The organism is Glycomyces endophyticus (genome assembly GCF_039531525.1).
GTDB classification, from domain to species: Bacteria; Actinomycetota; Actinomycetes; order Mycobacteriales; family Micromonosporaceae; genus Glycomyces; species Glycomyces endophyticus.
This window is the reverse complement of record NZ_BAAAQF010000009.1, coordinates 1-112945: the sequence shown is the minus strand read 5'-3', so window position 1 is coordinate 112945 and position 112945 is coordinate 1. Positions and strand designations below refer to the sequence as shown.

The following is a 112945-nucleotide window of genomic DNA, read 5'->3' as shown; positions in this document are numbered from 1 at the left end:
ATGAACCCGACCACACGCACGGTCCCGTCCGCCCGGACCGACACCACCGCCCCGGCCACGCGCACTGCGTTCGCACACCCGAGGAGCATCCGATGCGCGTGACCATGCACGTCGACGGCGCCGAGACCGCCGCCGAGATCGACCGGCCCGGCGAGAGCCTCCTGTCCACCCTCCGCGACCGGCTCGGACTCACCGGCTCCAAGAACGCCTGCGAGCAAGGCGAGTGCGGTTCCTGCACGGTCCTCCTCGACGGCGCGCCCGTCTGCGCGTGCCTCGTCGCGACCGCCCAGTGCGAAGGCCGAGACGTGAAGACCGTCGTCGGCGCCGTCCCGCGCCCCGTCCGCGACGCGTTCGTCCAGTGCGGCGCCGTCCAGTGCGGATTCTGCACCCCCGGACTCCTCGTCGCCGTCGCCGACCTCCTCGACCGCGAGACCGACCCGGCCGACCCCGAGATCCGCGAAGCGCTCGCCGGGAACCTGTGCCGGTGCACCGGCTACGAGAAGATCATCGACGCCGTCCACGCGGCCGCCGCCGCGCTGGCGGGTGAGCGCCCATGAGTCACGCCATCTGCCCACCTCCTTCCGCATCCGCCCCGAGGAAGGCCCCAAGCCTCCCGACCGGGTGTGACAATCCGACCCCGGAGCGTGCCTGATGACCGCGATCGTGATCGACAACACCCATGTGGCGACGGTCGACGCCGCCGGCACCGAGCACCCCGCCGGCCACGTCGTCGTCGAAGACGGCGTCATCACCGCCGTCGGCCCCGGCCCCGCGCCGCACGTCGAAGGCGCCCGCCGCATCGACGGCGCCGGCTGCCTCGCCACCCCCGGCCTGATCAACACCCACCACCACCTCTACCAGTGGGCCACCAGGGGATACGCCACCGACCACACGCTCTTCGAATGGCTCGTCGACCTCTACCCCACCTGGGGCCGCCTGCGCCCCGCGCACGTCGCCGCCGCCAACACCGCCGGCCTCGCCTGGCTCGCCCTGTCCGGCTGCACCACCGCCGCCGACCACCACTACGTCTACCCCGACGGCCAGGCCGCCGAGCTCGTCGACGTCCAGATCGCCGCCGCCGCCCGCATCGGCCTCCGCCTCCACCTCGCCCGCGGGTCCATGGACCGCGGCGTCTCCGACGGCGGCCTGCCGCCCGACCGCATCGTCGAGGACCTCGACGCCGCGCTCGCCGCCACCGCCGACGCCGTCGACCGCCACCACGATCCCGCCCCGGGCTCGATGCTCCGCATCGCCGTCGCCCCCTGCTCCCCGTTCTCGGTCTCCACCGACCTCCTCCGCGAATCGGCGGCGCTGGCCCGAGACAAGGGCGTGCGCCTCCACACGCACCTGTGCGAGACCGTCGACGAGGCCGAGTTCTGCGCGGAGGTCCACGGCTGCGACCCCGTCGAGTACATGGACCGCGTCGGCTGGATCGCCGACGACGCCTGGCTCGCCCACGCCGTCCACCTCGACGACCGCGCCCGAGCCCGCCTCGGCGCGGCCGGCACCGGCGTCGCGCACTGCCCGTCCTCCAACGCCCGCTTGGGCACCGGCCTCGCCGACGTCCCCGGCATGCTGGCCGCCGGCATCCCGGTGGGCCTCGGCGTCGACGGCGCCGCGAGCCAGGAGGCCGGGCACCTGGGAGAGGAGCTGCGGCAGGCGGTCTACACCGCGCGGCAGCGCCACGGCCCGCACGCGATGGACGCGCGCACCGCGCTGCGCCTCGCCACCGCGGGCGGCGCCCGCGTGCTCGGCCGCGACGCCGAGATCGGGTCCCTCGAGGTCGGCAAGCAGGGCGACATCGCCCTGTGGGACCTCACCGGCCTCGGCCACGCCGGGATCGCCGACCCCGTCACCGCCTTCGTCCTCGGACCGGCCGCGCCCCTGCGGCTCCTCGCCGTCGCCGGCGCCGCCGTGGTCGCCGACGGCGAACTCCGCACCGCCGACACCGAGACGCTCGCGAAGGACCTCGCCGCCGCGAGCGCCGACCTGAGGGAGGCCCGCGATGCCTGACCCCGCACCGACTCCGACCCCGCCGCCCTGGGCAGCCGGCGGGGTCGGCCGCACACCCGAGACCGCCGGGCGAGGACCCGACGGCGTCGTCGGGCAGTCGCCGATCCGCCCCGAAGCCGAGGCGAAGGTCAACGGCGCCTTCGACTACGCCTCCGACCTCGCCTTCCCCGGCATGCTGTGGGGCCACACCGTCCGCAGCCCCCACCCGAAGGCCCTGATCCGGTCGGTCGACACCGCCGCGGCGCTCGCGCTCCCCGGCGTCGCCGCCGTCCTCACCGCCGCCGACGTCCCCGGGAAACTCCACTACGGACTCATCGAGGCCGACCAGCCGGTCCTCGCCCGAGACCGGGTCAACTACCAGGGCGAGGCGGTCGCGATCGTCGCCGCCGAGACCCTCGACCTCGCCCGCCGCGCCGCCGAACTCGTCGCCGTCGACTACGAGGCCCTCGAACCGCGCTGCGACGCGGGCGACGCCGTCGCGGCCGGCGGCTGGTTCCGGTACCAGCCCGTGCGCGTCGGCGACCCCGACACCGCCCGGGCCGCCGTCGTCGTCGCCCGCGAATACGAGGTCGGCATGCAGGACCAGGCGCCGCTCGGCCCCGAATCCGGCGTCGCCGTCCCCGACGGCGACGGCCTCGTCCTCCACGTCGCCACCCAGTGGCTCCACTCCGACCTCGAGCAGATCGCGCCCTGCCTCGGCCTCGAACCCGAGCGCATCCACCTGTCCATGGCCGGGATCGGCGGCGCGTTCGGCGCCCGCGAAGACCTGTCCGTGCAGGTCCACATGGCGATGCTCGCTATCCGCACCGGCCGCCCCGTCAAGATGATGTACGACCGGGCCGAGTCCTTCCTCGGCCACGTCCACCGCCACCCCGCCCGCCTCCGGTACGAGCACGGCGCCGACGCCGAGGGCCGCCTCGTGTACGTCAAGGCGCACATCGTCCTCGACGGCGGCGCGTACGCCTCCACCACCGAGGCCGTCGTCGGCAACGCCGCCTCCCTCGCCGTGGGCCCCTACAAGGTCGAGCACGTCAGCGTCGACGCGTGGGGCGCCCGCACCAACAACCCGCCGTGCGGCGCGATGCGGGGCTTCGGCGGCGTCCAGACCTGCTTCGCGTACGAGTCCCAGATGGACGCACTCGCGGACGCCCTCGGCCTCGACCCGCTGGAGATCCGCCGCCGCAATGCCCTCGCCCAAGGCGACCAGCTCATCACCGGCCAGGTCGTCGACGCCCACGACCCCGCCCAGGACCGCGACGGCGCCCCCTTCTCGCCCCTGCGCGACCTCCTCGGCCGCTTCGACGACCTCCCCGTCCCGGCTGTCCCCGCCGACCGCGGCATCGTCGAACTCCCCGGCGGCACCGGCAACACCACCCACGGCGAAGGCGTCCGCCGCGGCGTCGGCTACGGCGTCGGCCTCAAGAACATCTGCTACTCCGAGGGGTTCGACGACTACTCCACCGCGCGCGTCCGCCTCGAACTCGGCGGCCCCGAGCACGGCGGCGAACCCGTCGCCTACCTCCACACCGCCGCTGCCGAGGTCGGCCAGGGCCACTGGAACCTCCAGCAGCAGATCGTCCGCACCGAGCTCGGCGTCCAGCGGGTCGTCCTGCTCCCCAACGACACCAAGGCCGGCTCCGCCGGATCCTCCTCCGCGTCCCGCCAGTCCTACATGACCGGCGGCGCGGTCAAGGCCGCCTGCGAGGCCGTCCGCGAGCTCTGGGAGGACCGCGACCTCGCCGACGGCCCCATCGAGGCCACCCGCGTCTTCCGGCACCGCGCCACCAAGCCCATGGACCCCGTCACCGGCCAGGGCGAGAGCCACGTCCAGCTCGCCCTCTGCGTCCACCGCGCCACCGTCGACGTCGACGTCGAGCTGGGTCTCGTCAAGGTCGTCGACCTCACCTGCGTCCAGGACGTCGGCCGCATCCTCAACCCCGTCGCCCTCGAAGGCCAGATCCACGGCGGCACCGCCCAAGGGCTCGGCCTCGCCGTCATGGAGGAGATCGTCACCGACGACGGCCGCGTCAAGAACGCCTCCTTCACCGACTACCTCATCCCCACCATCCTCGACATGCCGCCCATGCGGCTGCGCATCGTCGAGAACGCTGACCCCGACGCCCCCTACGGGCTCCGCGGCGCCGGCGAGCCGCCGACGCTCTCCTCCACCCCCGCGATCGTCGCCGCCATCAGGGACGCCACCGGACTGCCGCTCACCCGCGTCCCCGTCAGACCCGAGCACCTGACCGTCGGGAGGCCGTCTTGAACACCATCGCCGCCGCACTGCGCGCCTGGATGCGCGAAGGCCGGCCCTTCGCGCTGGCGTCCCTCGTCGGGACCACCGGGTCCTCGCCGCGCCCGCTGGGCACCGCGCTCGCCGTCGACGACCGGGGAGCGGCCGTCGGCGGCGTCTCCGGCGGCTGCGTCGAGGCCGCCGTCTACCTCAAGTGCCAGGAGGTCCTCGAACACGGCGCGCCCGCGGTCGAGTCCTTCGGCTACAGCGACGAGGACGCCATCGCCGTCGGCCTCACCTGCGGCGGTACCATGGACGTCCTCATCGTCCGCGTCGAACCCGACGACACCGCGATCGCCGCCGCCCTCGACGCGATCCTCGACGGCGAACCCGTCACCCTCGTCCGCGCCACCGAAGGCCCCCGCCTCGGGCAGGCCGTCGCCATCACCGCCCACGGCGTCGTCCGAGGACCCCGCTCCGGCCCGCTCGACAGCGCCCCGTTCGAATTCGGCGCCGACCTCCCCGCCGCATCCGGGCGCACCGGCGAGTACGCCGTCGAGGTCCACACCCCGCCGCCGCGGCTCCTCGTCTACGGCGCCATCGACTTCGCCGGCCCGCTGGTGAGGATCGCCAAACAGCTCGGCTACCGCGTCACCGTCTGCGACGCCCGCGCCGTCTTCGCCACCGACGTCCGCTTCCCCGAAGCGGACGAGGTCGTCGTCGACTGGCCCCACCGCCACTTCGACCGGACCGCCGTCGACGCCGACACCGCGGTCTGCGTCCTCACCCACGACGAGAAGTTCGACACGCCCCTTCTCGAACGCGCCCTCCCCTCCGACGCGGGCTTCATCGGCGCCATGGGCTCGCGCGCCACGCACCGAGCCCGCCTCGCCCGGCTCCGCGACACCGGCGTCCCCGAGGACGCGCTCGCCCGGCTCAGGTCCCCGATCGGCCTCGACCTCAACGGCCGCACCGCAGAGGAGACCGCGCTGTCGATCCTCGCCGAGATCACCGCCGTCCGCAACGGCGCCGCCGCCGGCTTCCTCACCGAGGCCCACGGCCCCATCCACACCTGACCGGGGCCGCGCGCCCGCCGACGACCGACCGAGACGGAGGACCCGAACCGACCGAACCGACGACCGACCGGCCCGAGCACCGCAGACGGCACTCGCGAACACTCCGATCGAACCGCGAACCGCGAACCGCGAACCGCGAACCGCGAACCGCGAACCGCGAACCGCGAACCGCGAACCGCGAACCGCGAACCGACCGGCCGCAGGCCTCGCCGACAGGCCCAGACCGCACACCGACTGCACACCGACCGACCCGCAAGCGAACCGAACCGGCAGCGACCAGAAGGAGCCGAAGCGATGGTCCACATGTTTCTCAACGGAGGCGGCATGAAAGGCGGCAACCTCCACCACCTGATCGGCGGCGCGCCCTTCCTCGGACCCGCGACGACACTGCCGATTTACCGGCTCCACGCGGTCCCCCTCGACGGGGTCCCCGACGACCATCCCGCGCTCGAGCACACCGGGCCCGGCGACGGCGCCGCCATCACCGGCGAGCTCTACGACATCGACTTCATCGTCCTGCGCACCTCCCTCCTGCCGGCCGAACCGCCGGACCTCGAACTCGGCGTCGTCGGCCTCGCCGACGGCACCGAAGCGCTCGGCATGCGCCTCCGCGACATCGCCGCCGGACTCACCGGCATCGTCGACATCACCTCGTACGGCTCTTGGCGCGCCTACAAGACTGCGACGGCAGGATCGCCGTGAACCGCCCCCGCGACCTGAACGGGCCCTTCGCGAACCGGCCGACCGCCACCACGCGGCTCCGCGCCGCCGCGAGGCTCCGTGCCGCCACGCGACTCCGTGCCGTCCCGAGGCCCTGCACCGCCCCGAGGCCCTTCACCGTCCGGCGGCCCCGCACCACCCCCTCCCTGTCGTCACCGTGCGCGCACATGGAGTCACCATGATGACCGACCCCTCCGACATTTCCGCGCCCGTCGTCTACGACCTGGTGCTCCGCTCCCGGCGCACCGTCCTGCCCGACGGCGAGCGGCCCGCCGCCGTCGCCATCGCCGGGGAGCGCATCGCCGTCATCGGCGACTACGCCGAGCCGATCCCCGCCCGCCGCACCGAAGACCTCGGCGACCTCGCCCTCCTCCCCGGCCTCGTCGACACCCACGTCCACGTCAACGAACCCGGCCGCACCGAATGGGAGGGCTTCGCGACCGCCACCCGCGCCGCCGCCGCGGGCGGCGTCACCACCATCGTCGACATGCCGCTCAACAGCCTCCCGCCCACCGTCGACACCGCCGCGCTCGCCGCCAAACGCGAAGCGGCCAAAGGCAAGACCTGGGTCGACACCGGGTTCTGGGGCGGCGCGATCCCCGGCAACGAGACCGAGCTCAAAGCCCTCCACGACGCCGGCGTCTTCGGGTTCAAGTGCTTCACCGCGCCCTCCGGCGTCGACGAGTTCCCGCCCCTCGACCGCGCCGGTCTCATCCGCGCCTGCACCACCGCCGCCGCGCTCGACACCGTCCTCATCGTCCACGCCGAGAACCCCGACCGGCTCCGCGACGCCGACACCGCGCCCGCCTTCCGCGCCTTCCTCGCGACCCGCCCGCCCGAGGCCGAGACCGACGCCGTCCGCGACGTCATCGCCGCCGCCAGGGTCACCCGCGCCCGCGTCCACATCCTCCACCTCTCCGCCGCCGGCGCCCTCGACCAGATCCACCGCGCCCGCCTCGACGGCGTCCGCATCACCGCCGAGACCTGCCCCCACTACCTCGCGCTGACCGCCGAACGCGTCCCCGACGGCGCCACCGCCTACAAGTGCTGCCCGCCGATCCGCGGCGAGGCCAACCGCGACGCCCTCTGGGCCGGCCTCGCCGACGGCCGCATCGACTTCGTCGTCTCCGACCACTCGCCCAGCCCGCCCGACATGAAGACCGGCGACTTCGCCACCTCCTGGGGCGGCATCGCCTCCCTCCAGATCGGGCTCCCCGTGGTCTGGACCGAGGCCCGCGCCCGCGGGCACCGCCTCGCCGACGTCGCCCGGTGGATGTCCGGCGGCCCCGCCGACTTCGCCGGCCTCCGCCGCAAGGGCCGCATCGCCGCCGGAGCGGACGCCGACCTCGTCGCGTTCGACCCCGAACGCGAATGGACGGTCCGCGCGGCCGACCTCCGGCACCGCCACCCCGTCACCCCGTACGACGGCCGCGTCCTCACCGGCGACGTCGTCGCGACCTGGCTGCGCGGCAAGCGCATCGACACCGAGGCCGCCCCGCGCGGCCGACAGCTGAGAAGGAGCGACCGATGACCGGCACCGCGCAGATCCCCGAGTACCGCACCGCCGCCGACGCCCGCTGGGCCCTCCCCGACCTCGCCGCCCGCGCCCTCGGCGGCGCCGTCCTCGCCGCCAACGACGAGTCCTTCGCCGAGAAGGAGCACCTCATCCGCCCCTACCCGGTCGTCCACGCCGCCCGCACCTTCGGCGCGAAAGGCCAGGTCTACGACGGCTGGGAGACACGCCGCCGCCGCGCCGACGGCCACGACTGGGCGATCGTGCGGCTCGGCGTCCCCGGCGTCATCAGCGGCGTCGCCGTCGACACCGCCTACTTCACCGGCAACTACCCGCCGCGCATCTCGGTCGACGCGTGCCGCGCCGACGGCCACCCGGCCCTCGCCGACCTCGCCGACTGGCACCCCGTCGTCCCCGTCTCGGACGCCAAGGGCGACAGCCGCAACGAGTACGAGGTGCACGACCCGGCCCGCTACACCCACGTCCGCCTCAACCTGCACCCCGACGGCGGCGTGGCCCGCCTCCGCGTCCACGGCACGCCCGTCCCCGACCCCGCGGGGTTCGCGGACCTCCCGCTCGACCTCGCCGCGCTCGCCAACGGCGCCGCCGTCACGGGCGCCTCCAACGCCTTCTACTCCAACCCCGTCGGCGCGATCATGCCTGGACTGCCCGCGAGCCAGGCCGACGGCTGGGAGACCGCGCGCCGCCGCACGCCGGGACACGAGTGGCTCGACGTGCGCCTGGCCGGCCGCGGCACCGTCCGCGTCGCCGAGCTGGACACCACCCACCTCAAGCACAACGCCCCGGGCTGGGCCTCCATCGACGGCTTCGACGGGGCCGACGTGTTTCCGCTGCTCGAACGCACCGCGCTCCAGCCCGACACGCCGCACCGCTTCGTCCTCGCCGGCGACCGGCCCGCGACCGCGGTGCGGCTCAACATCTTCCCCGACGGCGGCATGGCCCGCCTGCGCCTCTACGGCCGGCTCACGCCGGAGGCGCTCCTCGACCTCGAAACCCGCTTCCGGGCGTGACGGCGCGGCGATATCCTCCCCGCATGGCACACCAGTCGCAGCCCCAGGACCAGAGCTCCGCCGCGGAGTTCTTCCGCACCGAGATCCGCACCGGCCGCATCGAGCGCGCCGAGGTGTTCGCGAAGGCCCGCACACCGGCGTACAAGCTCTGGATCGACTTCGGCGAGCTGGGCGTCAAGCGCTCCAGCGCCCAGATCACCGCCCGCTACACGCCCGAGGAGCTCGTCGGGCGCACCGTCGTCGCCGTCACCAACTTCCCGCCGCGCCAGATCGCCGACTTCATGTCCGAAGTGCTCGTCCTGGGCGTCCCCGTCGAAGGGACGGACGAGGTCGTCCTCCTCGCCCCGGACGCCGACGTACCCCTCGGCGCCCTCATCTCCTGACCTGCCGCACCACGCCGTCCGAACCCCCGGCACGGCACCCGCAACCTGCGGGGGCCTCCGCGCGTTTCCCTTGCATCAGCCGTCTCGCCGCAGGGCGCGCTCCGCCCGGGCGACCGCACCAGGAGTGTCCAATGCGCACACCCTTCCACCGGACCGGACGCCTCTCCGCGGCGGCGNGCGGTCATCGCGGCCGCCGCCGCGGGTGCCGGCGCGTTCGCCCCGCCCGCCGCCGCCCAGGACCAGGTCCCCTCGGAGGTCGTCCTCGACCTCGACAACCCGCAGGTCCCCGGCGCGCCGCCGCGCGCCGCCTCACTCGACGTCGCCTTCGACGAGGACCCGACCGGCAGCCTGCTGATGCGCCTCGACGTCGACGCCCCCGACGCGACCGTCTACTTCGGCAACGGCCCCGGCTGCGACTCGCCCGACAACACGCCCTTCATCGAGTGCGAGACCGCCGACCCCGGGACCGCGACCACGTTCACCTTCACGATCGCCGCCGCCACCGGCACCGCGCTCGGGGACTACGACTACACGCTCACGCTGCTCCTCGACGGCGCCGAGATCCACTCCGAGACGGGCGTGGTCGAGGTGGTCGAGGGCCGCGACGACGGCGTCTTCCGGGACTTCACCACCGAGGACCTGACGTACACCGGCGTCGAGCCGGGGACGGCGCTCGACGTCAACCCGCACATACTCCAGAACAGCGCCTACCCCGAGAGCGTCGACGTCATCGGCGTCTACTTCGGGAATCCCGCCGGCGTCGGCGCCCCCAACGGCGGAGCCCACCTCAACCCCGCGTGGGACAACTGCATGGTGGACATCTGGATCTCCGGCAGCGGCTACTTCTGCTTCTTCACCGAGTTCGAGGACCTGCCCGGCACCGTCCTCCAGTTCTCCCAGCCGTTCGTGTACACGGTCGACGAGGACGCGCCCGGCCCGCTCGCCGTGTGCGCCTGCAGCTACCACATCTGGGGGATGAGCGAGGACGACTTCGCCGCCGACTTCGCGGGCCCCTGGTGGGAGCCGGACTCCTCGAACCTGCTGTCCCTCGTGACCGCGGACGACCAGGACGCCCCCGCGGCCGACGACGACCCCTCGTACGGCTCCATCACGATCGAGACCACCGAGAACCCCTACGACCTCGCGGTCGAGGGCGCCGACCTCTCCGGCGGCGAGGTCCAGGTGACCATCCCGGTCGAGAACCTCGGGCCGGCCGGCGCGATCAACCGCGCCATCAGCGAGACCGAGCCCGGATACCAGCTCCGCGGGCAGCTCCCCGAGGGCGCCGAGTTCGTCTCCGTCGACAACGAGGGCGACGGGCACTGGTTCTGCGAGAGCGGCGACCTGTCCGACCTCTACGAGGCCGCGGGCGTCGAGACGGAACTCGACCGGTTCGACTTCGTCTGCTCGTTCTGGACGCTCGAACCGGGCGAGTCGCACGAGTTCACCGTGACGCTCGACGTCGGCGACGCCACCGGCGAGCCCGGCAAGGTCGAGGTCGACGCCCGCTACCGCGGCGTCGACGGCGTGAACCTCGACGGCGACCTCGCGAACAACACCGCGGCCCTCACCGTCGACGGCCGGTCGCTGCCGAACACCGGCACCTCGATCATCACGTTCGTCGCGATCGCCGCCGGCGCCGTGGTCCTCGGCATCGTGCTCTTCCTCCTCACCCGGCGCCGCAAGGACTCGGACGGCACCGACGCCGAGAACCCGGTCGACCCGTCGAACCCCGCGGACTCCGCGTAACCGACCGGGCGGACGCGGTTCGCCCGGTCCCACCCTCCCGACCCGTCGGCCTCCGCAGCTCGCTGCGGGGGCCGGTGGTCGTTCGGACCGCATTGCGGGACAAGGTGATTGGACCAAAGAATGGTTGAGTAGGGAACCGAACGGGCGACCTTGCGGGCCCGGTGAACCAGCTTGGCGGGTGGTCTCACTCGGCCTGCCGGTCCGGCCGGTCCTCGCCCGGCGACCGGTGGTCGGCCCGGCGCAGGGCGAGCCTGAAGAGCGCACCTCCCTCCGGGGACTCGAGGACCCAGACCATGCCGCGGTGCCCGAGCGCCACGTCCTGCACGATCGCCAGGCCCAGTCCGGCGCCGCCGTCGTCGCGGCTCCGCGATTCGTCGAGGCGAACGAACCGGTCGAAGATCCGCTTCCGGTCTCCGGCCGGCACCCCGTTCCCGTCGTCGCCGACGTCGAGGTGCAGCCACTCGTCGTCCTCGACCTCCAGCGTGACCGTCACGGCGGACGCCGCGTGCCGCTGCGCGTTCGCCAGCAGGTTCCCGACCGCCCGCGCCAGGTGCCCGCGCACGCCGAACACGCTCAGGTCCTCCTCGACCTCCAGCCGCACCGGCACCCGGTCGGAGGCCGCCCGCCGGGCCACCTCCTCGCGCACCAGCTCGGTGAACGCCACCTCGGTGTGCGGCGGCCGCTCCCCGGCGTCGAGGCGCGCCAGCAGGAGCAGGTCGGCGGCGAGGTCCTGGAGTCTGATCACGTCGGCGAGCGTCGCGTCGAGGTCGAGGAGCTCGGGATGGGTCCGGGCGATCTCGATCTGGCTGCGCAGGATCGCGAGCGGGCTGCGCAGCTCGTGCGAGGCGTCGGCGACGAACCGGCGCTGCTGCGTGACCGCGTGGTCGAGCGCCGCGAGCGTCGTGTTGGTGGTGACCGCGAGGGAGTGGATCTCGTCGCGGCTCTCCGGCACGGGCACCCGCCGCGACAGGTCGCCCGCGGTGATCGAGGTGAGCTCCTTCTGGATCGCCTTGACCGGCCGCAGCGCGTGCCGCGTCACCAGCCAGGTCACGACCGCGACGATCGCGACCAGCGCCGGCAGCGTCCACCACATGATGGCCGCGACGCTGTCGACGGCCTCCTCCTGCGTCTCCAGCGATGCTCCCGAGTAGACGGCGTACACGGTCCCGTCGGGGGCGGTGGCCGTCATGGCCGCGAACCGGTACGGCGCGCTCTCATCGGGGACGGTCACGGTCCCGTAGGCGATCGAGGCGCCCACGGCGCCGCCGGTCGCGGCCGAGTCGTCGCCGGGCGTCTCGCTCACGTCCGGTTCGTCGTCGTCCTCCGAGCGGTCGTCGTCATCGTCATCGTCGTCCTCGGTCCCGGAGTCGTCGGCGTCGTCGGCGGACTCCGCCTCGACCGGGTCGGGCGCGGGCGCGAAGTCGCCGATCGCGCCGAGCCCCTCCAGGTCGTCGCTCGCGGCGACGACGGCGCCCGCCGCGTCGAGGATCTGCGCGGCCTGGTCGTCGTCGGGAAGCTCGATCCCGGCGGGCGCGGTGCCGGAGGCGAGCTGGCCCGCGATCGAGCGGGCGCTCACCTCGGCGGTGAGTTCGGCGCGGCCGTACAGGTTGTCGCGCAGGAGCGCCACGACCAGGAACCCCGCGACGATGAGCGCGAGCGCGACGACCACCGTGGCGCCCACGGTGGTCCGGGCCCGCACCGACTCCGGCCGCCACAGCGGCCCTCTGCCCCGGGAGGCCCGCTCGGCCGCCCGCTTCGCGGCTCGCTTCGTCTGCTCATCCACCGTCGGCCGCCAACCGGTAGCCCGCCCCGCGGACGGTGGTGATGGCGGCCCTGCCGTAGGGCGCGTCGATCTTGCGGCGCAGGTTGGAGATGTACACCTCGACGATGTTCACGTCGCCGTCGTAGGCGAAGTCCCACACGTGCTCGAGGATCTCGGACTTGGACACCACCTCGCCGGCCCGGCTCGCCAGGTACTCGAGGACCGAGAACTCCTTCGAGGTGAGGTCGACCGCGGCGTCGCCGCGGCGGCAGGTGCGCTTGGCCGGGTCGACCGCGAGGTCGCCGAAGCGCCACACCGAGGGCCTGGAGGCCCGGCCGCGGCGCATCATGGCCCTGATGCGGGCCTGGAGGACGACGAAGGAGAACGGCTTCGTGAGGTAGTCGTCTGCGCCGGTGTCGAGGCCCTCGGCCTCGTCGTACTCGCCGTCCTTGGCGGTGAGCATGAGGATCGGCGTCTCGACGCCTTCCTCCCGGAGGGTCGCGCACACCTGGTAGCCGTTGAGGCCGGGCAGCATGATGTCGAGGATGATCGCGTCGTACCCGCCGCCGCGGGCCATCGACAGGCCGGTGACGCCGTCGTGGGCCAGGTCCACGGCGTACCCCTCGGCCTTCAGCCCGGCGGCGACCACCTCGGCCAGCCGCTGCTCGTCTTCCACCATCAGCAAACGCATGTCCCGAAGCTTCGCACAAGGAACCTGAAGCCAAGCTGAAGTCGGCCCCGGGAACCTGAATCCGGCCGCTGCCTGCGCGAACGCTCCTCGCCCTGGTCCCTTCGCCCCGAACCTGAAGCCGCCTTCAGGTGACTTCAGCTTGGCTTCAGGTTCGAAGGCGCAAGGTTGCCGACATCAGATCCGAACGGACCGAGAGGACCCGCCATGAACGAGCAGACCCCCACCCAGCAGCCTGAGAACTCCAAGTTCGCCAAGGCCCGCCGCTTCACCGGCCGCCACCGCACCCTCGTGATCGCGGGCGCCGCCGGCCTCCTCGTCCTCGGCGGCGGCACCGCCGCGGCCTTCGCCGCGGACCTGGACGACCGCTTCGAGGGCGACGCCTCCACCGGCGGCACCGGCTCCAGCCCCGACCTCGACGACAAGTACGACGCCGACGACAACGGCTCCGGCGACGACGACTTCGCGCTCCCGGCCGAGGCGATCAGCGGGGACGCGGCCGCCGAGGCCGCGCTCGCCGAGGTCGACGGCACGGTCCGCGACACCGCTCTGGAGGGCACCGCCGAGGCGCCGGTCTGGATCATCGACATCACCGACGCGAACGGCGTCGAGTGGGACGTCGCGGTCGACGCCCTCGACGGCACGGTCCTCGACAGCGCCGAGGACGTCGACGACGACAACGACGCCGACGATGACGACCTCGACGACCAGTACGACAACGACGACCGCGACGACGATGACGACAACGACGGCGACGACGACTAACCGACCGCCGGAATCGCTTCGAACTGGAAGCCGCTCTCGGCCCGGCTCGCGCAGGCCGGGCTGAGAGCCCCAGCAGCGGCACCCAGTGATGCGACGGCCGTCGGCGACGAAATACGGGGAGGGTGGGGTGGGGGAGGGCCCCCGGAGGCTGTGACCGGAGTCAGCTCCAACCGGTGAGTGCTCCGCCCCGAAACCGCTCTTGGCCCGGCCCGTGAGAGTTGGGCCGAGAGGTCGGTCTGACCGAGGGGTCGGCTGGGCCGAGAGGTCGGTCAAGCCGAGAGGTCGGGCGGACCGAGAGTCCGGCCTGGCCGAGAGACCGGGCGGGCCGAGGCGAGTGCTCCGGCCCGCCCGCGGTGCGGCTAGTGCTTCACCCGGTACGCGAGGCTCGCGAACTGGCCGCTGGGCTTCGCCTCGATGAGTTCGAGGCGGTCCGAGAGGATTCGGCGGGGGAGGAGCGGCGCTCCCGCCCCGAGGAAGACCGGGGCGAGGCTGACCCGGATCTCGTCGAGGAGCCCCGCGTCGAAGAACTGGCCGACGAGGTCGCCGCCGCCGATGACCCAGAGGTCCTTGCCGTCGGCCGCCTCGGTCATCGCGGCGTGGACCGCCTTGACGTCGCCCGATGCGAACGTGATCTTCGCGCCCGGCACCGCCGGGAGGTCACGGCTGGTGAAGACCCACGCGGGCTGCGGGTATCCCCACTTCTCGGGGTGCTCCAAGAGCTTCTCGTAGCGGAGGATCCACTCGTAGGTGGTGGACCCCATGCAGATCGCGCCGATGCCCTGCATGAACTCGTCCATCTCGTCGAGCGGCGTCTCGACGCCCTCGTCCCGCTGGTCCTGCTCCTCCGGCATGCCCCCTGGGGACGAGAAGAGCCATTCCAGGGAGTTGTCGGGGTCGGCGATGAATCCGTCGACGGTGGTCGCGGTGTTGTACACGGTTTTCGGCATCCGGACAGCGAACCACGGTCGACCGACACGCCGCGCGCGAACCCGGATGGCCGCATTCGAACACGCGAGCCCCGCCGCCCCGCCGAGCCGATCCGACGCGCCGGACGACGTTTGTCGGGTTCCCGACATTGACCGTTTTGTAGTGAAATAGACACTTCGGCGTACTTAGGTAGAGGGTGCGTCACAAGGCGCAGTCCTGATCAAGTTTCACCAAAGGGGTGATCATGGTATTGAAGAGGATCTTCACTGCCATCGGCGTCGCGGCGGCCGCGTTCGCGTTGTCGCTGTCCGCCGCATCTCCGGCCGCGGCGGTTCCCGTCGACGCGCCGACGCCCGTCAAGTCGCGAATCGAGGCGGCGGCCGCGCCGGACACCGCCGCCGAGCCGCGCACCTGCCGCGCCCGCTTCGCCGAGAACGTCAACCACCGGCTCCGCGCCGAAGCGGGCTCGGCCATCCTCGGGTCCATCCCGGCCGGCACCTGGGTGCAGGCCTCCTGCACCCGCGTCGCCGGCGGCGAGTACTCCGCCTGCGGGCTCTCGAGCGACTTCTGGATGGAGGTCTACTGGAAGGGCAACTGGGGCCACGGCGCATGGGGCTGCGTTCAGGACTGGGAGTACACCTCGTAGACCACTAGCGGTACCGAAGGCAAGGGCCGGGAAGCAGCGCTCCCCGGCCCCTCAGCTCGTCCCGCCTACGCCGTCAGGCGCAGCGCGTTCCCGATGATCCGGTGCCCGTGCGCGCCCGCCGCCGTCAGGATCGACTCCGGGTGGAACTGCACCGCGAACCAGCGCTTCCCCGGCGCCTCGATCGACATGACGACCTCGTCGATCGCCGCGGTCGGCACGAAGTCGCCCTTCACCTGGTCCGCCGTCGCGTACAGCGAGTGGTACCGCGCCGCGGTCACCTCGTCGGGCAGCCCGTCGAACAGGCCCCCGCCCGTGACCTTCACGTTCCCCGGCTTGCCGTGGCTCGGCTCCTCCAGCAGCGACAGCCGCCCGCCCGCGTGCTCGACCATCGCCTGGAGCCCCAGGCACACCCCGAACACCGGCAGCGAGCGCCGTTCCAGCTCGTCGAGCAGGGCCGACGTCGCGAAGTCCTCCGGGCGGCCCGGCCCCGGCGAGAGCACCACCAGGTCCGGCGCGAGCTCGTCGAGCGCCTCCGGCACGTCGAACCCGAACCGCAGCGTCGTCACCTCGCACCCGTGCTGCCGGAAGTAGTCCCCGAGCGTGTTCACGAACGAGTCCTCGTGGTCCACCAGCAGCACCCGCCGGCCCGCACCGGCCGGACCGCCCGCGACCTCGATCGGCTCCGGCACCGGCGCCGCGGCGCCGACGCCGCCCGCCGCGGTCTCCAGCAGCGCCCGCGCCTTCAGGTGCGTCTCGGCCTCCTCGGCGTCCGGGTCCGAGTCGTACAGCAGCGTCGCGCCCGCGCGCACCCGCGCCACGCCCTCGCGGATCTGCGCCGTCCGCAGCGTCAGGCCCGTGTTCATCGACCCGTCGAAGCCCACGAACCCGACCGCGCCCCCGTACCAGCGCCGCGGCGTCGTCTCCTGCTCCTCGATGAACCGCATCGCCCACGTCTTCGGCGCGCCGGTCACCGTCACCGCCCACATGTGCGTCAGGAACGCGTCCAGCGCGTCCATGCCCTCCCGCAGCCGGCCCTCGATGTGGTCCACCGTGTGGATCAGCCGCGAGTACATCTCGATCTGCCTGCGCCCCAAGACCTTCACCGAACCCGGCACGCACACGCGCGCCTTGTCGTTGCGGTCCACGTCGGTGCACATCGTCAGCTCCGACTCCTCCTTCACCGAGCCGATCAGCGCCGCGATCTGCTTCGCGTCGTGCAGCGGGTCGGCGCCGCGCGCGATCGTGCCCGAGATCGGGCACGTCTCCACCCGGTCGCCCTGCACCCGCACGAACATCTCCGGCGAGGCCCCCACCAGGTACTCCCGGTCGCCCAGGTTGAAGATGAACTCGTACGGGGCCGGGTTCGCCGTCCGCAGCCGCTCGTAGAACGCCGTCGGCGAATCGCACGCCGCGTACATCTCGTGCCCCGGGACGACCTCGAACAGGTTGCCCGCCTTGAACTCCGCCTTCGCCCGCCGCACCGTGTCCGCGTACACGCCCGGCACCGGCCCGTCCGGGATCGACGCCGCCGCCACGTAGTCGAGCGACTCGGTCTCCCGCGGCAGGCCCTTCGTCGACCGGTCCCCGTACGCGAACTCGTACCGGCGCACCTGCGCCGTCTCGCGCTTGCGGTCGACCACGTACAGCTCGTCCGCCAGGTGCAGCACCAGGTCGCGCTGGTCGGCCGGGCGGTCCTTCGCGTACGGGATCGGCTCGAACTGGTACGCCAGGTCGTACCCGAACGCCCCCCACAGGCCCAGGTACGGGTCGTCGCAGCGCAGCGCGTCGAGCACCACCCGTAGCGCCGAGAACGCCGTCGGCAGCTTCGAGCGCAGCTCCTCCGGCACCCGCCCCGTCGGGACCGGCACCTCCACGCGCACCTCGTCGTCGTCGCGCGTCACCACGCCCACCTCGGCGGCCGCGAGCGCGTCCGCCAGGACGTCGACCAGCAGGTAGCCGCGGGCGTTCAACCGCCGCACCGTCACCGTGCGGCCGCGCGCCACGACCTCCAGCGACGGGTCGACGTACGCCAGGTGGTAGCGCGAATAGCGCCCCGGATACTCCATGCCGCTGGAGAGCACGCCGCCGCGGCGCGCCTCGATCTGCGCCACCACGGACGTCAGGTCGGGGGAGTCGAGCTCGGACACCGTCCGCTCGACCGTCACTCCCGACGGGGTCTTGAACACTGTCATCTCAGGGCCTCTTCCTCAAGAAGTACTGGGTCTCAGTCCCGTCCTGAGGCGGCCGACCCCGGATACGACGAAGCGACCGCCTTCAAGACGGTCGCTCACTTCGCTCGCACGCAAAAGCAGGACGCCGCCTCAGCGACGCCACCACCAGTTGTTCGCGTGGATGCTCACACCGGGAATGGTACATGTCCGCACCCTGGGACGCCGACCGGTGAGGACGCGCCGCGCGGCGCCGTAATTCGCTCGCGGCCCCCCGGACGGGCAGCGCTACACTTGCGGGCAACAGCGTCGACCCGGCCATCACCGGCGAGCTTCCGGAAGAACCGGCCCACCCGGGCGCGCGAGCGCCGCGGACGGGCCCCACTAGACCCGGACGGACGCGGCCCGTCACCGCCGCCGAACGAGCGGGCGCATCCGTGCGCCAAGCGAGGTGGTACCGCGGGCCGCCCTCACGGAGCGAGGGACGGATCGTCCTCGCACACCGACCAGCAAGGCGTGTGTGAGGAGACCCGGGTCCCATGGCCTATCCACTCGACGACCCCCGGCGGGGCGTCCCCGCGAGCCCGAACCTCCCGGAGGTCGAGCGCCGCGTCCTCGACTTCTGGACCAAGGACGACACCTTCCAGGCCTCCATCGAGGCCCGGCCCGCCGGCGAGAACGGCGCCAACGAGTTCGTCTTCTACGACGGCCCGCCCTTCGCCAACGGCCTGCCCCACTACGGGCACCTCCTCACCGGCTACGTCAAGGACATCGTCCCCCGCTACCAGACGATGCGCGGCAAGCGCGTCGAGCGCCGCTTCGGCTGGGACACCCACGGCATGCCCGCCGAGGTCACCACCGAGAAGGAGCTCGGCCTCAAGACCAAGGCCGAGATCGAGGCGTACGGCATCGACCGGTTCAACGCCGCCGCCAAGGCCTCCGTCCTCCAGTTCACCGGCGAATGGCACGACTACGTCACCCGCCAGGCCCGCTGGGTCGACTTCGAGAACGACTACAAGACCCTCGACCTCACCTACATGGAGAGCGTCATGTGGGCCTTCAAGACCCTGTACGACAAGGGCCTCGTCTACGAGGGCTACCGCGTGCTCTGGTACTGCTGGCGGTGCGAGACCCCCCTCGCCGCCACCGAGACCAAGATGGACGACACGTACAAGGACCGCCAGGACCCGGCCGTCACCGTCGGCCTCGACCTCGTCGACGACGGCCCCCTGAACGGCGTCAAGCTCCTGGTGTGGACCACCACGCCCTGGACGCTGCCGTCGAACCTCGCCGCCGCCGTCCACCCCGACGTCGACTACGTCGTCGTCGCCACCGAGGACGGCCGCTACCTCCTCGCCGAGGCCCGCCTCGGCGCCTACGCGCGCGAACTCGGCGACGACCCCGAGGTCGTCTCCCGCCACAAGGGCGCCGACCTCCTCGGCCTGCGCTACAACCCGCCGTTCGACTTCTTCGCCGGCCGCGAGAACGCCCACCAGGTCCTCGCCGCCGACTACGTCACCACCGAGGACGGCACCGGCGTCGTCCACATCGCGCCCGCCTTCGGTGAAGAGGACAAGGTCGTCACCGACGCCGCCGGCATCGAACCCGTCGTCCCCGTCGACGACTCCGGCAAGTTCACCGACGAGGTGCCCCCCTACGCGGGCGTGCACGTCTTCGACGCGAACAAGCTCATCATCGGCGACCTCAAGGCCACCCAGCGGCTGCTGCGCCACGACACCTACAACCACAACTACCCGCACTGCTGGCGCTGCGGCTCCCCGCTGATCCAGCGCGCCCTCTCGGCGTGGTTCGTCGCCGTCACCCGGTTCCGCGACCGCATGGTCGAGCTCAACCAGGAGATCGACTGGACCCCCGCCCACATCAAGGACGGCCAGTTCGGCAAGTGGCTCGCCAACGCCCGCGACTGGAACATCAGCCGCAACCGCTTCTGGGGCTCGCCGATCCCCGTGTGGGTCTCCGACGACCCCGCCTACCCGCGCGTCGACGTCTACGGCTCCCTCGCCGAGCTCGAACGCGACTTCGGCGTGCACGTCACCGACCTGCACCGGCCCTACATCGACGAGCTGGAGCGGCCCAACCCGGACGACCCGACGGGCAAGTCCGTCATGCGCCGCGTCCCCGAGGTCCTCGACTGCTGGTTCGAGTCCGGGTCCATGCCGTTCGCGCAGGTCCACTACCCGTTCGAGAACGCCGACTGGTTCGAGCACCACTTCCCCGGCGACTTCATCGTCGAGTACACGGCGCAGACGCGCGGCTGGTTCTACCTGCTGCACGTCCTGTCCACGGCCCTGTTCGACCGGCCCGCGTTCCGGACCTCCGTCGTCCACGGCACGCTGCTGGGCGGCGACGGCCTGAAGATGTCGAAGATGCTCATGAACTACCCGGACGTGCGGGAGTCCTTCGAGCAGTTCGGCTCCGACGCGGTCCGCTGGTCGCTCGTGTCGTCCCCGGTCCTGCGCGGCGGCGACATGCCCGTCACCGAGACCGGCTTCCGCGACGCCGTCCGCCAGATCGTCCTGCCGCTGTGGAACACGTGGTACTTCTACACGCTCTACGCCGGCGCCTCCGGATACGAGGCGGGCCCGGCCGAGGCCCGCGCGACCGCGCTGGCCTCCGAGCACCGGCTCGACCGGTACCTCCTCGCCAAGACCCGCGAACTGGTCGAGACGATGACCGAGGCCATGGACGGGTACGACCTCGTGGCCGCCACGGCCGCGTTCCGGTCCTACCTCGAGTCCCTCACCAACTGGTACGTGCGCCGCTCGCGCGACCGGTTCTGGGAGGGCGACGAGGCCGGGTTCGCGACGCTCGCGACGGCGCTGAAGACCGCGACCGAGGTCGCCGCGCCGCTGCTGCCGATGGTCGCCGAGGACATCTGGAAGGGCCTCACCGGCGGCCGCTCGGTGCACCTCGTCGACTGGCCCGACGCCGCCGACCTGCCCGCCGACCACGCGCTCGTGGAGGCAATGGACGCGGTGCGCGACATCGCCTCGGTGGGCCTGTCCATGCGCAAGGCCCGCAAGCTCCGGGTGCGCCTGCCGCTGGCGAAGGTCACCGTGGCGACCCCGCACGCCGAGCGCCTCGCGCCGTTCGCGGACCTGCTCAAGGACGAGCTGAACGTCAAGGCCGTCGAGTTCGACTCGAACGTCGAGGCGTACTCGAAGTCCGACCTGAAGCTGGTCCCGCGCGTGCTCGGGCCCCGCCTCGGCAAGGACGTGCAGCGGGTCATCAAGGCCGTCAAAGCCGGCGACTGGACCGCCGCGGACGGGACCGTCACCGCCGGCGGCGTGGTCCTGGAGGACGGCGAGTTCGAGCTGACCATGGTCGCCGTCGACGCCGACCACACCGAGGCCCTCCCGAACGAGGGCGGCGTGCTCGTCCTCGACACCGAGGTCACGCCCGAACTGGCCGCCGAGGGCCTCGCCCGCGACCTGGTCCGCGTGATCCAGCAGGCCCGCAAGGACGCCGACCTCGACGTCACCGACCGCGTCACCGTCACCGTGGACGCCGCGCCGGCCGTCCGCACCGCCGTCGAGGCCCACCTCGACTTCGTCAAGGCCGAGACCCTCGCCCTGGAGCTCGCCTTCGGCGACCTCCCCGACACCGCCACCAGCGGCGACGCGGGCGAAGGCGAGACCGTGAAGGCCGCGGTAGAGAAGCGGTAGCGCCGAGAAGCGGTAGACCCGAACGCGGAGGGGCCCGGCGAGCATCGCTCGCCGGGCCCCACGTCGGTCCTGCCGGCGTCCCGGCCGAGCCCGCTCGGCACCCGCGGCCGGAGTGCGGGCGGTCAGCGCGGCGCGGACCAGGCGGCGAGGGCCGCCGCGAGCTCGGGAACCTCGAAGTCGCCCTTGGCGACCGCTCGCACGAACGCGTCGCCCTCTTCCACGGACGGCACTCGCAGATGCACCCCGTTCAGGCCGAGCATCATCTTCGCCGCCATGTACGCGAGCCGCTTGTTACCGTCCGCGAGCGGGTGGTTCCTTGCGAGCGAATGAAACAGGGCGGCGGCCTTGTCGTACGGCGACGGGAACGCCTCCTGCCCGAAGACGTCCGTCGCCGGCCGGGCGAGCGCGGACTCCAGTTGGCCGAGGTCGCGCACCGGCGGGTGAGGAAGGCCGGTCACCGCCCGAGCCACCGTCATGAGGTCGGCGAGGTCGAGGTAGTCGATCGTCATGTCGCGAGCCGATCCAGCAGGTCGCCGTCCTCCACCAGCGCCTCGGCGAGCAGGCGCTCGAACCGCAGGCGCCGTTCGGCGGCGCCGTCCGCTTCCGGAGGTCCGGTCTGCGCTGGAGGGCGGGTCGCTTCAGGGGATTCGTCCATGGCGCGACTGTAAGCGCCGCCGAGGCGCACCGCAACGGACATTGCGAGGCGTGCGCGGGCCCGGCCCGTCCGAGACGCTCACGGGTGACGGCGAGCGGTTCGAACGCGGAGGGGCCCGGCGAGCGATGCTCGCCGGGCCCCTCACTGCTTGGGGTCTTAGGCCATGAAGCCGCAGATCTTCCAGGCCTCGTCTTCCTTGACGAGGTCGAAGGTCTCGTCGGTGGTGTCGCCGTTGGCGGTGATGGAGGCCTCGACGGTGGCGGTGTCGCCGTCCTCGGTGACCTCGCCGATCTCGTAGGAGAGGTCCTCGAACATGGCGAACTCGTCGCCGGCCATCTCCTCGAACTGCTGCTTCTCTTCGTCGGTCATGCCCTCGAACTGGGCCGCGGCCTCTTCGACGCCGGCGATGTCGTCGGCGCAGAAGTGGTCGCCGGCGATGTCGGCGGCCTTCTCGCCGTCGCCGTCGAGCATGGCGGTGACCAGGTCCTCGGCGCCGTTGTCGAGGAAGTTCTCGACCGCGCCGTCGGGCGTGTCGTTCCCGCCGCCGCACGCGGCGAGGGCGAGGACGAGGGCGAAGGCCCCGCCGGTCAGGGCGGTGGCGCGGCGGAGCTTGACGTTGGTGCTCATGGGGTCCAATCAGACGGGGGGTCGGGTCCGGCCCCGGGTAGAGCCGGTGTCACTCGGGTGTCACATTACGGGGAGCGTGCAAACCCGCGGCGGACCGCGACTGAATGCTCACTGAAGGTCCGGCCACCAGGTGTGGTCCGACGCGATGTAGTGGAAGGCCGCGCCGACCTCGGACTCCTCGACGTCCTTGAGGCGGGCCCACGCCCGCCGGTACACGCGCAGCTGGAGCCCGGCGTGGACGGCGGCCTCGCCCTCCGGCGGGCGGCCGGTCTTCCAGTCGACGACGTCGTATCCGCCGCCGTCGCGGTGGAAGATCGCGTCGATGCGCCCGCGCACCACCGTGCCCTCGAACTCGACGACGAACGGCACCTCCTGCGCGGCGATGCGCCGCCCCGCCCACTGCGAGCGGCGGAACGCGGCCTTGAGGCGGTCGAGGTCGGCCCGGTCGACCGCGTCGTCCGCGGCGCCGGGGAGGTCGGCGGGGTCGAAGAGCGTGCCGCCGCCGAAGAACTCCTCCACCCACGAGTGGAACTCGGTGCCGCGCTGCGTCGCCGGGCGCGGCGGCTGCGGCATCGGGCGCCGCCGCTCGGCCGCGAAGGCCTCCTCGTCGGCGCGCATCGCCATCAGCTGCGAGGTCGACAGGCGCGCCGGACGCGGCAGCCGCACCACCCCCGACTCGCGCTCGTCGCGCTCGGCCAGGAGGAGTTCGGCCTCCTCGCGCCACTCGCGCGCCAGCGGCCCCTCCCGGGCCGGCTCGGGCGAGGTCAGGACCAGCTCGGCCGCCTCGGCGAACGCCGCCTGCCGGGACCCCAAGGGCGCCTTGCTCGGCCACTGGGCGGTCCGGGCCTGGTCCTCGAGCGGGTTCGACGGCCCCGGGTCGGTCCACACCCGGACCTCCGCGCCCGCGTTGCGCGCCTCCTGGAGGAACGGCGCGGGCTTGCGGGCCGCGCGGGCCTCGGCGTCCCACCAGTAGCCGCTCGCCAGGAGCCCGCGGCGGGCGCGGGTGAGCGCCACGTACGCGAGGCGGCGCTCCTCGTCGAGGCGCGCCTCGCGGTCGTCGGCCTTGAAGTCCTGCACCGCCTGCTTCACCTCGGCCGGCGAGTGCGCCTCGTCCAGGTACAGCACCGGCAGGTTCGCGGCGTCGCCGCGCAGCCCGTACGGCAGCCGCGCCGCGTCCGACACCCACGTCGAGTCCCGCTTGACCGAGGTCGGCAGGATGCCCTCGCACAGGCCCGGCACCGCGACCACGTCCCACTCCAGGCCCTTCGCGGCGTGCACCGTCATCAGCTGCACCACCCCGCCGGCCGGGTTCGCGCCCTCCACGACCAGGCCGCGCTCGCGCTTCGCCGCCGACTCCAGGTACGACAGGAAGCCCGGGACGCTCGCCCCGAGCGTGTCGTTCTCGTAGGACGCCGCGATGTCCGTGAACTCGTCCAGATTGGACAGGTCGCCGTGGTGGAGCATGACCTCCACGTCGAGGCCCGAGTGCGCGATGACGTCGCCCACGACGTCGGGCAGGCTCTGCCCGAGCCGGCTCCTGATCCAGCTCAGCTCCTCGTGCAGCTGCGCGAACCGCAGGTACCCGAGGGTCGAGTAGCGCTCGGCCGCACCGGGGTCGGCGAGCGCATCCGCGAGCGACGCCTCGGCCTCCACGCCCGCGTCCGGTTCGAACCCCCGCGAGTCCGGGGCGAGCTCGCGGGCCCGCGACCACAGCGCGGCGATGTCCCGCGGGCCGATCCGCCACCGGTTCCCGGCGAGGAGCCGCATGAGCGCAGGCCCGTTCATGGGGTCGGCCGCGGCCCGCAGCATCGCCACGGTCTCGGCGACCTCCGCGTAGTACAGCAGCCCGAGCGAGCCGACGACCTGCACCGGCAGGCCCGCGCTGGTGAGCGCCCGGTGCAGCGCCGGGATCTGGCGGCGCTTGCGGATGAGGACGGCCGCGGTCTCGTCCTCGCCGGGACGCCAGGTCGCGGCGAGGCGCGCGGCGATCCAGTCGGCCTCGTCGGCCGCCGTCAGGTGCATGGCCGCCTCGACCGCGCCGCGGCCGTGCTCGTCGTCGAACTTCGCGCCGACCGTCAGCGGCGGGACGGCGCCGGCGCGCAGCGGCTCGGAGACCGCGTTCGCGGTGTCCAGGACCGCCTCGCGGTTGCGCCACGACTTCGTCAGGTACGCGACTGACGCCGGGGAGCCGGTGGCGGACGGGAAGTCCTCGGGGAACCGCTGGAGCGTGCCCGCCGACGCCCCGCGCCACGAGTAGATCGACTGGTTCGGGTCGCCCACGGCCGTCACCGGGTGCCCGCCGCCGAACAGGTCGCGCAGCAGCGACACCTGCGAGTACGACGTGTCCTGGTACTCGTCGAGGAGCACCACCCGCCACCGCTCGCGCTCGGTGCGGATGATCTCGGGCGCGCCCGCGACCAGCTGCGCGGCCAGCGACAGCTGGTCGGCGAAGTCCATGACGCCCAGCTCGCGCTTGCGCCGGTCCCACGCCTCCACCAGCGGCAGCAGCTGCTCCCGCTTGCGCCGCAGCGACATCAGGTTCCGGAACTCGTCGTTCAGCCGCGCCGAGGAGCGCTCCTCCAGCAGCTCGTACAGGTCCCGGTCGAAGCGGCGCAGGTCGGCGCCGTCGCGCAGGTGCTCGGCGAGCTGCTCCGCGAGCTGGAGCACCAGCTCGGTGACGCGGTCGACGCTGACGTCGAACTCGCTCATCTCGCCGTCCCACGCGCACACCAGGTCCCGCGCGAGCTGCCACCGGCCCGTGTCGGTGACGACGCGCGTGCCCGGCTCGATCCCGATGCGCAGGCCGTGCTCGCCGACCAGGCTGCCCGCGTACGCGTTGTACGTCGACACCGTCGGCTCCCCGTGGAGCTCCGCGAGCTCGGGCAGCGACTCGGTCAGGCGCCGCAGCTTGTCGCGCACGCGCGCGGCGAGTTCCGCGGCGGCCTTGCGCGTGAACGTGAGGCCGAGGATGTGCTCGGGCCGCACCACCCGGTTCGCGATGAGCCACACCACCCGGTCGGCCATCGTCGTGGTCTTGCCCGAGCCCGCGCCCGCGATGACCAGCAGCGGGTCCCGCCCGGCCTCGACCACCGCACGCTGCTCCTCGGTGGGGGAGGGCTGCCCGAGCCGGTTCGCGAGCCCGACCGCCCCGAAGCTCCGGTGCGCCCGCACGCCCGGCCGCACCCCGTCCGCCCGCGCCTCACTCATCCGTGACCTGCCGTCCCTCGTCAGCGATCGGGCAGCAGTGCTTGACCGAGCAGGTCTCGCACTTGCTGGTGGAGCGGGCCTCGAACACTTTCCCGGCCATCCGGTTCGCCGTGTCGGCCACCAGGTCCCGCGCCCAGTCGGGGTTCTCGGACTCCCCGAGCGGGCCCTGCGGCCGCGAGGCCGCCTTGTCGCCCTTGGCGTTCGGGTACACCAGCTCCGCGCCGCCCGGCTCGGCGCCCTCCGCGAACGCCCCCTCGGCGACCGCGAGCTGGTAGACGCCCAGCTGCGCGTGCGACTTCGCCTCGTCGTACGTCGGCGGCGTCTTCCCCGTCTTCAGGTCCACTACGTACAGCCGCCCGTCGCCGTCGCGCTCCAGGCGGTCGACCTGCCCGGACATGACGACCTCGACGCCCGGCGGCCCGAGCTCGAGCTTCAGCCGGAACGACCGCTCGGCCCCGAGCAGCTCCCGCTGGTTCGCGCCCAGCCAGGCCGCGAACCGCTCGACCGCGCCCGACACGCGGCGGCGCTGCTGCTCCGCGTGCCACGGGGCCTCGAACGGCAGCCGGTCGAAGTGCTCGCCCACCACCTGCTCCATGACCGCCTTCGGGTCGGCCGCCGGATCGACGGTGACCGCCTCCGCCGCAGCGTGCAGGAGCGTGCCCAGATGCCGCGGGAGCAGATCGCCGTCGTCGGCGCCGTGTGACTCCAGGACCCACCGCAGCCCGCACTGCTGCGTGGTCTCCACCTGCGACGGCGAGATCCGGATCGTCTCCCCGGCCAGGGCGAGCGCCCGCTCGTCTGAGAGCTGCGCGAGCCCCCACCACTTCGCCGGGTCCGCGCCCGGCACGCCGGTCTCGGCGAGGCGCCGCAGCCCGGCCGCGGCCGCGTCGCGGTCGCCGCGGCCGGCGTCGACCACGGCTTCGCGCAGGCGGGCCGCGAGCGACGCGAGGCTCAGGGGCCGGCCGCGGCGCGGGGCGGCGGTCGGCTCGACGCCGAGCTCGCCGCAGAACCGGCTCGGCTGGGCGTCGTCGGAGTCGACGGCCGTGACCAGCAGCCGGGTGCGGGCGCGGGTGCACGCGTTGTAGAACAGCCGCCGCTCCTCGTCGAGGAGCTGCGCGACCTGGTCGACGTCGGCGCGCCCGTCGAGGACGTCGACCAGCGCCTCCGCGCCCAGGAGCGAACCGCGGGGCCGCAGGTTCGGCCACACGCCCTCCTGCGCGCCCGCGACCACGGTGAACTCCCACTGCCGCCCGTGCGCGGCGTGTGCGGTGACGAGGGTGACCGCGTCGCCGAGTTCGGCCCGCGCGGACAGGAAGTCGCCGGGGAGCTGCTGGTGGAGCACGTGCTCGCAGAACACGTCGACGAGCGCGCCGGGCTGCTTCTTCTCGTAGTCGGCGGCGAGGTCGAACATCGCGATGACCGCGTCGAGCTCGGCGTCGGCGCGCTGCGCCCGCCGGTCGGACGACAGCGCCCGGCGCTTGAGGCGCTCGCTCAGCTCGGACGCCTCCCACACCGTCCACAGGGTCTCGGTGATGCCGCCGCCCTCGCGCGCGGCGGTGAACAGCGCGTCGAGGCGCCGCGCCGGCTCGGCCCACTCCTCCTCGGGGAGCGCGGCGATCTTCGCGGGCGCGGCCAGGGCCTCCACGAGGAGGTCGGCGCCGGGGGAGAAGTCGTCGGCGGCGACGGCGAGGCGCCGCAGCTCCTGGCGCAGCCGCCGCTCCGCGAACGGGTCGGCCCCGCCGAACTGGGAGTGCAGCAGCCCCGCGGCGACGGTCTCGTCGAGCCGGTCGGGATGACGGCCCACGAGGACCACCCGCAGCAGGTCGCGGACGGTCGGGTGCGCCGGGAGCGGCACGTCGTCGGCGGCCTGCCGGGTGGGCACCCCGGCGTGCTGCATCGCCCGCCGCAGCTGCGGGATGGACGACGCCGACTTGACCACGACCGCCATGTCGCCGTAAGGGACCCCGTCGAGCAGGTGGGCGCGCCGCGCGACGTCGGCGATGTACACCGCCTCCCGCGTGGGCGAGGGCAGGTACACGACCTCCGCCCGGCCCGGCTCCTCCGCGGCGGTGCCCCGGCGCCGGTCCCGGTCGGACCCGCGCAGGCGCCGCGACAGGACGGTGGTCGCCGCGAGCGGCGCGAGCGCCACCCCGTGGACGTCGTCGAGCTGCACCGAGGGCGCCTCCTCGCCGCCGGCCCCGGGGAACCGGAACGGGAACTCCCGCACCGACTCCGGGTCGCCGCCCTGGTAGCCGAACACCGCCGCGTCGGGCGACCCGGCGGCGACGATGTTCCCGCGCTCGCCGACCAGGAGCTCCAGCAGCCGCATGTGGGCGGGGGTCGCGTCCTGGAGGTCGTCGACGAACACCCACGCGGGCCGCGGCAGCAGCTCCGGGCGCGAGCGCAGCGCGGCCGCGGCGGCCCGCACGATCTCCGCGGAGTCGTACAGGGCGCTCGACATCGACTGGAGCGCCAGGGTGGTCACGTACCGGTCGTAGAACCGCGCGGCCGCGGCCCACTCGGGGCGGTCGTGGTCGAGGGAGAGGCGGGTCAGCTCCGGCGCGGACAGCCCGCGCTCGCCGCTGCGGAGTACCAGGTCGCGCAGCTGCTGCGCGAACGCGTAGGTGCGCACCGCCTCGTCGAACCCGTCGGGCCAGCCGAAGTCCTCGCCTTCGAGCATCGACCGGATGAGCGCGTCGGCCTCGGGGCCGGTGAGGAGCCGGGGCTCCTCGCGGCCGTCCGCGGCGGCGGCTGAGCGCAGCAGCGCGAACGCGAACGCGGGGAACGTGAAGACGCCGATCTCGGCGGCCGAGAGCGCGGCCGTGGCGGTGTTCAGGCGAGCCCGCAGGTACGCGGTGTCCTGGCGGCGCAGCCCGAAGAACAGGATCGACGCGGGGTCGGCGCCGGCCTCGACCTTCGCGGCCGCGGCCCGCAGCAGCGCCTCGGTCTTCCCGGTCTGAGGGCCGCCGCGCACCAGCAGCGGCCCGGCGGCGTGCTCGACCGCCGACGCCTGCGCCGGGTCGAGCGCGAACGCCGTCTCGGCGGGGGGATCGGTCAACTCGTAGTGGAGTTCGAACACGCTGCCCATGGAACCACAATGAATCACAGGGGTACGACAACCCGGTCCCCGCCGCCCGGACGGGTCGGCGCCGCCGGTCCGGGGTGTCGGACCGGCGGCGCCCGGTTTCCCTTCAGTTGAAGCTCAGGCTCCGCCGCCGCAGCCCCAGGTACCCGAGGGCCGCGAGCAGGGCCGCGACCGCGGTGAGCACGGCGAGCGCGGGCGTCGAGAAGTCCTCGGCCGGGTAGTTCCCGAGGTGGTCGAACGGCGAGATCGCCATCGCCCACTCCGGCAGGTTCAGCAGCGCGCCGAAGTAGACGACCAGGAGCGTCCACGTCCACGCCAGCCACCGCAGCCAGCCCAGGCGCGGCAGCCATGCGAAGGCCGCGAACACGAACGCGATGACGACCCAGATCGCCGGGAGCTGCACGAGCGTGCCGACGGTGATCTTCCCGAACAGGTCGCCGTCGCCGCCGGACCCGCCCGCGGCGAGGCCGAGGCCCGCGACGAGGTTCGTGAGCGTCGCAGTGAACAGCGCCGCGGGCAGGTACGAGCCGGGCCAGCCGCTGCGGGCCACCGGACCGGCGGCGATCAGCTCGCCGCGCCCGACGGTCTCCTCCCTGCGGGCGCGGCCGACGACGAGGACGCCGAACAGGGCCGCGACGATCGCGTTGATGGAGATGAACGTGGTCGCGAAGCTCAGCCGCAGATCGGCCCCGCCCCGGTCGAGGATCGCCTGCTGCGCGTCGGAGAGGCCGTCGGCGAAGTCGTCCGCGCCGCCGAGCACCGACCCGTACGCGAGGCCCAGGAGCAGCGTGGTGACGACGCCGGTCCAGATGAGGCCGCGGACGAGGCGGAACGTGAGCGCGGTGGCGCTCTTCAACCCGGCCTTGGCCTCGGCGCGGCCGCGGCGGGCCGCGAACATGCCCTGGCCGAAGTCGCGGTGGGCGACGAGCGCGAACGCGAGCCACACCGCTCCGGCCGCGACGGCCCCTGACACGAGCAGCGGCCACCACCGCTCCTCGGGCGTGTACACGTAGGTGAGCTGGGACCAGCCGATGGGGGAGAGCCAGGTCGCCCAGGTCCCCTCCGCGTTCCCGGCGCCCGCGAACAGGACCGACGCGCCGAGCGCGGCGAGCCCGTACCCGGTCGAGGTGGAGGCGTTCTCGCTGAGCTGCGCGGCGACGGCCGTGAGCCCCGCGAAGACGAGCCCGACGGCGGTGTGCGCGGCGCCGAACAGGACCGGGGAGCGCGCGTCCCCGCCGTCGAGGCCGGAGGCGGCGAGCGCCAGGAGCCCGCCGAGGACGACCGCGGCGCCGGTGCCGACGAGCAGCGCGGCGGCGAGGTCGGCGCGGCGGCCGATCGGCAGGGACCGGATGACTTCGGAGCGGGAGGTCTCCTCGTCGGCGCGGGTGAGGCGGGTGACGAGGAGGACGAACATGACGGCGGTCATCGCGCAGGTCCACAGGATCATCCGGTGGGAGAACAGCGCGCCGACGCTCGCCGCGTAGGCGTGGACGTACTCGACCGGTCCGCTCATGGAGAGCATCGCGGGGGAGCTCATCGTGGCGGCGAAGCCCGCCCGCTCGGCCTCGGTCGGGTACTGGTCGGCGAGGACGGGCACGACCATCCAGGTGAACCCGGCGATGCCGGCGATCCACCAGAACAGGAACATGCGGGTCCGGCGGAGCTGGAACCGGAGCATCTTGCCGGTCCCGGCGAGCGTGCCGAGGCCGTTCTCGATCTCCGCTGCCGCGGTGGCCATCACCGGTCCCCCTCGTGGACGCCCGAGGCGGCGAGCTCGTCGCCGTAGAAGCGCATGAAGATCTGCTCCAGCGACGGCGGCTCGCAGGTGAGCCCCGTGACCCCCGCGGCGGCGAGCTGCGCGAGCACGTCGTCGAGCGCGGAGGCGTCGACGGAGCAGTCGACGTCGAGCCCGTCGGTCTTCAGGTCGTGGACGCCCGCGTGGTCCTCCAGGCCCCGCACGGGCCGCTTGAGGGTGGCGCGCAGCCGCGAGCGGGAGAAGTGCCGCATCTCGGCGAGGGAGCCGGTCTCGACGACGACGCCCTTGCGGATGATGCTCACCCGCTCGCACAGGGCCTCGACCTCGCTCATGATGTGGCTCGAGAGGAGCACGGTGCGGCCCTGGGCCGCGGCCTCCTTGACGCACTCGTTGAAGACGGCGCCCATGAGCGGGTCGAGCCCGGAGGTGGGCTCGTCGAGCAGGAGCAGGTCGACGTCGGCGGCGAACGCGGCGACGAGGGCGACCTTCTGCCGGTTGCCCTTGGAGTAGGAGCGGCCCTTCTTGCGCGGGTCGAGGTCGAAGCGCTCCAGGAGCTCGTCGCGCCGGCCGCGGTCGACGCCGCCGCGCAGGCGCCCGAGCAGGTCGATGGTCTCGCCGCCGGTGAGGCCGGGCCAGAGGGCGACGTCGCCGGGGACGTAGGCGAGGCGCCGGTGGAGTTCGGCGGCGTCCTTCCAGGGGTCGGCGCCGAAGAGTTCGGCGCGGCCCTCGTCGGAGCGGAGCATGCCGAGCAGGACGCGGACGGCGGTGGACTTGCCGGCGCCGTTCGGGCCCAGGAATCCGTGGGTCTCGCCTTGGGCCACTTCGAGGTTGAGATGATCGAGCGCGGTCACGTGGCCGAAGCGCTTGACCAGGTTCTCAGTGCGGATCACTGCGTTCATGACCTCAAGCTAACATAGATTTCACAAATTTGTGAAACTCATGGCGTGTCAAGATATCATCAAGAGCCATCAGGAGCGGGGAGACAGCGATGGAAGAGCACACCGCGGAGCGCGTGACCATGCTCGAGTACGTGGAGCAGTTCGCGGGCATCCTCACCGCCAGCGGCATGCAGCGCATGGCCGCGCGCGTCTTCACCTACATCCTGGTGGACGACGGGGAGACCTACACCGCCGCCGAGATCGCCGAGGGCCTGAGCATCAGCCTCGCCGCCGTCTCCGGGGCCGTGCGCGAGCTGCTCGCCGCCGGCCTGGTCTTCAAGACCCGCCGGCCCTCCACCCGCGCCGACGTCTACCGCCTGAACGAGGAGGACATCTGGGGCTCGATCATGCTCGACCGCTCCGGGTTCCTCGACCGCTACCGCGACACCGCCCTGATCGGCATCGACACGCTCCCCGCCGGCCCCGGCCGCGACCGGCTCGTCCAGACCGCCGCGTTCATGGAGTTCATCAAGGTCGAGATGCGCCTGATGCACGAGCACTGGAACGAGCGCCGCCTGGAACTCAGCGCCGCTTACGAAGCGCGACGCCGCGACGCGGGGGCGTCCGGCTAGTCCGGTATGCTGCAACCCTGACCGCCCCGATCAGAGACGAACCCTGGAGGAAGCCGACGTGGCCGACGACACCAGCCGCTCCGATGCGACCGCCGACAAGGGCCGTCCCACGCGCAAGCAGGGCGAGAAGACCGTCGAGCGCAACCCCTTCAAGAAGCTCGGCCGCTTCCTGCGCGAGGTCGTCGAGCAGCTCCGGAAGGTCGTCTACCCGACCCGGCGCCAGCTCATCACCTACTCGATCGTGGTGCTCGTCTTCGTCGGCATCATGATGGCGTACATCGGCGGCCTCGACCTCCTCTTCGGCGACCTCGTTCGCCGCGCCTTCGGCGCCGACTCCTAGGCCCGGCCCCGGCCGCTCCCCGCACCGTCCCGCCCGCGCCCGTGCCGGGCGGTTCGCGTGACCTGCGCCGTTTCGACGGTGCCTGAGGCGCACCGCCCCGCAGAGCGGCTACCCTAGTGGGTATGACGCGCGCCGGTTCCGCCGGCGCGCGACTTCACAGGCGGCGGGATTCGCTGATGCGGAGCCTGCGGGCCGTACATCGGCGCAGCGTCGCCGGATCCGAGAAACCGAAGCACAGTCGCAGTGTCCCGCCGACCGCGGGCACCCAGCCGGAATGAGAGTCAAGCGTGTCTGAGTTCGACGAGGCCTTGAAGGAAGAAGCCGCGGCGCAGGCCGCTGCTGCGCAGGTCGCGGAGGTCGACGACGAGCCGGAGGCCGACGAGGACGAGGCGGCGGAGCCCGCCGAGCCCGAGGTCGACCCGGCGGAGGCGCTGCGCGCCAAGCTGCGCTTCGCCCCCGGCGAGTGGTACGTGCTGCACTCCTACGCCGGCTTCGAGAACCGCGTGCGCTCGAACCTGGAGAACCGCATCCAGTCCTTCGACATGGAGGACTACATCTACCAGATCGAGGTCCCCACCCACACCGAGGTGGAGATCAAGAACGGCAAGCGCTCCAAGGTGGAGGCCAAGGTCTTCCCCAGCTACGTGCTCGTCCGCATGGAGATGACCCCCGAGTCCTACTCCGTCGTGCGCAACACGCCCGGCGTGACCGGCTTCGTCGGCGTGGTCGACCGCACCGACCGGCCCAGCCCGCTCCCGCTCGACGAGGTCATCCAGTGGCTGCTCCCGCCCGAGCAGAAGCCCAAGGACGAGTCCTCCGCGGACGCCTCGTCGTCCGACCCGGACATCAAGGTCGACTTCACCGAGGGCGAGTCCGTCACCGTCGTCGACGGCGCCTTCGCCTCGATGCCCGCCACGATCGCCGAGATCAACGCCGAGCAGCAGAAGCTCAAGGTGCTCGTGTCGATCTTCGGCCGCGAGACCCCGGTCGAGCTCAACTTCAACCAGGTCTCGAAGCTGTAGCGGGAGCTACAGCTCACACACCTCGTTCCAGGGGCCCGGACTCCGGGCAGGTACCCTGGAACGGTTGCGCAGCTGCTTGGCGCTGCTGCGCGCTCGAAACAGACGCGGGGATTCGGCCCCGCGTCAACCCAGGAAGAGAAGGACACGATGGCTCCCAACAAGAAGGCCGTTGTGACGTTCAAGCTGGAGCTCGCGGGTGGCCAGGCCACCCCCGCTCCGCCGGTGGGCCCCGCCCTCGGTCAGCACGGCGTCAACATCATGGAGTTCTGCAAGGCCTACAACGCGGCCACCGAATCCCAGCGCGGCGAAGTCCTCCCCGCTGAGATCACGGTGTACGAGGACCGCTCGTTCACGTTCGTCCTCAAGACCCCGCCGGCCGCGAAGCTCCTGCTCAAGGCCGCAGGCGTGGCCAAGGGCTCGGGCGAGCCGCACCGCGTCAAGGTCGGCAAGGTGACCTCGGCCCAGGTCCGCGAGATCGCGGAGAAGAAGCTCGCCGACCTCAACGCCAACGACCTCGACGCCGCGTCGCTCATCGTCGCCGGCACCGCCCGCTCCATGGGCATCACGGTCGAGGGCTAAGCACCACCACGTCGCCGGCCACCGCCGGCACCGAACCCAGTGGCAGGGCGCGCGCCGCCCTCACCACGACATCCGAAGGATGAACATGAAGCGCAGCAAGAAGTACCAGGACCTCCTGAAGAAGGTCGACCGGACGCAGCTCTACGCGCCGGCTGAGGCGACCGGTCTCGCCAAGGAGACCTCGCCCACCAAGTTCGACGCCACCGTCGAGGTCGCCCTGCGCCTCGGCGTCGACCCGCGCCAGGCCGACCAGCTGGTCCGCGGCACCGTCTCCCTGCCCCACGGCACGGGCAAGACCGTCCGCGTCATCGTCTTCGCCGAGGGCGACAAGGCCGAGGCCGCCGCCGGCGCCGGCGCCGACGAGGTCGGCTCCGACGAGCTCGTCAAGCGGATCTCCGAGGGCTGGCTCGAGTTCGACGCCGCCGTCGCCACGCCCGACCAGATGGCCAAGATCGGCCGGATCGCGCGGATCCTGGGCCCGCGCGGCCTCATGCCGAACCCGAAGACCGGCACCGTCACGCCCGACGTCGCCAAGGCCGTCACCGAGATCAAGGCCGGCAAGATCGCGTTCCGCGTCGACAAGCACGCGAACCTGCACCTGCCGATCGGCAAGACCAGCTTCTCCTCGGAGCAGCTCGCGGAGAACTACAGCGCGGCCCTCGAAGAGGTCCAGCGCCTGAAGCCCGCCAGCTCCAAGGGCGTGTACATCAAGAAGGCCACCATCTCGACCACCATGGGCCCGGGCATCCCGGTCGACCCGCAGGCGGTCAAGATCAAGTAGCGCTCGCCGAGTGTGACGCAGCCCCGGTGCAGGCCTCCTGCGCCGGGGTTTCGCCGTTCCTGCTGCTACGCTTGCCGCAACAACCCATAGACCGTTCGGCCACCGCCTCGTGCGGTTGTAAACCTCCGGGGACCGACGTAGGGCGACTACTCGAAGCGACCATGGTGCGGGCTCCGGCCCGAAGGTCCCAGTGATGAGGCGTCCGCGAGGGCGCCTTTTTTGTCGCCTCCGCACGGTTGTGGTTTGACCAGCCGAGAAAGGAGGGAAACATGGCTGACAGGGAATACCCGGCGGGTAAGACGACCGCCATCGCCGAGCTCGCCGACGAGTTCTCCAGCGCGACCGCCACGGTGCTCACCGAGTACCGCGGACTGAGCGTTGCGGATCTGCGCGAGCTCCGGCGTTCCCTCGGCGAGGGGACGCAGTACCGCGTCGCCAAGAACACCCTCGCCAAGCGCGCCGCCAACCAGGTCGGTGTCTCCGGCCTGGACGACCTGTTCGTCGGCCCCACCGCGATCACCTTCATCAAGGGTGACCCGGTCGAGGCCGCGAAGGGTCTCCGCGCCTTCGCGAAGTCCCACGACGCCCTTGTCATCAAGGGCGGGTTCATGGAGGGCAAGACCCTCAGCGTCGACGAGATCAACAAGCTCGCCGACCTCGAATCCCGCGAGGTGCTCCTGGCCAAGCTCGCCGGTGCGCTCAAGGCCACCGCGCAGAAGGCCGTCGCCGTCGTCGCCGCCCCCGCAGGGCAGGTGGCGCGACTCGGTGCCGCGCTCCAGGACAAGAAAGCGGCCGCAGGGGAGTAGCCCCCAGCAGGTCCAAGACGTTAGGAAAGGAAACACACCATGGCTAAGCTCTCCACCGACGAGCTGCTCGAGCAGTTCGAGGGCATGACGCTCCTCGAGGTCTCCGAGTTCGTGAAGGCGTTCGAGGAGAAGTTCGACGTCACCGCCGCCGCCCCCGTCGCCGTGGCCGCCGCCGGCCCCGCCGCCGGTGGCGAAGAGGCCGCTGCGGAGAAGGACACCTTCGACGTCGTCCTCGAGTCCGCGGGCGAGTCCAAGATCAAGGTCATCAAGGAAGTCCGCGGCCTGACCGGCCTCGGCCTCAAGGAAGCCAAGGAGCTCGTCGAGAGCGCCCCCAAGGCCGTCCTCGAGGGCGCGAAGAAGGACGACGCCGAGAAGGCCAAGGAGACGCTCGAAGGCGCCGGCGCCACCGTCTCCCTCAAGTAGTCCTCGCACTGCTGAGACCTTCGGGGCCTTCGGGTTCCGGTCACCGGGGTCCTGCCGCTCACCGCGGCGGGACCCCGGTTTCGTGCCACCTGAGAGATTTTCAGAAGAATCCCCCGCGGCTTGCAACGAAAGCCGCCCACCGCCTCGTCTTGCGGGTAGACACACCTGACACGCAAGGAGAACGAGGATGCCCGGGACAAGAGGGGCCGCCGCCGCGGTCGCGGCGGCCGCAGTGCTGGCGCTGACGACCGGCTGCGGGATGCTCGGCCTCGGCGAGGAGTCCGAGAAGTCCGACGAGGACCGCCTCGTCGAGATGCTCAACGAGAGCAACCGGCTCGACGCCGAGCTGGCGTCCGCCGAGTTCCGCATCGTCGAGCGGTGCCTCGAGGAGGCCGGCCACACCGTCCACGACCCCTGGTCGATGCAGCCGTACGAGCCCACCGAGGAGGAGGCCCTCACCTCGTACTACCCCCACGACAGCTTCCTCATCGATCCCGAGGAGGCCGCCGAGTACGGCTTCGGCCAGTGGGCCAACGGCCCCGACGGCATGGACGACCCCGCCACCGAGGACTACTGGGCCGCCGAGGAGGAGGAGTACGAGGAGGAGGGCAGCTGGGAGGAGCCCGACACCACCGACTGGGACGCGCTCGAACCGGCCGAGCAGTACGACTGGTACGTCGCCTACCAGGGCGAGGAGTACGCCGAGTGGAGCTACGGCTCCGCGCAGGAGTACTCCGACATGATGCTCGGCGAGGGCGACTACTCCGAGGAGGCCATCGCCGCCGAAGAGGCCGCGGCGGCCGCCGAGGGCACCGAGGACGGCGAGATCGTCGTCGACGAGGAGATGGAGCAGGAGCCCAAGCCGGGCGGCTGCCAGCTCGAGATGATCGAGGCCCTCTACGGCGAGCCCACCCTGGTCGAGGACACCTGGGAGGGCGAGGGCGGCGCCGAGGAGACCTACTCCTACTGGACCTACCGCCCCGAGAACCCCGCCTGGGCCGACGAGACCATGTGGGAGGACATCGAGATCGCCTACGGCGACGAGATGGCCGACCACCAGACCGAGCTCCTCGACTGCATCTCCGGCAAGGGCCACGAGGGCTGGGAGTTCGACCAGTACAACTCGCTCCCAGTCTGGGAGTTCTTCAGCGCGCTCTACTACCAGAACTCCTCCGAGGAGGAGCGCGAGATGATGGTCGGCGACTCCGACGCCGAGGTCCCGCCCGTCCCGGACGCCGCCGGAAGCTCCTATGAGGAGTGGAAGGCCTACGAGATCCAGCTCGCCTCCGACTTCGCCGCCTGCGGCGAGGAGACCGGCTACGTCGACGCCTCAGAGCAGGCCTACGAGCAGGTCCACGTCGACGCCTACGCGGCGATCGAGCAGGACGTCTACGCCTGGCAGGAGGAGATGAACGACGCCATCTCCGAGGCCCAGGAGCTCCTGGACGCCTAGCGGTACCAGTTCATCCAAGACCACCTCTCTATCGGGGAAAAAGGCCCGGGCTGCGCAGATGGGGCGCGGCCCGGGCCGCCCCGTTCCCGGGGGCGGGTCCGCGCCCCGGCGGGGCCCGCCCGGCTCCGGTCCGAAAACCCGGCTGAGCCCGCGTCACCTTCACGGCGCGGGCTCGTTGTACAGGTGAGGCGGTTCATCCGCCGAAGGTGCCGGGGCGCGAGGCGCCGCATCACGGCTGGGGCCCGTTCCCGGCCGCGGGCGACGCAAGGCGCCGCGCGCCCGCACCGACGCCCGTCGCGGGGCCGGCCCCGCGACACGCCCGGGCGTCAACCGTTCGCGCGGCCCGCCGCCCTTGCCCGGCGGCGGCCGCCGCGCCGGCCGACCGGAACCGTCCGCGGCCCCGCTGTGCTGGGCCTCGCCCGCATCCGGGGCCCGACTCACCGTGCCCGCGCGGCGCGCTCGGCGCGCCCGGGCCGAAGGGGCGCATCCGGGCGAATTAGACGCCTGACTTGACGAAGTGTGACTTGATCCTGCAAACTAGTTCCTCAAGCGCCACTCCGTGGCGCGCGCAACGCCCCCGTGTCCCGGATCTCCTCCGGACGCTGCGGGAGCGGGCGGATACAGGCCGCGAGCAGCGGCTCTGAGGCAGGACAGCACTGACGGTCCCCACGCGGGACCGGCCCGGACCGGGAGGAACTTCGGCAGCCAGAGAGATGGTCGTCACCACTTACCCCGCCGCACGGTGGGGGAGTTGACAGTCTGCCGGAGTGTACGCTAGGGTAATAATTTGCGCTGCCTCCTTCACGCCTTCTTGACGCGGTGAGGGTCGCGGACGGTGGGGATTCCAGGCTATCGACCTACTTGCAACGCCATGCTCTTCGGCATGTCGTTCATTCGGTGCCCGTTTCCGGCTGTCCACGTCGATCCCGCATCGATGCGGTGACTGTGGCATGCGCCGGCCGTCGTAACACTCAGGTCCTCGGAAGGACGAATCTTGGCAGCTTCCCGCACTGGCAAGACCAGCTCCAGCAAGAGCAAGCACGCACCTCGCCGCATCTCGTTCGGCAGGATCGAAGAGAAACTCGAAGTCCCGAACCTTCTGGCGCTCCAGACCGATTCGTTCGACTGGCTCGTCGGCAACGAGACCTACCGCGCCCGCGCGGGTGAAGACGCAGTCAGCGGCCTCGACGAGATCCTCGAGGAGATCAGCCCGATCGAGGACTTCTCGGGCACCATGAGCCTGTCCTTCTCCAACCCTCGCTTCGACGAGGTCAAGGCCCCCATCGAGGAGTGCCGCGAGAAGGACCTCACGTACTGCGCCCCGCTGTTCGTCACGGCGGAGTTCATCAACCACACCACCGGCGAGATCAAGAGCCAGACGGTCTTCATGGGCGACTTCCCCATGATGACCCCGAAGGGCACCTTCATCGTCAACGGCACCGAGCGCGTGGTCGTCTCGCAGCTCGTCCGCTCGCCCGGCGTGTACTTCGACAAGCAGCCCGACAAGACGTCGGACCGCGACCTCACCAGCGCGAAGGTCATTCCCGGCCGCGGCGCCTGGCTCGAGTTCGACGTCGACAAGCGCGAGACCGTCGGCGTGCGCGTCGACCGCAAGCGCCGCCAGGCCGTGACCGTGCTGCTCAAGGCCATCGGCTGGGACAACGACCGCATCCGCGAGCGCTTCGGCTGGTCCGAGCTCATGATGGCGACCCTCGAGAAGGACACCATCAACTCGCAGGACGAGGCCCTGCTCGACATCTACCGCAAGCTCCGCCCGGGCGAGCCGCCGACGAAGGACAACGCGCAGTCGCTGCTGGAGAACCTGTTCTTCAACAAGAAGCGCTACGACCTCGCCAAGGTCGGCCGGTACAAGGTCAACAAGAAGTTCGGCCTGGACCACCCGATCTCGACCGGCGTCCTCACCGAGGACGACCTCGCGTCGACGATCGAGTTCATGCTGCGCCTCCACTCGGCCGAGCCGGGCTACGCGCCCGACGACATCGACCACTTCGGCAACCGCCGCCTGCGCACCGTCGGCGAGCTCATCCAGAACCAGATCCGGGTGGGCCTCTCCCGCATGGAGCGCGTCGTGCGCGAGCGGATGACGACCCAGGACGTCGAGGCGATCACGCCGCAGACCCTGATCAACATCCGCCCCGTCGTGGCCGCGATCAAGGAGTTCTTCGGGACCTCGCAGCTGTCGCAGTTCATGGACCAGGTCAACCCGATCACGGGCCTGACCCACCGCCGCCGCCTCTCGGCGCTCGGCCCGGGCGGTCTCTCCCGCGACCGCGCCGCCATGGACGTGCGCGACGTGCACCCGTCGCACTACGGCCGCATGTGCCCGATCGAGACGCCGGAAGGCCCGAACATCGGCCTCATCGGCGCCATGTCGACCTTCGCCCGCGTCAACCCGTTCGGCTTCATCGAGACGCCGTACCGGAAGGTCGTCGACAACAAGGTCAGCGACCAGATCGACTACCTCACCGCCGACGAGGAGGACCGCTTCACGATCGCGCAGGCGAACCAGCTCCTGAACGAGGACGGCTCCTTCATCGACGCGCAGATCCTCGCCCGCGGCCGCCACGGCGGCGAGGCGGAGCTGCTCACCGCCGACGAGATCGACTACATGGACGTCTCCCCGCGCCAGATGACCTCGGTCGCGACCGCGCTGGTGCCGTTCCTGGAGCACGACGACGCCAACCGCGCCCTCATGGGCGCGAACATGCAGCGCCAGGCCGTGCCGCTCATCAAGACCGACTCGCCGCTGGTGGGCACCGGCATGGAGTACCGCGCCGCGGTCGACGCCGGCGACGTGGTCGTCGCCGAGGCCGACGGCACCGTCGAGGACTCCAGCGCCGACTACATCACCATCTCGCAGGACAACGGCATGCGCCGCACCTACCTGCTGCACAAGTTCCGCCGCTCCAACGCGGGCTCGTGCATCAACCAGGTGCCCCTCGTGACCGAGGGCGAGCGCGTCGAGGCCGGCCAGCCGATCGCCGACGGCCCCTCGACCGACAAGGGCGAGATGGCTCTCGGCAAGAACCTGCTGGTCGCGTTCACGACCTGGGAGGGCCAGAACTTCGAGGACGCCATCGTGCTCTCCTCGCGCCTGGTCGAAGAGGACGTGCTCACCTCGATCCACATCGACGAGCATGAGGTCGACGCCCGCGACACCAAGCTGGGTCCGGAGGAGATCACCCGGGACATCCCGAACGTCGGCGAGGAGATGCTCTCCGACCTGGACGACCGGGGCATCATCCGCATCGGCGCCGAGGTCGAGGACGGCGACATCCTCGTCGGCAAGGTCACGCCCAAGGGCGAGACCGAGCTGACTCCGGAGGAGCGCCTGCTCCGCGCGATCTTCGGCGAGAAGGCCCGCGAGGTCCGCGACACGTCCCTGAAGGTCCCGCACGGCGAGGCCGGCACGGTCATCGGCGTCCGCACCTTCAGCCGCGAGGACGGCGACGAGCTGTCCCCGGGCGTGAACGAGCTGGTCCGCGTGTACATCGCGCAGAAGCGCAAGATCGGCGTCGGCGACAAGCTCGCCGGCCGCCACGGCAACAAGGGCGTCATCTCCAAGGTGGTGCCGCAGGAGGACATGCCGTTCCTGCCGGACGGCACCCCGATCGACATCCTGCTCAACCCGCTGGGCGTGCCCGGCCGAATGAACATCGGCCAGGTACTGGAAGTCCACCTGGGCTGGGCGGCGAAGACGGGCTGGAAGCTCGAAGGGTTCGACGAGGCCTGGCAGCAGGCCCTCAAGGCCATCGGCGCCGACGAGGCCCCGGCCGACTCGAAGGTGGGCACGCCGGTGTTCGACGGCGCCCACCCCGACGAGGTCCAGGGCGTCCTGGCGAGCACGCTCCCCAACCGCGACGGCCAGCGCATGGTGGCCCCGACGGGCAAGGCGCAGCTGTTCGACGGGCGCACCGGCGAGCCGTTCCCGGACCCGATCTCGGTCGGCTACATGTACATCCTGAAGCTGAACCACATGGTCGACGACAAGATCCACGCGCGTTCGACCGGTCCGTACTCGATGATCACCCAGCAGCCGCTCGGCGGCAAGGCCCAGTTCGGCGGCCAGCGCTTCGGTGAGATGGAGTGCTGGGCCATGCAGGCCTACGGCGCGGCCTACGCGCTGCAGGAGCTGCTGACGATCAAGTCCGACGACGTCGTGGGCCGTGTCAAGGTCTACGAGGCGATCGTCAAGGGCGAGAACGTCCCCGAACCGGGTATTCCCGAATCGTTCAAGGTGCTGCTCAAGGAGCTCCAGTCGCTCTGCCTCAACGTGGAGGTGCTGTCCGCCGACGGGCAGGCCATCCAGATGACCGAGAGCGACGACGAGGTCTTCCGCGCGGCCGAGGAGCTCGGGATCGACCTGTCCCACGAAGAGCCCTCGAGCGTGGACTTCGAGAGCGCCTGACGTCGAGCGAGGGCGGCCGCACGGAAGCCGCCGCCCTCACTTACGTCTCATCCCATCCTTACAGAAGCAGCACAAGGGGAAGAAGAGTTCAGTGCTCGACGTCAACTTCTTCGACAAGTTGAAGATCGGCCTCGCCACCGCGGAGGACATCCGGCAGTGGTCTCACGGCGAGGTGAAGAAGCCCGAGACCATCAACTACCGGACGCTCAAGCCCGAGAAGGACGGCCTCTTCTGCGAGAAGATCTTCGGTCCGACCCGGGACTGGGAGTGCTACTGCGGCAAGTACAAGCGCATCCGGTTCAAGGGCATCATCTGCGAGCGCTGCGGCGTCGAGGTGACCCGGTCGAAGGTCCGCCGCGAGCGCATGGGCCACATCGAGCTGGCCGCGCCCGTGACGCACATCTGGTACTTCAAGGGCGTCCCCTCGCGCCTGGGCTACCTGCTGGACCTGGCGCCGAAGGACCTCGAGAAGGTCATCTACTTCGCGGCTTACGTCATCACCGGCGTCGACGACGAGGCGCGCCAGCGCGACCTCCCGACGCTGGAGAACGAGATCGTCGCCGAGAAGCGCCACCTGGAGCAGCAGCGCGACGCCGCGATCGAGGAGCGCGCCTCGAAGCTCGAGGCCGACCTGGCCGAGCTGGAGGCCGAGGGCGCCCGCGCCGACGTCCGCCGCAAGGTCAAGGACGGCGGCGAGCGCGAGATGCGCCAGATCCGCGACAAGGCCCAGCGGGAGATCGACCGCCTCGACGAGGTCATGGACACGTTCCGCAAGCTGGACGTGCGCCAGCTCATCGGCGACGAGATGCTCTACCGCGAGCTCCAGCAGCGCTTCGGCGAGTACTACACGGGCGGCATGGGCGCCGAGTCCATCAAGAACCTGCTCGAGAACCTCGACCTGGACGCCGAGACCGTGAGCCTGCGCGAGACCATCGCGACGGGCAAGGGGCAGAAGAAGCTCCGCGCGCTCAAGCGCCTGAAGGTCGTGGCCGCGTTCCAGGCCACCGGCAACTCGCCGCTGGGCATGGTCCTCGACTGCGTGCCGGTGATCCCGCCGGAGCTGCGCCCGATGGTGCAGCTCGACGGCGGCCGGTTCGCGACCTCGGACCTGAACGACCTGTACCGCCGCGTCATCAACCGCAACAACCGGCTCAAGCGCCTGATGGACCTCGGGGCCCCCGAGATCATCGTGGCGAACGAGAAGCGCATGCTCCAGGAGTCGGTGGACGCGCTGTTCGACAACGGCCGCCGCGGGCGTCCGGTGACGGGTCCGGGCAACCGCCCGCTCAAGTCGCTGTCCGACATGCTCAAGGGCAAGCAGGGCCGGTTCCGCCAGAACCTGCTCGGCAAGCGCGTCGACTACTCGGGCCGCTCGGTCATCGTGGTCGGCCCGCGCCTGAAGCTGCACCAGTGCGGTCTGCCCAAGCAGATGGCGCTGGAGCTGTTCAAGCCGTTCGTGATGAAGCGCCTGGTGGACCTGAACCACGCGCAGAACATCAAGTCGGCCAAGCGCATGGTCGAGCGCGCGCGCCCGGTCGTGTGGGACGTGCTCGAAGAGGTCATCTCCGAGCACCCGGTCCTGCTCAACCGCGCGCCCACGCTGCACCGCCTCGGCATCCAGGCCTTCGAGCCCCAGCTGGTCGAGGGCAAGGCCATCCAGCTGCACCCGCTGGTGTGCACCGCCTTCAACGCCGACTTCGACGGCGACCAGATGGCCGTGCACGTCCCGCTGTCGGCCGAGGCCCAGGCCGAGGCCCGCATCCTGATGCTGGCGTCGAACAACATCCTGAAGCCCTCGGACGGCAAGCCGGTGGCCCTGCCCACGCAGGACCAGATCATCGGCCTGTACTACCTGACGCACCGCTCCGAAGGCCGCGTCGGCGAGGGCCGGGCGTTCTCGGACGTCGGCGAGGCGCAGATGGCGAAGGACCGCGGCGAACTGGACGTCCAGGCGCCCATCCGCATCCGCCTCGACGGCATCGAGTCGATCAACAACGGCAGCGCCGAGCCGTGGACGGCCCCCGAGGGCTGGACGCCGGGCGAGCCGCTGCTGGTCGAGACGACGCTGGGCCGGGTGTTCTTCAACGAGTGCCTGCCGCCGGACTTCGAGTACGTCAACTACGAGGTCCGCAAGGGCCAGCTGTCGAACATCATCCACGACCTGTCCGAGCACTACTCGAAGGTGCAGCTGGGCGCCTGCCTGGACGCGCTGAAGTCCGCGGGCTTCCGCTGGGCCGGCTGGTCCGGTGTGACCATCGGCATCGAGGACGTCGTGGAGCCGGCGCACAAGGCCGAGATCCTCGAGAAGTACGAGGCGGACTCCGCCAAGATCGACAAGCAGTACATTCGCGGTCTGATGACGGCGGAGGAGCGGCGCGGCGAGCTCACCGAGATCTGGACCAAGGCCACGGCCGAGGTGCTCGACGACCTCAACGAGACGCTCCAGCCGGAGAACCCGCTGTGGCAGATGATCAACTCGGGCGCGCGGGGCAACATGCTCCAGCTCCGCCAGATCGCCGGCATGCGCGGCCTGGTGGCGAACCCGAAGGGCGAGATCATCCCGCGCCCGATCAAGTCGTCGCTGCGCGAGGGCCTGACGGTGCTCGAGTACTTCATCTCGACCCACGGCTCCCGCAAGGGCCTCGCCGACACCGCGCTGCGGACCGCCGACTCGGGGTACCTGACCCGTCGTCTGGTGGACGTGTCGCAGGACGTCATCATCCGCGAGGACGACTGCGGGACCGACCGGGCGCTCGACTTCCAGGTCGGCATCGTGGTCGACGGCCAGTTCATCGTCTCCGACCAGGTCGAGACCGCGATCGACGCCCGCAACCTGGGCGACGACGTCGAGGTCGACGGCAAGGTGCTGCTGGAGCGGAACACGTCGCTGAACTCCGACCACATCGACCAGCTGGTCGCCGCGGGCGTCACCTCGGTGAAGGTCCGCTCGGTCCTGACCTGCGAGTCCCGCCAGGGCGTCTGCGCGGCCTGCTACGGCCGTTCGATGCCCACGGGCGAGAAGGTCGACCTCGGCGAGGCCGTCGGCATCATCGCGGCCCAGTCGATCGGTGAGCCGGGCACCCAGCTGACGATGCGCACCTTCCACACCGGCGGTGTGGCCGGTGACGACATCACGCAGGGTCTGCCGCGTGTGCAGGAGGTCTTCGAGGCCCGCATCCCGAAGGGCAAGGCGCCGATCGCTGAGGCGAGCGGCACCGTGCGCATCGAGGACGCGGAGAAGAGCCGGAAGATCATCATCACGCCGGACGACGGCTCCGAGGAGATCGTGGTCGACAAGGTGCCGCGCCGTCTGCGCCTGCGCGTGGGCGAGGGCGAGCACGTCGAGGTCGGCGAGAAGCTCGTCGAGGGCACGATCGACCCGCACGAGCTGCTGCGCGTGCTCGGTCCGCGGAAGGTCCAGCGCCACCTGGTGGAGCAGGTCCAGGACGTGTACCGGTCGCAGGGCGTGATGATCCACGACAAGCACATCGAGATCATCGTGCGCCAGATGCTCAAGCGGATCACGATCATCGACTCGGGCACCTCGGAGTTCCTGCCGGGCTCCTTGGTCGACCGCCTCGAGTTCGAGGAGCAGAACCGCAAGATCATCGCCGACGGCGGCGAGCCGGCCTCCGGCCGGCCGCAGCTGATGGGTATCACCAAGGCCTCCCTGGCGACGGAGTCGTGGCTGTCCGCGGCCTCGTTCCAGGAGACCACCCGGGTGCTCACCGAGGCCGCGATCTCCGGCAAGTCCGACTCGCTGGTCGGCCTGAAGGAGAACGTGATCCTCGGCAAGCTGATCCCGGCCGGTACCGGCATCGCCAAGTACCGCAACGTCTCCGTCGAGCCCACCGAGGAAGCCAAGGCCGCGGTCTACTCCCTCGGCGGCTACGAGGAGTCCACGGCCTCGGCCTTCGCCTACGGCGGCGGCCCGGCCGTGAGCCTCGAGGACTCGTACGACCTGGGGACGTTCTAGCAAGGACCTGCCGATTCCCGACGGCATGCAAGACCCGGTGGGGCCGGCGGCGCGAAAGCGCCGCCGGCCCCACCGGCGTTTCTCAAGCGGAACGATCGCGGTGGACATGTAGAACATGAGCATGGCGACGATCGAGATTCGCGATGTCCCGGAGGACGTGTACGACCTGCTTGTCGCAGGTGCTGCCGCCCGCGGGCAGACGTTGCAGGAATACCTGCTGTCCCTGCTCGAAGAAGCGGCCGACGGCGGCTACGGGGGAGTCGCCGTCACAGGTTGAGGTGGACGCGGAGCGCGTCGTCTATCTGGGCCATGTACTCCGCGCTGACCGAACCGATGCGATTGTAGAACCGTTCGAGATCGACCGACTTGACTTGCTCGGCCTGCGCTTTCGAGTCGTGATCGAGACCAGTCGACGCTGCGGGCACGACTACCTGGAACGGGTAGATCCGCTTGACGTTGGTGGTCATCGGTACGACTGCCAGGACACCGCGGCCGATCCGCTCCGCGCGACTGTTGGCGCCGTCGTTGGTGACGAGCACTGCGGGGCGAGCCTTGTCGACTTCAGATCCGCGGGCGGGCTCGAAGTCGACCAGGTAGATGTCACCTCTCCTCATCGGTCATCCCGTCACCCGTGACGGAGTCCCACAGCTCCGAGTCCTCGCTGGCATACCACTCGTCCCAGGCGGCCTCGTACTGGTTGCCGAGCTCCGCTTCACGCAGCAGTGCGATGCTGTGCTGCATCGCGGCGGAGCGGGAGGCGATCCCGTGGTCGCGCGCGAAGTTGTCGAGGAACCGGATGTCCTCGTCGGGAATGCTCAGGCTTACCTTCATACTTGTCATCATACCCGTAGTTCCTACCTTGAGGTACAACTCAAGAGGAGGACATCCGTGGGCGTGTCGAGGGTGAGTCACGTCATGTGGGCCTTCGCGGCCTAGGATGTCCGGGTGATGCAGGTGCAGCAGGGGGTCAGGCATCCGGACGATCCGGAGCCCGTCGAGTCCACGAAAGTGGTGGCGGCCAGGATGCTGGCGGGGGTCGGGGCGGCGCTGTCCGTCTTCGTCGGCGGGGCGGTCCCGGCGGTGATCGCGCTCATGCTCGCCCGCCAGGCCGAGGCCGACATCCGGGCCTCGGAGGGGTTCCTGCTCGGCGCCTCGCGGCTGCCCGGGATCAGGCGCACCGCCTGGACCGCGATCGGGGTCGCCGGCGCCGTCGTGGTTGCGGCGCTGCTGCTGTGGGTACTCGCGATGGCGCGGGCGTCGGGCCAGGCGCCCTACGGCGGCGACGTCGCCTGACATCCCGGGGAAGCCCTGGTGAACAAGCACTCCTACCGGCCTCCCCGCGCGGGGCGCGCGCGTCCCGCGAGATAAGATGGCTGCGGTGTGCTTACCGCACCGACTCGAACGGGACACCGCCCCTCGTCCCGGCCTCCGTGACACTGAACACGGATGCCGCTCAGGGCGAAATCGGCTTTGACCTTGTTCGTTAGGCTAGGTAGGCTTCTCCCTTGCGCCTGGACACCGCTTTGAGCGGCATGGTGGCCCTGTCAACTCCGGCAGCTCGGTCCCCGTGAGAGCCAGGCCAGGTTGCGTGCCTGCAAGGCAGCGGGATCTCGGTCCCGCAGGCCGGCGCCATCGGCACGCATCCCTCGCACTGGGGGCTTCGTGAACACGGTCTGATGGCCGGTCTCCGAGGAGATCGCTTCACGAACGCGTCTGAACTCGCAATGCGGCCGACTTCGGTCTGCCGGGCGGCGGGTATGGGTCCGGAGAGACGCGACACGCCCGAACGCGGGGGACGGGAACCCACGGCACCTGAGCTGGGCCTTCACGGCCCTGTTCGCAGCGTGGGGGACAGATGGCGTCAACACAGGAATACGCAACCGTCGACTGTTGAGAGGGGTCTGCCTAGTGCCGACTATCCAGCAGCTGGTCCGCAAAGGCCGCCAGGCCAAGACCAGCAAGAACAAGACGCCCGCGCTGAAGGGCTCGCCGCAGGCCCGCGGCGTGTGCACGCGCGTGTACACCACCACGCCCAAGAAGCCGAACTCGGCCATGCGCAAGGTCGCCCGCGTCCGTCTCATGAACGGCACCGAGGTCACCGCGTACATCCCCGGCGTGGGGCACAACCTCCAGGAGCACTCCATCGTGCTGGTCCGCGGCGGTCGTGTCCGCGACCTCCCCGGTGTGCGCTACAAGATCATCCGCGGCGCGCTCGACACCCAGGGCGTCCGCGACCGCAAGCAGGCCCGCAGCCGCTACGGCGCGAAGAAGGAGAAGTAGGCATGCCGCGTAAAGGTCCCGCGCCGCGCCGGCCGCTTACCGCCGACCCGGTCTACAACTCGGTGCTCGTCACCCAGCTGATCAACAAGGTCCTGAAGGACGGCAAGCGCCGCCTCGCCGAGCGGATCGTCTACGAGGCCCTCGAGAACTGCCGTAAGAAGGCGGACTCGGACCCCGTGGTGATCCTCAAGCGCGCCCTCGACAACGTCAAGCCGACGCTCGAGGTCCGCTCCCGCCGCGTCGGTGGTGCCACCTACCAGGTCCCGGTCGACGTGCGCCCGCAGCGCGCCACCACCCTCGGTCTCCGCTGGCTCGTGGGGTACTCCCGCGACCGCCGCGAGAAGAGCATGGTCGAGCGCCTGACGAACGAGATCCTCGACGCTTCCAACGGCCTCGGCGCCGCGGTGAAGAAGCGCGAGGACACGCACAAGATGGCCGATTCCAACAAGGCATTCGCGCACTACCGCTGGTAGTCGCAGAGAGACTGAGAGATCGTGGCTAACAAAGCTAACGCGGCGCTCGCCAAGCTCCGCAACATCGGCATCATGGCCCACATCGACGCCGGTAAGACCACCACCACTGAGCGCATCCTGTACTACACGGGCGTGTCGCACAAGATCGGTGAGGTCCACGACGGCGCCGCGACGATGGACTGGATGGAGCAGGAGCAGGAGCGTGGTATCACCATCACCTCCGCCGCTACCAAGTGCGAGTGGGACGACCACGTCATCCAGATCATCGACACGCCCGGCCACGTCGACTTCACCGTCGAGGTGGAGCGCTCGCTCCGCGTGCTCGACTCCGCCATCGCCGTCTACGACGGCGTCGCGGGCGTGGAGCCGCAGACCGAGAACGTGTGGCGCCAGGCGAACAAGTACAACGTCCCGCGGATGTGCTTCGTCAACAAGCTCGACCGCACCGGTGCGAACTTCTTCCGCTGCGTCGAGATGATGCAGGACCGCCTCAACTCCAACACCGCGGTGATCCAGCTCCCGATCGGGAACGAGGCCGACTTCATCGGCGTCGTCGACCTGGTCGAGATGCACGCCAAGGTGTGGCGCGGCGAGACCGGTCTCGGCGAGGAGTACACCGTCGAGGAGATCCCCGCGGACCTGGCCGACCAGGCCGCGGAGTACCGCGAGAAGCTCATGGAGACCCTCTCGGACGTCGACGACGAGTTCGCCGAGCGGTTCCTCGAGGGCGAGGAGATCTCGGCCGTCGACGTGAAGGCCGCGATCCGCAAGGCCACGATCGCCAACCAGATCAACCCGGTGCTCTGCGGCACCGCGTTCAAGAACAAGGGCGTCCAGCCCCTGCTCGACGCGGTCGTCGACTACCTGCCGAGCCCGCTCGACATCCCGGCGATCCAGGGGACCCTCACCGACAACGAGACCCCCGCCGAGCGTCACGCGGACGTCGAGGAGCCCTTCGCCGGCCTGGCCTTCAAGATCCAGACCGACAAGCACCTCGGCCGCCTGACCTACGTCCGGATCTACTCCGGCTCGGTCACCACCGGCACCCAGGTCATCAACTCGACCAAGGGCCGCAAGGAGCGCGTCGGCAAGATCTACCAGATGCACGCGAACAAGCGCGAAGAGCGCTCGGACGCGCAGGCCGGCGACATCATCGCGGTGCAGGGCCTCAAGGCCACCACCACCGGTGACACGCTGTCGGACTCGAACGACCAGGTCATCCTGGAGTCGATGGTCTTCCCCGAGCCGGTGATCGACGTGGCCATCGAGCCCAAGTCGAAGGCCGACCAGGACAAGCTGGCCACCGCCATCCAGCGCCTCGCCGAAGAGGACCCGACCTTCCGGGTCAAGACCGACGAGGACTCCGGTCAGACGATCATCTCCGGCATGGGCGAGCTGCACCTCGACATCCTGGTCGACCGCATGAAGCGGGAGTTCAACGTCGAGGCCAACATCGGCAAGCCGCAGGTGGCCTACCGCGAGACCATCACGCAGCGCATCGAGAAGGTCGAGTACCTGCACAAGAAGCAGACCGGCGGTTCCGGTCAGTTCGCGCGGGTGCTCATCAACCTCGAGCCGCTCGAGATGAAGTCGAACGAGGACCAGGTCTTCGCCTTCGACGACAAGATCACCGGCGGGCGCATCCCGCGCGAGTACATCCCGTCGGTCAAGGCCGGCGCGGAGTCCGCGATGCCGGACGGCGTCCTGGCGGGCTTCCCGCTCGTGGGCGTGAAGATGGAACTGATCGACGGTCAGTACCACGAGGTCGACTCCTCGGAGATGGCCTTCAAGATCGCGGGTCGGATGGCGCTGAAGGAGGCCGCGAAGCGGGCTCGTCCGGTGCTGCTCGAGCCGATGATGGCCGTCGAGGTCATCTGCCCTGAGGACAACATGGGCGATGTCATCGGCGACATCAACTCCCGTCGCGGCATGGTCCAGGAGATGGGCGAGCGGGGCAACGACCGCACGGTCAAGGCCATCGTGCCGCTGTCGGAGATGTTCGGATACGTCGGCGACCTGCGGTCGAAGACGGCCGGGCGCGCGAACTACTCGATGCAGTTCGACACCTACGCCGAAGTCCCGACGAACGTCGCCAAGGAGATCATCGCCAAGGCGACAGGCGAGTAAGCGGCTCCCCGCCCGAGCCTGGGCGGGACCGCTGACCACCTGTTGCCAGCAGAGGTGCTGAGTTCCAACGCGACGCAATAGGTCAGATAAGTCAAACCAGATTTACCCAGTCCACAGGAGGACGAAGTGGCTAAGGAAAAGTTCGAGCGGACCAAGCCGCACGTGAACATCGGCACGCTCGGTCACGTCGACCACGGCAAGACCACGCTCACGGCCGCGATCACCAAGGTCCTGCACGACAAGTTCCCGGACCTCAACCCGTACACGCCGTTCGACGAGATCGACAACGCTCCCGAGGAGCGCCAGCGCGGTATCACGATCTCGATCTCGCACGTCGAGTACCAGACCGAGGCGCGTCACTACGCGCACGTCGACTGCCCCGGTCACGCCGACTACATCAAGAACATGATCACCGGCGCGGCCCAGATGGACGGCGCGATCCTGGTCGTGTCCGCGGCCGACGGCCCCATGCCGCAGACCCGCGAGCACGTCCTGCTCGCCCGCCAGGTCGGCGTTCCTTACGTCGTCGTGGCGCTCAACAAGGCCGACATGGTCGACGACGAGGAGATCCTCGAGCTCGTCGAGATGGAGGTCCGCGAGCTGCTGTCCGACCAGAACTTCCCGGGCGACGACGCGCCGGTGGTTCAGGTCTCGGCCCTGGGCGCCCTCGAGGGCGAGCAGAAGTGGGTCGACGCGGTGGCCGAGCTCATGCAGGCCGTCGACGACTCCATCCCGGAGCCGGAGCGCGCCACCGAGCTGCCGTTCCTCATGCCGATCGAGGACGTCTTCACCATCACCGGTCGCGGCACCGTCATCACCGGTCGTGTCGAGCGCGGCGTGCTCCTCCCCAACGAGGAGGTCGAGATCGTCGGCATCCGCGAGGGCGCGATCAAGACCAAGGTCACCGCCATCGAGATGTTCCGCAAGACCCTCGACGACGCGCGCGCCGGTGAGAACGTGGGCCTCCTGCTCCGCGGCACCAAGCGCGAAGAGGTCGAGCGCGGCATGGTCGCCGTCAAGCCTGGCACGACCACCCCGCACACCGACTTCGAGGCCGCGGTGTACATCCTGTCGAAGGACGAGGGCGGACGCCACACCCCGTTCTTCAACAACTACCGCCCGCAGTTCTACTTCCGCACCACCGACGTGACCGGCGTCGTGACCCTCCCCGAGGGCACCGAGATGGTCATGCCGGGTGACAACACCGACATGAAGGTGGAGCTCATCCAGCCCATCGCCATGGACGAGGGCCTGCTCTTCGCGATCCGCGAGGGTGGCCGCACGGTCGGTTCCGGCCGCGTCACCAAGGTCGTCAAGTAAGACCGCACGCCGGGGCGGCCCCCTCTGCAAATTTATGGCTTGCAAGCTACGCCAAGAGGTGCCGCCCCGGTTCATTCGCGTCCGGGAACCGCCGCTCGGCGGCGTCCCGGACGCGGTGAGAACCCGCATCCGCGTAACCTGTCCCACTGTTCCCCGACCCCAGCTTGCTGGGCATCCGGGAGACCAGGCATAATATTCAGGTTGCGTTCGCACCAGCGCGCTTTCGACGTGCGCGGTGCTCACGCCCGGCCCGCGGGCCCTAGTAGGCGCTGTTGCTGTGCTGAGAGGGACCGTTCACGACGGGCAGGCGGGCGAGCCAGAAAGACCAGCAGAGGGCACTCGCGTGCCCGAGCCAGTCTCAAACTCGCGACACGCCCGACCGCGTGGAGCGGTCTGAACAGCCAATTTACGTTAGGTTAGGACACATGGCGGGACAGAAGATCCGCATCAGGCTGAAGGCCTACGACCACGAGGTCGTGGACTCCTCGGCCCGCAAGATCGTGGAGACGGTCACCCGTACCGGTGCTGCCATCTCCGGGCCGGTGCCGCTGCCGACCGAGATCAACCGTTTCTGCGTCATCCGGTCGCCGCACAAGTACAAGGACTCGCGCGAGCACTTCGAGATGCGCACGCACAAGCGCCTCATCGACATTCTCGACCCGACCCCGAAGACGGTCGACTCGTTGATGCGCCTTGACCTCCCGGCCGGCGTCGACATCGAGATCAAGCTGTAGGGGACCAATGGACAGGCAGATCAAGGGAATCCTGGGCACCAAGCTCGGCATGACCCAGGTTTGGGACGAGAACGGCCGCGCCGTTCCCGTCACTGTGGTGCAGGCCGGCCCGAACGTGGTCACCCAGGTCCGCAAGCCCGACGTCGACGGCTACTCGGCCGTCCAGCTGGGCTTCGGCGACATCAAACTCAAGAACGTCACCAAGCCGCTCCAGGGCCACTTCGAGAAGGCCGGCGTCGCTCCGCGTCGCCACCTCGTCGAACTGCGCACCTCGGACGCCGGCGACTACGAGCTGGGCCAGACCATCGAGGCCACGGCCTTCGAGGCCGGCCAGATCGTGGACGTCACCGGCACCACCAAGGGCAAGGGCTTCGCGGGTGTCATGAAGCGCCACGGCTTCGGCGGTCTCCCCGCCAGCCACGGCGCGCACAAGGTGCACCGCGCCCCCGGTTCCATCGGCGGCTGCGCGACCCCCGGTCGCGTCTTCAAGGGCATGCGCATGGCCGGCCGCCACGGCGGCTCGCGCCACACCACGCAGAACCTGCGCGTCCAGGCGGTCGACGCCGAGCGCGGGCTCCTGCTCATCGTGGGCGCCATCCCCGGACCCAAGAACGGCCTGGTGCTCGTCCGCTCCGCAGTGAAGCAGGTGGCATAACCATGAGCCTCGAAATCACCGTCAAGAACGCCTCTGGTGAGGCGACCGGGAAGACCATCGCGCTCCCGGCGTCGATCTTCGACGTCGAGCCGAACATCCCGCTCATGCACCAGGTCGTCACGGCGCAGCTGGCCGCCGCCCGCTCGGGCACGGCCAAGACCAAGACCCGCGGCGAAGTCCGCGGCGGCGGCAAGAAGCCGTACCGCCAGAAGGGCACCGGCCGCGCCCGCCAGGGTTCGATCCGCGCGCCGCAGTTCAACGGCGGCGGCGTCGTCCACGGCCCGCAGCCGCGGTCGTACGCCGAGCGCACGCCCAAGAAGATGAAGGCGGCCGCGCTTGCGGGCGCCCTCACCGACCGGGTGCGCGGCGAGAACGTGCACGTCATCGACTCGTTCATCGCGGACGAGGCCCCGAAGACCAAGGCCGCCAAGGCCGCCCTCGAGGCGATCACCGGCGCGAAGAAGGTCCTCGTGGTCCTGTCCCGCGACGAGGAGACCGCGGCCCAGAGCCTGCGCAACCTCCCCGAGGTGCACCTCCTCGACTGGGGTCAGGTCAACACCTACGACGTGCTCAACAACGAGGACATCGTGTTCAGCGAGTCCGCCATCGAGGCGTTCATCGCCGACCGGACCGACGAGGAGGTCGCGGCGTGAGCAGCGAAGTGACCGTCGCCGACCCGCGCGACATCATCATCAAGCCGGTCATCTCGGAGAAGACCTACACCCTCCTCGGCGAGGGCAAGTACACCTTCGAGGTCGACCCGCGCGCCAACAAGAGCCACATCAAGATCGCCATCAAGCAGATCTTCGAGGTGGACGTCAAGAGCGTCAACACCCTGAACCGCTCGGGCAAGCGCAAGCGCACCCGCACCGGTTGGGGCCAGCGCAAGAGCGTCAAGCACGCGATCGTCACCGTCGAGGGCGACCCCGGTCGTCTCGGTGAGATCTTCGGCGGACAGATCGCCTAAGAGACGCAGGGAGTTAACCGATATGGCTATTCGCAAGTACAAGCCGACGACGCCCGGGCGTCGTGGCTCCAGCGTCTCCGATTTCGCCGAGATCACCCGTTCGACCCCCGAGAAGTCGCTGCTCCGCCCGATCTCCAAGACCGGCGGCCGCAACAACTCGGGCAAGATCTCGACGCGTCACCGCGGCGGCGGCCACAAGCGCCGGTACCGCGTGATCGACTTCCGTCGCCACGACAAGGACGGCGTGCCGGCGAAGGTCGCGCACATCGAGTACGACCCGAACCGCACCGCGAACATCGCGCTGCTGCACTACGCGGACGGCGAGAAGCGCTACATCCTGGCCCCCAAGGGGATCAAGCAGGGTGACACCATCGAGAACGGCCCCGAGGCGGACATCAAGCCCGGGAACTCGCTGGAGCTGCGCCACATCCCGGTCGGTACGACGGTCCACGCGGTGGAGCTCAAGCCCGGCGGCGGCGCCGCCCTGGGCCGCTCGGCCGGCACCTCGATCCAGCTCCTCGCCCGTGAAGGCAAGTACGCGCACCTGCGCATGCCGTCCGGCGAGATCCGCCTGGTCCAGGTCACCTGCCGCGCCTCCATCGGCGAGGTCGGCAACGCCGAGCAGGGCAACATCAACTGGGGCAAGGCCGGCCGCATGCGCTGGAAGGGCTGGCGCCCGACCGTCCGCGGTGTCGTCATGAACCCGGTCGACCACCCGCACGGTGGTGGCGAGGGCCGCACGTCCGGTGGTCGCCACCCGGTGAACCCGCAGGGCAAGCCCGAGGGCCGCACCCGGAAGAAGAAGCACCCGACCGACCGGCTCATCGTGCGCCGTCGCCACGCCAACCGGAAGCGGGGTAAGTAAGCCATGGCTCGCAGCCTCAAGAAGGGCCCGTTCGTCGACGACCACCTGCAGAAGAAGGTGGACGTCGCCGTCGAGACCAAGAGCAAGAACGTCATCAAGACCTGGTCGCGCCGCTCGACGATCACTCCCGACTTCATCGGGCTGACCTTCGGCGTCCACGACGGTCGCAAGCACGTTCCGGTCTACGTCACGGAGAACATGGTCGGGCACAAGCTCGGCGAGTTCGCCCCGACCCGCACGTTCCGCGGGCACGAGAAGGACGACCGGAAGAGCCGTCGCCGCTAGGCCACGGGTTTGAGAAACGAACGAAGGATTAGAACGATGGCAACAGTGGAGCAGGAGGCTCCGAAGGCGCGCGCGGTGGCGCGGTACGTCCGCGTAGCACCTCGCAAGGCGCGCCGCGTCGTCGACCTCGTGCGTGGCCTGCCTGTGGACGAGGCCCTGACGACCCTCGAGTTCGCGCCGTTCAGCGCGGCCGAGGTCGTCTACAAGGTCATCGCGTCGGCTCAGGCGAACGCCGAGAACAACCTCGGTCTCGACCCGGAATCGCTTCTGGTGTCGGAGATCAAGGTCGACGAGGGCCCGACCATGCGCCGGTACCGTCCGCGCGCCCACGGTCGCGCGTACCGGATCAACAAGCGCACCAGCCACATCACCGTGGTGGTCGAGTCCGTCCAGGCCAAGGGTGGCGCCGCTCCGTCGGTCCGCCGTCCGAAGGCCGCGCCGAAGCCGGTCGAGGCCGACGCGAAGTCCACCGAGAACGCTGAGAAGGAGGAGACCGCCTAATGGGTCAGAAAATCCACCCGCACGGGTACCGCCTCGGTATCAGCGCCGACTGGACGTCGCGTTGGTACGCCGACAAGGAGTACGCCGAGTACGTCGGCGAGGACGTCAAGATCCGCAAGCTCATGACCAAGGGTCTCGAGCGCGCCGGCATCAGCAAGGTCGACATCGAGCGCACCCGCGAGCGGGTCCGCGTCGACATCCACACCGCCCGCCCGGGCATCGTCATCGGCCGCAAGGGCGCCGAGGCCGATCGTCTGCGCGGCAACCTGGAGAAGCTGACCGGCAAGCAGGTCCAGCTGAACATCATCGAGGTCAAGAACCCCGACGTCGATGCCCAGCTCGTCGCCCAGGGCGTCGCGGAGCAGCTGTCCAGCCGTGTCAACTTCCGTCGCGCGATGCGCAAGGCCATCCAGTCGGCCATGCGCAACCCGACCGTGAAGGGCATCAAGGTGCAGTGCTCGGGCCGTCTCGGCGGCGCCGAGATGAGCCGTTCGGAGCAGTACCGCGAGGGCCAGGTCCCGCTGCACACGCTGCGCGCGAACATCGACTACGGCCTGTTCGAGGCCGCCACCACCTTCGGCCGCATCGGCGTGAAGGTGTGGATCTACAAGGGTGAGGCCACGCTCAAGGAGCAGGCCGAGCAGGTCCAGCGCCGTCGCGACTCCGGTCCCGACCGCGGTGGCCGCGGTGGCCGCGGCGGTGCCGGTGGCGCCGCTCGCGGGGGACGCGGCCGTGGTGGCCGCGGCGCCGCCGCGCAGCCTGCCGAGGCCGCCGCCGCGCCCGCCACTGAGAAGCAGGAGGGCTAAGCGACATGCTCATGCCACGGAAACCGCCGCGCGGTTACCGGAAGCCTCACGCTCCGAAGCGCAAGGGCAAGGCCACTCGCGGCACGAAGGTCTCCTTCGGCGAGTACGGCATCCAGGCGCTGGAGCACAGCTACGTGACCAACCGCCAGATCGAGTCCGCTCGTATCGCCATGACCCGCCACATCAAGCGTGGCGGCAAGGTCTGGATCACGATCTTCCCGGACCGCGCCATCACGAAGAAGCCGGCCGAGACCCGTCAGGGTTCCGGTAAGGGCTCGCCCGAGTACTGGGTGGCGAACGTCAAGCCCGGCCGCGTCATGTTCGAGCTGTCGTACCCGACCGAGGAGATCGCCCACGAGGCGCTCCAGCGGGCGATCCACAAGCTCCCCATGAAGTGCCGCATCGTCTCTCGCGAAGGGGCAGGTGAGTAGTGATGGCTACTGGTATCGACACCGGTGAGCTGCGCGAGCTCAGCGCCAAGGAACTCCAGGCGAAGCTCGTGGAGAAGAAGGAAGAGCTGTTCAACCTGCGCGTCCGGAACGCCACCGGCCAGCTGGAGAACAACCACGAGCTCGGTCTGGTCCGCAAGGAGATCGCGCGGATCTACACCGTCATGAACGAGCGCCGGCTGGGCCTCAGCGCCGCGCCGGAGGAGGTTGAGAAGTGAGCGAGGAGACTCAGACTCGCGGTCGGCGCAAGGTCCTTGAGGGCCTGGTCGTCGGCGACAAGATGGACAAGACCGCCGTGGTCGAGGTGGAGGACCGCAAGAAGCACGCCCTCTACGGCAAGGTCATCAAGTCCAACAAGAAGTACAAGGCTCACGACGAGAACAACGAGGCCGGCATCGGCGACCGCGTCTCCATCATGGAGACCCGTCCCCTGTCGAAGACCAAGCGGTTCCGCATCGTCGAGATCCTCGAGAAGGCGAAGTAGGGGGACCGGGACGTGATTCAGCAAGAGTCGCGGCTCAAGGTCGCCGACAACACCGGTGCGCGGGAGATCCTGTGCATCCGGGTGCTCGGCGGCTCCGGCCGACGCTACGCCGGTATCGGCGACACGATCGTGGCCTCCGTGAAGGACGCCACCCCGGGTGCCGGGGTGAAGAAGGGCGACGTCGTCAAGGCCGTCATCGTTCGCACGGTCAAGGAGACGCGCCGTCCCGACGGCACGTACATCAAGTTCGACGAGAACGCCGCCGTCCTCGTCAAGGACGGCGAACCGCGAGGGACCCGTATCTTCGGGCCGGTCGCCCGCGAACTGCGCGACAAGCAGTTCATGAAGATCATCTCCCTCGCACCGGAGGTGCTGTAAGAGATGAAGATCAAGAAGGGCGACCGAGTCCGCGTCATCGCGGGCAAGGACAAGGGAGCCGAAGGCCTGGTGCTGGAGTCGTACCCCGACCGCGAGCGCGTGCTCGTCGAGGGCGTCAACCGCATCACCAAGCACACCAAGGCCGGCCAGACGGCCCGCGGATCGAAGACCGGTGGCATCGTCACCCAGGAGTCGGCGATCCACGTGTCGAACGTGCAGGTGCTCGACGCCGACAACCAGCCGACCCGCGTCGGCTACCGGTTCGGCGACGACGGCCGCAAGGTCCGCGTTTCGAAGCGGACGGGTAAGGACCTGTGATGACTGACGTTGCAGAGAAGATCCAGCCGCGCCTGAAGGAGACCTACCGGTCCGACATCAGGCCCGCGCTCCAGGAGCAGTTCAAGTACGCGAACCTCCACCAGATCCCCGGTCTGACCAAGATCGTGGTGAACATGGGTGTCGGCGAGGCCGCGCGCGACTCGAAGCTCATCAACGGTGCCCTGGCCGACCTGGCCACGATCACCGGCCAGAAGCCGCTCGTGCGTCTGGCCAAGAAGTCGATCGCGCAGTTCAAGCTGCGCGAGGGCCAGGCGATCGGCGCGAAGGTCACCCTCCGCGGCGACCGCATGTGGGAGTTCCTCGACCGCCTGCTCGCGATCGCGCTGCCGCGCATCCGCGACTTCCGCGGGCTTTCGGACCAGCAGTTCGACGGCAACGGGAACTACACCTTCGGTCTCACCGAGCAGTCCGTGTTCCCCGAGATCGACCAGGACAAGATCGACCGGGTTCGCGGTATGGACATCACGCTGGTGACCACGGCGAAGACCGACGACGAAGGCCGGGCGTTCCTGAAGCTGCTCGGCTTCCCGTTCAAGGAGAACGACTAATGGCGAAGAAAGCCCTCATCGCGAAGGCCAAGCGGAAGCCGAAGTTCGCCGTGCGCGCCTACAGCCGCTGCCAGAAGTGCGGCCGGCCGAAGGCCGTCTACCGCAAGTTCGGCCTGTGCCGCGTCTGCGTGCGCGACATGGCCCACGCGGGTGAACTCCCGGGCGTCCACAAGGCTTCCTGGTAACTCCAGGCCCATAGCTCCGATCGCCACAGGCCCCGCCGCGTTCCATAAGGCGGGGAACCGGGGTGAGAAAGGTATACAACGCTAATGACAATGACCGACCCGATCGCAGACATGCTGACCCGTCTGCGGAACGCCAACCAGGCGTACCACGACCAGCTCGCGATGCCGCACTCCAAGATGAAGGCCTCCATCGCGGAGGTCCTCAAGCAGGAGGGCTACATCGCCGACTGGCGCGCCGAGGAGCCCGAAGAGGGCAAGGTCGGCAAGACCCTGGTCATCGACCTCAAGTTCGGCGAGCGCCGCGAGCGGTCCCTTGCGGGCCTCCGCCGCGTCTCCAAGCCGGGCCTGCGGGTCTACGCCAAGTCCACTGAGCTGCCGCGCGTCCTCGGCGGCCTGGGTGTGGCCATCGTGTCCACCTCCCAGGGCCTGCTGACCGACCGCCAGGCTCGCAAGCGCGGCGTGGGCGGCGAAGTCATCGCCTACGTCTGGTAGCAGGAGGGTATTAAGCATGTCCCGCATTGGGAAGCAGCCGATTCTGGTGCCCTCCGGCGTCGACCTCAAGGTCGATGGCGCGACGGTGACCGTGAAGGGCCCCAAGGGCCAGCTCAGCTGTGAGCTGCCCGAGCCGATCGGCATCGAGAAGAGCGAGGACGGGTCGTTCGAGCTGACCCGCCCCAACGACGAGCGCAAGTCGCGGGCCCTGCACGGCCTGTCGCGGAGCCTCGTCAACAACATGGTCGTCGGCGTCTCGGAGGGCTACAAGAAGTCCCTCGAGATCAACGGCACCGGTTACCGGGCGCAGGCCAAGGGCAAGGGCGTGGAGATGAGCCTCGGCTTCTCCCACACCATCCAGGTCGACGCTCCGGAAGGCATCTCGTTCACCGTCGAGAAGCCGACCCTGCTGCACGTCGAGGGCATCGACAAGCAGCTGGTCGGCCAGGTCGCCGCGAACATCCGCCGACTGCGTCCGCCGGAGCCCTACAAGGGCAAGGGCGTCAAGTACGTCGACGAGCGCATCCGCCGCAAGGCCGGAAAGGCAGGCAAGTAATGGCGAGCAAACTCGAGAACCGCCGCCCGTCCGGGACCGTGTCGGAGCGCCGCCGGATCGGCAAGAACCGCCGGCACTTCCGCGGTCGCAAGAAGATCAACGGCACGGCCGGTCAGCCGCGCCTCGCGGTCTTCCGCTCCTCGAAGCACATCGTGGCTCAGATCATCGACGACGTGCAGGGCCACACGCTGGCCGCCGCGTCGACGGTGGAGCCCGGTCTGCGCGCCTTCGAGGGCGACAAGACCGCCAAGGCCAAGGAAGTCGGCAAGCTGGTCGCCGAGCGGGCGAAGGCCCTCGGCGTCGAGGCCGTGGTCTTCGACCGCGGCGGCGTCAAGTACCACGGCCGCGTCGCGGCCCTGGCCGACGCCGCCCGCGAGGCCGGTCTGAAGTTCTAGTCCGCTAGGACGGCTTGAAGCCGGGCCGGAGCATCTGCTCCGGCCCGGCTTTCGTCTTCTTGAGGGTGATTTGGACTGATTCCGGAGGGGGCGGGTGCGGCGCCTCCGGGGCCCTGGGCGAGTATGGGCGGGTGCGTTCGGCGAAGCTCTCCCGCAAGGCGGTACTGCTCTCCAGTGTCACGGCGGCCGTCGCGGTCGTCGGGGGCGGCGTGGTGATCGCCGAGGCCACGGCGGACCGCGAGGACGAACCGGAGGAGGACCGGCCGGTGGCGGAGCCCTCGACCGACCCCGTGGAGGACCTGCTCGCGTCCATGTCCCTGGAGGACAAGGTCGGCCAGCTGTTCATGGTCTACGTCCACGGCGAGACCGCCGACACCGGCGACCCCGACGCGGTCGCCTCGAACCGGGAGCGCCTCGGCGCCGACGACGGGGCCGCGTTCGTGGCCGCCTACCGGCCCGGCGGCGTCATCTACTTCGACTGGGCCAACGGCCTCACCAGCCCCGAGCAGGTCGCGGCGCTCTCGAACGGCCTCCAGGCCGCCTCGGCGGTGCCGCTGCTCATCGCGACCGACCAGGAGTACGGCTCGGTGGTGCGCATCGGCGAGCCGGCCACGCAGTTCCCCGGCGCGATGCCGCTGGGGGCGACCCGCGACCTCGACGCGGCCGAGCGGGCCGCGGCGATCGCCGGCGCGGAATTGCGCGCGATGGGCCTGAACCACAATTTCGCGCCCGACGCCGATGTCAATGTGGACCCCGCGAACCCGGTCATCGGAGTCCGGTCCTTCGGCTCCGACCCGGAGCTGGTGGCCGACTTCGCCGCCGCGCAGGTCCGCGGGTACCGGGCCGGGGGCGTGGCGGTGTCCGCCAAGCACTTCCCGGGCCACGGCGACACCGGGACCGACAGCCACGTGGGCCTGCCGGTCATCACGCACACCGCCGAGGAGTGGGAGCGGATCGACGCCCCGCCGTTCACGGCCGCGATCGCGGCCGGCGCGGACATGGTCATGTCGGCCCACCTGCAGTTCCCCGCCCTGGACGACTCGCTCGCGCCCGCGACGCTGTCGCACCCGATCCTCACCGGACTGCTGCGGGAGCGGCTCGGGTTCACCGGCGTGGTGGTCACCGACGCGCTCGACATGCAGGGGGTGCGCACCGAGTACGGAGACGACCGCGTGCCGGTGCTCGCGCTCCTCGCCGGGGCCGACCTGCTGCTGATGCCGCCGGACCTCCCGCTCGCCCACGAGGCCGTCCTGAACGCCGTCGCCTCGGGCGAGCTGACCGAGGATCGCATCGACGAATCGGTGCGCCGCATACTCGGACTGAAGCATTCGCGCGGCATTGTGGACGATCCGGAGACCGACGAGGGCGCCGCCGGCGCGGTCGGCTCCGACGAGCACCTGGCGGCCGCCGAGGACATCGCCGACCGGTCCGTCACGCTCCTCGCCAACGACGGCACGCTCCCGCGCGCCGGCGGCTCGGTGCTCGTGACCGGCTGGGGCGAGAACACGACCCAGCGGCTCGCCGCCGCCTTGGGCGCCAACGGGTTCGACGCCGAAGCACTGGTGACCGGGGACGAGCCCGGCGCCGACGCGATCGCGGCCGCGACGGCCGCCGCCGCGGGCCGCGACCTCGTCGTGGTCGCCACCAGGGACGTGCGCGCGGGCTCCCCGCAGGCCGACCTCGTCGCCGCACTGCTCGCGGGCCCGGCCCCGGTGGTCGCCGCCGCGGTCGGGACGCCCTACGACGCCGCGCACCTCGGCGAGGTCAACGCGAGCCTCGCCGCGTACTCGTACACCGCGCCCTCGCTCGCGGCCCTGGCGAAGGTCATCGCCGGCGCCGTCGCGCCGTCCGGCGCGCTCCCCGTCGACGTCCCCGGCGCGTCGGGCGAGGTCCTGTACCCGTTCGGCCACGGCCTCGGCTACCCGTAGCACGTTCACCCCTCCGAAACGGAAAGTTATTTTCACAGGCTTGACTGTTTGTGGAGATTGTCTCCATACTGGGGCCAGGTGCCAAACCAGGCATCACCCCCAAATGGCTGATCTCCTGACAAGCAGGGAGCAACCTGTGAACCTCTTCGCAACCCTCCGCACCGTCCGAAGGCACCACGGCCTCCGCGCGGCGGTCGTGGTCCTCCTCTCCGCGGTCCTCACCGCCGGCGGCCTCGCCATCGCGAGCCCCGCGCAGGCCCAGGGCCTCGCCGGCATCGACGTCTCGCACTACCAGGGCGCCATCAACTGGAACTCCGTCAAGAGCAGCGGCATCCAGTTCGCCTACATCAAGGCCACCGAGGGCACCACCTACAAGGACCCCCGGTTCAACACCAACTACCCCGCCGCCCACGCCGCGGGCGTCATCCGCGGCGCGTACCACTTCGCGCGGCCCAACTCCTCCAGCGGCACCGCCCAGGCGGACTACTTCGCCAGCAACGGCGGCGCGTGGTCGGCCGACAACCTCACCCTCCCGGGCGCCCTCGACCTGGAGGCCCCGCCCTCGGGCGCGGCCTGCTACGGGCTGAGCACCACCTCGATGCGCACCTGGATCACCGACTTCTACAACCGGTACAAGGCCAGGACCGGGCGCGACGTCGTCATCTACACGACCGCCTCCTGGTGGAACACCTGCACCGGGTCGTGGACCGGCATGGCCTCCAAGAGCCCGCTGTGGATCGCGCACTGGGGCGTCTCCTCCCCGTCGCTCCCCGCCGGGTGGAGCAGCACCACCTGGACGTTCTGGCAGTACACGTCCACCGGATCGGTCTCGGGCATCTCCGGGAACGTCGACCGGAACTACTTCAACGGTTCGACCTCGCGACTCCTCGCACTGGCGAACAACACCTAGCGCGCCGCGGGGGCCGGGCCGCCCGGCCCCCGCGACTCTGGAGGCACGCAATGGACGACCACCGCATCCGGCGCCGGGTCCTGTTCGGGACCGGCGCCATGATCGCAGCCGCGGCCGCCGCATTCGGCGCCGCGCCCGCCCAGGCGGACGAGTTCGAAAGCAGCGCAGTCGAACCCGACGTCGACTCGACCGCCGAGTGGGGCGCACGGCCCCCGGGCGGCACCAACCCGGTCATCAACCGCAGCCCGGCCAAGCTCATCGTGCACCACACGGTCTCGGCGAACACCTCGGACTTCTCGCGCGCCCGGGCCCACGCCCACGCCAAATGGGTGCAGGACCTGCACATGGACGGCAACGGCTGGCGCGACACCGGCTACAACTTCATCGTCAGCCGCGGCGGCTGGATCACCGAGGGCACCACCGGCAGCCTCGCGGCCCTGCTCGGCGGGCAGCGCTTCATCCAGGGCATCCACACCTCGGGGCAGAACACCACCGCGCTCGGCATCTCCAACGAGGGCTCCTACCACGACGGGGCCGTTCCCCCCGCCGCGCAATGGGAGTCGCTGGTCGCCGTGTGCGCGTACGCGTGCGAGCAGTACGGCATCCCCTCGAGCGAGATCTACGGGCACATGGACTTCAACTCGACCCTGTGCCCCGGGATCTTCCACGACCGGCTCCCGCAGCTGCGCGACGACGTCGAGGTGGCACGCTACAAGTAGGGCGCCCGAGCTGGTCGCGCGCGGCGACGGTGACCGCCGCGCGCGGCCGTCACGTCCGCTGCCGGTGCGAGACCGCGGCCGCCGTGGCGGCCAGGGCCTTCGCGGTGCGCTTGCGCTGCTTGGCCGCGACGCCCACGAACAGGCAGTCGACGACCATGAGCTGCGCGATGCGGCTGACCGTGGCGCCGGACCGGAACGTCGTCTCCCGCGCGGCGGTCGTCAGGACCAGGTCCGCGGCCTGGGCCAGCGGCGACCGGGCGTGATTGGTGATCGCGACGGTGACGGCCTCCCGGTCGCGGGCGGCCTCCAGGAACTCGACGGTCTCGGTGGTCGCCCCGGAGTGGGAGATCGCGACCGCGACGTCCTTGGGCCCGGCGAGGGCGCTGGCGACGAGCGCGGAGTGGACGTCGGGCCAGGAGAACGCGACGGACCCGATGCGGTGCAGCTTCTTCACCAGGTCCGCGGCGACGATGCCCGAGGCCTCGACGCCGAACACGTCGATGCGCCCGGCCGCGGCGAGCGCGGCGACCGCCGCCTCGCACGCGCCCGTGTCGAGGGCGTTCGCGGTGTCGGTGATGGCGCCCATGTCGGCGTAGGAGACCGTGGCGATGATGCGCGACATGTCGGCGCCGGTGGGGATGTCGCCGCCGGCGATCTCGCGGTCGGGCCCGTCGCCGGTGCCGATGACGGCCTGGGCGGCGCGCATGCGCAGCTCGCGGTGGCCGGCGAGGCCCAGGGAGCGGCAGAAGCGCACGACGGTGGCCTCGGAGGTGCCCGCGGCGCGGGCGAGTTCGGTGATGGTCCGCGTCGAGGCGGCCTCGGGCTCGCGGATGATCTCTTGGGCGACCTTGGTCTCGGCCTTCGAGAGGGAAGGCAGGACCGACTTGATGAGCACCAGGAGGTTGGGCGTGTCGGTGCGGCTTGCTGGCATGACGTCACGGTACACCCGCGGCCGGACCGCCACGGGTCGGCGCGATTCTTCAGGCCGGACTATATGGGTGAAATTTTACTTCATTGCGCTACGCTCGCAACTGTGAGTGAACCGACCGAGCGCCTCGAGGCGCGCACCCTGTTGGCAATGCTGGCGACCGAGCGGGCCGACCCGCGCTACGCGGGGATCGAGGGCCTGTCGACCCTCGACCTGGCGAGGACCATGAACGAGGCCGACGCGAGCGTGTCCGCCGCCGTCGCGGCGGTGCTCCCCGACGTGGCCGCCGCGATCGACGCCGTGGCCGACCGGCTCGCGAAGGGCGGGCGGCTGCGGTACGTGGGGGCCGGGACGGCCGGGCGGATGGCGGTCATGGACGCCGCCGAGTGCCCGCCGACGTTCTCGACCGACCCCGAGCTGATCAAGGCGCTCATCGCCGGGGGCAAGGCCGCCGAGGGCGGCGCGGTCGAGGGCACCGAGGACGACGAGGCCGCGGGGGAGGCCGCCATCGCGGCCGACGGGATCGGCCCCGCCGACGCCGTGGTGGGCCTGGCCGCGAGCGGGCGCACCCCGTTCGTCGTCGCGGCCGTGCGCGAGGCGCGGCGCCGCGGCGCGCTGACCGTGGGGCTGTCGTGCAACACCGGCACGGTCCTGTCGGACGCGGCCGAGCACCGCATCGAGGTCGAGGTCGGGCCCGAGGTGGTGGCCGGGTCGACGCGGCTGAAGTCGGGCACGGCGCAGAAGTTCGTGCTCAACATGATCTCCACCATCAGCATGGTCCGCCTCGGGAAGGTCTACCGGAACTACATGGTGGACATGAAGGTCGCGAACCAGAAGCTCGCCGCCCGCGCGGTGCGGATGATCCGCGAGATCACCGGCGCCGGCCCCGAGGAGGCCGAGGCCGCGCTGGCCGCCTCGGGCGACCGGGTGAAGACCGCCGTGGTGATGCTCGAACTCGGCGTCAGCGCGGCCGACGCGGAGGCGCGGCTGGTGCTGGCGGAGGGCCGGCTCTCGGGGGCGCTGGCCGCATGAGGGCGCGCTGAGGGGAACGGCGCCGCCCCCGCGCTGCCGTGCTTGATGGGGCCGGTCGCGCGGGGGCGGCGTTCGATGCGTGCCGAGGGGGATGCGTTGCGGGGCCGGTCGCGCCGGCGGGCTCGCGCGTGTCAGCGCCAGGCGAGCTGCCGGTGGAGGCGGACGCGTTCGGCGGGGTCGGTGACGAAGACGCTGGCGGCCATCCAGGCCGCGCCGATCGCGGGGTCGGTGGCCTTGCTGATGCCGGCCTTGGGGTAGACCAGCCGGAAGCGCTCCTGGAGGAGCGCGGCGATGGGGGTGGGGCGGGTCAGGAGGCTGCCGGCCATGACGATCGGCAGTTCGCGGTCGACGACGTAGGACACCGACTCGGCCAGGTGGCCGACGGCCCGCGCGACGATCGACTCGGCCACGGCGTCGCCGCCGTCGGCGGCCTCGCAGACCAGGGCCGCGAAGCGCGACAGGCGGACCGGGGGATCGGCCATGCACTTGGCGACGAGGGCGCCGGAGCGCCGCTTGTCGGGCGCGATGGCCGCGATGATGGCCTCCACGAGGCGGCCGCCGGGGCCGTTGCCGTCGATGTGCCGCAGGGCGGCCCGGACCGCCTCGCGGCCGAGCCAGAACCCGGAGCCGGCGTCGCCGAACAGCCAGCCGTAGCCGTCGGAGCGCAGCGCGGGGGTGCGGTCGCGGATCGCGAACGCCACCGCGCCGGTGCCGGAGACCACCACGGTCCCGTCGGAGGCCGAGGAGCCCGCGGCGAACGCGATGACCGCGTCCGAGACGACCTCCACCTTGCAACCGGTCGCGAAGCGCCGCTTGAGGTCCGTGGAGAGCTCGCGCACCTCCTCGGTCAGCGACAGCGCGCCCGCGGTGCCGACGCACACCGAGCCGACCTCGGCCGGGTCGATGCCGCCCAGCGCGCGCTGGAACGCCAGGGCCATGTTGGACAGCGCGATCTCCCGGTCGCCGCCCACCGGGTTGGCCGGACCGGACGCGCCGGTGCCGAGCACCGCTCCGCTCTCGTCGATGAGGACGGCGCGGCTGCTGGTTCCGCCGGCGTCAAGGCCGACGGCGAGTCTTGCATGCATGTTTGAGGGTCCTCGCTTCTCGCGCTACCAGCAGTATCCGCTCTAGGTGCAAACCAGTAAAAATAATTCTCATGAACTTGACACGAGTGTGGCATAGGTAATAGTTTTTCTTGATTCCACCTCCCGAAAGGGTCGCCCATGGACCGAACCCGGACAGATGCGCCCAGCGCCCCCGTCGAGACCGGCGTGCTCGAACGAATCCGCACGGGCGCGAGCGATCTCTCCGAAGCCATGTCCAAAGTGGCCGGCCAAGTCCTGGCCGACCCCGAAGCCGCGGCCCGGGCGACGATCATGGATCTCGCCGAGCTCTCGGGCACCTCCCCAGGAACCATCACACGATTCTGCCGTCACCTCGGATACGACGGGTACGCGGCCCTCCGGGTCGCCATCGCCACCGAGACCGGCAGGGCCTCGGCCAGGCACGAGACCGGCTGGGACGTCAACATCGGCCGCGAGATCGGCCCGGACGACCCGCTCGACCGAGTCCTCAAGCAGCTCATCACGATCGACGCCGCGATGCTCCGCGACACCGTCGACACCCTCGACCTCGCCGCCGTCGAGCGCGTCGCCGCCCGCGTCTCCGCGGCCCGCCGCGTCGACGTCTACGGCGTCGGCTCCAGCGCCACCGTCGCCCGCGAACTCCAGATGGGCTTCTACCGCACCGGCGTCGCCGCCTGGGTCTGGACCGAGGTCCACGACGCCCTCGCCAGTGCCGCGCTGCTCGGCGAGAACGATGTGGCCCTGGCGATCTCGCACTCCGGCACCACCGCCGAGACCATCGAGATGCTCAGCGAGGCCGGCACCCGCGGCGCCCTCACCGTCGCCGTCACCGCCTGCCCCGAGGCCGCGCTCGCCGAGGTCGCGGACGTCTGCCTCGCCTCGGCCGCGCGCCGCACCACCCACCGCGCCGACCTGCTCGCGTCGCGCCACTCGGCGCTGCTGGTCGCCGACCTCATCCACATCGCCGTCGCGCAGCGCCGGTTCCCCGAGGCCTCCGAGGCCCTCGAGTCCCGCGCGCGGGCGGTGGTCGGCCACCGCCCGACGCCGCGGCCCCGGAACGGCGCCGGCTGACCGCCCGACCGATCGTTCTCAACCTCTACCCCCGACTCAGGAGCGAAAACCCATGAGGAAATCGAACCAACCCGCCTTCAACCGCCGCAACCTCTTCGGGGCCACCGCCGCCGGACTCGCGGCCTCGTCCCTGGCGGCGTGCGCCACCAGCGGCAGCGACGACGACGCCGAGGAGGTGACCGTCGGCGACGACGCCGAGAACCCGTTCGACGTCGACGGCGCCGCGCCCCTGGACGTCGTCATCTTCGACGGCGGCTTCGGCAACGAGTACGCGGTCGCCCACCAGGAGATCTACAACCGGGCGTTCCCGGACGCTGCGATCACGCACCTCGCCACGCAGGCGATCGCCGAGACCCAGCAGCCGCGCTTCGCCGAGGGCAAGCCCGCCGACGTGCTCGACAACTCGGGCGCGCAGCAGATCCCGATGGACTCGCTCGTCAGCGACGGCGAGCTCGCCGAGCTCACCCCGCTGCTCGACGCCCCGTCGTACGACGACCCCGAGGTCACCGTCCGCGAGACCCTGCGCGACGGCGTGCTCGACATGGGCACGTTCAACGGCGAGGTGTACGCCCTGAACTACGTGTTCTCGGCGTGGACGGTCTGGTACGACGCCAAGCTGTTCCGCGACCAGGGCTGGACCCCGCCGACGACGTGGGAGGAGATGCTCGCGCTCTGCCCGACGATCGTCGCGGCCGGGGTCGCGCCGTGGACGTACGCCGGGCAGCACCCGGTGTACCTCTACGACCTGCTGCTCATCCTGGCGGGCAAGCACGGCGGCGTCGACGTCGTCAAGAACATCGACCACCTGGAGCCCGACGCGTGGCGCCACGAGTCGGTCGTGAAGGCCGCCGAGGCGCTGGCCGCGCTCTACACCGAGGGCTACATCCTCGAGGGCACGCCCGGCATCGACCACATCCAGTCGCAGACGGCGTTCAACGAGCGCAAGGCCGCGTTCATCCCGTGCGGCTCGTGGCTGCCGAACGAGCAGGCGTCGATCGCCCCGGCGGACTTCGAGTACATGCCGATGGGCGTGCCGCCGTTCGAGGGGTCGGCGCAGCCGGGCCTCATCAGCGCCGGCGGCGAGGAGCCGTTCGTGGTGCCCAAGAACGCGACCAACCTCTCCGGCGCGTACGAGTACCTGCGGATCATGCTCTCCAAGGAGGGCGCGCAGATCTTCGGCGACACCGTGCAGGCGGCGACGGTCGTCAAGGGCGTCGAGCTCGACAACCCCGCGGCGCAGGCGACCGACGCGCTCGTGGCCAACCCCGAGGACCTCTTCCAGCCGCGGTTCCGCTTCTGGTACACGAAGATGAACGAGGAGGTGCGGCCCGCGCTCGGCTCGCTCCTGTCGGGCGAGTCCACGGCGGCGGAGTTCATCGACCGGATGCAGACGGTGGCCGACGAGACCGCCGCCGACGACACCATCGAGAAGTTCCGCCACGAGGGCTAGGCCCGGTACGAGAGGAGGGCCTGGGTCGTGAAGCACGGCAGGTACCCGTTCATCCTGAGTTTCCTGGCGCTGCCGGTGGGGCTCTACGCCTGGCTGGTGATCCTGCCGTTCGCCCAGGCCTTCCAGATCTCCCTGACCGACTGGTCGGGGTCGAGCAACAGCTTCGATTACATCGGGTTCGACAACTACGTGAACCTGTTCAAGGACGAGCGGTTCGTGCTGCCGGCCCTGCGGCACACCGGGATCATCCTCGTGGTGCTCCCGGTGGTGACGATCGCGCTGGGCCTGTTCTTCGCGTTCATGCTCAACCTCGGGGGCCGCAGCCGCCAGGGCCGCATCGAGGGCGTCGCCGGCTCCCGGTTCCACAAGGTCGTCTACTTCTTCCCGCAGGTGCTGTCGGTCGCGATCGTCGGCATCCTGTGGAAGCAGGTGTACGCGCCGGAGGGCTTCGGCGGGCTCATCACCGGGTCGCTGACGGCGGTCGGGCTCCCGGCCCCGGTCAACGGGTTCCTCGCCGACAAGCGGTTCGTGCTCGCGGCCGTCATCGGCGTCCTGGTGTGGAGCGCGGTCGGGTTCTACCTGGTGTTCTTCTCCTCGGCGATGGCGTCGATCCCGCGCGACATCTACGAGGCGGCGATCATCGACGGGGCCGGGCGGTTCCAGATGTTCTTCAAGATCACGCTGCCGCTGCTGTGGGACTCGGTCCAGACCGCGTGGATCTACCTGTCGATCGTGGCCCTGGACGTGTTCGTGCTGGTGTACATGATGACGCCCGAGCAGGGCGGCCCCGACACCGCGAGCGAGGTCGTCGGGGGCGTCATCTGGAAGTACGCGTTCAAGCACGGCGAGCAGGCGTTCGCCTCCGCGATCGGCGTGGTCCTGTTCTTCGCCGCGCTCTCCCTGGCCGTGGTGTCGCTGCGGTTCGGCCGCCGCGAGCAGATCGAGTACTGAGGTTCGACATGGCTACCGAGACCCCCGTCAAGACCCCCGCGAAGCCGGCGTCCCGCGCCTCCGGGGCCCCGCGCGAAGGCGCCGTCCTGAACGTCTTCTCCCAGGGCTTCCTGTGGCTGTGGTCGCTCATGGTCATCGTGCCCGTGGTGTGGATCGTGCTGTCCTCCTTCAAGACCACGCGCGAGATCGCCTCCGCGCCGCTGGCGCTGCCGGAGTCCCTGCACTGGCAGAACTTCGCCAACGCCTGGACGAACGGGCACATCGGCGCGTTCTTCCTGAACACGATCCAGGTCATGGTCTTCAGCGTCTCCGGGACGATGCTCCTGGGCGCGATGGCCGCGTACGTGCTGGCCAGGTACCAGTTCATCGGGAACCGGATCATCTACTTCGGCTTCGCCGCCGGCATGATGTTCCCGGTGTTCCTGGCGCTGTTCCCGCTGTTCAAGACTCTCGGGAACGTGGGCCTGCTGAACACGTACACCGGGCTGATCATCGTCTACATCGCGTACTCGCTGCCGTTCACGGTGTTCTTCCTGACCGCGTTCTTCCGCACGCTGCCCACGGGCGTGGCCGAGGCCGCGATCGTCGACGGCGCCGGGCACTACCGCCTGTTCTTCCAGGTGATGCTGCCGATGGCGAAGCCGGGCCTGATCGCGATCACGATCTTCAACATCATCGGCCAGTGGAACCAGTTCCTGCTGCCGCTGGTCCTCATGGGCCGCAACCCCGACGACGCCGTCATCTCCCAGGGCCTGGCGAACCTCGCCATGCGCCAGGGCTACGAGGGCGACTCGGGCGCGCTGTTCGCCGGGACCGTCCTCGCGATGATCCCGATCTTCATCGCGTACGTGCTGTTCCAGCGCCAGATCCAGGAGGGCCTCACCGCCGGGGCCATCAAGTAGCGCAGGGCCGGGCCCGCGCGCGGGCCCGGTTCGCGCAAACCACTTGCACCATCCGGCACACCCGTCACACAATCGACGGGTGACCACCGCATGCACCGTCGTCGACCGCCTGCCCACCCCCGCCGAGCACCGCCTGCTCGCCGAAGCCGTCGGATGGGGCGGCGCCTTCGACTGGGACACCCTGCCCGCGTCCCTCGCCGGATCGACCGCCGGCGTCGTCGCCCTTGACGGCGACCGCGTCGTCGGCATGGGCCGCCTCGTCGGCGACGGCGTCAAGTACTTCTACGTCCAGGACGTCGCCGTCCTCCCCGACGCCCAGGGCGCCGGGGTCGGCACCGCCCTCGTGCGGCGCCTCCTCGAACTCGTCGCGGCCACCGCGCCCGCCACCGCGTTCGTCGGCCTCTTCGCCACCGGCGACGCCGTGCCCCTCTACGAGCGCCACGGGTTCACCCGCGGCGACATGGACGGCATGTTCCGCCTCGTCGAGCCCGCATAGCGAGCCGCCGCCCGGGACGCCCCCTTCGCGTCCCGAGCGGCGGAAGGCGCCGGGGGTTCCGCAGCCCCCGGCGCCCGTCTACTCCACGGTGACCGAGTCGAACACCACGGCGCCCGGATCGGAGCCGTCGTGCGAGGTCGCGAACAGGCCGATCACCGCCCCGCCCGCCAGCTCCACCGTGCCGAACGCCGACCAGGCCGCCCCGTCGGCCGACCACGACGCCGTCACCGTGTCACCGGTCCGGCTGAGCCGCAGCCACATCGGCGCGCCCGCCGCCGTCCCGGCGACGTCCGTGTCGAACCCCGACTGGAGGTGCACGCCGTTCGCGGGCGTCACCGCCAGCAGCGCGTAGTCCGCGCCCTCCTCGGGCGCGGACTTCACCATGACCCCGGCCTTCGCCCAGTCGTCCGTGTCCTCCTGCGAGACCACCCGCGCCGTGATCTGCCCGTCGCCCGCCAAGGGCTGGTGGCAGTAGTGGAACTGGTCGGCGTCGCCCCAGACGTCGTCGCCGACGCCCGTGATCGTCCACGTGCCGCCCGAGTGCACCGCGTCGCCCGGCATCCGCGGCCCGCCCACATCCGCGCACGTCCACGGCTCCGGCACCGCCGGCGCCGCGTCGGCGATCGCGATCGAGTCGAACACGGCGGTGTTCGCCTCGCTCCCGTCGTGGGAGGTCACGAACAGCCCGATCGTCGCCGGGCCCGCCAGGACCGCGCTCGCGAACGGCTCCCACGCCAGGCCGTCGGGGGAGTGGTACGCGGTGACCTGCGACCCCTCCCGGACCAGCCGCAGCCACACCGGCGCCGCCGTGTCGGGGCCGTCCGCGTCGGTGTCGAACCCGGTCTGGAAGTGCACGCCCTCGGCGGAGGTCGCCATCGCCGCGGCGTAGTCCGCGCCCTCCTCGGGCGCGGACTTCACCATGACCCCGGCCTTCGCCCAGTCGTCCGTGTCCTCCAGCGACGCGACCCGCGCGATGATCTCGCCGTCGCCAGCGAGCGCCTTGTGGCAGTAGTGGAACTCGTCCGCGTCGCCCCAGATGTCGTCGCCGCCGCCGGTGAGCGTCGCCGTCCCGTCCGGGCCGAACGACGCCGAGCCGGCGATCGCCGGGGTCCCGACGTCCTCGCACGTCAGCTCCAGGTCCGCCGCCGCGACCTCGACCGAGTCGAACACCGCCGTGGAGAACCGCGTGTTGTCGTGCGCGGTCGAGAACAGCCCGACCCGCGCGCTCGCCGACATCGGCACGACCGCCGAGCCGATCACCTCCCAGGTCTCGCCGTCGTCCGACAGCTCGGCCGTGAACTCGTCCCCGGCGCGCGTCAGCCGCAGCCACGCCTCGCCGTCGACGTAGTCGAACCCGCCGCCGTCGGTCCCGAAGTCCGCCTGGAAGTGCGCCCCGTGGTCGGGGGTCACCGCGACCGCCGCGTACGCGGCGCCCTCCTCGGCCGCCTCCTTCACCATGACCCCGGCCTTCGCCCACGGGTTCGTCGCGTCCTGCGACGTCAGCCGGGCCGTGATCGACCCGTCCCCGATGAGCGGCCGGTGCACGAAGTGGAACTCGTCGGTCGCGTCCCAAATGTCCCAGCCCGCGCCGGTCACCGCGAACTCGCCGCCGCCGGCGCCCTCCGGATCGAAGCTGCTGAGCCCCAGCTGGGTCCGCTCGCCGATGTCCGTGGACTCCCACGGCGCCGGCGGGTACGGCAGCTCGGTGAACGCGGCGGTCACCTCGACGTCCTCGCCGGGGACGGTGAACACGTGCTGCTGCTCCGCGCCCGTCGACCAGCCCGCGAACTCGAACCGCGACCCGTCCGCGTACTGCGGCGACTCCGCGCCCAGCACGTACTCGGTGCCCACGACCATCCGCTTCACCGCGCCCGCCGAGGGCCGCCCGTCGAGCGTGAACTCCAGGCCCGGCGGGTCCGTGGCGAACGCGACCTCGACGGTGTTCGGGTGCACGTCGACGTACGCCGTGTCGGTGAGGCCGCCGGCGTCGGTGGCCGTCAGCGCGATCCGGTAGAACGTGTTGTCACCGCCGTGCGGCGCCCGCGGGATCTCGATCTCGCCCGAATCGCCCTCCGCGGGGCCGTAGAACGGGTGCACGTGGTCGGCGTGGTGGAACTGCACCGTCCACGACAGCGACGCCGCGCCGAGCGCCCCGTCCTCGGGGTCCGTCGCCGCGCCGGAGAACGCGATCACGTCGCCGCCGTCGTACGTCAGGCCCTCCTCCGGCGTCAGCACCACCGCCTCCGGCCGGGTGTTCCCCACCTGGACCTCCACTGTCGACTGCGCCGACTTGTCCCCGTCTGAGACCGTCAGCACCGCCTGGTAGACCCCGTCCGCGGTGTAGGTGTGCACCGGGTCCGCCTCGGTCGAGGCGCCGCCGTCGCCGAAGTCCCACGCGTACGTCAGCGGGTCCCCGTCCGGGTCCGACGAACCCGCCGACGAGAACTCGACCTCCAAGGGCGCGTAGCCGTTGTCCGGCGTCGCGGCCGCGGCCGCGACCGGCGTGCGGTTCCCGCCCGAGGGCGCGATCCGGTACAGCGCACCGGGGTAGATGTCCAACTGGTACAGCGCCCCGTCGGGGCCCGTCTGGAGCTCCACCGGCGTGCCCGCCTCGGTGTCGAAGTCGTGCACCGACACCACGGTCTCGAACGCCTCGTCCATCACCAGGTACTTCACGAACCCGAGCGTGTAGTCCGCGAAGAACACCGCGTCCTCGTACTCCTCCCCGAGCAGCCCGCCCTCGTACACCTCGACCGAGGAGATCGAGCCCGCGCTCGCGGGCGGCTCGGTGTGCGGGTAGGCGTACACCGGCTGCGCGTACGGGCAGTCCGCGCACACCCCCTCGACGTGCGGCCACCCGTAGTTCGCGCCGCGCTCGATGAGGTTGAGCTCCTCCCACTCCGAGCCGCCCACGTCGCCGGCGAGCACGCTCCCCGCATTCGGTCCACTGGGGACGAAGTCCCACCGGAACGAGTTGCGCAGCCCGTACGCCCACACCGACGGCTCCGCGCCCGGCGTGTCGACGAACGGGTTGTCCTCCGGGACCGACCCGTCGGGGTTGATGCGGTGCATCTTCCCGTGCACGTTCCCCAGGTTCGGCGGGTTCTGGTTGTTCGTGTTCATCCCGAGGGTCCAGTACAGCTTCCCGTCGGGGCCGAACTTGACGCTCCCGGAGTGGTGGAACACGTTCGCGTCCTGCTCCGACTGCACGAGCACCAGCTCCGTGTCCGGGTCGATCTCGTGCCCGGTCATCGTGAAGCGGCTCAACCGGTCCAGGTTGTCCGCGGCGGTGTACCCGACGTACACGTACCCGTTCTCCGCGAAGTCCGGGTCCAGCTCCAGCCCCAGCAGCCCCCGCTCGTCCGAGCCGGCGGTCGCCAGCTCGATGAGCGGGTGGCCGTGCAGCTCCCCGTCGTGGAGCAGCTGGATCGCGCCGTTCTTCTCCGCGATCAGGACGTCCCCGTCCGGCGTGAACCGGAACGACGTCGGCTCCTCCAGCCCGTCCACGACGAGCAGCTTCTCGAACTCCTCCGGGGGCGCGGCCTCCGCCGACCCCGGCGCCGTCAGCAGCGCGGCGGCGACGATCGCCCCGGCCCCCAAGCGGCCCAACCGCTCACCGAGCATGGGCGACCTCCTCGTCGACCTCGTCGGACGTGTCCAGCCCGTGGACCGTCAGCTCCCAGAAATGCCGCTTGCTGGGCCGCAGCAGCTGCCCGAACGCCTTGTACGCCGCCACGCTCATCAGCCCCCAGTACAGGGGCACGGTGAGCATCGCCCGCACCGCCGCGTACAGGCCGCGCTTGAGGCAGCCGAGCATCAGCGCGTAGCACATGAGCGCGTTGCCCGCGATCATCGCGAACATGCCGCCGTAGAGGACGACCGGCGGGAACAGCGGCTCCATCCACTCCGGCCCGAACACGAAGTACGACAGCGTCATCAGCCACATCACCGGGTTGATCAGCGTCGTCACCGTCGAGAACCCGAGCGTCAGGTGGATCGCCAGGGTCTTGCGCGTCCCCAGCTCCCGCCACAGCTTCAGCGGCTGCCGCGAGTGCACCAGCCACGTCTGCAGGTACCCCTTGATCCACCGGCTGCGCTGGCGGATCCAGTTGCCCAACGCTGAGTTCGCCTCCTCCTCGGTGACCGAGACGATCATCCGCACGTCCCAGCCGCGCCGGGCGATGCGGATGCCGAGGTCGGCGTCCTCGGTGACGTTGAACGGGTCCCAGCCGCCGAGGTCGCGCAGCGCGTCGATCCGGAAGTGGTTCGACGTGCCGCCCAGCGGGATCGCGAGGCGGTGGCGGTCCATGCCGTGCAGCGTCAGGCTGAAGTTGGTGGCGTACTCGGCCGAGAAGCACCGGGTGAGCCAGTTCGTCCACGGGTTCCAGTACTGGAGCTCGGCCTGCACGCACACCACCCGGTCCGGGAGCACCCGGAACGCCAGCGCGGCCTTGCGCAGCTGGTCGGGGTCGGGCCGGTCCTCGGCGTCGAAGATGACGCACAGCTCGCCGGTGGCGCGGGCCAGGCCGACGTTGCAGGCCTTGGGCTTCGTCTTCGGCTGCGTGTCGGGCACCACCACGGTGCGGAACGCCGGCCCGAGGTGCTGCGAGGCGAGCGCGGTGCGGGTCTCGCCGTCGTCGGCCTCGACCAGGAGCAGGATCTCGAGTTTCTCCTCCGGGTAGTCGAGGGCCGAGAGCCGGCGGACGAGCCCGGGGACGACCGCCGCCTCGCGGTACAGCGGCACCAGGACCGTGTACCGCGGCAGTTCGTGGTCCGGGAACGTCTCCAGCGCACCGGGTTCGAAGCGCATCGCGGTGGACCGGCCCGAGCCCATGACCATGGCGAGCTTGAAGCCGATGACGGCCAGGTACAGGATGATGAGGGCGAACATGCCGCCCTGGGCCCACTGGAGCGGGCTGGGCCCGAAGCCGGTGAGCAGGTCGACGGCGATCGCGGCGGCGATCGCGCCGGTGACGGTGAGCGCGAGGGCGGTCTGGCCCCGGGACAGGAGCGACTGGGCGCTGAGGCCGGCGGGCGGGGCGTCTGGGTTCACGCGGCACCGTCCTCGGCGCGGAAGACGAGGCGGTCGCCCTCGTCGTAGACCAGTTCGTAGTGGTCGTCGAGGGCCTCGGTGCCCCACAGGGCCTCCCAGACGTCGTCCTCGGCGCCCGGGGTGGCCCTCATGTAGATCCACTCGACCCCCGCGGTGTGCGGGTCCGCGAGCGCCTCCTCCCAGATCCGGTAGGAGCCTTCGTAGATGAGGGAGCCGGTGGGGACCTGGGACTCGAAGGTCACGGACTCGTTCTCGAAGGACATCATGAGGGTCGCGCCGCCGTCGTGGTGCTCGCGCAGCCACGCCGAGACGGCGGCGTTGTCGGCCTCCCAGCCGCTGGCGCGGTACTCGACGGCCTCGTCGAGGGTGACCGCGCCGTCGACGGCGAGGGTGGCGCCGACGACGGCGGCTCCTGCGAGGGTGCCGGCCGCGATGCGCCGGCCGGGGAGGCGCGGGACGAGCCTGCCGACGAGGTATCCGGCGAAGACCGCGGCGGGGATGAGCATGATGAGGCCGAAGCGCACGTTGTAGAGCGCGCCCATGACCTCCTTGACGTGGAGGGGCCGCTCGCCGGTGTACAGGGCCCACACGAAGAACGGCGCGAACACGAGCATCGCGTAGGGCACGAGCCACCGCGAGCGCAGCCGCCGGTGGACGGCGTAGAGGACGAGTCCGGCCAGGCCCATCGCGGCGGTGGCGATCCCGAGGTTGTGGAGCGAGGCGAGGCCGTAGGTCTCCATCGCGGTCGGCAGCGACCCGACGTTGGCCTCGCCCTCGGCGACCCACAGGGAGGAGTCGGCGTACTCGCCGGACTTCCAGTTCATCGCGTTCCCGAAGATCGCGAGGTTCCAGGCCATCCAGCCGAGGATGCCGGCGCCGGCGACGAAGCCGAAGACGACGAGCGACCCCTCGGTGTGGGAGTACCGGCGGTGGCGGCGCAGGGCGGTGAAGGCGACGATCGCGGCGGCGACGGCGCAGAGGATCCAGCCCTCGTAGCGGGTCAGGGTCGCGGCGAGGACGGCGCCGGAGGCCAGCGACAGGTCGCGCAGGCGCCCTTCGGTGCACCACTCGTGGAGGAAGTGGACGGCGACGATCGCGCATGCGAACAGCAGCAGCTCGGTCATGGCGGTGGCCTGGAGGTACAGCACGTTCGGGTTGAGCGCGAAGAGCCCGGCGGCGGTCAGGCCCCCGGCCCAGTGGCCCGAGAGCGACCTGGCGTGGGCGAACAGGAACCGCACGGCGACGACGTACGAGGCCATGGAGACGAACGCGCCGGCGAACCCGTTGAGGTACAGCCCCTCCCACAGCGACAGCGGGGCCGCGAGGAGGTGCGGCAGCGGCAGCCAGACGCCGCCGAGCTGGGCGAGCCCGGCGGTGGGGCTGTCGACGACGCGCCTGGCGATGAGGAGGTGCGAGTTGGCGTCCTTGTACGCCAGCAGGTACCCGTGGTCGGCGAAGTACAGGTAGGCGACGACCGCGGCCGCGCAGGCGGCGAGGGTGACGAGGGCCGCGCCGGGGTCCTTCGGGGTCGCGAGGCGCCGGACCCAGCCGAGGCGGCGGGCGTCGCGGACCATGTGGGCGTAGACGACCGCGAGGCTCACGAGGGACTTGACGACGACGGACAGGCGCGCGCCGGTCTGCTCGCCGTGCTCGCGCGGGTAGTGCTCGACGGGGTGCTCGACGATGCGGGCGCCGTCGCCCGAGATGCGGCACAGCAGCTCGGGGGAGATGGCGGCGGCCTCGCCGGACAGGCGCAGGTCCTGGAGGAGCGAGCGGTCGATGAGCTTGTACGCGCAGTCGACGTCGCGGCCGGGGACGCGCAGCAGGGTCTTGCACAGCAGCGTCCACACCTTGGCGTTGAGGCGGCGGCGCCACGGGTCGGCCCGGCGCCGGCGGTAGCCGATGACGGCGTCGGCGCGCTCCTCCCTCTTCTTCTCCCGCAGGCGCACCAGGTCCTCGGCGCGGAACTGGCAGTCGGCGTCGGTCAGCAGGATCTCGCGGAACCCGGTGCGCCGCAGCGCGGTCTCGAGCCCGGTGCGCACGGCGGCGCCGTAGCCCTGGTTGCGCTCGTGGTGGACCGCGATCACCCGTCCGGGGTGGGCCGCGGCGAGCCGGTCGATGATCGCGCCGGTGCGGTCGTCGCTGCCGTCGTCGACGACGACGACCGCGTGGGGGACGCCCTCGCGGACGAGGGTCGACAGGAAGTCCTGCACGGTCGAGGCGACGTTCGCCTCCTCGCGGTAGGCGGGCATGACCACCGCCACCCCGTCAGTCGGCGGCGGTGCCGCCGTTCGGACCGGTGAGTGCTGCGGCTGGTCGGCGATGATCGTCAAGGGAAGCTCCAAAGTGGTCGGTCTGGGCCGCCTTCCGGGGGCGGAAGACGAGGAAGTCGCTCGCGAGGTAGGTCAGGAGGGCCCCCGCGCACACCCCCGCCGCGGCGGCGGCGACCGGGGGCAGGTGGTCGGGGAACAGGGCCCGGGCGAGGGCGTAGACGCCCGTGTTGCAGGCCAGGCTCACCGCGACGGTGGCCTGGAAGGGCAGCCAGCGCCGGGTCCACGGGTCGCCCCGCGGCAGGCGCCGGTCGGCCCACGTGAAGTAGGTGGACAGGAGGAAGTTGACTTGGGCCGAGGCGAGGAACCCGGTCGCGTTGGCGGCCGGGCCGGGCACGCCCGCGCGCTCGAGGGCCAGGAGTATCCCGGCCTGTATTGCGAAACAGGTCAGGCCGACGCCTGAGAATCGGGCGAGCCGCACTATTTGCGGCCGGAGCCGACGCATTCGATAAGCCTCCTGAAGGCACGACGGATAAGCGCATCGACTCTTCTTCAATGGAGCGTCGTGCGTTCGGCGATTCTGGTTGTGAGGACCACCCTAGCGACTCTTGAACAGGCCATGTGCCCCAGCGCGAGCGGACCGGGATCACGGTGTGTCACTTGAAGGTCGGCAAATGTCCAGTTTGAGCGATTACGGGATCGCGCACGTCCATCGCGTATCCGATCGATTCGGACAAGTCGCGATTACAATTCCGCGAGAACTGTCGGGTAGTTGACGTTGCAGAATTGCCCGAACGGGGGATGACTGGGAAGTAGCTTTATCGGGTTCCCGGACAATGCGAAAGAATATGTTACTAAACCCGTTAGACGAAGGGTCTTTACAAGCTCGGGAATCTGTGCAAATATCGAAATTGATCGATCCTGCCCTCACTCAGGGGCCCAAGCGAAGGAGACGACGATGTCCTCAAGGTTGGCCGCGCTCGCGGCGGCGACCGCCCTCGCGACCGCGGTCCTCGGCCTCGGCGCCCCCGCCCCGGCGGAAGCCGCCGTCGTGCCGTTCGACAACGGCCAGACCATCACCGACACCTCCGGCAACCTCATGCACGCCCACGGCGGCGGCATGCTCAAGGTCGGCAACACCTACTACCTCGTCGGCGAGCAGCGCAACGACTACCTCTTCGACCAGGTCAGCATGTACAGCAGCACCGACCTCGTCAACTGGACGTTCCGCAACGACATCCTCAGCGCGGAGTCCGACCCCGACCTCTCGCCCGCGAACATCGAGCGGCCCAAGGTCGTCTACAACGCCGCCACCGGCAAGTACGTCCTCTGGGCCCACAAGGAGAACGGCGTCGACTACGGCGACGCCGAAGTGGCCGTGGCCGTCTCGGACACCGTCGACGGCGACTACGAGTACCAGGGCTCCTTCCGCCCCGCCGGATACGACTCCCGCGACATGACCCTCTTCGTCGACACCGACGGCACCGGCTACCTCATCTCCGCCGCCGACGTCAACTACGACCTCAACGTCTACCGGCTCACCGACGACTACCTCGCCGTCGACGAGCTCGTGCACGTCTTCGACGGCTACCACCGCGAGGCCCCGGCCGTGTTCCAGCGCAACGGGGTCTACTTCCTCGTCACCTCCGGCGCCACCGGCTGGAACGCCAACCAGACCCAGTACGCGACCACCACGAACTTCCCCGAGGGCGCCTGGTCGGGCTGGTCCAACGCCGGGAACTCCACCACCTACGGCTCCCAGCCGACCTTCGTCACCACCGTCCAGGGCACCGCGGGCACCAGCTACCTCTACATGGGCGACCGCTGGGGCCCCCAGTGGGGCGGCAAACCCATGGACAGCGAGTACGTCTGGCTCCCCATCGCGTTCCCCAGCAGCACCAGCATGTCCCTCACCTGGTACTCGACCCTGAACATCGACGCCGCCGCGGGCACCGTCCAAGGCGTCGTCGGCACCGACGACGGCAGCCCCTACTCCACCAAGTTCGTCAACGCGAACTCCGGCAGATGCGTCGACGTCCCCGGCGGCACCGGCACCGACGGGACGGCCCTCATCCAGTACGGCTGCTGGGCCGGCGCGCCCCAGGCCTTCACCTTCGACCCCGTCTACCCCGGCTCCAAGGTCGGCTCGATCGCCAACACCGCCACCGGCAAGTGCTGGGACGTCATGAACCAGTCCACCGCCAGCGGCGCCGCCGTCGGCCAGTGGGGCTGCTGGGCCGGCGGCAACCAGCGCTTCGCCCTCCGGCCCGCGGCCAACGGCAACTACCTCATCGTCGCGCAGCACTCCGGCATGTGCGTCTCGGTCGCCGGCTCCTCGACGGCGAACAGCGCCGCCATCGTGCAGCACCCCTGCACCGGCGCCGCGAACCAGCAGTGGGACGTCACCGCGCTCTAGCGCGCCCCGTGGCATCCGACCGCCGCCCGCGACGCTCGACCGCGGGCGGCGGTCCGCGCGCGTGTGTTCCCGGCCTCAGCCCGACCCCGCCGTTCGCCGCAGGTCCCTTGACCAGGCATAATCGAGAGGTTGCGCTTCGGCGCGGCAGCTCCCGGTCAGCGAGACCGGACGCCCGGGGCCGAAGGCCTGCACACAAGGGCACAGTATGCGAGTCGGGCCCGACGACGTCGGGCGCGGCGCTTAGCGAACGAAAGGAATCAGTCGAGTGACTGATCAACAGCAATCGGCCGGCGGCCGGGACGGCGGCGGCGCTGGCCGCGGCGGTCGCGGTGGCCGCGGCGGGCGTGACGGCGGACGCGGTCGCGACCGCGCCGAGAAGTCCCCGCACATCGAGCGCGTCGTCACCATCAACCGCGTCGCCAAGGTCGTCAAGGGCGGCCGGCGCTTCGCCTTCACCGCCCTCGTGGTGGTCGGCGACGGCGCGGGCAACGTCGGCGTGGGCTACGGCAAGGCCAAGGAAGTCCCCGCGGCGATCGCCAAGGGCGTCGAGGAGGCCAAGAAGAACTTCTTCACGGTCCCCCGCATCGGCGGCACCATCCCGCACGAGACGTTCGGCGAGGACGCGGCCGGCAAGGTGCTCCTGAAGCCGGCCTCGGCCGGTACCGGTGTCATCGCCGGCGGCCCCGTGCGCGCCGTGCTCGAGTGCGCCGGCGTCCACGACGTCCTGTCGAAGTCCCTGGGCTCCTCGAACGCCATCAACATCGTCCACGCGACGGTCAAGGCGCTCAAGCAGCTCGAATCGCCGGAGGCCGTCGCGGCCCGCCGCGGCATGCCGCTCGAGGACATCGCTCCTCAGGGCCTGCTGCGCGCCCGCGCCGAAGCCGCCCAGGCTGCGCAGGCGTAGGGGATCTGACATGGCACGTTTGAAGATCACCCAGCACAAGTCGGTCATCGGCGAGAAGCCGAAGGCCCGCGCGACCATCGAGACGCTCGGCCTTCGCAAGATCGGCCAGACCGTCTACAAGGAGGACCTCCCGCAGTACCGCGGCATGGTCCACCGCGTCCGTCACCTGGTCGACGTCGAGGAGGTCGAGTAGTCATGGCTATCCGCATTCATGACCTGCAGCCGGCTCCCGGCGCCAAGAAGGCCAAGACCCGCGTCGGTCGCGGTGAGGGCTCCAAGGGCAAGACCGCCGGTCGCGGCACCAAGGGCACCAAGGCCCGCAAGACCGTGCCGGCCGCGTTCGAGGGCGGGCAGATGCCCCTCCAGCTGCGCGTCCCGAAGCTCAAGGGCTTCAAGCCGCACAACAAGCTCGTCTACCAAGTGGTCAACCTCGACCGTCTCGTGGAACTCTTCCCCGACGGCGGCCAGGTCGGCCCGGAGCAGCTGATCGAGGTGGGCGTCCTCAACAAGAAGGAGCTCATCAAGGTCCTCGGCTCGGGCGAGCTCGAAGGCGTCAAGTTCGACCTGAAGGCGCACGCCTTCTCGGCTTCCGCGACCACCAAGGTCTCCGCCGCCGGCGGCTCGACCACCGTGGTGGACAAGAAGACCGGTGAGGCCCTCGCCGAGTAGGCGGGCAGACCGGATCGGACGAACACCTGATCTGCGCAAACGGGCCGGAGGGAACTCCGGCCCGTTTCGTCATGCTCAGTGCCGAATACGCTGCGTCCGAATGCGCCTGCTAGGCTCCCTTGGCGAGGGCCGCCGTCTTCCTCGGGCGCGTGACCCTCCCGCTACGAACTTCACACGCCCACTGGTAACGAAAGGTGTTGCACCGCAGCACCATGGGCCCCGCCAGGGGGTCTTGTTCAGGAGGAACCGCATTGCTCTCCGCCTTCATCAGCGCGTTTCGGACCCCGGATCTGCGCAAGAAGATCCTGTTCACCCTGATGATCATCGGTCTGTATCGTCTGGGTGCGCAGATGCCGAGTCCCGGCATCGACTATGCCGCGGTGCAGTCCTGCCTGAACATCCAGCCGACCGATGAAGCGGGCGTGTTCGGCCTCCTGAACCTCTTCACCGGTGGAGCGCTCCTCCAGCTGTCGGTCTTCGCGCTCGGCGTCATGCCGTACATCACCGCGTCGATCATCATGCAGCTGCTGACCGTGGTGATCCCCAGGCTCGAGCAGCTCCGCAAGGAGGGCCAGCCCGGCCAGGTCAAGATCACCCAGTACACCCGGTACCTGACGCTGGGCCTGGCCCTGCTCCAGGCCTCCGGCTACATCGCGCTCGCCCGGTCCGGCATCCTGTTCCAGACCGAGTGCCCGAGCCCGATCCTCCCCGACCTGTCGACCACCGAGGCGAACATCCCCTACTGGATGTCCGTGGTCACGGTCGTGGCCGTCATGGTCGCCGGCTCGGCGATCATCATGTGGTTCGGCGAGCAGATCACCGAGCGCGGCGTCGGCAACGGCATGAGCCTGCTGATCTTCGCGTCGATCGCCGCCCAGATGCCCGGCCAGTTCTGGTCCCTCCAGGAGTCCGAGGGCTGGTTCATGTTCGCCGTCATCGTGGGCCTGTGCATCGCGATCATGGTCGCGGTCATCTTCATCGAGCAGTCGCAGCGCCGCATCCCGGTGCAGTACGCCAAGAAGATGGTCGGCCGCCGGATGTACGGCGGCACCTCGACCTACATCCCGCTCAAGGTCAACCAGGCCGGCGTCGTGCCCGTCATCTTCGGCTCGTCGCTGCTGTACATCCCGACGCTGTTCCGCCAGCTCAACCAGAACAGCGACGCCCAGTGGGTCCAGTTCATCGACCGGTACCTGCTCAACCAGGGCTCCTGGGTCTACATCACGCTGTACGCGTTCCTGATCATCTTCTTCACGTACTTCTACGTGTCGATCACCTTCAAGGTCGACGACGTCGCCGAGAACATGAAGAAGGCCGGCGGGTTCATCCCGGGCGTGCGCCCCGGCAACCCGACCGCGACCTACTTGCAGCGAGTCCTGTCACGCCTGACCTTCCCGGGCTCGCTGTACCTCGCCGCGATCGCTATCCTTCCCAATCTGGCCATCATCGCGTTCGGTAACCAGCAGCTGTTCGCTCAGTTCGCGTTCGGCGGCACCTCGGTGCTGATCATGGTGGGCGTCGGCCTGGAGTCGGTCAAGCAGATCGAGTCCCAGCTGATGCAGCGCCACTACGAGGGCTTCCTGCGCTGACGCAGGATTGACCTCGGTGCCACAGCGCGGCCGCACCGGCCGCGCTATCGGCACGTTCGGCGAAGTTCGCCGAGGATCGGCACAGCACGACACGGGAGGAAATTCCTTTGCGACTGGTACTCGTAGGCCCGCCCGGGGCCGGCAAGGGCACCCAGGCGGAGATCATCGCCGAGCGGCTCGGCATCCCCAAGATCTCCACCGGCGACATCTTCCGCGCCAACGTCTCCGGCGGCACCCCCCTCGGCCTCAAGGCCAAGGAGTACATGGACGCCGGTGAGCTCGTCCCCGACGAGGTCACCAACGAGATGGTGGCCGACCGCCTCGCGCAGGACGACGCCAAGGACGGCTTCCTCCTCGACGGCTACCCCCGCAACACCGAGCAGGCGAAGGTCCTCGACGGCATCCTCGACGAGGCCGGCGTCGTCCTCGACACGGCCGTCGAGCTCGTCGCCAGCGACGACGAGGTGGTGCGCCGCCTGTCGGGCCGCCGCGTCTCCAAGTCCACCGGCAAGGTCTACCACCTGGAGTTCGACCCGCCGGCCGACCCCGACTCCGACGACCTCTACCAGCGCAGCGACGACAAGCCGGAGACGGTCAAGCACCGCCTGGAGGTCTACGCCGAGCAGACCGCGCCGCTCGTGGGCTTCTACGAGAAGCAGGGCAAGCTCGTCGAGATCGACGCGATCGGCGAGGTCGCCGAGGTGACCGAGCGCGCCCTGGCCGCCATCGGCGCCGCGGAGTAGCCGCCGTGTTCCGCCGTCGCGACCGGATCCAGTACAAGACCCCGGAGCAGATCCGCACCATGCGGGCCGCGGGACTCGTGGTGGCCGAGGTCCACCAGGCCATGCGCGAGTCCGCCGGTCCGGGCGTCTCGACGGCGGAACTCGACCGGATCGCCGAGGAGGTCATCCGCTCCTCCGGCGCCGTGCCCTCCTTCAAGGGCTACGACATCGGCTTCGGCCCCTACCCCGCCTCGATCTGCTCCTCGGTGAACGAGCAGGTCGTCCACGCCATCCCCGCGCGGGACGCCGTCCTGCGCGAGGGGGACCTCCTGTCGGTCGACGTCGGCGCGATCGTCGACGGCTGGCACGGCGACGCCGCGATCACCATCGAGATCGGCGAGGTCGCCCCCGAGCTGACCGCCCTGCGCGAGGCCTGCGAGGCGTCCATGTGGGCCGGCATCCGGGCCGCCGCGACCGCGAAGCGCCTCGGCGGGATCTCCCACGCCGTCGAGCACTCGGTGGAGCGCTCGGGGGAGTACGGGATCGTCACCGGCTTCGGCGGGCACGGCATCGGCACCGAGATGCACCAGGACCCCCACATCCTCAACTACGGCCGCCCCGGCGAGGGCCCGAAGCTCCGCCCGGGCATGGCCCTGGCGATCGAGCCCATGATCACCCTCGGCTCCCCGGACACGGCCGAGCTCGAGGACGGCTGGACCATCGTCACCGACGACGGCTCGGTCGCCGCCCACACCGAGCACACCATCGCCCTCTGCGAGGACGGCGTGTGGGTGCTGACGGCCCCCGACGGCGGTGTCGAACAGCTGGGCGAACTGGCTGCGAGCGCGGCTCGCGCTGAATAGGACTCCGGTGCCATAATGGCGTCGTGACCGAAGACCAGGGCAGGCTGCGCATCTCCAACGACGACCGCGACGAGGCGATCGCGCAGCTCCGCGCGGCCCTCGACGAGGGTCGGATCGACCTCGGCGAGTTCGACGAGCGTTCGATGGCCGCGTACAACGCGAAGACCAACGCCGAGCTCGACCTCATCTTCGAGGACCTGCCCGGCGGCCGTCCCAAGGTCGGCGAGGTCGTCCCCGCCCAGGAGGCCGCGGCGCCCGCCGCAGCGGCCCCGCCCGCCCGCCGCGGCAACCCGCTCAAGCGCCTGCCGGCCCTCCAGGGCCTCATCACGGTCGGCCTCATCACCACCGGCGTCTGGTTCGCGACCTGGATCGGCAGCGGCGAGATGCCGTACTTCTGGCCGATCTGGCCGATCCTCGGCCTGGGCATCGCCACCGTCCTCCAGGTCGTCAACCTCGGGTTCGGCGGCGATGACGACGATGACGACGACGACGACGGGGACCGCCGCGAGCGGGGCCACCGCCACGGCCACCACGGCGGCCACCACGGCAGCACCTCCCACTGACGCCCGCCCTCCGCACACCCATCCCCAAGGAGCCCGAATGTCCTCCCTCGAACGGTACGGCGACCGCACCATGCGGATCGGCAACCCCGAGCGCGGCGCCCTGACCGAGATCCTCCGCTCGGCCGTCGACCAGGGGTACATCGACCTCGACGAGTACGAGAAGCGCGTCGACGTGCTCCTCGCGGCCCAGACCGTCGGCGACGCCGAGGTCGTCCTCGCGGACCTGCCGTCCTACCAGCGCCTCCTGGAGGCCGAGGAGCCCGAGAAGCTCCGCACCCCCGACTGGATCAAGTGGATGTGGTTCGGGTTCTCGATCCCGATCGGCATCAACCTGGGCGTGTGGGTGGTCGTCGAGGCCCTCACCGAGAGCTCGATCTACTTCTGGCCCATCTGGGTCATGGTCCCGCTCCTGGTCGTCGGCGTCGCGCTCACGGGCGCGGAGCGCGGCATCATGCGCCCGGCCGAGGAGCGCAAGCGCAAGGAACGCCTGCGCCGCAAGCGGAACCAGCGGTAACCGGCCCCGGACATGCGAAAGGCCCTATGGCAATGCCATAGGGCCTTCTCTGATGGGGTGATCGACGGGACTTGAACCCGCGACCTCCTGGACCACAACCAAGCGTTCTACCAGCTGAACTACGACCACCATCGGGCTTCAACAAGGAAGCCGGGGACAATAATAGCCAGCGGGCCCCGAGTGGTGTCAACGGGGTTGGGTGTTCGGGGTCTCACCCGGGGTCTCGGCGAGCGTCGCCGCGGCCGCCTTGGCCTCCTCGCTCGTCGGACCGGGCAGTCCCACGAACACGGTGCGCCGGTAGTACTCCAGCTCCTTCACGCTCTCCTTGATGTCGGCGAGCGCGCGGTGGGCCAGGCCCTTGGGCGGCTGGTTGTAGTACACGCGCGGGTACCAGCGCCGGGTGAGCTCCTTGATCGACGACACGTCGATCATGCGGTAGTGCAGGTGCTCGTCGAGGCGCGGCATGTACTTGGTGATGAACGTGCGGTCCGTGGCGACCGAGTTGCCGCACAAGGGGGCCGTGCGGGCCTCGGGCACGTGCTGCTTGATGTACTGGAGCACCGCGTCCTCGGCCTCGGCCAGGCTGATCTCCGACGCGCGGACCTCGTCGGTGAGTCCGGACTTGGCGTGCATGTCGGCCACGAACGCGCCCATGTCGTCGAGCACGGCGCCGTCGCACGCGATCACGATGTCGACGCCGTCGTCCAGAGGGGTCAGGTCCGGTTCGGTGACGAGCACGGCGATTTCGATGAGGGCTTCGGTGTCCGGGTCGAGGCCGGTCATTTCGCAGTCGACCCACACAAGGCGTTCTTCTGTCACCCGGCCAACTCTACGCGCAGGCGGTCACGGGCGTGATCTTCGTGTCACGGGCCCGGAAGTCCCCCGCGGGGGCCGCGGGAGGCGCAGACTGGAGGGAACGAGGGGTGCTCGGAATCCGACATCAACAGCTGGGAATGGTGTTGCTTGTCACCGCTACCGTCCGCTATGGTGCGGGTATCAGAGCGTCGCCGCCTTCTCGGCCGGAAACCTAGTGATTCGGGCCGCAAAGAGATGATCTCTCAACTTTTTCAAGGTAAGGCGCGTGTACCCCTAGAGATTGAAGGTTTGCGATGAAGCAGACCGGAGACGATACCGTGACCAGGACTCGGGTCGCCCCGCCGCAACTTCGGTGAGGTGATCCCCGTCTCAGAGGCATCATGAGCGTCCGCCGCACCCGTCCCTGTGACGGGAGCCGTGAACCGAGCATAGCCCGAGAGACCGGTTTGCGGGATTGTGCGACGGCCCGGAAGGGCACTCGTTGGCATCGATTCCGTAACCGTGGCGCATCGAACACCGGGGCACGGAATTCCACGCAACGAAGCGGTCGTTGTAACTGGTACACCGTTCACGCGGTGTCGGGGGACGAGGAAGCTGGAGGAGACCTTGAGCGTGGATACTACTGAAACACCCACCCTCACCACCCAAGAGGTCGCTGAGGAACGAGACCTTGTAGGCGTCTACCTGCACGAGATCTCGAAGACGCCGCTGCTCGACGCGGCCGCCGAGGTCGACTTGGCGAAGGCGGTCGAGGCGGGTCTGTTCGCGAAGCACCTGCTCGGTGAAGGGGAGACCTTCGGCGCGGCCTCCGAGAAGGAGCTCAAGCGCCTGATCGAGGACGGCGCGCGCGCGAAGGAGCAGTTCATCAAGGCGAACCTGCGGCTGGTCGTGTCGATCGCCCGCCGGTACGTCCGCTCCGGAATGCCGATGCTCGACCTGATCCAGGAGGGCAACACCGGTCTGGTGCGCGCGGTCGAGAAGTTCGACTACGCGCGCGGCTTCAAGTTCTCGACGTACGCCACGTGGTGGATCCGCCAGGCCATCAGCCGGGCGATCGCCCAGCAGGAGCGCACCGTGCGCCTGCCGGTGCACCTGGTCGAGGACGTCAACCGGATGCGCAACGTCACCCGCCAGCTCACCCGTGAGCTCGGCGGCGACCCGGAGCCCGACCAGGTGGCCGCCGCACTCGGCGTCACGGTCGAGCGGGTCAACGAGCTCATCCGCTGGAGCCAGGACACCGTCTCACTGGACACGCCGATCGGCGACGACGGCGACACCAACCTCGGCGACCTCGTCGCCGACTCCGACGAGCCCAGCCCCGAGGACGTCGTCCTCGCCGGCATGGAGCGCCAGCGCATCGAGATGATGCTCAACCACCTCGACGAGCGCTCGGCCGGCATCGTCAAGGCCCGCTACGGGCTCGAAGACGGCCGCGAGCACTCGCTCACCGAGGTCGCGCACCGGTTCCACCTGTCGCGCGAGCGCATCCGGCAGCTGGAGATCCAGGCGCTGGCCCGCCTCAAGGAGCTCGCCAACGACCAGGTCATGGCCGAGGCGGCTTGAAGGCGTAAGTAAGGGAATCTGACGGCGAAGGGCCGGGGCATCAGCCCCGGCCCTTTCCGTATGCATTTGTCGCTGTCGCTGTCGCTGTCGCTGTCGTTGTCCCGCCGGCCGCCTTCGCGCCGGCCGGCCGTGTCGCACCCGCCGGGCACGCTTGCAAGCGGGGGCGGATGCGAACACGAGCGCCGCTCGCGCGGCGCGGCGGCCGATCAGACGCGGCGGTAGCCGTCGATCGACATGCCCATGTCGAGGTCCGAGATCTTCACGACGTCGCCCGGCTTGGGCGCGTGGATGACCTGGCCGTCGCCGATGTACATCGCGACGTGGTTCTGGCCGTTGTAGAAGACCAGGTCGCCGGGCTTGAGCTCGTCGCGGCTGATGCCGCTGGTCTCGTCCCACATCGTCCACGTGGAGTGGGTCAGGGAGATGCCCGAGACGTCGTAGGCGCCGGCGATGAGGCCGGAGCAGTCCCAGGTGTCGGGGCCCGCGGCGCCGAACACGTACGACTCGCCGAGCTGGTCCTTCGCGAACTGCACCGCGGCGGTGGCGGCGTCCGAGCTGTACTCGGCGGAAGAGTCGGAGGACGACGACGAGGAGGAGGACTCCGCCTCGGCCGCGGCGGCAGCTTCGGCCTCGGCCGCAGCCTCGGCGGCTGCGGCGGCCTCGGCCTCGGCGGCCTCGTCGTAGGCCGCCTGGGCCTCCTTGATCTGCGCGTCGAGGGTGCCGACCTGCGCCTGGAGCTCGGTGATCTGCGGCTCGAGCGCGTCGACGGTCTCGGCCGCGGTCTGGGCCTCGGCGTACTTGTCGGACTGCTCCTGCGCGTACGCCACGAGCGTGGAGACCTTCGCGCCGAGCTCGTCCTCGGCGGACTCGACCGCGGCGGTGACGTCGAGGAGCTGGGCGCCGGTGGTGCCGTAGTCCTCGGAGGTGGCGGTGATGACGGCCTGCGCGGCGGTGAGCTGCGCCTGGAGGCCGTCGAGGGAGGCGCCGGCGTCGGTGCGCTGCGATTCGAGGTCCTCGAGGTGGTCCTCGATCTCGGAGGCGGACGCGGTGTCGTACTCGATGTCGGCCGCGTGGGCCCGGCTGCCGGCGAAGGCGGTCACCAGCCCGACGGTGGCGACGGTGACGCCGGCGTAGGCGGCGATGCGGCGGAGGATCGCGGCGGCGCGCGATCGGTGGTCGATGTCAGTGCAGGCTTGAGCCACCAGGTGGCCTTTCTTCCTCGGCCGCCTACCGGGTTAGCTGTCGGGTTCGGGCAGGGAAGATCGCCCTACCCGCGCAGGCGATGCGGCCTGAGCGGGATTCACCCCGTGCGCCGTCTGATGGGGGGAACGGCGCGGCTGGGTCCCCGGCCCGCGCTGCGGTGTCTCGCCCCGTACCGGGAGGAACGGGCGTCATGCGCGGCGCGGCTCGGCGGTCCGGACGGGTGGGTCTCTGGGGGAGCCCTGAGGACCCGACCGGAACAGGCGCCGACGCTAATACAGGGTGACCCGCATCGCCAAGTCCGCTGTGAGGGCCCTCACCCGTGGAGACCGGACAGCGGTGACGCGACGGGAGACAGGGCCACTATCCTGCGGGTTTATTGTCCGAACGGGCTACTCGCGGGTAGGCCGTCCGCCGGGACGGTTCGCCAGGGGCCGTCGCAGCGCCGGGCGCCCCGCTTTCGAGCGGTCCGGCAGCACCCGGCGGCCGGCCCGCGGGCGGGTCGTCAGAAGCTCCGCAGGGACCGCGGCGGCGGCGGGGACTGGATCGCGGTGGCGTCGGTGGCCGGGGCCGCGCCGCCGATGTACTCGCTGAGCTCGGCGCCCTCGACGACGCGGCACGGGAAGGCCGCGCCCGCGCAGCGGCGCCGGAGCGCGGCGATCGGCAGCTCCGCGGCCGAGGCCGCGGCGACCACGTTCCCGAACCGGCGCCCGCGCAGGACCGCGGGCTCGGCCATGACCGCCACGTGCGGCCACACCTCCCGCATCGCCGCGAGCGCGGGCTTGAGGAACGTCATCTGCCCGCCGTCGCACAGGTTCGCCGCGTAGTGCCCGCCCGGGCGCAGCACCCGGTCCGCGGCGCGCAGGAACTCGACGCCCGTGAGGTGCGCGGGCACCCGCGCCCCGTCGTAGACGTCGGTGATGACGAACTCGTAGCTGCCCTCGGGCGCCGACTCGACCGCCGCGCGGGCGTCCGTGCGGCGGATCTTCACCTTGACGCCGCGCGGCAGCGGGGCCTCGGCCCGCACCAGCTCGATGAGCGCCTCGTTCGTCTCGACCGCCTGCTGGTAGGAGCCCGGCCGCGTCGCCGCCGTGTACCGCGCCAGCGCGAGCCCGCCCGCGCCCAGGTGCAGGACCCGCAGCGGCCGCCGCGGCTCGGCGGCGGCGTCGACGAGGTACGCGATCCGCTGCATGTACTCGGCGTCCAGGTACGTCGGGTCGTCGAGGTCGACGGTCGCCTGCACGACCTCGTCGTAGACCAGGTGCAGCAGGTTCGGGCGGTCGGGGTCGCGGTCGAAGCGGAGCGCGTCCTTCATGGCGGAGCCGTTCGTGATCGGGGGAGGCGAGCGTATCGGGCGGCCGGGCCCTACGCCCCGGGACCCTGCGACGCCTGCGTCCGGGCCGAGGCCGCGATGTGGGCGATGCGCCGCAGCGCCGCGAACACCGTCTCGCCCAGGACGGTCGCGACCACCGCCTGCTCGACGTCGACGCCCTCGACCTTCGAGGCCTCCGCGATCGCCTCCATGTCCGCCGACGCCAGCGCCGCGGCCGCGTCGGCGTAGTGCCCCAGGACCTCCTGCGGGTCGGGGTTCCCCAAGCGGTAGAACGCGCTCAGGGCCGTGACCATCGCGTCGCGGTACATCGGCGGTGCCACCTCGGCCCACCCGTACTCGCCCAGCAGCTGGTCCACGGTCCGCTCCGCGGCCTCCGTCGTGCCCTCGCTCGCCAGCGAGAACGCCGGGTCGCGGTGCGTCGCCGCGAGCGCCGCGCCGAGCGCCTGGAACGCCGAGTCCTGATGGCGCGCAAGCACGGTCAGCACCTCGCCGATCTGCGCCACCGACAGCCCGGCGGTCTCCGAGAGCGCCCGGATCAGCGTCAGCCGGTGCACGTGCGCGGGGCCGTACTCGACGGTGTTCCCCTCGCCGTGCTCGCCGGGCTGGAGGAGGTGCTCACGCAGGTAGTACTTGATGGTGGCGGCCGGAACGCCGGTCCTGTCCGACAGCTCGCCTATGCGCATACGAGGCAGTCTATGACGGAATGCGCGCGCGCGTTACCGTTGAGCGACGGCCGGATCCCCGCCCCGAACCCCACCCCGCCGGAAAGGCGCTGGTCGATGCATGACCTCCGAACCGCCCTCCTCGAAGAGCTCCGCGAGATCGCCGCGCGGCCGGTCCCGGACTTCGACCCCGCGCTGGCCGACGACTTCGCCGCGACCGGCCGCCGCCTGCCGTACGAGTCCCAGTACTTCGCGCGCCGCCGCCACCTCGCGGCCCTCGCGATCACCGGGGAGGCCGCCGCGCTGTCCTCGCTGATCAAGGACGTGTGCCAGGAGCGGTCCTGGGCGCTGCCCGCCCACTGGGGCGAGGACTTCGACCCGCGCACCTGCGTCGACCTGTTCGCGTGCGAGACCGCGCAGACCCTCGCCGAGATCCTGCGCCTGCGCGAGGACGTCGAGGGCCGCGAGCAGATCGAGGCCGAGATCCGCGAGCGCGTGCTCGACCCGTTCTTCGAGTCCGAGTTCCCGCTCTGGTGGGAGCTGCGGATCTCCAACTGGACCGCCGTGTGCGCCGGCGCGGCCGGGATGGCCGCGCTCGCGCTCGGGTACGACACCGACGTCGTGCGCGCCCGCGTCCTCCCCGCCCTCCAGAGCTACCTGTTCTCCTTCGGGCCCGACGGCGGCTGCGTCGAAGGCGTCTACTACTGGATCTACGGCTTCGGGTACTTCACGTACTTCGCCGAGGCCTGGCGCGAGGCCACCGGCGAGGACCTCCTCGAAGGCAACGAGGCCATCGCCGCGTTCCCCGCCCGCGCCCAGCTCCACCCCGGGTCCTTCGCGACGTTCGGCGACACCGACGCCGACCCGTTCCTGCCCGCCGGGCTCCTCACCCGGCTCCACGACCGCCTCGGCGTCGAACTGCCCGCCGCGTCCCGCCCCCAGGCCTTCGCCGAGGACGAGTGCGCGCGCTGGGCCCCGCTGACCCGCACCCTCGAGTGGGGGCGCCCGCTGCCCGAGTCGATCGAGCCCTCCCGCACGCTCCTGCCCGAGGTCGGCTGGTTCGTCGAGCGCCGCCGGATCGGCCGCCGCATGTGGGCCCTCGCCGTCAAGGGCGGCTACAACGAGGAGCCCCACAACCACCTCGACCTCGGCTCGTTCATCATCGCCGTCGACGGCGAGCAGCTCCTCTGCGACGCCGGGGCCGGCGAGTACACCGCCGCCTACTTCGGCCCAGAGCGATACGAGCAGGTGCACCCCTCGGCCGCGTGGCACTCCGTGCCCACCGTCGAGGGCGCCGCCCAGCAGCCCGGCGAGGACTCCCGCGCCGAGCTTGTGGACGGCCCCGACGGCGTCGAGGTGTACGTCGACGCGTACGGCGACGGCGCCCTCATCCGCAAGTTCGCGTGGAAGGGCGAGCGGATCACGTTGCGCGACTTCGGACCCGAGCTCACCGAGTCGTTCGTCAGCCGCATCCGCCCCGAGCTCGAAGGCGACCGGGCGGTCTGGACCGGCGAGCGCGGCAGCCTCGTCCTCCACGGCCTCAACCCCGAGGACGCCGTCGTCGACTCGGTCGACACCGTCGACCACCGCGGCTTCCACGACCGGCTATGGGCGCTCCGCTTCGGCCTGCCCGCGGAGACCTCCCGCCTCCGCTTCGAGCTGCTCTAGGAGCCCGTCGGCCTTGAGGCGCCGGCGGGCGGCCGCGATCGCCTCCTTGGTGTGCTCGAACAGGCGGCCCTGCTGCCACAGCGGCTCCAGGACGCCGAGGGCCTCCAGCGGCTTCGCGTGCACCGGTTCGAGGCCCGAGAGGTAGACGGCGATGCCGCGGTGCTCCAGGCGCTTGATCGCGTCGGCGAGGACCGTCGCCCCCGAGGCGTCCATCGTGGACACACGGCTCATGCGCAGGACCACCACCCGCACGTCCGCCACGTCCAGGAGCTGCAGCAGGAACCGGTGCGCCGCCGCGAAGAACAGCGGCCCCTCCAGCCGGTACGCCACGATGTGCTCGTGCAGCAGCGCCGCCTCCTCGTCGTGGTGGTCGCCGTGGTCGATCGGCTCCTCCTCCACCGACACCGACCGCGAGATCCGCCCCAGCGCGAGCAGCCCCGCGAGCGCGATCCCCACCGCCACCGCCCACACCAGGTTGCCGAGCACCGTCGCGGTCAGCGTCAGCCACATGACCGCCGCGTCCGCCCGCGTCGACCGCGCCAGCGCCAGCATCGAGCCGACCTCGATCATCCGGATCGACGTCGCGATGAGCACGCCCGCGAGCGCCGCCAGCGGCACGTGCGCGACCAGCGGCGCCAGCGCGAGCATCATGAGCGCCAGCACCAGCGCGTGCGTCAGCGACGCGAGCCGGCCGGCCGCCCCGGACCGCACGTTCACCGCCGTGCGCGCGAGCGCCCCCGAGGACGGCATCCCGCCGAAGAACGGCGTCACCAGGTTCGCCACGCCCTGCCCCAGCAGCTCCCGGTCCGGGTTGTGGTGCCGGCCCACCGTCATGTTGTCCGCCACCGTGGCCGACAGGAGCGACTCCAGCGCGCACAAAGCGCAGATCGCGATCGCGGCCGCCACCAGCTCGGGGGCCTCCGCCGCGAAGTCGAGGAACCCGGCCTCGGGGGCCGGGATGGTGCGGGGGAGCGACCCGATGACGTCCACGTCGAGGTCCGCGAACCACACCATCGCGGTCGCCGCGACCACCGCGAGCAGCGGCGTGGGGATCTGCGAGTGCAGGCGCGAGCCGAGGAGGATCGCGGCGACCACGCCGGCCGCGACCGCGACCGGCGCCCAGTCCGGCGCGGCCGCGAACGTCCGCACCGACTCCCACGCGCCCGTGATCAGGTGCGCGTTCTGCGACGGCAGCCCCAGCGACGGCGGCAGCTGCTGCACCGCGATCACCACCGCGACGCCCGCGGTGAACCCCTCGACCACCGGGACGGGCACGTACCGCGCGTACCGGCCCGCGCCCAGCAGCGCGAGCGCGACCAGCATGATCCCGGCCATGATCCCCACGAGCATCACGCCCGTGTGCGAGTGCGTCGCCGCGAGCGGCACCAGGACCACCGCCATCGTCCCGGTCGGGCCCGTGACCTGGAGGTTCGAGCCGCCCAGGAGCGCGGCGAGGACCCCGGCGATGATCGAGGTGATGAGGCCCGCGAAGGCCCCCAGACCCGAGGCGATCCCGAACCCCAGCGCCAGCGGCAGCGCGACGACCGCGACGGTGAGCCCGGCGAGGAGGTCGGTGTGCCAGTGGCGGCTGACGTGCGCGAAGTCGGACCGTTCGGGAAACAGCTGTCGGAACCGTCGGCGTTTCGTGTCAGTTGTCTCTCGTAGCGTGGTCATGAGCGTATTGTCCCGTCCGGTGGTCCGCGAGCACGCCTCCAACGCGCCGGGGCGGCGACCGGTTCGGTTGCTGCCGTAGGATCGCCACCGTGCGTGAGAGAGGTCTGGAGACGGCGGTCCGGGTCGGCGGCGCGGTCGTCGCGGCGGCCGCGGCGGTCCTCGCCGCTCTGATCGAATCGTTCCTCGTCCCGACCTACTGGGACGGCGTCGCCGTCCCGCTCGCCGGGGCCCTCGCGTTCGCCGGGAACTGGGCGCTCGCCGCGCTGGCCGTGTGGTGGACCGGCAGCCGGTGGGGCGCGCTGCTCACCGCGCTCGCCTGGTTCGGCGTGGTCCTGGCCGCCTCGATGCCCACCGCCGCCGGGTCGCTGGTCGTCACCAGCGGCTTCAACGGCTACGCGCTGCTCCTGGCCGGTACCGCCGGGATCGCCGTGTCGCTGTGGCGGTATTTTCGTCCCAGACCGCAGCAAGCCCCCTCTGCCCCGAAGGAGTCCCGACAGTGACCCTCCTCAGCCGCCTCCTGATGCCGCACTGGCCGTCGATCTACGGCTTCGCGCTGGGCCTGATCGCCGCGAACCTCGGCGGCCGGATCGCCTCGAACGTGTGGGGCGAGGGCACCGCGGTCGGCGACCTCGTGGGCGTGTACACGTTCGGCGCGATGGCCGCCGTCGCCGTCGCCGCCGGGATCTGGTGGGGCGTGCGCCGCCGCCGCCAGGAGATCACCGGCGAGCTCCTCGTCATCTTCCTGGTCGCGACCCTGTTCGCGGTCCTGGTGAACCCGCTCATCGCCCGCGTGGACTACCCGGACCTCCAGGGCGTGTTCTCGCAGGTCCCGATCTACTTCGCGCTGCTGGCCGTCTCCGGCTGGGTGGGCTTCCTCATCGTGATGGCCCTGGGCGTCGACCGCTACGGCCGCGAGCTCAAGGCCACGAGGATCGCGTTCGAGCGCAAGGCCAGCCCGTCGCGCAAGGCCGCCGCCGCTAAGGCCTGACCCGGTAGCGGTACCGGTAGCGCTCGGCGTAGCCCAGCCGCAGGTACATCTCGATCGCCGGCGCGTTGCCGGCCTCCACCTGGAGGGCGGCGCGCGCCGCGCCGCTGTGCGCCCCCCACGCCTCCAGGGCCGCCAGCACCTCGGTGCCCAGGCCCTGCCTGCGCAGCCCGGGGAGGGTCCCCACGTTCGTGACGGCCAGGAGGTCCCCGGCCACGGCGCCGCGCCCGCGCGCGGCGAGCGCGCCGCCGCGCCGGATCTCCGCGTAGGCCCGGCCGGGGCCCGCGCCGAACACCCGCTCGGCGGTCGCGGCGTCGCCGCGCCCGGTCTGCTCCAGGAACGCGGCGCTCGGCGCGTGCGACACGACCGCCTCGCCCTCGTACGCGGTGTCCTTGAGCGCCTTGACCATCACCGCGGTCTCCATGCGCGCCTCCCAGCCGCGGGCGGCGAGCTCGTCCTCCAGCCGCCGCGTGACCGGCCCGGCGAGGGAGAATTTCGCGGGCAGCCCGCGCGCGGCGTACCAGGCCTCGACCGCGGCCACGGCCGCGTCGAGGCCGCCCTCGGGCGCGGTGAGCGCCAGGACCGAGTTCGCGCGGTTGGTGAACCCGCCCGAGGCGCGCAGTAGCCAGCCGCCGAGCGGCTCGGTCTCGACCGCGGGCCAGGTCTCGGCCAGCAGGCGCTCCAGGCCGATGATCTCGGAGAACTTGACGGGCCGCGGCGGGATCGCCTTCGCGGCGACGACGGCGCCCGGTTCGATGGTGACGACTGCCCCTGCGGCGGGCCGCACGCGCCAGCGCTCGGCCCCGAACTCGATAAGCTCGCCCGTGATGTCCGTGAACCGCCGACCGGGCCGGGCGTCGCGCAACCTGATCCGAACCACCACGCGGCGGCCGACGAACTCCGGTCCCAGCATCTGGCGCACCCCAAGCCTTCGGGTCTACTAGAGGAAATAAGCTTTAGGCTCATCTCAGCGCAGTCCGCCCGACTGCGCGCTGTAGGAAGGACGACTCGTGACTTACGTAATCGCCGAGCCGTGCGTGGACCTGCTCGACAGGGCCTGCATTGAAGAATGCCCCGTCGACTGCATCTACGAAGGCAACCGGAAGCTCTACATCCACCCCGACGAGTGCGTCGACTGCGGTGCGTGTGAGCCGGTGTGCCCGGTCGAGGCGATCTTCTACGAGGACGACGTCCCCGAGGAGTGGGCCGCCTACACCAAGGCCGACGTGGACTTCTTCGACGACCTCGGCAGCCCCGGCGGGGCCTCCAAGGTCGGCAAGATCGACAGCGACGTCCCGTTCGTGGCCGAGCTGCCCGCGAAAGAGGAGTAGCCGATGGCGCCGCGCCGCCTCCACAGCGCCTCCCCGGCGCGGCGGCTGCCGCGCTTCCCGTGGGACCGGATGGCTCCGTACAAGGAGCGCGCGGCCGCCCACGCCGAAGGGCTCGTCGACCTGACCGTCGGCGCGCCCGTCGACCCGGTGCCGGACTCGATCCGCGCGGCCCTGGACGAGGGCTCCGCGTTCCCCGGGTACCCGACCGTGGCCGGTCCGCCCGAGCTCGCCGCGGCGATGCGCTCGTGGCTGCACCGCCACACCGGGGTCGCCGAGGACGTCGCGGTCCTGCCGACCGTGGGCTCGAAGGAACTGGTCGCGAACCTGCCGTTCCAGCTCGGGATCGGCCCCGGCGAGTCCGTGGCCTACCCGGAGATCGCCTACCCCACGTACGAGGTCGGCGCGATCCTCGCCCGGGCCGAGCCGCTCCCCGTCGCCGACCCGCGCGACGCCGCCGGCCCGCGCCTGCGGCTGGCGTGGATCAACTACCCGACGAACCCGACCGGCGAGACCGCCACCGTCGGGCACCTGCGCGACCTCGTCCGCTGGGCCCGCGAGCACGGCGTCGTCCTCGCCTCCGACGAGTGCTACCTGACGCTCGGCTGGGACGAGGCGGACCCGCCGGTGTCGGTCCTCGACCCGCGCGTCAACGACGGCGACCTCACCGGCCTGCTGGCCGCGCACTCGCTGTCGAAGCGCTCCAACCTGGCCGGGTACCGCTCCGCGTTCCTCGCCGGGGACCCCGCGATCGTCGCCGACCTCCTGGAGATCCGCCGCCACGCGGGCTTCATGGTCCCGTGGGCGGTCCAGCGGGCCACCATCGCGGCCCTGCACGACGAGGAGCACGCGATCGAGCAGCGCGAGCGCTACGGCCGCCGCCGCGAGGTCCTGCGGGCCGCCGTCGAGTCCGCCGGGTTCCGCATCGACCACTCGGACGCGGGGCTCTACCTGTGGGCCACCCGCGACGAGGACTGCTGGGACACCGTCGCGTGGCTGGCCGACCGCGGCATCCTCGCCGCCGCGGGGGAGTTCTACGGCGCCAAGGGGAACCGCCACGTGCGGCTCTCGCTGACCGCCACCGACGAGGCCGTGGCGGACGCCGCCGGGCGGCTGAAGTAGCACACGAAGCAGGGGCCCGCGGCCGGATGCCGCGGGCCCCTGCTCCATGCGTGCGTCAGTCCTTCGGGACCGCGGGAACGTCGACCGGCGGGTCGACGGGCAGGCCCGGGTCCGGCACGGCGCCGGTCACCGTCGCGAGGATGTCCTGGCAGGTCTGGGCCAGGGCCCCGATGTCCGGCAGCGCCGGCGCGTCACCGCCGGGCACGCCCGGCACCGGCAGCGGCGGGAGCTGCTCGTACTCCTCCTCGAGTTCGGCCGGCAGCGGCGCCCCGGCGTCGAGCGCGGCCTGCAGGTCGGTCAGGCACGTCGCCAGGTCGGTGAGCGCGGTCGGGTCGGGCAGCCCGCCCGGCAGCGGCGGCGGGTCGACCGGGAGCGGCGGCAGCTGCTCCGCGGCGACGGTCTCCGCCCGGTCGGCGGGCTCGGCGGCGCTGACCGCCGGCGCGGCGGCGAGCATCGCCACCGGGACGGCGAGGCCGACGAACACGGCCCGCCAGGTCTTGGTCTTCGGCGTCCGGTCTCGTTCTACTGTGAACATGGACTCTGCCATGAGGATTACTCCCGTGGATTGTCGGCGACCCCGGCTCAGGCGCGGTCCTGCCTTCAAAGGCCGTCAGTGGGGACGGCCCCGGCCGCGCCATCGGCACCGGGATGCCTAACTTTCCGTAGGACTTTATGTACTCCTCGTTACTCCCGCTCCGCTTCAGTGAAACCGAACATGGCGGGCACTGGCATCCTCGCCCATGGACCCGCCCTGAGCAGGACGATCGCCGGTAAACACCGGAGTCCGGAATCCGACAGTCGCCGCCGGAACCCGGTGGCGGGCGTCGGACCCTTCGGCCACACTGGTCGGGTGACTGACTCGCTGCTCATCGGACGCGACCACCCCGCCTCCGCGCTGCGCGCGGCCGTCGACCGCACCGCGGCCAGCCACGGCGGCCTCGTCCTCGTCGTCGGCGAGGCCGGCATCGGCAAGACCGCCCTGGTCACCGAGGCCGCGGCCGGCCGCCGCGACGACCTGCTCGTCGCCTTCGCCACCTCCTGGGAGTCCGAGGCCGTCCCCGACAACTGGCTCTGGCTCCAGGTCCTGCGGTCCCTGCGCGGCCGCCTCGGCGAGGAGGCCTGGACCGCCCTGCGGCCCGCGCCCGCGATCGAGGCGTTCCTCGGCGAGCGCGACGGCACCCGGCCCGTGGACTTCGAGCTCCACGACGCCGTCACCCAGCTCCTCATCGGCGCCTCCCGGCTCCGGCCGCTCCTCATCGTCCTCGACGACCTCCACTTCTCCGACACCGCCAGCATCGAACTGCTCAAGTTCGCGTGCCAGCACACCTTCTTCGAACGCGTCCTGTTCGTCGGCACCTACCGCGACTCCGAGATCGACCCCGGGCACCGCCTCCGCGGCCGCATGCTCCAGCTCGTCGCCAAGGCCGCCATGGTCGGCCTCGACGGCCTCACCGAGGACGGCGTCGCCGCGCTCGTCGAGGCCACCGCCGGCGCCGCCCCCGACGCCGACACCGTCGCCGAGATCACCCGCCGCACCGGCGGGAACCCGTTCTTCGTCGAGCAGTCCGCGCTCCTGTGGGCCTCCGGGCAGCCCGTCGACGCCACCAGCGCCGGCATGCGCGACGCCCTGCGCCGCCGCATCGACCAGCTCCCCGAGCCGATCCTGCGCATGCTCACCCTCGCCTCCGTCGGCGGCCGCGAGTTCCACGCCGGCGTCATGGCCCAGGCCTCCGGCCTCGAGCAGTTCCGGATCGAGGCCGCCCTCGACCTCGCCTGCCAGACCCGGCTCGTGCGCCGCGAGCGCGACCGGTACGTGTTCGTCCACGACCTCGTCCGCGAGACCCTCTACCAGTCCATGGACCCCGCCGAGGCCGCCCACCACCACGGCTGCGTCGTGCGCGCCCTCCAGGCAGACCAGTCCCTCAAGAAGCACATGCTCGTCACCGAGATCGCCCACCACGCGTGGGTCGCCGGGGACGACCTCGACCCCGAGACCGCCGTCGACCTCATCGCCCGCGCTGGCGCCAAGGCCAACTCGTGCATGAGCATCGCCAGCTCCGAGAAGTACTTCCGCCGCGCCGTCGAGCGGTGCGCGCCCGGCATGGTCCGCAAGCGGGTCCTGCTGCGCCTCCAGCTCGCCGACGCCGTGCACTGGCTCAAACGCGAGGACGAGGCCCGCGGGATCTTCGCGCTCGCGCTCCACGAGGCCGAGGACTCCGGCGACCCGATGCTCCTCGCGCGCGCCGCGATGGACGCCCCGCAGACCGAGGACGTCGCCGAGCTCATGCGGCTCAAGGCCCTCGCCTACGAGGGGCTCGCGGGCGAGCGGCCCGAACCGGGCCTGGAGCACGAGGCCCTCTCCCGGCAGCTGCTGTACCGCTTCATGATCGCCGCCCGCGAGTCCGGCGACGACGAGGAGATCTCGTTCGGCCTGTGGGCCACGCACGCCTCGAACTGGGGCCCCGGCACCGCCGCGCGGCGCCAGGAGATCGTCGAGGAGCTCGCCGAGATCACCCGCCGCACCGGCGACGAGGAGATGCGCCTGCTCTCCTCCTCGCTCCGGTGGGTCGTGCTCCTGGAGCAGGGCGACCCGGCGTACCTCGCGCAGCTCGCCGCGTTCCGCGCCCTCGCCGACGCCGCCGAGACCGAGCACTGGCACGGCGGCTCGAACATCGACCAGGCCATCACCGACATCCTCCAGGGCCGATTCGACGCCGCGGCGGCGCGCATCGACGAGGCCGCCTCCCTGATGGTCGACGAGAAGGCCCACCTCGACCTCGTCGCCCACCTGCGCTGGGAGCTCCAGCTCGCCCGCGGCGGCATCCCCGACACGACCGGGCTGCGGCGCTCGTACTACGGCGGCCACTACACCGACCTGCTCACCGGGATCGGCGCGCTCCGCTCCGGCGACACCGACCGGGCCCGCCGCCTCCGTGACCGCCTGGCCGCCGTCGACGACATGTACGGCTCGTGGGAGTCGCTCATGCTCCGCTTCGAGGCCGAACTCGCCGTCGCCGACGGCGACGCCGACCTCGCGCGCGCCGTCTACGACCGGCTCGCCCCCCACGAGGGCGAATGGCTCATCGCCATGTGGGGCACCAGCGTCAGCGGGCCGATCAGCCACTGGCTCGGCACCCTCGCGGCCTCCCTTGGCGACCGCGACCGCGCCGCCGCCCACTTCCGGAACGCCTTCGAGCAGGCCGACCGGCTCGACGCCGCGCCCTGGTCGGAGGCCGCCCGCGCCGGGCTCGCCTGCCTGGAGGCGCCGCCCGCCGCGCCCCCCGCCGCCGGCGACGTGTTCCGCCGCGAGGGCGCCACCTGGACCCTCGCCTACGGCGGGGCCGTGCTGCACCTGCCGCACGCCAAGGGCCTCGCCGACCTCCGCGAACTGCTCGCGCACCCGGGCGAGGACATCGCCGCCGCCGACCTCCTCGACCCGGCCGAGGCCGTCGCCGCCGACGCCCGCCTCGGCGGCGACGACGTCCTCGACGCCGCGTCCCGCGCCCGCTTCCGCGAGCACCTGGAGGTCCTCGACGAGCAGATCGACACCGCCACCGCGATCGGCGACGACGCCCGCGCCGCCGCCCTCGACACCGAGCGGCGGGCCCTCATCGAGCACCTCAAGGCCGCCACCGGCCTCGGCGGCCGCTCCCGCCGCCTCGGCGACAACCACGAACGGGCCCGCAAGTCCGTCACCAACCGCATCCGCAACACCCTCAAGAAGATCGAGGACGGCCACCCGGCGCTCGGCGCGCACCTGCGCGAGGCCGTCGCCACCGGCTCCTCCTGCGCCTACCGGCCCGGACCAGAGGCCCCGAAATGGACCCTCTGACGCGAAGGGGCCGGGCGGACCGGGAGGTCCGCCCGGCCCCGCCGGGTGTTGGATCGAGTCTCACTTGCGGTTGTAGGCCCTGAGCGTCAGGAACCCGAACACCGCCACGAAGCCGGCCGACCAGATGAGCGTCGTCGCGATCGCCCCCGACGGCGACGTCCCGTCGAACAGGCCCCGCACGCCGTCGACCAGCTGGCTGATCGGCGTGTTCTCCACGACCGGCTGCAGCCAGCCCGGCATCGTCGAGGGGTCGACCATGATGTTCGACAGGAACGTCATCGGGAACATGATCGACATCGAGATCGACATGACGGTCTTCTCCGACCGCGTGATGAGCCCCAGCCAGGTCCACACCCACGAGAACGCGAAGCAGAACACCAGCAGGAGCCCCACGCCCAGCAGCACGCCGGCCGCGCCGCCCGCGGGCCGGTAGCCCATGATCATGCCGGTCCCGAACATGATCGCCCCGGCCGCCGCGTACCGGAACATGTCCGCCAGCAGGTACCCGACCATCGGCGCGGCCCGCCAGATCGGCAGCGTCCGGAACCGGTCCGACACGCCCTTGTTGATGTCGATGTTCACCGACATGCCGGTGTAGATCGTCGTCATCACGATGCTCATGACCATGATGCCCGGCAGCAGGAACTGCAGGTAGTCACCGGTGCCGCCGGCGATCGCGCCGCCGAACAGGTAGGTGAACATGAGCAGCATGATGATCGGGAACACCAGGATGTCGCCCAGCTGCTCGGGCACGTGCTTGATCTTCAGCATCGAACGCCACGCGAACGCCCGCGCCGACGCGAACGCGCTCGGCGGCGCCGGGCGCTCGCCCTGGTTCAGCAGCTTGCGGAGCCGGTCCTTCTCGACGGGAGCCGGCGCGTCCTGATCGGTGCTCTTGGTCTCGGTGAAAGCCATGACGGGTTCTTCCTCTTATCTCTCTCAGTCCACTGACTAGGCGTCGACGCGCTCGGTGAGGGCGAGGAAGACCTCGTCCAGGCTCGGCTGGCCGAGCGAGAAGTCGTCGACGAGGATGCCGGCCTTCGCCAGCTCGCTCAGCGCGTGCGCGCCCTGCACGGCGTTGTCCTGCCCGGGCAGCAGCCGCGCGGTGAGCGCCACGGGGTCGTCGTCGAGCTCGACCTCGGCCCGCAGGGCCTCGGCGAGCACCGCCCGCGCGTGCTCGCGCTGGTCGGTGTGGTGCAGCCGCAGCTTGATCGAGCCCGCGCCCACCGAGGACTTCAGCTGCCCCGGCGTGCCCTCGGCGATGACCTTCCCGGTGTCGATGACCGCGATGCGGCTCGCCAGCTGGTCGGCCTCCTCCAGGTACTGCGTCGTCAGCAGCACCGTGGTGCCCTCGCCGACGATCGTCCGGATGACCTCCCACACCTGGTTGCGGCTGCGCGGGTCCAGGCCCGTGGTCGGCTCGTCCAGGAACAGCAGCCGCGGCGTGATGATGATCGACGCGGCGATGTCCAGCCGCCGCCGCATCCCGCCCGAGTAGCTCTTCACCTGCTTCCCGGCCGCGTACGTGAGCCCGAACGCCTCCAGCAGGTCCTCGGCGCGCGACCGCGCCGCCGGCTTCCCGAACCCGTACAGCCGCGACAGCAGGACCAGGTTCTCCGCACCGGTCAGGTCCTCGTCCAGCGAGGCGTACTGCCCCGTCAGGCTCACCTGGGTGCGCACCGCCGACGGGTCGGCGACGATGTCGTTCCCGAACACCGTGGCGGTGCCCGCGTCCGGACGCAGCAGGGTGGCCAGCATCCGCACGGTCGTGGTCTTGCCCGCGCCGTTCGGCCCGAGCACCCCGTACACCGTCCCCGCCGGGACCTCCAGGTCCACGCCGTCGACGGCCTTGATCTCCTTGAAGTGCTTGACGAGCCCCTCGGCCCGGATCGCGGTCTCGCTTGCCATGTCGGCCTCCTGAGTGAATTACTGCCTTCACCCCGGAGGCGCTACACGCCCCGCCAGACGCCGCGAGGCCCCGCTACATCCGATGTAGCAGGGCCCCGGATCACTTCGGCCGGCGTCAGTCGCGCAAATGCTTCGGCCGCACGACCAGCCAGAACAGGAGCGCCGCCACGCCGCAGCCGACCGCGATCGCCGCCGCAGTGGTGTTCCACACGCCCGGCAGCTCCAGCTCGTAGAACCGCGCGAACGGCGGCACCGCCAGCACCAGCACGAACGCGCCCGCGCACACCCCGACCAGCAGTCCCTTCCACCACGTGTACGGCTTCGCCACGATCGCCAGCGCCACCAGCGCCAGGCTGAACAGCGTGATCGCCGCCGTCGTCTGCGGCAGGTCCGACTCGTAGCCGTCGTGCGCCAGCGCCGCCAGGTACACCGCGAACGTCGGCACCGCGCAGCAGATCCCCGCGGGGATCGCGAACTTCAGGACCCGCTTCACGAACCCGGGCCGGGCCCGGTCGAACGTCGGCGCCAGCGCCAGGAAGAACGCCGGCAGGCCGATCGTGAACAGGTTGATGAGCGACTGGTGGATCGGCAGGAACGGGTACGGCAGCGGCTCGCCGCCCGCGATCCACGCGATCGACGCGCCCACCGCGATGAACAGCGCCAGCGCGATCGCGTACACGGTCTTGGTGAGGAACAGGTTCGACACGCGCCCGATGTTCCCGAGGACCCGGCGGCCCTCGGCGACCACGTGCGGGAGCGTCGCGAACTCGTCGTCCAGGAGCACGACCTGCGCGACCGAGCGCGCCGCCGCCGACCCCGAGCCCATCGCGATGCCCAGGTCGGCGTCCTTGAGCGCGAGGACGTCGTTGACGCCGTCGCCGGTCATCGCCACGGTGTGGCCCCGCGACTGGAGCGCCCGCACGAACATCTGCTTCTGGTGCGGCTTGACCCGCCCGAAGATCGTGGCCCGCTCCAGCAGGTCGGCGAGCTCCTCGGGGTCCTCCGGCAGACGCCGGGCGTCCACGGTGTCCGCGGCGCCCTCGACGCCGAGCTGCGCGGCGACCGCGCCCACGGCCGCGGGCGAGTCCCCGGAGATGATCTTGACGGCGACGCCCTGCTCCTTGAAGTAGGCGAGGGTCGCGGCCGCGGTGGAGCGCAGGCGCTGGCGCAGGATCACCAGGGCCTGGGCCTTGACGCCGGTGACGCCGCCGGTGGTCGAGGCGGACTCGGCGGTGACGAGCGCGAGGACGCGCAGGCCCTGGGCGGCGAGGACGTCGGCGTCCATCGCGACGGGGTCGCCGGACTCCAGGAGCACGTCGGGCGCGCCGAGGAGCCAGGTGCCGTGGTCGGTGAAGCGGGTGCCGCTCCACTTGCGCGCGGAGGAGAAGGGCATGACGTCGATGACGCGCCAGCGGGGGTCGCCGACCTCCCGCTCGGCGAGGTGGGCCTCGACGGCCTGCATGGTGGGGTTGGGGCTGTCGTCGGCGGCCGCGAGCGCGGCGAGCGCCTCGAAGACGCCGTCGGCGTCGGCGCCCTCGATGGGGCGGATCTCGTCGACGTCCATGCCGCCCTCGGTGAGGGTGCCGGTCTTGTCCAGGCACAGCACGTCGGTGCGGGCCAGGCCCTCGATCGCGGGCAGCTCCTGCACGAGGCACTTGCGGGCGCCGAGGCGGACGACGCCGACGGCGAACGCGACGGAGGTGAGGAGCACCAGGCCCTCGGGGATCATCGGCACGATCCCGGCGACGGTCGAGACGATGATCTCGCGCCAGTTCTGGGCGTCCGCGGCCTGGCTGACGATGAGCAGGAGCGCGATCGGCACGATCAGCCAGTTGATGAGCTTGATGAAGCGGTTGATGCCCTCGCGCAGCTCGGAGCGGGCCAGCGTGAACTTGCTGGCCTCCTCGACGAGCTTGGCGGCGTAGGAGTCCGCGCCGATGTGCTCGGCCCGGAACAGGCCGGTGCCGGCGACGGCGAACGAGCCGGACCGCACCTCGTCGCCGGGGGCCTTCGCGACCGGGTCGGCCTCGCCGGTCAGCAGCGACTCGTCGATCTCCAGGTTGCGGGACTCCACGACGGGGCCGTCGACGACGACGCGGTCGCCGGGTTCGACGAACACCAGGTCGTCCCTGACGATCCGGTTCGGCGGGACCTCCTGGACCTCGCCGTCGCGCAGGACCTTGGCGTTCGCCTGGTTCATGAGCGAGAGCTTGTCGAGGGTGCGCTTGGCGCGCAGCTCCTGGATCGTTCCGATGAGGATGTTCGCGATGATGACCCCCGCGAACAGGCCCTGCTTCCAGCCGCCGAACGTCACGGCGATGACGGCGAGCACGCCGATGACGGCGTTGAGCGGGGTGAACAGGTTGGCGCGCAGGATCGCGGAGAACGGGCGGCTCGTGTGGCGCTTCGCCTCGTTGACGGCTCCGGCCTGGACGCGCTCGGCCACCTCGGCGGCAGTCAGGCCGCGGTCGCCTGCCAGCATGGGTGTTGTCACGTCGACAGCTTATGCGACTCTCGCCGTTCTGTATCACCGCCGAAGGACGGAAACGGCCCGAACGCCCCTCCTCCGAAATGCGGAGGCGGCGCGGGTCCCAGGCGGGCTTATCCGATTGCGGCCCCGGGGGGCCCGGCCCGTAGAATCCCTGATTATGGCCAATGTACTCACACCGCAGGGCGAGGACTTCCCTCGCTGGTACCAGGACGTCATCGCCAAGGCCCAGCTGGCCGAGAACGGGCCGGCGCGCGGCTCGCAGGTGATCCGACCGTCCGGGTTCTCCCTGTGGGAGCGCATGACGGCCGAGATGGACGCCCGCATCAAGGACACCGGCACCGAGAACGCCTCGTTCCCCCTGCTCATCCCCGAGTCCTACTTCACCCGGGAGGCCGACCACGTCGAGGGCTTCGCTCCCGAGCTGTGGATGGTCACGCACGGCGGCGGCAAGGAGCTCGAGGAGAAGCTCGCGATCCGGCCCACCTCCGAGACCGTCATCGGCGAGTACATGGCGAAGTGGGTCAACTCGTACCGCGACCTGCCCCTGCTGCTCAACCAGTGGTGCAACGTCATGCGCTACGAGCTGCGCACCCGCCTGTTCCTGCGCTCCTCGGAGTTCCTGTGGCAGGAGGGGCACACCGTCCACGAGAGCTACGAGGACGCCCACGCGTTCACGCTGCGCATCCTCCACGAGGTCTACGCCGACTTCATGGAGAACGTGCTGGCGCTGCCCGTGCTGCGCGGCATCAAGACCGAGGCCGAGCGCTTCGCCGGGGCCCTGAACACGTTCGCCGTCGAGTCGCTCATGCGCGACGGCAAGGCCCTCCAGATGGGCACCTCCCACGAGCTGGGCCAGAACTTCGCGAAGGCGTTCGACATCCAGTTCCAGGGCAAGGACGGCAAGCAGGCCCACGGCTGGACCACCTCCTGGGGCACCTCGACCCGCATGATCGGCGGGCTCATCATGGGCCACGGCGACGACGCGGGCCTGCGCGTGCCGCCGAACCTCGCCCCCGTGCAGGTGTGCGTCATGGTCGTCAAGGACACCGACGAGGTCCAGGCCGCGGCGCGGAAGGTCCACGACGAGCTCAAGGGCGACGGCCTGCGCGTCAAGCTCGACCACCGCGGCGACGTGGCCTTCGGCCGCCGCGCCGTGGACGCCGAGCTCAAGGGCTACCCGGTCCGCATCGAGATCGGCCCCCGCGACCTGAAGAACGGCGAGGCCACCGTGGTCTCCCGCGTCGCCGGCACCAAGGAGACCGTCCCGCTCGGGATGCTCGCCGAGGCCGTCGCCGCCGCGCTCCAGGGCGCCCAGGACCAGCTGTGGAACGAGGCCCTGGAGTTCCGGGAGTCGCACACCGCCGACGCGGCCACGGTCGAGGAGGCCGTCGAGGCCGCCCAGACCGGCTACGCCCGACTGCCCTGGGACGCCTGCGGCGTCGAGGGGGAGCGCAAGGCCGCCGAATCCTCGGTCACGGTCCGGGTCCTGCAACGCGAGGACGGCTCGGTACCGGACTCCCTGGATGAGTCCGGTCTCATCGCCTACCTGGCGCGGTCGTACTGATCCCTCCGTAGGCTAGACTCGGTCGCTGTACATGAGCTTTGGGACGGGTGCCCTCTCAACAACCGTGACGCAAAGCCAGGTTTCAGCGCGAACGCGATCCGGAGTGATTCCCCTGGATAGCGGGCGCGCTGCGTGATCCTTATTACAGGAGTAACAAGAACGTGGCAGTGAAGATTCGCCTCACGCGTATGGGGAAGATCCGTACTCCCCAGTACCGCATCGTCATCGCCGACTCGCGGGTCAAGCGCGACGGCAAGGTCATTGAGAACGTCGGGATCTACCACCCGAAGGAGAACCCGTCCCGGATCGAGGTCAAGTCCGACCGCGTCCAGCACTGGCTCTCCGTCGGCGCCCAGCCGACCGACCAGGTCAAGGCCATCCTCCGCAAGACCGGCGACTGGCAGCGCTTCAAGGGCCTGCCCGAGCCGGCGCCGCTGAAGGTCGCCGAGCCGAAGCCCGAGAAGGAGTCGCTGTACGTGGCGGCCCTCAAGGAGTCCGGTATCGACCCGTCGAAGGCCTACGTCTCGGACGACGCCGTCAAGGCCGCCGACACGAAGCCCGCGGCCAAGTCGAAGAAGTCCGCCGAGAAGGCCGACGAATCGGCTAAGACTGAAGAGGTCAAGGCGGAGGCCGCCGAGGCGTCCGACGAAAAAGGGGAGTAGACCGTGCTGCGACCAGCGCTTGAACACCTTGTGAAAGGCATCGTCGATCACCCTGACGATGTCCGTGTCCGTCTGGTCGACTCGCGTCGCGGCAAGCGCCTGGAAGTCCGGGTCAACCCGGACGACCTGGGCACGGTGATCGGCCGCGGCGGCCGCACCGTCAACGCGCTGCGGCAGGTCATCGGCTCGATCGGCGGTCGCGGCATCCGCGTCGAGGTCGTCGATTCCTACTGAGTCATAACGCCACAGCCCCGGGGGTCGCCCCCGGGGCTGTCGCGTTCGCAAGGAGAGGCAAGCAATGGCAGAGGTCGTGGTCGGCCGGATCGTGCGCCCCCACGGGCTGCGCGGCGAGCTGATCGTCGAGGTCCGCACCGACGATCCCGAGGCCCGGTTCCAGCCGGGGACCGTGTACGCCACCAAGCACGGCCCGCTCACGGCCACCACGGTGCGCTGGCACCAGGGCCGGCCGATGGTCGGCTTCGCGAGCGTCCCCGACCGCACCGCGGCCGAGCTCATGCGCGGCGTGCTGCTGTCGGTCGACGTCGGCGAGGACGACCTCGGCGAGGACGAGTTCCGCGACGACGACCTCGAGGGCCTCGCGGTCAGGGACGCCGACGGCGCCGAGATCGGGACGGTCGCCCGCATCGAGCACGGCGCGGGCCACGAGACGCTCGTCGTCAAGCGGCAGGGCACCCACCCCGCGCGCGTCCCGTTCGTCGCCGAGATGGTCAAGGAGATCGACTTCGAGACCGGCGTCATCACCGTCGACCTGCCCCCGGGCCTGCTGGAGCTGTAGTGAAGATCGACGTCGTCACCGTCTTCCCCGAGTACCTCTCGCCCCTGGACCTCTCGCTCATCGGCCGCGCCCGCCAGCGCGGCCTCATCGACCTCGACGTGCACGACCTGCGCCGCTGGACCCACGACGTGCACCACTCGGTGGACGGCGCGCCCGCCGGCGGCGGGGCCGGGATGGTCATGAAACCGCAGCCGTGGGGCGAGTGCCTCGACGAGCTGGTGCCCGGCGAGGACCGGCCGCGCCTGCTCGTGACGAGCCCGGCCGGGCGGCCGTTCACGCAGGCCATGGCGCACGAACTCGCGGCCGAGCCGTGGCTCCTGTTCGCCTGCGGCCGCTACGAGGGCATCGACCAGCGGGTCGTGGACCACGCGTCCTCCCGCATGGAGGTCACCGAGGTCTCCATCGGCGACTACGTGCTCTTCGGCGGCGAGGTCGCGGTCCTCGCGATCGTGGAGGCCGTGGCGCGGCTGGTGCCCGGCGTCCTCGGCAACGCCGCCTCGCTCGACGACGAGTCGCACAACGCGGGCCTCCTGGAGGCCCCGGCGTACACGCGGCCCGCCGAGTGGCGGGGCCACGAGATCCCGCCGGTCCTCCTCTCGGGGGACCACGGCAAGGTCGACCGGTGGCGGCGTGAGCAGGCGCTCCTGCGCACCGCGCGGGCCCGGCCGGATTTGCTGGAACGGCTGGAGGCGGGTAGCCTCGACAAACGTGACCGGCTCCTCCTCGAAGGAGCCGGGCTCGCCGTGCCCGGGCAGGGTGTGGCAGAGTAAGACGGTTCCCCGTGACGTCCCGCCCGTTCAAGCGGTACCTCTCCCGGTCCGGAACTCCTGAACTTTTCATCAACGAGGGTTGAAACCAATGAACATTCTGGATGAGCTGAACGCCGCCTCCATGCGCGCCGACGTGCCGGACTTCCGTCCCGGCGACACCGTCAAGGTGAACGTCCGTATCCAGGAAGGCAACCGGTCCCGCGTCCAGGTGTTCCAGGGCGTCGTCATCCGCCGCCACGGCGGCGGACTGGGCGAGACCTTCACGGTCCGCAAGATCAGCTACGGCATCGGCGTCGAGCGCACCTTCCCGGTGCACGGCCCCATGGTCGACTCCATCGAGGTCGCCATGCGAGGCAAGGTCCGCCGCGCCAAGCTGTACTACCTGCGCGACCGCAAGGGCAAGGCCGCGACCAAGATCAAGGAGCGCCGCGAGCTCTAACCGGCCCGCGACACCGAAGGACCCCGGACTGCGTCCGGGGTTTTTCCATACCTGCGGCGCTTCCGCTACCCTCACCTCATGAGTCCCGGTCCCTCCGACGGGGCGAAGGGCCCCCGCCGCATCGATTGGAGCCGCCTCCCCGGCGCCGGCGGGTCCGGCGCCCCCGTGCCCCCCGGCGCCCCCGGTCGCCCCGCCCGGCTGCCCGACGGCCCCCGCGCCGGCGGTCCCGGCTCCGGCGGCCCCGTCGCG

Annotated in this window: 106 protein-coding genes, 1 tRNA gene, 1 pseudogene and 1 riboswitch (1 of these 109 cut by a window edge); of the genes and pseudogenes, 78 read left to right on the top strand and 30 right to left on the bottom strand. The window is 71.0% G+C overall.

Translation table 11 applies throughout. From position 1 onward, the window contains the following. From ABD419_RS13310 to ABD419_RS13265, 10 genes are all read left to right on the top strand, one after another. Positions 1-4 carry the end of an FAD binding domain-containing protein gene (locus tag ABD419_RS13310; protein ID WP_344487132.1) on the top strand. 875 nt of this gene lie to the left of the window's left edge, so the window shows 4 of its 879 coding nt (coding positions 876-879); its start codon lies beyond the left edge, outside the window; it ends in the stop codon at positions 2-4. A gap of 88 nt (positions 5-92) precedes the next feature. Further along, entirely contained in the window at positions 93-557 is a 465-nt protein-coding gene (locus ABD419_RS13305; protein ID WP_344487130.1) for a (2Fe-2S)-binding protein, read from the top strand. Positions 558-651: 94 nt separating this feature from the next. Next, positions 652-2013 (top strand): 8-oxoguanine deaminase, encoded by a 1362-nt coding sequence (locus ABD419_RS13300; RefSeq protein WP_344487128.1) that lies wholly within the window; start codon positions 652-654, stop codon positions 2011-2013. After that, complete coding sequence (locus ABD419_RS13295; RefSeq protein ID WP_344487126.1) at positions 2006-4279, top strand: molybdopterin cofactor-binding domain-containing protein; 2274 nt, start codon at positions 2006-2008, stop codon at positions 4277-4279. Before ABD419_RS13300 ends, ABD419_RS13295 begins: the two co-directional genes overlap by 8 nt. Next, positions 4276-5322: an XdhC family protein gene (locus ABD419_RS13290; RefSeq protein ID WP_425556042.1), complete on the top strand. Its 1047-nt coding sequence runs from the start codon at positions 4276-4278 to the stop codon at positions 5320-5322. The genes ABD419_RS13295 and ABD419_RS13290 overlap by 4 nt, the downstream gene beginning before the upstream one ends. 294 nt (positions 5323-5616) lie before the next feature. Beyond that, positions 5617-6024: an allophanate hydrolase-related protein gene (locus tag ABD419_RS13285; protein WP_344487124.1), complete on the top strand. Its 408-nt coding sequence runs from the start codon at positions 5617-5619 to the stop codon at positions 6022-6024. A gap of 199 nt (positions 6025-6223) precedes the next feature. Further along, positions 6224-7573, top strand: coding sequence for an allantoinase AllB (allB, locus tag ABD419_RS13280; protein WP_344487122.1), 1350 nt, complete (start codon positions 6224-6226; stop codon positions 7571-7573). Beyond that, a complete protein-coding gene (gene alc, locus ABD419_RS13275; RefSeq protein WP_344487120.1) occupies positions 7570-8586 on the top strand; it encodes an allantoicase in 1017 nt (338 codons plus the stop codon). Before allB ends, alc begins: the two co-directional genes overlap by 4 nt. 23 nt (positions 8587-8609) lie before the next feature. After that, positions 8610-8969, top strand: a complete 360-nt coding sequence (locus ABD419_RS13270) for a tRNA-binding protein (protein ID WP_344487118.1) — start codon at positions 8610-8612, stop codon at positions 8967-8969. 354 nt (positions 8970-9323) lie between these two features. After that, positions 9324-10718: an LPXTG cell wall anchor domain-containing protein gene (locus ABD419_RS13265; RefSeq protein WP_344487116.1), complete on the top strand. Its 1395-nt coding sequence runs from the start codon at positions 9324-9326 to the stop codon at positions 10716-10718. Positions 10719-10902: 184 nt separating this feature from the next. Here the strand turns inward: ABD419_RS13265 and ABD419_RS13260 are convergent, their stop codons facing one another. Beyond that, positions 10903-12501 (bottom strand): sensor histidine kinase, encoded by a 1599-nt coding sequence (locus tag ABD419_RS13260; protein ID WP_425556041.1) that lies wholly within the window; start codon positions 12499-12501, stop codon positions 10903-10905. Further along, positions 12494-13171 (bottom strand): response regulator transcription factor, encoded by a 678-nt coding sequence (locus tag ABD419_RS13255; RefSeq protein WP_344487114.1) that lies wholly within the window; start codon positions 13169-13171, stop codon positions 12494-12496. The genes ABD419_RS13260 and ABD419_RS13255 overlap by 8 nt, the downstream gene beginning before the upstream one ends. Before the next feature lie 204 nt (positions 13172-13375). Between ABD419_RS13255 and ABD419_RS13250 the strand changes: the two genes are divergently transcribed. Further along, complete coding sequence (locus tag ABD419_RS13250) at positions 13376-13933, top strand: PepSY domain-containing protein (RefSeq protein WP_344487112.1); 558 nt, start codon at positions 13376-13378, stop codon at positions 13931-13933. Positions 13934-14292: 359 nt separating this feature from the next. On the opposite strand, the gene ABD419_RS13245 is transcribed toward ABD419_RS13250, so the two are convergent. Beyond that, positions 14293-14880, bottom strand: coding sequence for a dihydrofolate reductase family protein (locus ABD419_RS13245; RefSeq protein WP_344487110.1), 588 nt, complete (start codon positions 14878-14880; stop codon positions 14293-14295). A gap of 224 nt (positions 14881-15104) precedes the next feature. Between ABD419_RS13245 and ABD419_RS13240 the strand changes: the two genes are divergently transcribed. Continuing rightward, positions 15105-15506 carry a hypothetical protein gene (locus ABD419_RS13240; protein WP_344487108.1) on the top strand — a complete coding sequence of 134 codons (402 nt, stop codon included), beginning with the start codon at positions 15105-15107 and terminating at the stop codon, positions 15504-15506. A 65-nt stretch (positions 15507-15571) separates the two neighbouring features. Here the strand turns inward: ABD419_RS13240 and ABD419_RS13235 are convergent, their stop codons facing one another. Continuing rightward, positions 15572-17698 (bottom strand): anthranilate synthase component I, encoded by a 2127-nt coding sequence (locus ABD419_RS13235; RefSeq protein ID WP_344487106.1) that lies wholly within the window; start codon positions 17696-17698, stop codon positions 15572-15574. A gap of 515 nt (positions 17699-18213) precedes the next feature. Here ABD419_RS13235 and ileS point away from each other — a divergent pair. Beyond that, on the top strand, positions 18214-21360 hold the full coding sequence (gene ileS, locus ABD419_RS13230; protein WP_344487104.1) for an isoleucine--tRNA ligase: 3147 nt from the start codon (positions 18214-18216) through the stop codon (positions 21358-21360). A 122-nt stretch (positions 21361-21482) separates the two neighbouring features. On the opposite strand, the gene ABD419_RS13225 is transcribed toward ileS, so the two are convergent. The 7 genes from ABD419_RS13225 to ABD419_RS13195 all read right to left on the bottom strand — a co-directional run bounded on the left by ABD419_RS13225 (position 21483) and on the right by ABD419_RS13195 (position 31589). Then, a complete protein-coding gene (locus ABD419_RS13225; RefSeq protein ID WP_344487102.1) occupies positions 21483-21869 on the bottom strand; it encodes a type II toxin-antitoxin system death-on-curing family toxin in 387 nt (128 codons plus the stop codon). Further along, entirely contained in the window at positions 21866-22015 is a 150-nt protein-coding gene (locus tag ABD419_RS13220; RefSeq protein ID WP_344487100.1) for a hypothetical protein, read from the bottom strand. The genes ABD419_RS13225 and ABD419_RS13220 overlap by 4 nt, the downstream gene beginning before the upstream one ends. A 156-nt stretch (positions 22016-22171) precedes the next feature. Beyond that, complete coding sequence (locus tag ABD419_RS13215) at positions 22172-22642, bottom strand: Rv0361 family membrane protein (protein ID WP_344487098.1); 471 nt, start codon at positions 22640-22642, stop codon at positions 22172-22174. Between the two features lie 108 nt (positions 22643-22750). Beyond that, positions 22751-25849: an ATP-dependent DNA helicase gene (locus ABD419_RS13210; protein WP_344487096.1), complete on the bottom strand. Its 3099-nt coding sequence runs from the start codon at positions 25847-25849 to the stop codon at positions 22751-22753. After that, entirely contained in the window at positions 25842-28937 is a 3096-nt protein-coding gene (locus tag ABD419_RS13205) for a PD-(D/E)XK nuclease family protein (RefSeq protein WP_344487094.1), read from the bottom strand. The genes ABD419_RS13210 and ABD419_RS13205 overlap by 8 nt, the downstream gene beginning before the upstream one ends. Before the next feature lie 103 nt (positions 28938-29040). Beyond that, positions 29041-30672, bottom strand: coding sequence for an ABC transporter permease (locus ABD419_RS13200; RefSeq protein WP_344487092.1), 1632 nt, complete (start codon positions 30670-30672; stop codon positions 29041-29043). After that, complete coding sequence (locus ABD419_RS13195) at positions 30672-31589, bottom strand: ABC transporter ATP-binding protein (RefSeq protein WP_344487090.1); 918 nt, start codon at positions 31587-31589, stop codon at positions 30672-30674. Before ABD419_RS13195 ends, ABD419_RS13200 begins: the two co-directional genes overlap by 1 nt. Positions 31590-31678: 89 nt before the next feature. On the opposite strand from ABD419_RS13195, the gene ABD419_RS13190 reads away from it, so the two are divergent. From ABD419_RS13190 to ABD419_RS13140, 11 genes are all read left to right on the top strand, one after another. Further along, entirely contained in the window at positions 31679-32200 is a 522-nt protein-coding gene (locus ABD419_RS13190) for a GbsR/MarR family transcriptional regulator (protein WP_344487088.1), read from the top strand. A gap of 58 nt (positions 32201-32258) precedes the next feature. Further along, on the top strand, positions 32259-32540 hold the full coding sequence (secE, locus tag ABD419_RS13185; RefSeq protein WP_344487086.1) for a preprotein translocase subunit SecE: 282 nt from the start codon (positions 32259-32261) through the stop codon (positions 32538-32540). Between the two features lie 287 nt (positions 32541-32827). Continuing rightward, positions 32828-33562: a transcription termination/antitermination protein NusG gene (gene nusG, locus ABD419_RS13180; protein ID WP_425556040.1), complete on the top strand. Its 735-nt coding sequence runs from the start codon at positions 32828-32830 to the stop codon at positions 33560-33562. Positions 33563-33709: 147 nt separating this feature from the next. Continuing rightward, a complete protein-coding gene (rplK, locus tag ABD419_RS13175; protein ID WP_344487084.1) occupies positions 33710-34141 on the top strand; it encodes a 50S ribosomal protein L11 in 432 nt (143 codons plus the stop codon). An 85-nt stretch (positions 34142-34226) separates the two neighbouring features. Next, positions 34227-34922: a 50S ribosomal protein L1 gene (rplA, locus tag ABD419_RS13170; RefSeq protein ID WP_344487082.1), complete on the top strand. Its 696-nt coding sequence runs from the start codon at positions 34227-34229 to the stop codon at positions 34920-34922. Between the two features lie 269 nt (positions 34923-35191). Then, on the top strand, positions 35192-35728 hold the full coding sequence (gene rplJ, locus ABD419_RS13165; RefSeq protein WP_344487080.1) for a 50S ribosomal protein L10: 537 nt from the start codon (positions 35192-35194) through the stop codon (positions 35726-35728). A 39-nt stretch (positions 35729-35767) separates the two neighbouring features. Further along, positions 35768-36151, top strand: coding sequence for a 50S ribosomal protein L7/L12 (gene rplL, locus ABD419_RS13160; protein ID WP_344487078.1), 384 nt, complete (start codon positions 35768-35770; stop codon positions 36149-36151). A 187-nt stretch (positions 36152-36338) separates the two neighbouring features. Continuing rightward, positions 36339-37604: a hypothetical protein gene (locus ABD419_RS13155; RefSeq protein ID WP_344487076.1), complete on the top strand. Its 1266-nt coding sequence runs from the start codon at positions 36339-36341 to the stop codon at positions 37602-37604. A 994-nt stretch (positions 37605-38598) separates the two neighbouring features. Beyond that, the gene (gene rpoB / locus ABD419_RS13150) at positions 38599-42033 is read left to right on the top strand and encodes a DNA-directed RNA polymerase subunit beta (RefSeq protein WP_344487074.1); all 3435 of its coding nucleotides are present in this window, start codon (positions 38599-38601) and stop codon (positions 42031-42033) included. Positions 42034-42124: 91 nt separating this feature from the next. Beyond that, entirely contained in the window at positions 42125-46009 is a 3885-nt protein-coding gene (locus ABD419_RS13145; protein ID WP_344487072.1) for a DNA-directed RNA polymerase subunit beta', read from the top strand. A gap of 121 nt (positions 46010-46130) precedes the next feature. Continuing rightward, positions 46131-46286 (top strand): FitA-like ribbon-helix-helix domain-containing protein, encoded by a 156-nt coding sequence (locus ABD419_RS13140; protein ID WP_344487070.1) that lies wholly within the window; start codon positions 46131-46133, stop codon positions 46284-46286. On the opposite strand, the gene ABD419_RS13135 is transcribed toward ABD419_RS13140, so the two are convergent. Together ABD419_RS13135 and ABD419_RS13130 are read right to left on the bottom strand one after the other, a co-directional pair. After that, a complete protein-coding gene (locus tag ABD419_RS13135; protein ID WP_344487068.1) occupies positions 46276-46623 on the bottom strand; it encodes a type II toxin-antitoxin system PemK/MazF family toxin in 348 nt (115 codons plus the stop codon). The genes ABD419_RS13140 and ABD419_RS13135 overlap by 11 nt on opposite strands. Continuing rightward, positions 46610-46840 (bottom strand): ribbon-helix-helix domain-containing protein, encoded by a 231-nt coding sequence (locus tag ABD419_RS13130; protein WP_344487066.1) that lies wholly within the window; start codon positions 46838-46840, stop codon positions 46610-46612. The genes ABD419_RS13135 and ABD419_RS13130 overlap by 14 nt, the downstream gene beginning before the upstream one ends. A 117-nt stretch (positions 46841-46957) precedes the next feature. Here ABD419_RS13130 and ABD419_RS13125 point away from each other — a divergent pair, with 117 nt between their 5' ends. The 26 genes and pseudogenes from ABD419_RS13125 (at position 46958) to ABD419_RS13000 (ending at position 64405) form a co-directional block, all read left to right on the top strand. Then, positions 46958-47302, top strand: coding sequence for a hypothetical protein (locus ABD419_RS13125; protein WP_344487064.1), 345 nt, complete (start codon positions 46958-46960; stop codon positions 47300-47302). Between the two features lie 615 nt (positions 47303-47917). Further along, a complete protein-coding gene (rpsL, locus tag ABD419_RS13120; protein WP_091053661.1) occupies positions 47918-48289 on the top strand; it encodes a 30S ribosomal protein S12 in 372 nt (123 codons plus the stop codon). Between the two features lie 2 nt (positions 48290-48291). Next, complete coding sequence (gene rpsG / locus ABD419_RS13115) at positions 48292-48762, top strand: 30S ribosomal protein S7 (protein WP_030155149.1); 471 nt, start codon at positions 48292-48294, stop codon at positions 48760-48762. Between the two features lie 72 nt (positions 48763-48834). Beyond that, complete coding sequence (gene fusA / locus ABD419_RS13110; RefSeq protein WP_425556048.1) at positions 48835-50889, top strand: elongation factor G; 2055 nt, start codon at positions 48835-48837, stop codon at positions 50887-50889. Positions 50890-51015: 126 nt separating this feature from the next. After that, the gene (gene tuf, locus ABD419_RS13105) at positions 51016-52209 is read left to right on the top strand and encodes an elongation factor Tu (RefSeq protein WP_344487063.1); all 1194 of its coding nucleotides are present in this window, start codon (positions 51016-51018) and stop codon (positions 52207-52209) included. A 425-nt stretch (positions 52210-52634) separates the two neighbouring features. After that, positions 52635-52943, top strand: a complete 309-nt coding sequence (rpsJ, locus tag ABD419_RS13100; protein ID WP_026922761.1) for a 30S ribosomal protein S10 — start codon at positions 52635-52637, stop codon at positions 52941-52943. 7 nt (positions 52944-52950) lie between these two features. After that, positions 52951-53598 carry a 50S ribosomal protein L3 gene (gene rplC / locus ABD419_RS13095; protein WP_344487061.1) on the top strand — a complete coding sequence of 216 codons (648 nt, stop codon included), beginning with the start codon at positions 52951-52953 and terminating at the stop codon, positions 53596-53598. Positions 53599-53600: 2 nt separating this feature from the next. Next, the gene (rplD, locus tag ABD419_RS13090; RefSeq protein WP_344487059.1) at positions 53601-54251 is read left to right on the top strand and encodes a 50S ribosomal protein L4; all 651 of its coding nucleotides are present in this window, start codon (positions 53601-53603) and stop codon (positions 54249-54251) included. Beyond that, positions 54248-54565, top strand: coding sequence for a 50S ribosomal protein L23 (gene rplW / locus ABD419_RS13085; RefSeq protein WP_344487057.1), 318 nt, complete (start codon positions 54248-54250; stop codon positions 54563-54565). The genes rplD and rplW overlap by 4 nt, the downstream gene beginning before the upstream one ends. Positions 54566-54587: 22 nt before the next feature. After that, entirely contained in the window at positions 54588-55430 is an 843-nt protein-coding gene (gene rplB / locus ABD419_RS13080; protein ID WP_344487055.1) for a 50S ribosomal protein L2, read from the top strand. A gap of 3 nt (positions 55431-55433) precedes the next feature. Continuing rightward, complete coding sequence (rpsS, locus tag ABD419_RS13075) at positions 55434-55715, top strand: 30S ribosomal protein S19 (RefSeq protein WP_091053653.1); 282 nt, start codon at positions 55434-55436, stop codon at positions 55713-55715. Between the two features lie 36 nt (positions 55716-55751). Beyond that, positions 55752-56216 carry a 50S ribosomal protein L22 gene (rplV, locus tag ABD419_RS13070; protein WP_344487052.1) on the top strand — a complete coding sequence of 155 codons (465 nt, stop codon included), beginning with the start codon at positions 55752-55754 and terminating at the stop codon, positions 56214-56216. Then, positions 56216-57022: a 30S ribosomal protein S3 gene (gene rpsC / locus ABD419_RS13065; protein WP_344487050.1), complete on the top strand. Its 807-nt coding sequence runs from the start codon at positions 56216-56218 to the stop codon at positions 57020-57022. Before rplV ends, rpsC begins: the two co-directional genes overlap by 1 nt. 5 nt (positions 57023-57027) lie before the next feature. After that, entirely contained in the window at positions 57028-57453 is a 426-nt protein-coding gene (gene rplP, locus ABD419_RS13060) for a 50S ribosomal protein L16 (protein ID WP_344487048.1), read from the top strand. A gap of 2 nt (positions 57454-57455) precedes the next feature. Next, a complete protein-coding gene (rpmC, locus tag ABD419_RS13055) occupies positions 57456-57689 on the top strand; it encodes a 50S ribosomal protein L29 (protein WP_112137315.1) in 234 nt (77 codons plus the stop codon). After that, the gene (gene rpsQ, locus ABD419_RS13050) at positions 57686-57955 is read left to right on the top strand and encodes a 30S ribosomal protein S17 (RefSeq protein WP_344487046.1); all 270 of its coding nucleotides are present in this window, start codon (positions 57686-57688) and stop codon (positions 57953-57955) included. The genes rpmC and rpsQ overlap by 4 nt, the downstream gene beginning before the upstream one ends. A 12-nt stretch (positions 57956-57967) precedes the next feature. Next, the gene (gene rplN, locus ABD419_RS13045; RefSeq protein WP_091039823.1) at positions 57968-58333 is read left to right on the top strand and encodes a 50S ribosomal protein L14; all 366 of its coding nucleotides are present in this window, start codon (positions 57968-57970) and stop codon (positions 58331-58333) included. 3 nt (positions 58334-58336) lie between these two features. Next, positions 58337-58651 (top strand): 50S ribosomal protein L24, encoded by a 315-nt coding sequence (gene rplX / locus ABD419_RS13040; RefSeq protein WP_091053648.1) that lies wholly within the window; start codon positions 58337-58339, stop codon positions 58649-58651. Further along, positions 58651-59220, top strand: coding sequence for a 50S ribosomal protein L5 (rplE, locus tag ABD419_RS13035; RefSeq protein ID WP_344487044.1), 570 nt, complete (start codon positions 58651-58653; stop codon positions 59218-59220). Before rplX ends, rplE begins: the two co-directional genes overlap by 1 nt. After that, positions 59220-59405, top strand: coding sequence for a type Z 30S ribosomal protein S14 (locus ABD419_RS13030; protein WP_026929009.1), 186 nt, complete (start codon positions 59220-59222; stop codon positions 59403-59405). Before rplE ends, ABD419_RS13030 begins: the two co-directional genes overlap by 1 nt. Positions 59406-59489: 84 nt before the next feature. Beyond that, complete coding sequence (gene rpsH / locus ABD419_RS13025; protein ID WP_112137307.1) at positions 59490-59897, top strand: 30S ribosomal protein S8; 408 nt, start codon at positions 59490-59492, stop codon at positions 59895-59897. A 16-nt stretch (positions 59898-59913) separates the two neighbouring features. Then, on the top strand, positions 59914-60453 hold the full coding sequence (gene rplF, locus ABD419_RS13020) for a 50S ribosomal protein L6 (protein WP_344487038.1): 540 nt from the start codon (positions 59914-59916) through the stop codon (positions 60451-60453). After that, entirely contained in the window at positions 60453-60848 is a 396-nt protein-coding gene (gene rplR, locus ABD419_RS13015) for a 50S ribosomal protein L18 (RefSeq protein ID WP_344487036.1), read from the top strand. The genes rplF and rplR overlap by 1 nt, the downstream gene beginning before the upstream one ends. A gap of 131 nt (positions 60849-60979) precedes the next feature. Then, on the top strand, positions 60980-62776 hold the full coding sequence (locus ABD419_RS13010) for a glycoside hydrolase family 3 protein (RefSeq protein ID WP_344487034.1): 1797 nt from the start codon (positions 60980-60982) through the stop codon (positions 62774-62776). Between the two features lie 262 nt (positions 62777-63038). Continuing rightward, a pseudogene (locus tag ABD419_RS13005) lies at positions 63039-63686 on the top strand (GH25 family lysozyme); the annotation flags it as partial. 50 nt (positions 63687-63736) lie between these two features. After that, positions 63737-64405, top strand: a complete 669-nt coding sequence (locus ABD419_RS13000) for a peptidoglycan recognition protein family protein (RefSeq protein WP_344487032.1) — start codon at positions 63737-63739, stop codon at positions 64403-64405. 49 nt (positions 64406-64454) lie between these two features. Here ABD419_RS13000 and ABD419_RS12995 read toward each other — a convergent pair whose 3' ends face one another. Then, on the bottom strand, positions 64455-65336 hold the full coding sequence (locus ABD419_RS12995; RefSeq protein ID WP_344487030.1) for a MurR/RpiR family transcriptional regulator: 882 nt from the start codon (positions 65334-65336) through the stop codon (positions 64455-64457). A 147-nt stretch (positions 65337-65483) separates the two neighbouring features. On the opposite strand from ABD419_RS12995, the gene murQ reads away from it, so the two are divergent. Then, entirely contained in the window at positions 65484-66365 is an 882-nt protein-coding gene (gene murQ, locus ABD419_RS12990; protein WP_425556047.1) for an N-acetylmuramic acid 6-phosphate etherase, read from the top strand. Between the two features lie 131 nt (positions 66366-66496). Here murQ and ABD419_RS12985 read toward each other — a convergent pair whose 3' ends face one another. After that, a complete protein-coding gene (locus ABD419_RS12985; RefSeq protein ID WP_344487026.1) occupies positions 66497-67450 on the bottom strand; it encodes an N-acetylglucosamine kinase in 954 nt (317 codons plus the stop codon). A 138-nt stretch (positions 67451-67588) separates the two neighbouring features. Here ABD419_RS12985 and ABD419_RS12980 point away from each other — a divergent pair, with 138 nt between their 5' ends. The 5 genes from ABD419_RS12980 to ABD419_RS12960 all read left to right on the top strand — a co-directional run bounded on the left by ABD419_RS12980 (position 67589) and on the right by ABD419_RS12960 (position 72320). Then, positions 67589-68521, top strand: coding sequence for a MurR/RpiR family transcriptional regulator (locus ABD419_RS12980; protein WP_344487024.1), 933 nt, complete (start codon positions 67589-67591; stop codon positions 68519-68521). A gap of 52 nt (positions 68522-68573) precedes the next feature. Further along, the gene (gene ngcE / locus ABD419_RS12975) at positions 68574-69971 is read left to right on the top strand and encodes an N-acetylglucosamine/diacetylchitobiose ABC transporter substrate-binding protein (RefSeq protein WP_344487022.1); all 1398 of its coding nucleotides are present in this window, start codon (positions 68574-68576) and stop codon (positions 69969-69971) included. Positions 69972-69998: 27 nt separating this feature from the next. Further along, positions 69999-70922, top strand: coding sequence for a carbohydrate ABC transporter permease (locus ABD419_RS12970; protein WP_344487020.1), 924 nt, complete (start codon positions 69999-70001; stop codon positions 70920-70922). A gap of 8 nt (positions 70923-70930) precedes the next feature. After that, positions 70931-71824: a carbohydrate ABC transporter permease gene (locus tag ABD419_RS12965; protein WP_344487018.1), complete on the top strand. Its 894-nt coding sequence runs from the start codon at positions 70931-70933 to the stop codon at positions 71822-71824. A 79-nt stretch (positions 71825-71903) separates the two neighbouring features. After that, entirely contained in the window at positions 71904-72320 is a 417-nt protein-coding gene (locus tag ABD419_RS12960) for a GNAT family N-acetyltransferase (protein ID WP_344487016.1), read from the top strand. A 78-nt stretch (positions 72321-72398) separates the two neighbouring features. On the opposite strand, the gene ABD419_RS12955 is transcribed toward ABD419_RS12960, so the two are convergent. Genes ABD419_RS12955 through ABD419_RS12940 form a run of 4 tightly spaced genes read right to left on the bottom strand, consistent with a single transcriptional unit; the run spans position 72399 to position 80148 of the window. After that, positions 72399-75944: a PQQ-dependent sugar dehydrogenase gene (locus tag ABD419_RS12955; protein ID WP_344487014.1), complete on the bottom strand. Its 3546-nt coding sequence runs from the start codon at positions 75942-75944 to the stop codon at positions 72399-72401. Next, positions 75934-77373, bottom strand: coding sequence for a glycosyltransferase family 2 protein (locus ABD419_RS12950; protein ID WP_344487012.1), 1440 nt, complete (start codon positions 77371-77373; stop codon positions 75934-75936). Before ABD419_RS12950 ends, ABD419_RS12955 begins: the two co-directional genes overlap by 11 nt. Then, positions 77370-79625 carry a glycosyltransferase gene (locus ABD419_RS12945; RefSeq protein WP_344487010.1) on the bottom strand — a complete coding sequence of 752 codons (2256 nt, stop codon included), beginning with the start codon at positions 79623-79625 and terminating at the stop codon, positions 77370-77372. The genes ABD419_RS12950 and ABD419_RS12945 overlap by 4 nt, the downstream gene beginning before the upstream one ends. A 16-nt stretch (positions 79626-79641) precedes the next feature. Then, positions 79642-80148 carry a GtrA family protein gene (locus ABD419_RS12940; protein ID WP_344487008.1) on the bottom strand — a complete coding sequence of 169 codons (507 nt, stop codon included), beginning with the start codon at positions 80146-80148 and terminating at the stop codon, positions 79642-79644. Between the two features lie 453 nt (positions 80149-80601). On the opposite strand from ABD419_RS12940, the gene ABD419_RS12935 reads away from it, so the two are divergent. The 9 genes from ABD419_RS12935 (at position 80602) to ABD419_RS12895 (ending at position 87883) form a co-directional block, all read left to right on the top strand. Next, on the top strand, positions 80602-82059 hold the full coding sequence (locus ABD419_RS12935) for an RICIN domain-containing protein (RefSeq protein WP_344487006.1): 1458 nt from the start codon (positions 80602-80604) through the stop codon (positions 82057-82059). Between the two features lie 265 nt (positions 82060-82324). Then, complete coding sequence (gene rpsE / locus ABD419_RS12930; RefSeq protein ID WP_344487004.1) at positions 82325-82963, top strand: 30S ribosomal protein S5; 639 nt, start codon at positions 82325-82327, stop codon at positions 82961-82963. Positions 82964-82973: 10 nt separating this feature from the next. After that, entirely contained in the window at positions 82974-83156 is a 183-nt protein-coding gene (gene rpmD, locus ABD419_RS12925; protein ID WP_091053631.1) for a 50S ribosomal protein L30, read from the top strand. Positions 83157-83158: 2 nt separating this feature from the next. Next, positions 83159-83632, top strand: coding sequence for a 50S ribosomal protein L15 (gene rplO / locus ABD419_RS12920; RefSeq protein WP_344487002.1), 474 nt, complete (start codon positions 83159-83161; stop codon positions 83630-83632). A 251-nt stretch (positions 83633-83883) separates the two neighbouring features. Further along, positions 83884-85221, top strand: coding sequence for a preprotein translocase subunit SecY (gene secY / locus ABD419_RS12915; RefSeq protein WP_091053629.1), 1338 nt, complete (start codon positions 83884-83886; stop codon positions 85219-85221). A gap of 107 nt (positions 85222-85328) precedes the next feature. Continuing rightward, positions 85329-85964 (top strand): adenylate kinase, encoded by a 636-nt coding sequence (locus ABD419_RS12910; RefSeq protein WP_344486999.1) that lies wholly within the window; start codon positions 85329-85331, stop codon positions 85962-85964. A 5-nt stretch (positions 85965-85969) separates the two neighbouring features. Beyond that, positions 85970-86806, top strand: a complete 837-nt coding sequence (gene map / locus ABD419_RS12905; RefSeq protein WP_344486997.1) for a type I methionyl aminopeptidase — start codon at positions 85970-85972, stop codon at positions 86804-86806. 23 nt (positions 86807-86829) lie between these two features. Further along, positions 86830-87369, top strand: coding sequence for a DUF1707 SHOCT-like domain-containing protein (locus tag ABD419_RS12900; protein ID WP_344486995.1), 540 nt, complete (start codon positions 86830-86832; stop codon positions 87367-87369). 37 nt (positions 87370-87406) lie between these two features. Beyond that, complete coding sequence (locus ABD419_RS12895; RefSeq protein WP_344486993.1) at positions 87407-87883, top strand: DUF1707 SHOCT-like domain-containing protein; 477 nt, start codon at positions 87407-87409, stop codon at positions 87881-87883. Between the two features lie 53 nt (positions 87884-87936). On the opposite strand, the gene ABD419_RS12890 is transcribed toward ABD419_RS12895, so the two are convergent. After that, positions 87937-88012, bottom strand: a tRNA-His gene (locus ABD419_RS12890). Between the two features lie 57 nt (positions 88013-88069). Then, positions 88070-88702, bottom strand: coding sequence for an oligoribonuclease (orn, locus tag ABD419_RS12885; RefSeq protein WP_344486991.1), 633 nt, complete (start codon positions 88700-88702; stop codon positions 88070-88072). A gap of 609 nt (positions 88703-89311) precedes the next feature. On the opposite strand from orn, the gene ABD419_RS12880 reads away from it, so the two are divergent. After that, the gene (locus ABD419_RS12880; RefSeq protein ID WP_245712345.1) at positions 89312-90262 is read left to right on the top strand and encodes a sigma-70 family RNA polymerase sigma factor; all 951 of its coding nucleotides are present in this window, start codon (positions 89312-89314) and stop codon (positions 90260-90262) included. A 206-nt stretch (positions 90263-90468) separates the two neighbouring features. Here the strand turns inward: ABD419_RS12880 and ABD419_RS12875 are convergent, their stop codons facing one another. The 3 genes from ABD419_RS12875 to ABD419_RS12865 all read right to left on the bottom strand — a co-directional run bounded on the left by ABD419_RS12875 (position 90469) and on the right by ABD419_RS12865 (position 93478). After that, complete coding sequence (locus ABD419_RS12875) at positions 90469-91464, bottom strand: C40 family peptidase (protein WP_344486982.1); 996 nt, start codon at positions 91462-91464, stop codon at positions 90469-90471. A gap of 7 nt (positions 91465-91471) precedes the next feature. Continuing rightward, positions 91472-91635, bottom strand: a riboswitch (cyclic di-AMP (ydaO/yuaA leader). Positions 91636-91967: 332 nt separating this feature from the next. Beyond that, positions 91968-92777 (bottom strand): spermidine synthase, encoded by an 810-nt coding sequence (locus ABD419_RS12870; RefSeq protein ID WP_344486979.1) that lies wholly within the window; start codon positions 92775-92777, stop codon positions 91968-91970. Between the two features lie 50 nt (positions 92778-92827). After that, complete coding sequence (locus ABD419_RS12865) at positions 92828-93478, bottom strand: MerR family transcriptional regulator (protein ID WP_344486976.1); 651 nt, start codon at positions 93476-93478, stop codon at positions 92828-92830. A gap of 96 nt (positions 93479-93574) precedes the next feature. Here ABD419_RS12865 and ABD419_RS12860 point away from each other — a divergent pair, with 96 nt between their 5' ends. Next, positions 93575-95125 carry a heparinase II/III domain-containing protein gene (locus ABD419_RS12860; protein ID WP_344486973.1) on the top strand — a complete coding sequence of 517 codons (1551 nt, stop codon included), beginning with the start codon at positions 93575-93577 and terminating at the stop codon, positions 95123-95125. Here ABD419_RS12860 and ABD419_RS12855 read toward each other — a convergent pair. Continuing rightward, positions 95063-96799: a SulP family inorganic anion transporter gene (locus ABD419_RS12855; RefSeq protein ID WP_344486970.1), complete on the bottom strand. Its 1737-nt coding sequence runs from the start codon at positions 96797-96799 to the stop codon at positions 95063-95065. The genes ABD419_RS12860 and ABD419_RS12855 overlap by 63 nt on opposite strands. Before the next feature lie 89 nt (positions 96800-96888). On the opposite strand from ABD419_RS12855, the gene ABD419_RS12850 reads away from it, so the two are divergent. Both ABD419_RS12850 and ABD419_RS12845 read left to right on the top strand, forming a co-directional pair. Then, positions 96889-97299: a hypothetical protein gene (locus tag ABD419_RS12850; protein ID WP_344486967.1), complete on the top strand. Its 411-nt coding sequence runs from the start codon at positions 96889-96891 to the stop codon at positions 97297-97299. Next, positions 97296-97787: a hypothetical protein gene (locus ABD419_RS12845; RefSeq protein WP_344486965.1), complete on the top strand. Its 492-nt coding sequence runs from the start codon at positions 97296-97298 to the stop codon at positions 97785-97787. The genes ABD419_RS12850 and ABD419_RS12845 overlap by 4 nt, the downstream gene beginning before the upstream one ends. Here the strand turns inward: ABD419_RS12845 and ABD419_RS12840 are convergent. Continuing rightward, the gene (locus ABD419_RS12840) at positions 97777-98697 is read right to left on the bottom strand and encodes a GNAT family N-acetyltransferase (protein WP_344486962.1); all 921 of its coding nucleotides are present in this window, start codon (positions 98695-98697) and stop codon (positions 97777-97779) included. The genes ABD419_RS12845 and ABD419_RS12840 overlap by 11 nt on opposite strands. Before the next feature lie 97 nt (positions 98698-98794). Here ABD419_RS12840 and fdxA point away from each other — a divergent pair, with 97 nt between their 5' ends. Beyond that, positions 98795-99115: a ferredoxin gene (gene fdxA, locus ABD419_RS12835; RefSeq protein ID WP_344486959.1), complete on the top strand. Its 321-nt coding sequence runs from the start codon at positions 98795-98797 to the stop codon at positions 99113-99115. A 3-nt stretch (positions 99116-99118) separates the two neighbouring features. Further along, positions 99119-100234, top strand: coding sequence for a succinyldiaminopimelate transaminase (dapC, locus tag ABD419_RS12830; RefSeq protein WP_344486956.1), 1116 nt, complete (start codon positions 99119-99121; stop codon positions 100232-100234). Positions 100235-100289: 55 nt separating this feature from the next. Here the strand turns inward: dapC and ABD419_RS12825 are convergent, their stop codons facing one another. Further along, positions 100290-100781 (bottom strand): hypothetical protein, encoded by a 492-nt coding sequence (locus ABD419_RS12825; protein WP_344486953.1) that lies wholly within the window; start codon positions 100779-100781, stop codon positions 100290-100292. 303 nt (positions 100782-101084) lie between these two features. Between ABD419_RS12825 and ABD419_RS12820 the strand changes: the two genes are divergently transcribed. Further along, positions 101085-104066, top strand: coding sequence for an ATP-binding protein (locus tag ABD419_RS12820; RefSeq protein ID WP_344486950.1), 2982 nt, complete (start codon positions 101085-101087; stop codon positions 104064-104066). 60 nt (positions 104067-104126) lie between these two features. Here ABD419_RS12820 and ABD419_RS12815 read toward each other — a convergent pair whose 3' ends face one another. From ABD419_RS12815 to ABD419_RS12805, 3 genes are all read right to left on the bottom strand, one after another. Then, positions 104127-104981, bottom strand: coding sequence for an ABC transporter permease (locus ABD419_RS12815; protein WP_344486947.1), 855 nt, complete (start codon positions 104979-104981; stop codon positions 104127-104129). A gap of 36 nt (positions 104982-105017) precedes the next feature. Further along, positions 105018-105974, bottom strand: coding sequence for an ATP-binding cassette domain-containing protein (locus ABD419_RS12810; RefSeq protein WP_344486945.1), 957 nt, complete (start codon positions 105972-105974; stop codon positions 105018-105020). A 115-nt stretch (positions 105975-106089) separates the two neighbouring features. Beyond that, positions 106090-108468: an HAD-IC family P-type ATPase gene (locus ABD419_RS12805; protein WP_344486942.1), complete on the bottom strand. Its 2379-nt coding sequence runs from the start codon at positions 108466-108468 to the stop codon at positions 106090-106092. A 154-nt stretch (positions 108469-108622) separates the two neighbouring features. On the opposite strand from ABD419_RS12805, the gene proS reads away from it, so the two are divergent. The 6 genes from proS to rplS all read left to right on the top strand — a co-directional run bounded on the left by proS (position 108623) and on the right by rplS (position 112696). Further along, a complete protein-coding gene (gene proS, locus ABD419_RS12800; RefSeq protein WP_344486939.1) occupies positions 108623-110029 on the top strand; it encodes a proline--tRNA ligase in 1407 nt (468 codons plus the stop codon). Between the two features lie 161 nt (positions 110030-110190). Continuing rightward, the gene (gene rpsP / locus ABD419_RS12795) at positions 110191-110691 is read left to right on the top strand and encodes a 30S ribosomal protein S16 (protein ID WP_344486936.1); all 501 of its coding nucleotides are present in this window, start codon (positions 110191-110193) and stop codon (positions 110689-110691) included. Positions 110692-110694: 3 nt separating this feature from the next. Next, entirely contained in the window at positions 110695-110925 is a 231-nt protein-coding gene (locus tag ABD419_RS12790; RefSeq protein WP_026922808.1) for an RNA-binding protein, read from the top strand. A gap of 64 nt (positions 110926-110989) precedes the next feature. Beyond that, on the top strand, positions 110990-111487 hold the full coding sequence (gene rimM / locus ABD419_RS12785) for a ribosome maturation factor RimM (protein WP_344486924.1): 498 nt from the start codon (positions 110990-110992) through the stop codon (positions 111485-111487). Further along, a complete protein-coding gene (trmD, locus tag ABD419_RS12780) occupies positions 111487-112257 on the top strand; it encodes a tRNA (guanosine(37)-N1)-methyltransferase TrmD (RefSeq protein ID WP_344486921.1) in 771 nt (256 codons plus the stop codon). The genes rimM and trmD overlap by 1 nt, the downstream gene beginning before the upstream one ends. 88 nt (positions 112258-112345) lie before the next feature. Beyond that, positions 112346-112696, top strand: a complete 351-nt coding sequence (gene rplS / locus ABD419_RS12775) for a 50S ribosomal protein L19 (protein WP_344486918.1) — start codon at positions 112346-112348, stop codon at positions 112694-112696. The last annotated feature ends 249 nt before the right edge of the window (positions 112697-112945 follow it).

What these genes read in the sequence shown, in the direction of transcription:
- ABD419_RS13305 (WP_344487130.1), top strand. Translation starts at nt 93, where the DNA reads ATGCGCGTGACCATGCACGTCGACGGCGCCGAGACCGCCGCCGAGATC.
- ABD419_RS13300 (WP_344487128.1), top strand. Translation starts at nt 652, where the DNA reads ATGACCGCGATCGTGATCGACAACACCCATGTGGCGACGGTCGACGCC.
- ABD419_RS13295 (WP_344487126.1), top strand. Translation starts at nt 2,006, where the DNA reads ATGCCTGACCCCGCACCGACTCCGACCCCGCCGCCCTGGGCAGCCGGC.
- ABD419_RS13285 (WP_344487124.1), top strand. Translation starts at nt 5,617, where the DNA reads ATGGTCCACATGTTTCTCAACGGAGGCGGCATGAAAGGCGGCAACCTC.
- allB (WP_344487122.1), top strand. Translation starts at nt 6,224, where the DNA reads ATGACCGACCCCTCCGACATTTCCGCGCCCGTCGTCTACGACCTGGTG.
- alc (WP_344487120.1), top strand. Translation starts at nt 7,570, where the DNA reads ATGACCGGCACCGCGCAGATCCCCGAGTACCGCACCGCCGCCGACGCC.
- ABD419_RS13270 (WP_344487118.1), top strand. Translation starts at nt 8,610, where the DNA reads ATGGCACACCAGTCGCAGCCCCAGGACCAGAGCTCCGCCGCGGAGTTC.
- ABD419_RS13265 (WP_344487116.1), top strand. Translation starts at nt 9,324, where the DNA reads ATGCGCCTCGACGTCGACGCCCCCGACGCGACCGTCTACTTCGGCAAC.
- ABD419_RS13255 (WP_344487114.1), bottom strand. Translation starts at nt 13,171, where the DNA reads ATGCGTTTGCTGATGGTGGAAGACGAGCAGCGGCTGGCCGAGGTGGTC.
- ABD419_RS13250 (WP_344487112.1), top strand. Translation starts at nt 13,376, where the DNA reads ATGAACGAGCAGACCCCCACCCAGCAGCCTGAGAACTCCAAGTTCGCC.
- ABD419_RS13245 (WP_344487110.1), bottom strand. Translation starts at nt 14,880, where the DNA reads ATGCCGAAAACCGTGTACAACACCGCGACCACCGTCGACGGATTCATC.
- ABD419_RS13240 (WP_344487108.1), top strand. Translation starts at nt 15,105, where the DNA reads ATGGTATTGAAGAGGATCTTCACTGCCATCGGCGTCGCGGCGGCCGCG.
- ABD419_RS13235 (WP_344487106.1), bottom strand. Translation starts at nt 17,698, where the DNA reads ATGACAGTGTTCAAGACCCCGTCGGGAGTGACGGTCGAGCGGACGGTG.
- ileS (WP_344487104.1), top strand. Translation starts at nt 18,214, where the DNA reads ATGGCCTATCCACTCGACGACCCCCGGCGGGGCGTCCCCGCGAGCCCG.
- ABD419_RS13225 (WP_344487102.1), bottom strand. Translation starts at nt 21,869, where the DNA reads ATGACGATCGACTACCTCGACCTCGCCGACCTCATGACGGTGGCTCGG.
- ABD419_RS13220 (WP_344487100.1), bottom strand. Translation starts at nt 22,015, where the DNA reads ATGGACGAATCCCCTGAAGCGACCCGCCCTCCAGCGCAGACCGGACCT.
- ABD419_RS13215 (WP_344487098.1), bottom strand. Translation starts at nt 22,642, where the DNA reads ATGAGCACCAACGTCAAGCTCCGCCGCGCCACCGCCCTGACCGGCGGG.
- ABD419_RS13210 (WP_344487096.1), bottom strand. Translation starts at nt 25,849, where the DNA reads ATGAGTGAGGCGCGGGCGGACGGGGTGCGGCCGGGCGTGCGGGCGCAC.
- ABD419_RS13205 (WP_344487094.1), bottom strand. Translation starts at nt 28,937, where the DNA reads ATGGGCAGCGTGTTCGAACTCCACTACGAGTTGACCGATCCCCCCGCC.
- ABD419_RS13200 (WP_344487092.1), bottom strand. Translation starts at nt 30,672, where the DNA reads ATGGCCACCGCGGCAGCGGAGATCGAGAACGGCCTCGGCACGCTCGCC.
- ABD419_RS13195 (WP_344487090.1), bottom strand. Translation starts at nt 31,589, where the DNA reads ATGAACGCAGTGATCCGCACTGAGAACCTGGTCAAGCGCTTCGGCCAC.
- ABD419_RS13190 (WP_344487088.1), top strand. Translation starts at nt 31,679, where the DNA reads ATGGAAGAGCACACCGCGGAGCGCGTGACCATGCTCGAGTACGTGGAG.
- rplK (WP_344487084.1), top strand. Translation starts at nt 33,710, where the DNA reads ATGGCTCCCAACAAGAAGGCCGTTGTGACGTTCAAGCTGGAGCTCGCG.
- rplA (WP_344487082.1), top strand. Translation starts at nt 34,227, where the DNA reads ATGAAGCGCAGCAAGAAGTACCAGGACCTCCTGAAGAAGGTCGACCGG.
- rplJ (WP_344487080.1), top strand. Translation starts at nt 35,192, where the DNA reads ATGGCTGACAGGGAATACCCGGCGGGTAAGACGACCGCCATCGCCGAG.
- rplL (WP_344487078.1), top strand. Translation starts at nt 35,768, where the DNA reads ATGGCTAAGCTCTCCACCGACGAGCTGCTCGAGCAGTTCGAGGGCATG.
- ABD419_RS13155 (WP_344487076.1), top strand. Translation starts at nt 36,339, where the DNA reads ATGCCCGGGACAAGAGGGGCCGCCGCCGCGGTCGCGGCGGCCGCAGTG.
- ABD419_RS13140 (WP_344487070.1), top strand. Translation starts at nt 46,131, where the DNA reads ATGGCGACGATCGAGATTCGCGATGTCCCGGAGGACGTGTACGACCTG.
- ABD419_RS13135 (WP_344487068.1), bottom strand. Translation starts at nt 46,623, where the DNA reads ATGAGGAGAGGTGACATCTACCTGGTCGACTTCGAGCCCGCCCGCGGA.
- ABD419_RS13130 (WP_344487066.1), bottom strand. Translation starts at nt 46,840, where the DNA reads ATGAAGGTAAGCCTGAGCATTCCCGACGAGGACATCCGGTTCCTCGAC.
- ABD419_RS13125 (WP_344487064.1), top strand. Translation starts at nt 46,958, where the DNA reads ATGCAGGTGCAGCAGGGGGTCAGGCATCCGGACGATCCGGAGCCCGTC.
- rpsG (WP_030155149.1), top strand. Translation starts at nt 48,292, where the DNA reads ATGCCGCGTAAAGGTCCCGCGCCGCGCCGGCCGCTTACCGCCGACCCG.
- fusA (WP_425556048.1), top strand. Translation starts at nt 48,835, where the DNA reads ATGGCCCACATCGACGCCGGTAAGACCACCACCACTGAGCGCATCCTG.
- rpsJ (WP_026922761.1), top strand. Translation starts at nt 52,635, where the DNA reads ATGGCGGGACAGAAGATCCGCATCAGGCTGAAGGCCTACGACCACGAG.
- rplC (WP_344487061.1), top strand. Translation starts at nt 52,951, where the DNA reads ATGGACAGGCAGATCAAGGGAATCCTGGGCACCAAGCTCGGCATGACC.
- rplD (WP_344487059.1), top strand. Translation starts at nt 53,601, where the DNA reads ATGAGCCTCGAAATCACCGTCAAGAACGCCTCTGGTGAGGCGACCGGG.
- rplB (WP_344487055.1), top strand. Translation starts at nt 54,588, where the DNA reads ATGGCTATTCGCAAGTACAAGCCGACGACGCCCGGGCGTCGTGGCTCC.
- rpsS (WP_091053653.1), top strand. Translation starts at nt 55,434, where the DNA reads ATGGCTCGCAGCCTCAAGAAGGGCCCGTTCGTCGACGACCACCTGCAG.
- rplV (WP_344487052.1), top strand. Translation starts at nt 55,752, where the DNA reads ATGGCAACAGTGGAGCAGGAGGCTCCGAAGGCGCGCGCGGTGGCGCGG.
- rpsC (WP_344487050.1), top strand. Translation starts at nt 56,216, where the DNA reads ATGGGTCAGAAAATCCACCCGCACGGGTACCGCCTCGGTATCAGCGCC.
- rplP (WP_344487048.1), top strand. Translation starts at nt 57,028, where the DNA reads ATGCTCATGCCACGGAAACCGCCGCGCGGTTACCGGAAGCCTCACGCT.
- rpmC (WP_112137315.1), top strand. Translation starts at nt 57,456, where the DNA reads ATGGCTACTGGTATCGACACCGGTGAGCTGCGCGAGCTCAGCGCCAAG.
- rplX (WP_091053648.1), top strand. Translation starts at nt 58,337, where the DNA reads ATGAAGATCAAGAAGGGCGACCGAGTCCGCGTCATCGCGGGCAAGGAC.
- rplE (WP_344487044.1), top strand. Translation starts at nt 58,651, where the DNA reads ATGACTGACGTTGCAGAGAAGATCCAGCCGCGCCTGAAGGAGACCTAC.
- ABD419_RS13030 (WP_026929009.1), top strand. Translation starts at nt 59,220, where the DNA reads ATGGCGAAGAAAGCCCTCATCGCGAAGGCCAAGCGGAAGCCGAAGTTC.
- rpsH (WP_112137307.1), top strand. Translation starts at nt 59,490, where the DNA reads ATGACAATGACCGACCCGATCGCAGACATGCTGACCCGTCTGCGGAAC.
- rplF (WP_344487038.1), top strand. Translation starts at nt 59,914, where the DNA reads ATGTCCCGCATTGGGAAGCAGCCGATTCTGGTGCCCTCCGGCGTCGAC.
- rplR (WP_344487036.1), top strand. Translation starts at nt 60,453, where the DNA reads ATGGCGAGCAAACTCGAGAACCGCCGCCCGTCCGGGACCGTGTCGGAG.
- ABD419_RS13000 (WP_344487032.1), top strand. Translation starts at nt 63,737, where the DNA reads ATGGACGACCACCGCATCCGGCGCCGGGTCCTGTTCGGGACCGGCGCC.
- ABD419_RS12995 (WP_344487030.1), bottom strand. Translation starts at nt 65,336, where the DNA reads ATGCCAGCAAGCCGCACCGACACGCCCAACCTCCTGGTGCTCATCAAG.
- murQ (WP_425556047.1), top strand. Translation starts at nt 65,484, where the DNA reads ATGCTGGCGACCGAGCGGGCCGACCCGCGCTACGCGGGGATCGAGGGC.
- ABD419_RS12985 (WP_344487026.1), bottom strand. Translation starts at nt 67,450, where the DNA reads ATGCATGCAAGACTCGCCGTCGGCCTTGACGCCGGCGGAACCAGCAGC.
- ABD419_RS12980 (WP_344487024.1), top strand. Translation starts at nt 67,589, where the DNA reads ATGGACCGAACCCGGACAGATGCGCCCAGCGCCCCCGTCGAGACCGGC.
- ngcE (WP_344487022.1), top strand. Translation starts at nt 68,574, where the DNA reads ATGAGGAAATCGAACCAACCCGCCTTCAACCGCCGCAACCTCTTCGGG.
- ABD419_RS12965 (WP_344487018.1), top strand. Translation starts at nt 70,931, where the DNA reads ATGGCTACCGAGACCCCCGTCAAGACCCCCGCGAAGCCGGCGTCCCGC.
- ABD419_RS12955 (WP_344487014.1), bottom strand. Translation starts at nt 75,944, where the DNA reads ATGCTCGGTGAGCGGTTGGGCCGCTTGGGGGCCGGGGCGATCGTCGCC.
- ABD419_RS12945 (WP_344487010.1), bottom strand. Translation starts at nt 79,625, where the DNA reads ATGCCCGCCTACCGCGAGGAGGCGAACGTCGCCTCGACCGTGCAGGAC.
- ABD419_RS12940 (WP_344487008.1), bottom strand. Translation starts at nt 80,148, where the DNA reads ATGCGTCGGCTCCGGCCGCAAATAGTGCGGCTCGCCCGATTCTCAGGC.
- ABD419_RS12935 (WP_344487006.1), top strand. Translation starts at nt 80,602, where the DNA reads ATGTCCTCAAGGTTGGCCGCGCTCGCGGCGGCGACCGCCCTCGCGACC.
- rpmD (WP_091053631.1), top strand. Translation starts at nt 82,974, where the DNA reads ATGGCACGTTTGAAGATCACCCAGCACAAGTCGGTCATCGGCGAGAAG.
- rplO (WP_344487002.1), top strand. Translation starts at nt 83,159, where the DNA reads ATGGCTATCCGCATTCATGACCTGCAGCCGGCTCCCGGCGCCAAGAAG.
- ABD419_RS12895 (WP_344486993.1), top strand. Translation starts at nt 87,407, where the DNA reads ATGTCCTCCCTCGAACGGTACGGCGACCGCACCATGCGGATCGGCAAC.
- ABD419_RS12870 (WP_344486979.1), bottom strand. Translation starts at nt 92,777, where the DNA reads ATGAAGGACGCGCTCCGCTTCGACCGCGACCCCGACCGCCCGAACCTG.
- ABD419_RS12865 (WP_344486976.1), bottom strand. Translation starts at nt 93,478, where the DNA reads ATGCGCATAGGCGAGCTGTCGGACAGGACCGGCGTTCCGGCCGCCACC.
- ABD419_RS12860 (WP_344486973.1), top strand. Translation starts at nt 93,575, where the DNA reads ATGCATGACCTCCGAACCGCCCTCCTCGAAGAGCTCCGCGAGATCGCC.
- ABD419_RS12855 (WP_344486970.1), bottom strand. Translation starts at nt 96,799, where the DNA reads ATGACCACGCTACGAGAGACAACTGACACGAAACGCCGACGGTTCCGA.
- ABD419_RS12840 (WP_344486962.1), bottom strand. Translation starts at nt 98,697, where the DNA reads ATGCTGGGACCGGAGTTCGTCGGCCGCCGCGTGGTGGTTCGGATCAGG.
- dapC (WP_344486956.1), top strand. Translation starts at nt 99,119, where the DNA reads ATGGCGCCGCGCCGCCTCCACAGCGCCTCCCCGGCGCGGCGGCTGCCG.
- ABD419_RS12825 (WP_344486953.1), bottom strand. Translation starts at nt 100,781, where the DNA reads ATGGCAGAGTCCATGTTCACAGTAGAACGAGACCGGACGCCGAAGACC.
- ABD419_RS12815 (WP_344486947.1), bottom strand. Translation starts at nt 104,981, where the DNA reads ATGGCTTTCACCGAGACCAAGAGCACCGATCAGGACGCGCCGGCTCCC.
- ABD419_RS12810 (WP_344486945.1), bottom strand. Translation starts at nt 105,974, where the DNA reads ATGGCAAGCGAGACCGCGATCCGGGCCGAGGGGCTCGTCAAGCACTTC.
- proS (WP_344486939.1), top strand. Translation starts at nt 108,623, where the DNA reads ATGGCCAATGTACTCACACCGCAGGGCGAGGACTTCCCTCGCTGGTAC.
- rimM (WP_344486924.1), top strand. Translation starts at nt 110,990, where the DNA reads ATGGCAGAGGTCGTGGTCGGCCGGATCGTGCGCCCCCACGGGCTGCGC.
- rplS (WP_344486918.1), top strand. Translation starts at nt 112,346, where the DNA reads ATGAACATTCTGGATGAGCTGAACGCCGCCTCCATGCGCGCCGACGTG.